We start from the raw sequence: 114,653 nt of genomic DNA, 5'->3' as shown, positions 1-114,653 counted from the left end.
CTGGTGGTGGACGGGTACAACGTCACCAAGACGGGCTATCCGCAGATGCCGCTGGACAAGCAGCGGCTGCGGCTGCTCGGCGGCCTCTCGATGCTCGCCGCGCAGACCGGCGCCGAGGTGACCTGTGTCTTCGACGGCGCGGAGCTGGCGGCGCCGGTGCTGCTCGCGCCGCCGCGCGGGGTACGGGTGCTGTTCAGCAAGTCGGGGGTGACCGCGGACGAGGTCATCAGGCAGCTGGTGCGGGCGGAGCCGCCCGGCCGCCCCGTCGTGGTGGTCTCCACCGACCGTGAAGTGGCCGACGGAGTGGCCAAGGCGGGCGCCAGGCCGGTCGCGTCCGTCTTGTTGCTGAAGCGGCTTTCGCGCGTCTAGTAACTGGTGGGCTTAATGCCCCAATTGACGGAACGTAACGTCAAGTGGTCACTACTGCGCGTGTGATGCGAGTAAAGAATGCATCTCTGATGGAGTTTTTTCTCTTGAGGATTTGAACTGATCACAAGAAGGTCACTAAGGTCTGCCCTCGAACCTTCGCGCGGTAGACCACCCATCCGGGGTGGCAGCGAAGGAACCGCCGAGTCCGTGCAGTTCGGTCCAGTTCCGCTGGGGAACCGGCCACGGAGCCGGGGATTCGTCCCCACCCGGTAGGCGGCAGAGGAAGAAGGAGCTCGCCTTCGTGGCGTCCCACCGTCGACCCAAGCAGCCGAGCCGCACACGTGTGACCGTGCTCACCGCGACCGCTGCCGCTGCCGTCGCTCTCACGTCACAGACCGCTCAGGCCGATCCCACGCCCACCAAGAGCGAGGTCAAGGCCAAGGTCGACAAGCTCTACCACGAGGCCGAGGCCGCCACCGAGAAGTACAACGGGGCCAAGGAACGGCAGGAGACGCTCAAGGAAGAGGTCGACAACCTCCAGGACAAGGTCGCCCGCGGCCAGGGGGAACTCAACGACCTCCGCGGCGAACTCGGTTCGGTGGCGAGCGCCCAGTACCGCACCGGCGGCATCGACCCGTCCGTGCAGCTCTTCCTCTCGGCGGACCCGGACAACTTCCTCGACAAGGCCGGCGCGCTCGACCAGTTGAGCGGCAAGCAGGCCGAGGCGCTGCAGAAGATCAAGGCGAAGCAGCGCACGCTGGCGCAGCAGCGCACCGAGGCGACCGACAAGCTCGACGACCTCGAGGACGTCCGCAAGGAACTCGGCGACAAGAAGCAGAAGTTCCAGGGCAAGCTCGCCCAGGCGCAGAAGCTGCTGAACACGCTGACCGCCGCCGAGCGCGCGAAGATGCAGGAGCAGGAGCAGCGCGCCAGCCGCGCGGCCGGCGACCGGGTCGAGCTCGGCAACGAGGCGCCCGCTTCCCAGCGCGGGGCCGCCGCACTCAGCGCGGCGGCGACCCAGCAGGGCAAGCCGTACGTCTCGGGCGCCACCGGCCCCAACTCCTACGACTGCTCCGGGCTGACCCAGTGGGCGTACGCGCAGGCCGGTGTCTCGATCACCCGGACGACGTTCACCCAGCACGCCGACGGCACGAAGATCGGCAAGAGCGAGCTCAAGCCGGGCGACCTGGTGTTCTTCAACAACCTGGCGCACGTCGGCCTGTACGCCGGCAACAACCAGATCCTGCACGCCCCGAAGCCGGGTGCCGTGGTGCGCTACGAGTCGATGGACTACATGGGCACCTTCCAGTTCGGCGTCCGTATCTGATCCGTCCGGACCGCGCACCCGACTCGGTGTGCGTATCGGACGAACACCACGGGTTGCCGCCGACACCGCCCATTCGGGCGAATTCCGGTAACTCCCGCTGACGCTCCGCCCCGCCGGTGACCTGGTCCTCCGGCGGGGCGTCACTGTGTGTGCACGGCGCGGTCTTTGGTCAGTGCGTGATCGCACGGCTACTGTCTGCTCGCGCGCAGCTCCCCGGTCCATTGGTCCGCCCGCCCCGGGCGGCAGGGGACTTGCGCGCAGCGGAAGGGAGTGCGGCTTCCTGTGGCGACCCATCGGCGTCCCTCACAGTCCGGCCTCACGCAGAGCGCCCGGGTCACAGTTCTGTCCGCCGCCGCGGCGACCGCGGCAGCGACGCTCGGTGGTGCACCGGCGAGCGCCGACCCCCAGGACGCGGCCACCGCCACGCAGGCCCGCGTCGACCGGCTGTACGAGCAGGCCGAGCAGGCCACGGAGCGGTTCAACAAGGCCGACGAGCACGCGGACCAGCTGCGCAAGCAGGTGGCCCAGGCCCAGGACAGGGCCGCGCGCGGCCAGGAGAGCATCAATCACATGCGGGGGGCGCTCGGTTCGGTCGCGGGCGCCCAGTACCGGTCCGGCGGCATGGACCCGGCCCTGGCACTGCTGCTGTCCGAGGACCCCGACAGCTATCTCGACAAGGCCGCCGTCCTCGACCGCCTCAGCGCCCGTCAGGCGGACTCCCTGCTCGACCTCCAGGCCGCGCAGCGCAAGCTGGGCCAGGAGCGCGTGGAGGCCTCCCACAAGCTCACCGAGCTGGAACGCAGCCGCGCCGCGGTCTCCCGCCACAAGCGCGTCGTCGAGCGCAAGCTCGCCGAGGCGCGGCGGCTGCTGAACTCGCTGCCGTCCGAGAAGCGCGCGGAGCACGACCGCACGTCGCGCTCGGGCGGCGGGGACACCCCGCCCCAGCTGGGCGGCGCACCCGCCTCCGGGCGGGCCGGGGCGGCGGTGCTCGCCGCGCAGCAGGCCGTGGGCAAGCCGTACATCTGGGGTGCCAACGGCCCTACGGGCTTCGACTGTTCGGGGCTCATCCAGTGGTCGTACGCGCAGGCCGGCGTCTCGCTGCCGCGCACCTCGCAGGCGCAGCGCTACGCGGGCCGGCAGGTCTCCATGGACCAGGCGCAGCCCGGCGACCTGGTGGCGTACCGCGACGACGCCAGTCACATCGGGATGTACGTGGGCAACGGCCAGGTGGTGCACGCGCCGTACCCGGGCGCCCCGGTGCGCTACGACCCGGTCGGGATGATGCCGGTCTCTTCGGTGACCCGCGTCTGAGCGGGCCCCGGGCGCTCTGATCGCGAGGCGCCCCGGCACGTACGATCGGCAGGGTGGCAGGTCGAAGGCGGGGTACGGGACGAGGCCGGTGGGTGGGGTCGATGCTCGCCGTGCTCCTCCTCGTCCCCGGGTGCTCGTCCCCCGGCGCCCCCGGGGGCAGCGCGGCCCGGGACGTCCAGCGGACGCTGGACCGCAGGGCCGCCGCGGTGGTCGACCGTGACGAGGCGGCATATTTGGCCCCGATCGACCCCCGCGCGGACGGGCTGCGGGCCGCCGAGCGCCGGGAGTTCGCGAACCTCGCGCAGGTGCCGCTGCGCTCCTGGACGTACCGGCTGACCGGATTCGACCGCACGGACAAGGGGCGGGCCACCGCCCGGGTCGAGCTGAGCTACCGGCTCGACGGGTTCGACAGCGCACCGGTGAAGGCCACCGAGAAGCTGGACCTGACGCGCCGGGACGGACGCTGGTACGTCGCGGCGGAGAGCCCCGGCGAGACCGGGGGGCAAGACGGTGGCGCCGCGCGGCAGCTCTGGGAGCAGGGCAGGGTCACGGCCGTGCGCGGCACGCACAGCCTGGTGCTCGGCGTCGGCCAGAGCGAGCGGCGGCTGCGCGGGATCGCGAACGCCGCGGACCGCGCGGTGCCGGCGGTCGACCGGGCCTGGCAAGGCCGGTGGGCGCGTCGCCTGGTCCTCCTGGTGCCTTCCTCCGTCGACGGCATGGCCTCGCTGCTGGGTGGACCGACCGCCGGATACCGGGGCATCGCGGCCGTCACCACCGGTGAGGCGGGCGGCTCGGGCGCGGCGTCGGCGGACCGGGTGATCGTGAACCCCGACGCGTACGCGGTGCTCGGCACCTTCGGGCAGCAGATCGTCCTCGCCCACGAGTCGGCCCACGTCGCGACCCGCGCGCATACCTCCGCCGCCACCCCGCTGTGGCTCTCCGAGGGTTTCGCCGACTGGGTGGCGTACCGCGGCACCGGACGCACCGCGGAGGAGGCCGCCCCCGAACTGGCGCGCGCCGTACGCGGCCGGGACCTGCCCGCCGCCCTGCCCGCCGACAAGGCCTTCGGCTTCGGAGGGGACTCGGACGCCCTCGCCCGCGCGTACGAGGGCGGCTGGCTGGCCTGCGGGCTGATCGCCGAGGAGTGGGGCGAGGAGCGCCTGACGGCCTTCTACCGGGCCGTCGGAGGGCATGCGCAGCGGGAGGGCGCGGTCGAGAAGGCGATGCAGGAGGAACTCGGGACCACGCCCGAGGACTTCACGGTCCGGTGGCGCGAGTATCTGCGCGAGCGGCTGGGCTGAGGGCCTCCGCGGGCTCCGGGCGAGGGGACGGCCCGGCAAGGGTGCCCGCAGCCGCGGTGAATGCCCGTGCGGCGGCGCCGGAAGCCCCCGCGCGCCGGGCGCTCACGCGGGGCCGCTTGGGCGGCCCCCACCCGCTGAACCCCGCGCGCCCGGCACGTTGTTCATGAGGCCAGCAGCTCGGGCTCCTGGTCGGTGGTGCGCCGGGTGGCCGGTGGGCGGGGTGCCCGGCGGCGCGGTTCGGAGGCCGTCTGTTGCCACAGGCGGCGGCAGGCGAGCAGGGTAGCCGCGAGCAGGAGACCGTTGCGTACGGCCAGCAGGAGCAGGCCCAGCCAGTCGCTCGACACCACGTGCGAGAACCAGATCGGGAACTCCAGCAGGGTGACGCCCGTCGCGGCCAGCACCAGGTGCGCCGGACGGTCCATCCTGCTGCCGCGAAAGACCAGACAAACGGCCGCGAGGCCGACCAGCCACAGCAGATACTGCGGGCTGATCACCCTGCTGGTCGTGGTGAAGAGCAGGACGGCGGCGAAGGCCGCGTCGCACGGCGTGGACGCGCCGAACGCGCGGGCCCGCAGCCGCCACAGCAGCAGCCAGCCGAAGGCCAGCACGGTCAGCCCCATCGCCGCCGTACTGACCAGCGGGACGTAAGGGCCGACGAATTCCACCGATCCGTAGTTGAGCAGGACCTCGCCCCGCCAGCCGAAGTGCCTGGCGAAGTGGAAGACGAGGCCGCCGAGCGACTCGACCTCGGTGCCCCTCTCGCGCTGGAAGGTGAGGAAGGCGAGCGACCCCGGCATGGTGAGGGAGAACAACACCAGCAGCGCGGCCGACGTGACCGCCGCCGCCGTCCACCCCGACCGGGTCGCACGCGCGCGTGGCGCGGCGACGAGCAGCAGGACGGGCCAGATCTTCAGCAGCGCGCCGAACCCCGCGAGCGCCCCCATGGTGCGCGGGTGACGCGCCCCGGCGAGCAGCGCGGCGACGGCGACGGCCGTGACCATCACGTCGTATCTGGCGTACGCCGTCGGGCCGAGCAGCGGCAACCCCGCCAGCCACACCCACGCGCCCGCGTACCGCTTGCCGGGGCGCCCGCCCGCGTACAGCAGCAGTCCCATGACGAGCGCGTCCGCGAGACAGGCCAGCGCGAAGAACGCCGAGGCGTAGCCCAGGAACGGCAGCAGGGCCGGTGAGAGGACCGCGAGGGCCGCCGCCGGCGGGTACTGCCACGTGATGTCGTCCAGCGGGAAGGTGCCGGTGCGCAGCACCTCGTACCAGCCCTGGTAGATCACCGACACGTCGCCGGTGACGTCCGGACCCGGCAGGTTGAGCACCTTGAAGACACACAGCAGCAGCACGGCCCTGGTGAGGACCCACAGGGCGACGCATCGCGCGATGGGGCGTCTTGGGGTGCTTGTGGGGCATCTGCCCGTCATGGCCGCCTCGTCCGGTTCGTGGGTGCTTGGCGGACACATGATGCAGGGCGCGCCCGGTCGGCAGCCAAGACGCTGGGCCGTTCGGTACTGTCGGCGGCGATGCACAAGACCTTGATCGTGACCAATGACTTTCCGCCCCGGCCCGGTGGCATCCAGGCGTTCCTGCACAACATGGCGCTGCGGCTGGACCCCGAGCAGCTCGTCGTCTACGCCTCGACGTGGAAGCGCGGCCAGGAGGGCGCCGAGGTCACCGCGGCCTTCGACGCCGAGCAGCCCTTCACCGTCGTACGGGACCGGACGACGATGCTGCTGCCGACCCCCCGCGTCACCCGCCGCGCGGCGGGGCTGCTGCGTGAACACGGCTGTACCTCGGTGTGGTTCGGGGCGGCGGCGCCGCTCGGCCTGATGGCCCCGGCGCTGCGCAGGGCCGGGGCGACCCGGCTCGTCGCCACCACGCACGGCCACGAGGCGGGCTGGGCCCAACTGCCCGCCGCCCGGCAGCTGCTGCGCAGGATCGGGGAGGGGACGGACACGATCACCTACCTCGGCGAGTACACGCGCTCACGGATCGCCGGCGCGCTCACGCCCGAAGCCGCGGCGCGGATGGCCCAGTTGCCGCCCGGCGTCGACGAGGAGACCTTCCACCCCGGCTCGGGCGGTGACGCGCTGCGGGAACGGCTCGGGCTCGCGGAGCGGCCCGTGGTGGTGTGCGTCTCCCGGTTGGTGCCGCGCAAGGGCCAGGACACGCTGATCCTGGCGATGCCCCGGATCCTGCGCGCGGTGCCGGACGCGGTGCTGCTGATCGTGGGCGGCGGACCGTACGCCAAGGAACTGTCGAAGCTGGCCGCCGAGACCGGCGTCACGGACTCGGTGCGCTTCACCGGAGCGGTGCCCTGGTCGGAGCTGCCCGCGCACTACGGCGCCGGTGACGTCTTCGCGATGCCCTGCCGCACCCGCCGGGGCGGCCTCGACATCGAGGGGCTCGGCATCGTCTACTTGGAGGCCTCGGCGACCGGCCTGCCGGTGGTGGCCGGGGACTCGGGCGGCGCGCCCGACGCCGTACTGGACGGGGAGACCGGCTGGGTGGTGCGCGGCGGCTCCGCCGAGGAGTCGGCCGACCGGATCGTCACGCTGCTCCAGGACCCCGCGCTGCGACGGCGGATGGGGGAGCGCGGGCGGGAGTGGGTCGAGGAGAAGTGGCGCTGGGACCTGCTCGCGGAGAAGCTCAAGGCGCTGCTCTGAGCGGCCTCTGACGCCCTCTCCGGGGAGTGGACGACCGGATGGAGCCCGGGTCACGGGCTCCATCGGTGTCGGTCCACGGCGGGCTGTTCGTCCGGCGCCGTCGGTCGGGGCGGGTCAGCCCCGGTAGAGCGCCTCGATCTCGTCGGCGAAGTCCTTGGCCACCACATTGCGCTTCAGCTTCAGCGACGGCGTGATGTGCCCGGCCTCCTCGGTGAACTGGGTCGGCAGTACGCGGAACTTGCGCACCGACTCCGCCTTGGACACCGCCGCGTTCCCGTCGTTCACCGCCTGCTGGACGACCGCGAGCAGATCCGCGTCGTCGCGCAGCTCCAGCGCGGTCGACCCGGCCGGCTTGCCGTTCTCCGCGGCCCAGCGGCCCAGGAAGTCCTCGTCCAGGGTGACCAGCGCGCCCACGAACGGCCGCCCGTCGCCCACCACCATGCACTCGGCGACCAGCGCGTGCGCCCGGATGCGGTCCTCGATCACCGCGGGGGCGACGTTCTTGCCGCCCGCCGTGACGATGATCTCCTTCTTCCGGCCGGTGATCGCGAGGTAGCCGTCCTCGTCGAGCGTGCCGATGTCACCGGTGTGGAACCAGCCGTCGGTCAGCGCCTCCGCGGTGGCGGTCTCGTTGTTCCAGTAGCTCGAGAAGAGGTGCTCGCCGTGCAGCAGCACCTCGCCGTCGTCCGCGATCCGCACCACCGAACCGGGCAGCGGCTGGCCGACCGTGCCGATCTTCTGCCGGTCCCACGGGTTGAAGGCCGTCGCCGCACACGACTCGGTGAGGCCGTAGCCCTCCAGGACCGTGAAGCCGATGCCGCGGAAGAAGTGGCCGAGGCGCTCACCGAGCGGGGCGCCGCCGGAGATCGCGTACTCGCCGCGCCCGCCGAGCACCGCGCGCAGCTTGCTGTAGACCAGCCGGTCGAAGACCTTGTGCTTCAGCTTGAGCCCCAGCGCCGGACCCTGCGGGGTGCCGAGCGCGCGGCTGTAGGCGATCGCGGTGTCCGCCGCCTTGTCGAAGATCTTGCCCTTGCCGTCGGCCTGGGCCTTGGCCCGCGCCGAGTTGTAGACCTTCTCGAAGACGCGCGGCACCCCGAGGATCAGCGTCGGCCTGAAGGAGGCCAGCTCATCGGTGAGGTTCTTGATGTCCGGTACGCAGCCGAGCTTGATCGGCGCCATCACGGCCGCCACCTCGACCAGCCGCCCGAAGACGTGCGCGGCCGGCAGGAAGAGCAGCACCGAGCACTCGCCCGTACGGAACAGGGGTTTCAGGCGCTCCACCGCGTTGCCGCACTCCGCGAAGAAGCTGCGGTGGCTGAGCACACAGCCCTTGGGGCGCCCGGTGGTGCCCGAGGTGTAGACGATCGTCGCGGGGTCGTCCGCCTTGGCGGCGGCGCTCCGCTCGTCGACGGTCTCCTCGGTGACTCCGGCGCCGACCGAACCCAGTTGCCCTACGGCGTCCTGGTCGATCTGCCAGATGTGTTCGAGGGCGGCCAACCCTTCGCGCACGGAATCGACCGCCGCGCGGTGTGCGTCGTTCTCGATGATCACGGCGGTCGCACCGGAGTCGCCCAGGATCCACTGGACCTGCTCGGCGGAGCTGGTTTCGTACACCGGCACGGTGACCGCGCCGGCGCTCCAGATCGCGAAGTCGAGGAGCACCCACTCGTAGCGGGTGGCCGACATCAGGGCGACCCGGTCGCCCGGCTGGACGCCGGAAGCGATCAGGCCCTTGGCGGCGGTGCGGACCTCGGCGAGGAATTCGGTGGCGGTGACATCCGCCCAGGCACCTTCGACCTTGCGGCTCATGACCGCCACGTCTGGATGCTGAGTGGCATTGCGGCGGATGAGATCCGTCAGGTTGCCGTCCGTAGGGACCTCGTACAGGGCCGGAAGGCTGAACTCGCGCAAGACTGCTGCTCCTCATCGGGCGCCGGCGCCACGTCAGTGGGTGCGTCGGCTGCGGTCCAAGATCGGGCAGGTGCTCAGTGGGGTGAGCACGACTGGACTGCCCGGACGTTACCCACGAGTACTGGGTTCCGGATAGGGGGTCCTGGCCAGATGTTCGCTGCGTCACACGTCGTGGCGATGCTCTGCGCAGACTAGTGCACCCTCCTGAGACCTCGGAAGTAACCGCAGGTCCGACCCCCTCTACCGGGGCTGAGCAGGGAGTCCTAGGGTGATCTCCATGCGAGTGCATGTGGTCAGTGACGTCCATGGGAACGCGAAGGACCTCGCCAGGGCGGGAGAGGGCGCCGATGCCCTGATCTGTCTCGGCGACCTGATCCTGTTCCTCGATTACGCCGACCACTCGCGCGGCATCTTCCCTGATCTCTTCGGCGTCGAGAACGCCGACCTGATCGTGGAACTGCGCACTGCCCGTCGCTTCGACGACGCCCGTGACCTGGGCCGCAGGCTGTGGGCCGGTCTCGACCGCAAGGCCGCGACCGAGGCCGCGGTCCGCAAGCAGTACGCCGAACTCTTCGCCGCCTTCCCCACGCCGACGTACGCCACCTACGGCAACGTCGACATGCCGGACCTGTGGCCGGAGTACGCCGGACCGGGCACCACGGTCCTCGACGGCGAGCGCGCCGAGATCGGCGGCCGTGTCTTCGGCTTCGTCGGCGGCGGCCTCAGGTCGCCGATGAACACGCCGTACGAGATCGACGAGGAGGAGTACGCCGCCAAGGTCGAGGCCCTGGGCGAGGTCGACGTGCTTTGCTCGCACATTCCGCCCGAGGTACCGGAACTGGTGTACGACACCGTGGCGCGCCGCTTCGAGCGCGGCAGCACGGCCCTGCTCGCCGCGATCCACCGCACCCGCCCCCGGTACGCCCTCTTCGGCCACGTCCATCAGCCGCTCGCCCGCCGGATGCGTGTGGGGGCGACCGAGTGCGTGAACGTCGGGCACTTCGCGTCCACCGGCCGCCCATGGGCACTGGAGTGGTGACCTGGCCGATCGCGGTAGCCTTCACGCGGCACGCACCCCTGACCGGAACCGCACTGGAGGAGCCACAGCGATGGCGGAACACACCAGCTCGAGTATCACGATCGAGGCGACACCGGCCGACGTGATGGGCGTGATCGCCGACTTCGCCCGCTACCCCGACTGGACCGGCGAGGTGAAGGAGGCCGAGGTACTGGCCACCGACGCGCAGGGCCGCGCCCAGCAGGTGCGCCTGCTCCTGGACGCCGGGGCGATCAAGGACGACCACACCCTGGCCTACACCTGGACCGGCGACAACGAGGTGAGCTGGACGCTGGTCAAGTCCCAGATGCTGCGCGCCATCGACGGCTCGTACAGCCTCAAGGCCGTGGACGGCGGCAGCCGCACCGAGGTCACGTACCAGCTGACCGTCGACGTCAAGATCCCGATGCTCGGCATGATCAAGCGCAAGGCCGAGAAGGTCATCATCGACCGCGCGCTGGCCGGTCTGAAGAAGCGCGTCGAGTCCGGCCCGAAGGCCTGATCGCCCGATGCGTACGGTCCTCGTCACCGGCCTCGGAGGCGCGGGCCGCACCACCGTCGCCGCGGCCACCGCACTGGAGGCCGCCCGCGGCGGGCAGCGCGTCCTGCTGCTCTCCACCGACCGGGACGACACCCTGGGCGCGGTACTGGGCGCACCCACCTGCGCCGTGCCCGCCGAGGTGGCGCCCGGCCTGTGGGCGGCAAGGACCGACTCGGGCACCCACTTCCGCACGGAACTCCTCGCGCTCCAGGAACGGGCCGGGTCGTTGCTCGACCTGCTCGGCTCGAAGCGGCTGGCCGACGAGGAACTGACCGAGCTGCCGGGCAGCGAGCAGTTCGCGCTGCTGCACGCGCTGCGTGCGCGAGGCGGCCCCGGATCGCCCGGTGACAGCCACGACCTGCTGGTCGTCGACATGCCCGCGCTGCCCGAGACCCTCGCCGTGCTCGCCCTCCCCGAACAGCTGCGGCGCTACCTGCGGCGGCTGCTGCCGGCCGAGCGCCAGGCCGCCCGCGCCCTGCGGCCCATGCTCGCCCAGCTCGCCGGCGTCCCGATGCCCGCGCAGTGGCTGTACGAGACCGCCGCCCGCTGGGACGTGGAACTGGCCGCCGTCCAGGCCCTGATAGAGGACGCCGGCACGACCGTACGCCTGGTCGCCGAACCCGGACCGGCCGCGGCCGACGCGCTGCGCACCGCCCGCACCGGCATCGCCCTGTTCGGCGCGGGCGTCGACACGGTGGTGGCGAACCGGGTACTGCCGCAGGACTCCCCGGACACCTGGCTCGCCACCCTCGGCGCCCAGCAGCAGAAGTGCCTGGCCCAGTGGCACGACGAGTGGTCGCCGGCCGCGCCGCTGCGCGAAGTACGCCACCTCGGCCGGGACCCGCGCGGCCTCGACGACCTCACGCTGTTGGGGGAGGGCCTCGGGCCGACCGCGCCCGTACCCGCCGGGGCGCTCTGGGAGGTGGAGGACCGGCTCGCCGACGACAACGTCCTCATCTGGAACCTGCCACTGCCCGGCGCGGTCAAGGACGAGCTGTCCCTGGTCCGCCGAGGTGACGAACTCGTGCTCACCGCGGGACGGTTCCGCCGCATAGTCGCCCTCCCCTCCGCACTGCGCCGCTGCGCCGTCTCCGGCGCGGGCCTCACCGGCGGCGTCCTGCGCCTGCGATTCACGCCGGACCCGCAGCTGTGGCCGCGGACCCAGTGAACGCCGTACCACCATTCGGGTAACGTCGGTGGTACGAGGCGTACGTACCGTACGAACCGCCACCCTGCCGCAGGAGTGTCCGCCATGAGCGATGCCACTGAGCCCGCGCCCCGGCCCACCGAGGCCGCCGACGCCGACGCCTGGGCGAAGGCCTGCGCCGAGGACCTCGCCGCCGAGAAGGCCCGCCGGCGCACCCAGCAGGGGATGCCACCGGGGTCCGCGGCCGACGAGCTGCGCAAGCTCGTCGAAGCGGTCGCCGACAAGGTCTCCTCCCTCCAGACGCCGCTGCTCGGCATGGCCGCCCAGGGCGCCGCCCGCCAGCTGATCAACCAGGCGAAGTCCGCCGTCGAACCGGTCATCGAGCGCAACCCCGACGTCTTCGACCACCTGGCCGCGGCCGGTGGCGAGCTGCTCGCCGCGTACCGGTCCGCCGTCGAGGGACAGGAGCGCCGCTGGACCCGGGGGCCCGAGGGCCCCGAGCAGCCCCAGGAACCCCGGGAATCCCCCAAGCCCCAGGGCCGCGAGAACGACGACGACGAGGGCCCCGACGGCCCCCCGCCGGGCGAACACATCGATCTGGACTGAGCTGCTCCTCGGGTACGGTTGCCCGTTAGCGGGGCACGACCGAAAACTGAGGGAAAAATGGGACTCACCATCGGCGTCGACATCGGCGGCACGAAGATCGCGGCAGGCGTGGTCGACGAAGAGGGCACCATTCTCGAAACACACAAGGTGCCGACGCCGCCGACCGCCGAAGGCATCGTCGACGCGATCTGCTCGGCCGTGTCCGCGGCCGGAAAGGGCCAGCAGATCGAGGCGGTCGGCATCGGCGCCGCCGGCTACGTCGACGACAAGCGTGCCACCGTCCTCTTCGCGCCGAACATCAACTGGCGCCATGAGCCGCTGAAGGACAAGGTCGAGCAGCGTGTCGGCCTGCCGGTCGTCGTCGAGAACGACGCGAACGCGGCGGCCTGGGGCGAGTACAAGTTCGGTGCCGGCCAGGGCCACGAGGACGTCATCTGCATCACGCTGGGCACCGGCCTCGGCGGCGGCATCATCATCGGCAACAAGCTGCGCCGCGGACGCTTCGGTGTGGCTGCCGAGTTCGGGCACATCCGGGTCGTCCCCGACGGCCTGCTGTGCGGCTGCGGAAGCCAGGGTTGCTGGGAGCAGTACGCCTCCGGGCGCGCCCTCGTCCGGTACGCGAAGCAGCGCGCCAACGCCACCCCGGAGAACGCCGAGATCCTCCTCGCCCTGGGCGACGGCACGGTCGAAGGCATCGAGGGCAAGCACATCAGCGGGGCCGCCCGGCAGGGCGACCCGGTGGCCGTCGACTCCTTCCGCGAGCTGGCCCGTTGGGCCGGAGCGGGCCTGGCCGACCTGGCCTCGCTCTTCGACCCGTCGGCGTTCATCGTCGGCGGCGGCGTCTCGGACGAGGGCGAGCTGGTCCTCGACCCGATCCGCAAGTCGTTCCGGCGCTGGCTCATCGGCGGCCAGTGGCGACCGCACGCCCAGGTGCTCGCCGCCCAGCTGGGTGGCAAGGCGGGAATGGTCGGCGCCGCCGACCTGGCCCGCCAGGGCTGAGCTCCGGGCTTCACACCAGTACGCAGGGCAGCGCCCGCCGTGCCCTCTGGGGCCACGGCGGGCGCTGCCCTATGTTGATCAGCATGGCGACTGGCATGCTGCCCGAATCCCGTACGGAGGCCGATGGTTCGGCCGTGATCCGTGTCCTCAGCTACAACATCCGCTCGATGCGCGACGACGAGGACGCGCTGGCCCGGGTGGTCCGCGCGTGCGAACCCGACCTGGTGCTCGTGCAGGAGGCACCCCGCTTCTTCCGCTGGCGCAAGCACGCGGCGCGGCTCGCGGCGAAGAGTGAACTCGTGGTGCTGAGCGGCGGTGCCACCGCGTCCGGGCCGCTCCTGCTCTGCTCGCTGCGCGCGACGGTGGAGCGGACCGAGGACGTACTGCTGCCGCGTACGCCGGGGCTGCATCAGCGCGGCTTCGCGACGGCGGTGGTGCGGATCGGGGGCGTGAGACTCGGGGTGCTGAGCTGTCACCTCAGCCTGCAGAGCAAGGAGCGCTACGTGCAGGCGGGGATGCTGCTGGACCGGCTCGCGGCGATGGGCGTGCCGCACGCGATCGCGGGCGGCGACCTCAACGACCGTCCGGACGGCCGGGCGTTCGGACGTCTGGCGGCGGGGCTTCAGGACTGCTGGGCGACGGCTCCGTGGGGCGGCGAGTACACCTCGACGCCCGACCGCCCCCACCAGCGCATCGACGCGCTCTTCGCGACGCGGGGTGTCGAAGTCCTGGGCTGTGGCGTCCCGTTGTACCTGCCGGACACGGACCTGAGGGCGGCGACGGACCACTTGCCGGTACTGGCGGCGATGCGGGTGCCGGCGGGGTAGGCGGTGCCCGCATCGCTTTCCCCTACCCGCCCCTTCCCGTAACCGGGGCTCCGCCCCAGACCCCGGTCCCCGAACGCCGGACGGCTGGAAGATCGCCGTGAGCGGCGACATCCAGCCCACCCGGCGTTCGGGGACACGTCCGCAGTGCGTCCCGGGGGCCGGGGGTCGCTTCCCGGCCTGGGCAGAGGCGGGCGGTGAAGAGCGCCGCTCCGGGCTAGACCACGGCTCCGCGCCCCGGGTCGTCCTCGCCCTCTTCGTCCTCGTGGGCCATCCGCCCCACCAGCGTGCCGAAGCCGCCCAGGAACCCGCCGACCCCGGCCAGCGTGAGCCACCACGTCATGTCCCACTGGAGCAGCACCGCCACGAGCAGCAGCAGCGGCCCACCGATGACCGCGAGCCAGGCGAACCTGGCCGTGGTGTCCGCGGACGGCAGCGGCGGCGGCTCCGGCGGGACGAAGTGCCCCTCGTCGCTCGCGCCCGGGCCGTCGTCGGCGGGCTCCGCCACCGAGTAGTCGCGCGGGCTGCCGACGCCGGGGGCGAAGACCACGGAGCTGCCGAGCGGCTTGCCCGGCTCCGGGTCCTGCTCGGCATCGGGCTCCCGGTCCTTCTTCAGCGACTTCTCGGACTGGTCGGACGGGCCGGTCCGGCCCGCGCCGCCGTCCGTGGCGCTGCTGTTGCGCTCACCCTCCAGCAGCGCCAGATCCTCGATCGACTTGAACGGCTTCGCGCCCGGCGGGTCCGGCGGCTCGTCCCCGTACCCGGCGACGATCGCCGCCCAGACGGAGTCCTCGTCAAAGGGCTTCGCGGCAGGGTCGGCGGCAGCGGCATCGGCAGCGGCCGGCGCCGTCTCCTCCGGCTCCCGTTCCTCCTCGCGGCCCGCGGGCTCCGCGTCGTGCTCAGCCACCGGTGCTGCTCCCCTTCTTCCCGACACTTGGAGCGAGGCGGCCGATGAACGCATGGCTCTCGTCGAAAATCCGCTCCGCGTCATGGTCCAACGTCGCGACGTGGTAGCTCTGTTCCAGCACTACCTCGGTGACATCCGTGGAGGAGACCCGGCTGAGGATGCGGGCCGAGTCGGCGGGCGGCACCACATGGTCCTGCGGGCTGCGCAGCAGCAGCAGCGGCTGGGTCACCTGGGGCAGCTCGGTGTCGACGAGCTGGAAGAATTTCCGCACGGAGTGCGCGGCGTGCAGCGGGACACGGTCGTAGCCGACCTCCTCCGAGCCTGCCTTGGCGATGTCGCTGCGCAGCCCCTTGGTCGTGCGGACCAGGTGGCGGGCGACCGGCAGCGCGTACGCCGACAGGCCGTGCACCTTGTTGGCCGGGTTGACGACCGCGACACCCGCGACGTCGTGCCCGTGCCTGGCGGCCAGCCGCAGCGCCAGCGCCCCGCCCATCGAAAGGCCGAAGACGAAGACCTGCGAGCATCGCTCCAGGAGCACGCGCAGCTCGCGGTCGACCTCCGCGTACCAGTCCTGCCAGCCTGTGACCTGCATGTCCTCCCAGCGGGTGCCGTGGCCGGGCAGCAGCGGCAGTGAGACGGTCAGCCCGCGCTCGGCCAGATGATCGGCCCAGGGACGCATCGACTGCGGGGAACCGGTGAAACCGTGACAGAGGAGGACGCCGACCTCTCCGCCCTCGTGGCGGAACGGCTCGGCTCCAGGAAGGACCGGCACCGGGGTCTCCTGTTCGTAGGTCTTCATAGGACTTCGTCAGCCTTCACAAGGCCTCGTACGCAAAGCCTCATACATCCCATGGGCCGTCATAAGGCTTCAGGAAGCCGGGATGGCGAGGGGGTGTCGAAGATGTAGTTCACCGTACGCGACCGGACCGACACCGACCAGGTGCGTCGGCCGTCTTGTGCGCTGCCCGGTGGCCGCCTTCTGGGAGAGAGTGCAGGCCCGGCGCGGGTTATGGTCGGTGCGACAGACAAAGGAAGGCAGTCGAGTTGATCTACGGCGCAATGAAGTTCTCCATCGGAGGGTCGCTGAAGCTTGCGTTCAGGCCCTGGGTGGAGGGCCTCGAAAACATCCCCGACGAGGGGCCGGCGATCCTCGCGAGCAACCATCTGTCCTTCTCGGACTCCTTCTTCCTGCCCGCGGTCCTCGACCGCAAGGTCACCTTCATCGCCAAGGCGGAGTACTTCACCTCGCCCGGCGTGAAGGGGAAGCTGACGGCGGCCTTCTTCAAGGGCGTCGGCCAGCTGCCCGTGGACCGCTCGGGCGGTCGCGGCGCCGGTGAGGCGGCGATCAACGCCGGCATCGAGGTCATCAAGGGCGGCGGGCTCTTCGGCATCTACCCGGAGGGCACCCGCTCCCCGGACGGCCGGCTCTACCGCGGCAAGCCGGGAGGCCTCGCCCGGGTGGCGCTGGCCACCGGCGCGCCGGTGATCCCGATCGCGATGATCGACACCGAGAAGATCCAGCCGCCCGGCAAGGTCGTGCCCAAGCTGATGCGTCCGGGCATCAGGATCGGCAAGCCGCTGGACTTCAGCCGCTATCACGGCATGGAGGGCGACCGGTTCATCCTCCGGTCGGTGACCGATGAGGTCATGTACGAAATCATGAAGCTGTCCGGCCAGGAGTACGTCGACGTGTACGCGACCGCCGCCAAGCGGCAGATCGCGGACGCGGAGAAGGCGGCCAAGGCCGAAAGGGCGGCGCTGGAAAAGGCGGAGAAGGCAGAAAAGGCGGAACTCGCCGAGCAGGCGGAGCGGCCCGGCGCGTAACCGCGTCGGTCCGGGGGTGGGGATGATGGCCAAGGCTCAGCGCGAGCGGGTCGTGCGTATGTCGGTCGAGCAGCCGCTGTGGCGTGCGCTGACGGCGTACCGCGTCCTGACGATGCTCTACGCGGTACTCCTGTTCGTGTTCACCCGGCAGAAGTTCGAGCGTCCCTGGGTGGCGGTCGCCTTCCTCGCGGTGATGGCCGTCTGGACCTTCGTCACGCTCCCCAAGGTGGCGAACGCGGCGAGCTGCACCAAGCGCTTCCTCGGCGCCGACCTCACCGTCGCCCTCACCGGCATCCTGCTCACGCCGCTCGCCGACGCGCAGGCCCAGCAGGTCGACGGCCCCACCCTGCCGACGATATGGACCGCGGGCGCCGTCCTGGCCTTCGCGATCAAGGGCGGCTGGCGCTGGGCGGCCTTCGCCTCCAGCTTCGTCGCCGTCGCCAACATCATCGAGCGCGGCCACCCCAGCCGCGACACCTTCCACAACGTCCTGCTCGTGTGGGTCGCCTCCATCGCGATCGGTTACGTCGTCGAGGTCGCCCGCGCCTCCGAGCGCACCCTCGCGCGCGCCCTGGAGATCGAGGCCGCCACCCGCGAGCGGGAGCGGCTGGCCCGCGACATCCACGACAGCGTGCTCCAGGTGCTCGCCATGGTGCAGCGCCGGGGCAACGCGCTGGGCGGTGAGGCGGCCGAGCTGGGCCGGATGGCGGGCGAGCAGGAAGTGGCGCTGCGCACCCTGGTGTCCAGCGGCCTGGTGCCCGCCACCCGGGTGTCGGAGGACGCGGCGCAGGGCGCGGTGGTCCGGGCGGTCGAGGTCGACGACGAGTACGGCTCCGACAGCGGGGGGCCGTGCGATCTGCGCTCGTTGCTCGCCGCGCACGCCGGGGCGAGGGTGAGCTTCGCCGAGCCCGGCGCCCCTGTACTGCTGGAACCGGCGGCGGCCAGGGAGCTCGCCGGGGCTGTCAGTGCCGCACTGGACAATGTGAGCAGGCATGCCGGCGAGGGCGCCCAGGCCTGGATCCTGGTCGAGGACTGGCCGCAGGAAGTGATCGTGACGGTGCGGGACGACGGGCCGGGTATCCCGGAGGGCAGGCTCGCGCAGGCCGAGGGGGAGGGGCGGCTCGGGGTCGCCCAGTCGATCCGCGGGCGGCTGCGCGACATCGGCGGCACCGCCGAGCTGATCTCGGTGCCGGGGCAGGGCACGGAAGTTGAACTGAAAGTTCCACGGGGGAAGGCAGGACCGGCGCGATGAGCGACCAGAGCGACCAGAGCGAGCACACGACGATCCGGGTGATGGTGGTCGACGATCACCCGATGTGGCGGGACGCGGTCGCCCGCGACCTGGCCGCCGCGGGCTTCGACGTGGTCGCCACGGCGGGCGACGGCCCGCAGGCGGTACGTCGGGCGCGGGCCGTCATGCCCCAGGTCCTGGTCCTGGACCTCAATCTGCCGGGGATGCCCGGCGTGCAGGTCTGCAAGGAGCTGGTCGGCACCGACCCGGGCCTGCGTGTCCTGGTCCTGTCGGCGAGCGGCGAGCACGCCGACGTACTGGAAGCGGTGAAGTCCGGCGCGACGGGATACCTGCTGAAGTCGGCCGGCCCCGAGGAGCTGATCGACGCGGTGCGCCGCACGGCCGCGGGCGACCCGGTCTTCACCCCCGGCCTGGCCGGGCTCGTCCTCGGCGAGTACCGCCGCCTCGCCTCCGACCCGTCCCCCGCCGCGTCCAACGAACCCAAGGCCCCGCAGCTCACCGAGCGCGAGACCGAGGTGCTGCGGCTGGTCGCCAAGGGGCTCTCGTACAAGCAGATCGCCGAGCGGCTGGTGATCTCCCACCGCACCGTCCAGAACCACGTGCAGAACACCCTCGGCAAGCTCCAGCTGCACAACCGTGTGGAGCTCGTGCGGTACGCGATCGAACGCGGCCTCGACGACGCCTGACAGCGGCGCCCGGGGCGACCCGGGGCAGGACTCGATGAGCAACGCCTGTTTTGTACAGGGGAATTGACCTTTCGCCCCATGTCGCTGTGACCTGGATCACCACTAGCGTGGCGGTTCACAGCCGGCTGTGGCGAAGGGACAATTCCATGCGGGTAGGAGTACTGACCGGGGGCGGCGACTGCCCTGGGCTCAATGCGGTCATCCGCGCAGTCGTCCGCAAGGGCGTGCAGGAGTACGGCTACGACTTCATCGGCTTCCGGGACGGCTGGCGCGGCCCCCTCGAAGGCGACACCGTGCGGCTCGGGATCCCGGAGGTCCGCGGCATCCTGCCGCGCGGCGGCACCATCCTGGGCTCCTCGCGCACCAACCCCCTCCAGGCCGTGGACGGCATCCGCCGCGTCAAGGAGACCCTGGCCGAGCACGAGGTCGACTCGCTGATCGTGATAGGCGGCGAGGACACGCTCGGTGTCGCAGCGCGGCTGTCCGACGAGCACGGCGTGCCCTGCGTCGGCGTCCCCAAGACCATCGACAACGACCTGTCCGCCACCGACTACACCTTCGGCTTCGACACCGCGGTCGGTATCGCGACGGAGGCGATCGATCGCCTCCACACCACCGCCGAATCGCACATGCGCGTCCTCGTCGTCGAGGTCATGGGCCGGCACGCGGGCTGGATAGCCCTGCACTCCGGGCTCGCGGGCGGGGCGAACGTCATCCTCATCCCCGAGCAGCGCTTCGATGTCGACCAGGTCTGTGGCTGGATCACCTCCCGCTTCAGGGCGTCGTACGCCCCGATCGTCGTCGTCGCGGAGGGCGCGATGCCCAAGGACGGCGAGCTGGTCCTCAAGGACGGCACGATGGACTCCTTCGGGCACGTACGGCTGTCGGGCGTGGGGGAGTGGCTGGCCAAGGAGATCGAGAAGCGCACCGGCAAGGAGGCCAGGACCACCGTCCTGGGGCACGTCCAGCGCGGCGGCACACCGAGTGCCTTCGACCGCTGGCTGGCCACCCGCTTCGGGCTGCACGCGATCGACGCGGTGCGCGACGGCGACTTCGGCAAGATGGTCGCCCTCCAGGGGACGGACATCGTGCGGGTGCCGATCGGCGAGGCGACCGCGAAGCTCAAGACGGTCGACCCGAAGCTCTACGCCGAGGTGGGGGTCTTCTTCGGCTGATCCTCCGGCCGGATTCCCGGGCGGCCCCGGCGGGCTCTCCCGGGCGGGGCCGAGCTGGGGGCCGTATATTCGCACTATCCTTCCCATGGCTAGCTTTTGGCTGTCCTCGGCCCCTTGGGGGAAAAGTCGTGGAAATTCTGGCATTCGGCGTGCAGGCCGATGAAAAGCCCCTGATCGAGAGGGCCTTCGCGGGACACCACGCCCTTGAGGTCGGCTGCCGCACGCTCGATGTGTTCCTTACCGAGGACACCGCGCCCATCGCCGCCGGGTACGAGATCATCAGCTCCAGCGTCAACGCCGACCTGGGCGCGGGCGTTCTTCGCACCCTGGCGGCCGGTGGAACGAAGATGATCGCCCAGCGCTCCACCGGGTTCAACAACATCGACCTCGACGTCGCCCGGGAACTCGGGATGACCGTCGCCCGCGTCTCGTACTACTCCCCGTACTCGGTCGCCGAATTCGCCTGGACCCTCGCGATGGCCGTCAACCGCCGCATCGTCCGCGCCGCGGGCCGTACCCGCGACTTCGACTTCCGCCTCGACGGGCTGCTGGGGCGCGACATGCGCGGGCGCACGGTGGGCGTCGTCGGCACTGGCAAGATCGGCGAGGCGTTCACCCGGATCGCCCACGGCTTCGGCATGAACCTGCTGGGCTGGGACATCGCGCGCAACCCCGTCTGCGTCGAGCTGGGCATGAAGTACGTCGAGCGCGGCGAACTGTTCGCCGTGTCCGACGTGATCAGCCTGCACGTTCCACTGATGCCGGCCACCCACCACCTCATCGACGCGGACGCGCTGCGGTCGATGAAGGACGACGCGATCCTGGTGAACTCCAGCCGCGGTGGGCTCGTGGACACCGACGCGCTGGTCGACGAATTGAGGCTGGGGCGTTTCGCGGGGGTGGGCCTGGATGTGTACGAGGCCGAGGCGGGGCTCTTCTTTCTGGACAAGTCGCTGGTGGCGGTCGAGGACGACACGTTGGCGCGGCTGATGACCTTCCCGAATGTGCTGGTCACCTCGCACCAGGCGTACTACACGGTGGATGCGGTCGGTGAGATCGTCGCGGCGACCGTCCAGAACGTCGAGGACTATCTGGCAGGTCGCCGCAGCGACAATGTGCTGGTCCCGGCGGGCGCGCCCGGAGCCGTGTGAGGGCCGGAGGTTACGGCACCACCGAGGTCGTCAGCCCGGCCAGCAATTCGCTCACGATCGCCGCCCCGCGCAGCGTCAGCACCGACTCCGGATGGAACTGGACCGAGGCGAAGCCCGCCCCCCGCAACGCGTGCAGCTCGCCCGTCGCCGCGTCACGGCTGACCTCGACCCCGTGGGCGGCCAGCTCCTCGGCCGCCGCGTCACCGCAGTGCGCGGCGAAGCTGTTGTAGTAGCCGACCGTCTCCGGACGCCCGAAGAGGTCGATGCGCTCCTGCGCCCCCTGGTACGGCGCGTCCTTGCGCACGATCCCGAGCCCCAGCTCCGCCGCGATCAGCTCGTGGCCCAGGCAGACCCCGAGCAGCCCGTGCGTGTGCGAGCCCAGCAGTTCCGCCGTCAGCGCCCGCAGCGCCAGCATGCGAGGGTCGGTCGTGTCCGCCGGGTTGCCGGGACCGGGGCCCAGCACCACCGGGCCCACATGGCCGAGGGCCGTCTCGCGCAGCCCCGGCTCGTCGTAGCGGCGTACCGTCACATCGAGCCCCGTGGCCCGCAGCAGGTGCGCCAGCATCGCGGTGAAGGTGTCCTCGGCGTCCACCACCAGGGCGTGCCCGGACAGGGTGGACGGCAGGGTCTGCATGCGCAGCCAGAAGGGGGCGAGATCGGCGCGGCGGGCCTCCAGCGCGGCCTGCACCCGTGGGTCGTCCGCGAGCCGGGGCCGCACACCGGTGACCTGTGGCCGTCCCTCGCGCACCCCCAGTGCGGCCAGTACCCCCGCCGCCTTCGCGTGTGTCTCGGCGACCTCGCTCGCCGGGTCCGAGTGGCGCACGAGCGTCGCCCCGACAGGCACCCGCAAGCGGCCCTGCGGCGAGATGTCCGCCGTACGGATCAGGATCGGCGAGTCCAGGGTCTGCGTCCCGCTCTCGTCGCGCCCGATCAGTGCCAGCGCTCCCGCGTAGTAGCCGCGTCCGCCGACCTCGTGCCGTTCGATGACGCGGCACGCGTTCTGCACGGGCGAGCCGGTGACCGTCGCCGCGAACATGGTCTCCCGCAGGACCTCGCGCACATCCAGCGAGGAGCGGCCCCGCAGCTCGTACTCGGTGTGCGCGAGGTGCGACATCTCCTTGAGCCGGGGCCCGACGACGACGCCGCCCATGTCGCCGACGGTGCACATCATCTTGAGCTCTTCGTCGACGACCATGGAGAGCTCCTCGGTCTCCTTGCGGTTGCCCAGGAAGTCGAGGAGCCCCGCCACGTCCGGCTCGCCCGCCGGGTAGCGGTAGGTCCCGCTGATCGGGTTCATCACCACCGTCCCGCCGGACATCCGCACATGCACCTCGGGGCTGGCGCCGACCAGGGTGCGCTCCCCGGTGTGCACCACGAACGTCCAGTACGCGCCGCGCTCCCCGGCGAGCAGCCGCCGGAACAGGGCCAGTGCGTCGGCCCGGCAGAAGCCGGGGATCTCGCCGGTGTACGTCCGGCGGATGACGAAGTTCGCGCCCTCGCCCTGCCCGATCTCGTCCTCGATGACCCGCCGGACGATCCCCGCGTACTCCTCGTCGGCCACGTCGAAGGCGCCGCTCTCGACCCGTACGCCGTGCGTCGGCAGCTGGGCGAGTGCCTCGTCGAGCGGCAGCTCGTACGTCTCGTCGGCGACCAGCACGCTCAGCGGCGTGCCGTCGTCGCGCACGTCGAAGCCGCGCTCCCTGATCTGCCGGAACGGCACCAGGGCCAGGGCGGGCGGGCCTTCGGCCGGGATGTCGGCGAGGTGCTCGACCTCACGCACGGAGCCGATCAGGACCTCGACGGTGTCGTGGTCGCGCCCGGGTGTGCGCCTGCGCAGCAGCGCGAAGGGCGGACAGTCGTCGCCGAGCAGCCTGTCGATGAGCATGGGGATGCGTTCCTTCCGGAGAGGAGGAACGGCCCGAAACAAAAAGGCCGCCCTCCGGGGCGGCCTTCGCGTTGTCTGGGTACGCGCAATCAGTGGGCCGCCGGCTGAGCGGTCCACCACCAGGTGTGGTTCAAGTGCGCGAACATGAGGTGGATCGTAGCGCAAGGTCCGGCGTACGAAGCGCTGTCTCAGCCGCTGTCTCAGTGGGCGGTCGGGTGCCGACGAGGCAATGACGACCCCGTACTCTGGTGGAGTGATCGTGAAAGCTGAATCCCAAGGCGTCGCCGCCAAGGCGACCTGGCGAGACCTTCCCGCGGCGCAGCAGCCCGAGTACCCGGATGCCGAGGCCCTGCGCGATGTGATCGCGGAGCTGGAGTCGTATCCGCCGCTCGTCTTCGCGGGCGAGTGCGACCAGTTGCGTGCCCGGCTCGGAGCCGTCGCCAAGGGCGAAGCGTTCCTGCTGCAGGGTGGTGACTGCGCCGAGGCCTTCGACGCGGTGTCCGCCGACCACATCCGCAACAAGCTCAAGACCCTCCTCCAGATGGGCGCGGTGCTGACGTACGCCGCGTCGGTGCCCGTCGTGAAGGTGGGCCGGATCGCCGGTCAGTACTCCAAGCCGCGCTCCAAGCCGACCGAGACCCGCGACGGTGTGACCCTGCCGACGTACCGCGGCGACTCCGTGAACGGCTTCGAGTTCACCGAGGCGTCCCGGATCCCGGACCCGGACCGGCTGAAGCGGATGTACCACGCGTCCGCGTCCACGCTGAACCTGGTGCGCGCCTTCACCACCGGCGGTTACGCCGACCTGCGCCAGGTGCACGCCTGGAACCAGGACTTCGTGAAGTCCTCCCCGTCCGGGCAGCGTTACGAGCAGCTGGCCCGCGAGATCGACAACGCGCTGAACTTCATGAAGGCCGCGGGCACCGACCCGGCCGAGTTCAAGACGGTGGAGTTCTACTCCTCGCACGAGGCGCTGCTGATGGACTACGAGTCCGCGCTGACCCGCGTCGACTCCCGCACCGGCCACCTGTACGACGTGTCGGCCCACATGGTGTGGGTCGGTGAGCGCACCCGTCAGCTCGACGGCGCGCACATCGAGTTCGCCTCGCAGATCCGCAACCCGATCGGCGTGAAGCTCGGCCCGACGACCACCGTCGACGAGGCGCTGCAGTACATCGAGAAGCTCGACCCGGAGCGTGAGCCGGGCCGGCTGACCTTCGTCGTCCGGATGGGCGCCGACAAGGTCCGCGACAAGCTCCCCGAGCTGGTCGAGAAGGTCTCGGCCTCCGGCGCCGCGGTGGTGTGGGTCACCGACCCGATGCACGGCAACACCTACGAGGCCGCGTCCGGCCACAAGACGCGGCGCTTCGACGACGTGCTCGACGAGGTCAAGGGCTTCTTCGAGGTCCACAAGGGCCTCGGCACGCACCCGGGCGGCATCCACGTCGAGCTGACCGGCGACGACGTCACCGAGTGCGTGGGCGGCGGCGACGAGATCTTCGTCGACGACCTGCACCAGCGCTACGAGACGGCCTGCGACCCGCGGCTCAACCGCAGCCAGTCGCTGGACCTGGCGTTCCTGGTGGCCGAGATGTACCGGGATCAGTAGATATCAGAGCAGCAGAACGGCTGTGGGGCGCGGATCGAATGTGATCCGCGCCCCACAGCCGTTTGGGGGGCTTTTGCGGGCAGCCCCGGCCGGGTAAGGTTAGGTTGACCTAACCGAGAAGCTGTCCCCTGGCCCTGTGAGGAGGTGCTCCGCGTGTTCGTCTGCTCGTGCTTCGGCGTTACCGATCGGCAGATCGAGGATCACGCGGCCGCCGGCGCCTGCACGCCGCGCCAGATAGCGTCGGTGAGCAAGGCGGGAACGGACTGCGGATCGTGCGTCCGCACGATCCAGGGGCTCCTCGGCAGGGGCGCCTGTCCGCGCCGTGAGCTGATGGAGCAGGGCGAGGAAGCTCTGAGTGCGACGGCGCTGAGCGAGGTCAGGCTCAGCGAAGCCGCCTAGGTCTCCCCGGCTTCGCTAGCTGCTCGGCTGCTCGATGAGCTGCGCGATGTAGAGCGCTTCACCGAGCTTCTCCACCAGCTCCAGCTGAGTGTCGAGATAGTCGATGTGGTGCTCCTCGTCGGCCAGGATGTCCTCGAAGATCTTCGCCGAGGTGATGTCGCCCTTGCCTCGCATGACCTCCGCACCGCGCCTCAGGCGGTCGATCGCCTCGGCCTCGACCTGACGGTCGGCCTGGAACATCTCGGTGACGGTTTGACCCACGCGGACGTGGAAGAGCCGCTGGTAGTTCGGCAGTCCGTCCAGGAAGAGAATCCGGTCGGTCAGCAGCTCGGCGTGCTTCATCTCGTCGATCGACTCGGACCGCGTATAGGCGGCGAGCTTCGACCAGCCGAAATTTTCCTGCATCTTCGCGTGGAGGAAGTACTGGTTGATCGCCGTCAGTTCGGCGGTCAGTTGCTCGTTGAGGAATTCAATGACCTCGGGGTCGCCCTGCATTGCAGAGGCTCCTTCCAGGCGTTGTACTCGGCAGGTTTCGCGCATCCTCGCACCGCGCGTGCGGACCGTCCAGTAAGTGCAGGCTTAGTATGGCTTGCACCGAATCGGGGCAGACCTGGTCATGACCACCCCTCGCCGTCTGTCACCATGGAGCACATGGGTCAGCCGGAAAGCCGGGAACATCGTGCGTCGGGATCGTCCGAGCTTCCGCCGGGTCAGCGGCTGCAACGCGGCTGGCCGGTCACCCACTACGGCCCCGTTCCCAAGTTCAAGCCGGAGCGCTGGGAGTTCAGGGTTTTCGGCGCCACGGCGGACGGCGACAAGCACTGCTGGAATCACGAGGAATTCTCGGCGCTCCCGTTCTCCACGGTTGAGGCCGACCTGCACTGCGTGACGAAGTTCAGCATGCTGGGGGCCGAATGGGGTGGTGTGCTCGCCCGTACCCTCGCCGAGCTCGCGCCCCCCGCACCCACCGCCACTCATGTCATGGTCTGGGCCGAGTACGGCTTCAGCGCGAATCTGCGGATCGCGGACTTCGTCTCGGACCGCGCGATCTTCGCCACCCACAAGGGCGGTGAGCTGCTCACCGCGGAGCACGGCTTTCCGCTGCGACTGGTCGTGCCGCACCTGTACGCCTGGAAGGGCCCCAAGTGGGTCCGGGGCATCGAGTACATGACGGCGGACCGCCGCGGCTTCTGGGAGGAGCGCGGTTATCACAATCTGGGCGACCCCTGGCGCGAGCAGCGCTACTCCTATCAGGAGGAGCCGGGGGACGGCCCCGAGCTGTAGCCGTACGCGCCGTCGGCTGCCTCAGTGGTGGTACTGGTGCACCACCGCGTGGCCCTTGCCCCGGCCGATCATCCACTTGTTGACGGGGACGGTGATCACGAAGGCGGCGGCGAGCGCGAAGGCCAGTACGCCCCAGAACGTCACGTCGGTCAGGTGTGCGTCCATCGCGCCCGGCCAGAAGGCGATCACCCCGTTGTCGATCAGCTCCATCACGGCGATGGAGAGGGTGTCGGCGGCGAGGGCGACCCGGATCGCCGTCCTGAGGTCGACGCCGGCCTTGCGGACGCCGCGCAGGGTGAGCGCGTAGCCGAAGAAGAAGGCCAGGGCGATCGCCAGGATCATGGTCGGTACGTTGCCCCAGCCCAGGGCGGTGCCGATCACCATGCCGAGCACCTCGCCGATGGCGCATCCGGTGAGGCAGTGCAGCGTGGCCCGCGCGGCCGCCGACCAGGTCACCCTGCCGCCGCCCTGGTGCGTGCCGTGGCCCTCGGGTGCGTCGTGACCGTGGTGCGCATGAGTGTCGTGCTGCATGGCGAAGCTCCCCAAGTCGGATGACGTTCCTGCCCAGGGCAGGAACACTATACCCCCCTAGGGTATTCCTCAATGGGATTCGGGGCGGTTCGGCCGCCCTCAGAAGTCGCGCAGCTCCTTCAGCCGTGCCACATCGGCCGCGTGCCCCTCCTTGCCGCCGGGCGTCTCGATCGTCAGCGGTACGCCCTCGGTCGCCGGGTGCGAGAACAGCTCGCGGAACGGGTCCTCGCCGATATGGCCCGCGCCGATGTTCTCGTGGCGGTCCTTGTGCGCGCCGACGGTCTCCTTGGAGTCGTTGGCGTGGATCAGCTTGAGCCGGCCGTCGCCGACCGTGTCCACCAGAAGATCCAGGGTCTGCTTCATCCCGCCGGGGCCCGCGAGGTCGTGCCCGGCGGCGTAGATGTGGCACGTGTCGAGACAGACGCCCAGCTTGGGATGGGCGTCGAGTGCCTCGAAGTACGGGCCGAAGTCCCAGGTCCGCGAGCACAGCGAGAAGCCCTGCCCGGCCGTCGACTCCAGCAGCAGGAACGGGTCGTCGTCGTGGGTCAGTTCGTCCAGGAGCGGCAGCAGATGCGTGCGCACCTGGGCGAGCGCCTCCGCGCGCGGCCGGCCGCCGGTGGCCGATCCGGTGTGCACCACCACACCCAGCGCGCCGATCTCCCGGCCGCGGCGCAGCGAGTGCCGCAGCGACTCCACCGACTTCTCCACGGTCGCCTCGGTGTGCGAACCGAAGTTGATCAGATACGGGGCATGGACGTACACCGGGATCCGCTCGGCGGCGCAGGCCGCGCGGAACTGCTCGTCCTGGGCCGGGTTTCCGGTGGGCGTCGCCCAGCCGCGCGGATTGGCGACGAAGACCTGCACGGCCTCGGCGCCCATCTCGCGGGCGTACGGGAGCCCGACGGTGGCGAGGCCGCCGGCCACGGGGATGTGGCCGCCGACGGGATTACGGGAGGGGAAAGGTGCGTTGCTCATCACCCTCCAGGATGCCAGGGCGGGCGCGGCCCGCTGACGCGGGCACCTGGCCCCGGCCTACAGCCCCTTGGTCTTGATGGTGATCGTGCTGCCCTCCGGGGCCTCGCCCCCGGCGTCCACCGACTGGCTCGCGATCTCGTCGCTGAAGGAGAGGAAGGGCCGGTCGACTTCGACCGCGAAGCCCGCTTCCTTCAACTCGGCCTTCGCGTCGTCGACGTTGTCACCGACGACATCGGGTACGGAGATCATGCGCGGCCCCTTGGAGACCGTCAGCGTGATGGTGTCTCCCTCGGCGAGCTGGTCCCCCTCGGCCGCGGACTGCTTGGCGACGGAGCCCGCGTCCTGCTGCGAGGAGATCCTGCCGGGCGCGACCTTCACGGTGAACCCGGCCTCCTTCAACTCGGAGGTGGCGTCGGTCACGCTCTCGCCCGTCACGTCGGGCACGTCGAGAGGGGCGCCCTTGCTGACGACCATGGCGACCGCCGAGTCCGGCTGCCTCCCGGTGCCCGCGGCGGGTTTCGTGCGGATGACGGCGCCCTGCGCGATGTCCTCGTTGAACTCCCTGCTGACGATGCCGGGGGCCAGCCCCGTCTTCTGCAACTCGCTCCTGGCCTTGGACAGCGGCATCCGTTCCAGGTCGGGGACCTTGACGATCTCCGGGCCGCGCGAGACGACGAGCGTCACCGAACCGTTGGTACGGATGCGCTCGCCGGACTTGGGGGCGCTGTTCATGACGGCGCCCCGGTCGAAGCTGTCGCTGAACTTCCGCTCGACCTTCTTCACGTCGAGTCCGGCGTCCGAGAGCCGTTTTCCTGCCTGCTTCTCCGACTGCGTGAGCAGCGGGGGGACCCGGGTGAACTGACCGGAGTTGATGTACCAGACACCGGCGCCGACGCCGAGGACCAGCAGGACCGCGACGACCAGCGCCAGCACACCTCGACGGGGCGCGAAAGCACGACGACGCGACGGCGCGGGCTGCGGCGGTCCCGGCGGCTGCATCTGAAGCCTGCTGGTGCGATTCAGGGGCTCCTGGTGGCGGCCGTGCACGGGAACGGGCGTACGCGCCGCTCCGAGCGCCCGCGGGATGACGCTCGTACGGTCCAGCGAGCCGTCGTGCGCCTCGGCACGGGCCTGCGGCGGCACCGCGTCGAGCTGCTCGTCGCCGAGCTCGGCGCGCGCCTCCCTGGCCCGCGCGAGCAGCGCGACCGCGTCGTACGGCCGGATCTCGGGGTTGCGCGCGGTGGCGCTCGCCACCAACTCGTCCAGTGCCACGGCCAGGCCGGGCACGGCGGCCGACGGGGCGGGCACGTCCTCGTGGAGGTGCTGGTAGAGCACCTGGGCGGCGGTGCCGCCGGTGTGCGGCTTGGCGCCGGTCAGCATTTCGTAGAGCACCACGCCGCAGGCGTAGACATCGACACGGGTGTCCGCCGTGCCGTGTTCTATCTGCTCGGGTGCGAGATAGGACACCGTCCCGAGGATGGATCCGGTGGTGCTGGTGATGGTGTCCACGGCCCGAACCAGACCGAAGTCGGCGACCTTGACCCGGCCGTCGTCCCCTATCAGCACGTTCTCCGGCTTCATGTCCCGGTGGACGAACCCGGCGCGATGCGCGGCGCCCAGCGCGGCCAGGACCGGCTCCAGGATGTCCAGGGCGGCGCGCGGCTGCAGCGCACCGCGCTCGCGCAGTACGTCGCGCAGGGTGCACCCGGCGACGTACTCCATCGCGAGATAGACGTACGCCCCGTCGGCGCCCTGGTCGAACACGCCGACCACATTGGGGTGCGAGAGCCGGGCGACGGACTTCGCCTCACGGATGAACCGCTCGACGAAGGAGACGTCGGCGGCCAGCATGGGGTGCATCACTTTCAGCGCGAGCACCCGGTCGAGGCGGGTGTCGACGGCCCGGTAGACCGTGGCCATGCCGCCCACGGCGATGCGCGCATCGACGCGGTAGCGGCCGTCGAGCACGTGCCCGACGAGCGGGTCCTGAAGGGTCGTATCCACGCAGGGAGTCTACGAGCCAGGACCGACGGGCCGAACTCCGCGGGCCGCCCCGCGACCGTACTGAAGCCGACCTGTGACAGCTCTCACGCCTTCCACGCACGTTTGTGCGGGCCTCCGGCGCCCGGTCAGAACGCCGGACGCTCCGGGTCCAGGGACGCCAGGCCGCCCGTCGGGGACGATGCCTCGGCGAAATGCCGGCGCGGGATCCGGCCCGCGCGGTACGCGAGACGGCCCGCCTCGACCCCGTGCCGCATCGCCTCCGCCATCAGCACCGGCTCCTGCGCCCGCGTCACCGCAGAGGCCAGCATCACCGCCGCGCACCCCAGCTCCATCGCCAGCGCCACGTCCGAAGCGGTCCCCGCGCCCGCGTCGAGAACGACCGGCACGCGCGCGTGCTCGGTGATCAGCTGGAAATTGTGCGGATTTCGGATGCCGAGACCCGAGCCGATCGGCGAACCGAGCGGCATGATCGCCGCGCAGCCCACGTCCTCCAGCTTGCGGGCGAGCACCGGGTCGTCGTTGGTGTAGGGCAGCACGGTGAAGCCGTCGTCGACGAGGGTTTCCGCGGCGTCCAGCAGCTCGATCGGATCGGGCAGCAGCGTCCGTTCGTCGGCGACGACCTCCAGCTTGATCCAGTCCGTGCCGAGCGCCTCGCGCGCCAGCCGGGCGGTGAGCACGGCCTCGCCCGCCGTGAAGCACCCGGCGGTGTTCGGCAGGACACGGATGGAGAGCCTCTTGAGCACGGACAGCACCGACCCCTGCACGGTCGGGTCCAGGCGGCGCATGGCGACGGTCGTCAGTTCGGTCCCGGAGGCGACCAGGGAGCGTTCGAGCAGGTCGAGGCTGGGCGCGCCGCCGGTGCCCATGATCAGCCGGGAGGAGAAGGTGGAGTCCGCGATGGTGAGGAGATCGTCGGCCATGGGTCAGCCCCCCTGGACCGCGGTGAGGACTTCGACGCGGTCGCCGTCGCCGAGTGTGGTGGCGGCCCACTGGCCGCGCGGCACGACGGTCTCGTTGAGCGCCGCCGCGACGCCCGAGGGCGCGCGGGTGAGGGTCGCGACGAGCGCGTCGAGGGTGACGCCCGCCGGGATCTCGCGGGGCTCGCCGTTGACCGAGACGGTCGGGCCTGTGGTGTTCGGCCCGCTCGGGCCGGTGGGGACGCTCATGCGGGCTGCTCCTGCGGTACGGGCTCGTGCGGTACGGGGGAGAACCGGCGCGGGGTGAACGGTCTGGCCTCTTCCGGGAGCTCCCCGGTGGCCAGGACGGTCGCCATCACATCGCCGGTGACGGGCGTCAGGAGGACCCCGTTGCGGTAGTGCCCGGTGGCCAGGTGCAACCCGGGCAGCGCGCTCGGCCCCAGCAGGGGGGCGTTGTCGGGGGAGCCGGGGCGCAGCCCGGCGCGGGTCTCCGTCAACGGCAGCTCGGTGATGCCGGGCACCAGCTCGTGCGCGTCGCGCAGCAGCTCGTAGACCCCGCCCGCCGTGACCGTCGTGTCCCAGCCGAGTTCCTCACTGGTCGCGCCGACGACCAGCTCGCCGTTCTCGCGCGGCACCAGGTAGACGTGGCTGCCGCGCACGAAGGCCCTTACCGTCCGGCTCAGGAACGGCGCGTACGCCCGCGGCACGGTCAGCCGCAGCAACTGCCCCTTCACCGGCCTGACCGGCGGCAGCACGTCGTCGGGCACGCCCGCGAGCCGGCCGCTGAGGCTGCCCGCCGCGAGGACCACCTGGTCGGCGGCGAGCTCCGTGCCGTCCGCGAGGACGGCGCCGGTGGCCCGGTCCCGAACGACCGAGAGCCGGTCCACCCAGTCGCGGTGGAAGGCCACCCCGGCCCGCTCACAGGCCGTCACCAGCGCGGCGGCCAGCCGGCGCGGGTCGACCTGGTGGTCGCCGTCGACCCGCAGGCCGCCGCGCACGCCCGGCGCGAGCATCGGCTCCAGGCGCCGGCATTCGCGCCCCGTGAGCCACTGCGAGTCCAGCCCGGACCGGCGTTGCAGGGCGTGCAGTTCGCGCAGGTGGGCGCGGTCGTCGGCGTCCAGCGCGACGGACAGCGTGCCGCAAGCGCGGTATCCGGTGTCCTGCCCGCTCTCCGCTTCGAGCTCGGCGACGAAGGCCGGATAGCGCTCGGCCGAGGCCAGGTTGAGACCGAGCAGGGTCTGCTCGCCGTAGTGGAGTTCGGTGACGGCGGCGAGCATGCCCGCCGCGACCTGTGCGGCCCCGCCGCCCGGCTGCGGATCGACGACCGCGGTCCGCAGGCCGCGCTGCGCCGCCCGCCAGGCCGTGGCCAGGCCGATGATCCCGCCCCCGATGACCAGGACGTCGGATCCCGTGGGTCCTGTCGTCCCGGTGGTGGTCCCGGTGGATCGTGCGTGGGATACGTGCATGGGTGTCCAGCCCCTCCCTTCGCCGGCATGACCCGGATCAGGTTCGTACGGTCGGAGGCCGCCCAGCCTCCCTCTCAGCCCGGTCCGCCCGGGCTCCCGCGAGTGCCTTACGGTGGCCACCCTAACGCCAGGCCCAACGCGCAGTAAGGGAGCAACCCCCGTGGCCCGCTCGCTCGACGGACTCGTCCTCTCGCCGGTCGCCGACCAGGCCCCCGGCCAGGTGGGGACGCGGACCCGCTTCACGTACCACGAGGAGAACGGCCGGGTCTGGGCCGAGTACGCGGGCGGTGACGTGGTGCGCGGCCACCTCGTCGGCACACGCGAGGGAGACCGGCTGGACTTCCGGTACGTACAGCTGAAGGAGGACGGCGACACCGCGTCCGGACACTGCCGGTCCACTGTCGTCGACCTCGCGGACGGGCGCGTGCGGCTGGAGGAGACCTGGGAGTGGGAGTCCCGGCCCGGCAGCGGTACAAGCGTCGTGGAGCAGCAGGTTCAGTGACGCGGTAGGTGCGCGGCCGGTGACGCGGCGTATTGAGGCGGTTGGTGTCACCGCGTCGGTGACGTTGTGTCAGAAGTCTCCTTGCCCGGCTCTGAGGGCCCCTGTACATGCCGCCCTACAGTGATCGTGTGAGCGAGCAGAGGCAGGCAGACGAGCAGAAGCGCGCAGAGCGGCACGTGGTTGTCGTCGGGGCCGGGATGGCCGGCGTGCAGAGTGCCGTGGCACTCCGCGAGCAGGGCTGGACCGGCCGCGTCACACTGATCGGCGCCGAGCCGCACCAGCCGTACGACAGGCCGCCGCTGTCCAAGGCGGTCCTGCTCGGAAAGGCCGACGGCTCGGCCTTCGACATCGACTTCGAGGCACTCGGCATCGAGCTCAGGTTGGGGCTCGAAGTGCGCGGCGTGCGCTCCTCGGCGCACGAGATCGACACCGCGTCGGGGCCCGTCCCGTACGACGTCCTGGTCATCGCGACCGGAGCGGAGCCGATCATGCTGCCCGGCAGTGAGGGCGTTCCCGGCGTCCATCTGCTGCGCACCCTCGACGACGCCGCGCGGCTGCGGCCCGTACTCGACGAGCAGCACGACGTCGTGGTGGTCGGGGCGGGCTGGATCGGCGCGGAGTTCGCGACGGCCGCGCGGGAGGCGGGCTGTGCGGTGACCGTCGTCGAGGCCGCGGACCGGCCGCTCGCGGGCACCGTGCCCGCCGAGGTCGCCGTCCCGATGGCCCAGTGGTACGCGGAGAGCGGCGCGCGGCTCCTGACGGGGGCGCGCGTCGCGCGGATCGAGCCGGGGCAGGTCGTGCTGGACGACGGGACGCGGATCGCTGCGGGCGCGGTGGTCGTCGGCATCGGCGCCAGGCCCGCGACGGCCTGGCTCGCGGAATCCGACATCGAGCGGGGGCCGGACGGCGCCGTCGTCGCGGACGACCGGCTGGGCACCTCGCTGCCCGATGTGTACGCCGTCGGGGACTGCGCCTCCTTCCCGTCCCGGCGCTACGGCGAACGGCTCCTCGTCCACCACTGGGACAACGCCCTCCAGGGGCCCCGGACGGTCGCGGCGAACATCATCGGCGAGACACCGCAGAGCTACGACCCGATTCCGTACTTCTGGTCCGAGCAGTTCGGCCGCTTCGTGCAGTACGCCGGCCATCACGCGTCCGCCGACACGACGGTGTGGCGCGGCGACCCGTCGGGAGCGGCGTGGTCGGTGTGCTGGCTGCGGGAGGGGGCGCTGGTCGCGCTGCTGACCGTGGCCCGGCCGAGGGATCTCGCCCAGGGCCGCAAGCTGATTGGCTCAGGCGCGCCGCTGGACCCGCAGCGGGCCGCAGACCCGTCCATTCCACTCAAGTCGGCCACACTCTGAGCCGACGTGGGGCCGTGCCGGGCAAACTCGACTACCGGCTGTCAGTCCAAGATGGCACGCTTGTCCTGTGACCCAGATTGACGCAAAGATCGACGCCCTCATCCCCGCCTGGCTCCACCTCCCCGACATCGCCGAAAAGTTCGACGTCGAGGTGACGCGCGTACGGCAACTGGTCAGGGACGGCCAGCTGATCGCCGTGCGCCGTGGAGAGAACAGGGCGCTTCAGGTACCTGCCGCGTTCATCGACGGCGACAAGGTGGTCAAGGGTCTCGCCGGGACCCTGACGCTCCTGAGGGACGACGGCTACTCCGACCAGGAGATGCTCGAATGGCTCTTCACCGCCGACCCGTCCCTGCCGGGCACGCCCGCGCAGGCACTGAGTGAGAATCGCGGCACGGAGGTGAAGCGCCGAGCCCAGGCGCTGGCCGTCTGACGGCCCGACGTGCGGGGCTTAGACGTCCGAAGCCTTTGACGTCCGAGTCTTTGACGTCCGAGCCTCTTTGACGTCCGAGGCCCGATGCCTGGGGTCCGATGCCTCAGGCCCGGTGCCTGAGGCTCGACGCCGGACGACAGAACGAGCTGATCACATGCGGTGCACCGGCTCCCGCGGCCCGTGCACCGCCGACCAACGGGGGATATTCGCCATGCCCAGTCCGAGCTCCAGTCCCATTTCCGCGACCGGGGGCCGGCTCTCCGACGCCCGGCTGTACCTCTGCACGGACGCCCGCAAGCGCCAGGGCGACCTTCCGGAGTTCCTGGACGCCGTGCTGGCCTCCGGTGTGGACATCGTGCAGCTGCGGGACAAGGGCATGGAAGCGGCCGAGGAGCTGGAGCACCTCCAGGTCTTCGTCGAAGCCTGCCGCAGGCACGGCAAGCTCCTCGCGGTGAACGACCGGGCCGATGTCGCCCATGGCATCGGCGCCGACGTGCTGCACCTGGGGCAGGGGGATCTGCCGGTGCCGGCCGCACGCGCGATCCTCGGCCCCGATGTGCTCGTCGGCCGCTCGACGCACGCCGAGTCTGAGGTGGACGCGGCCGTCGCCGAGCCGGGCGTGGACTACTTCTGCACCGGCCCCTGCTGGCCCACCCCCACCAAGCCCGGGCGATACGCCCCGGGCCTGGGGCTCGTCCGGTACACGGCAGCGCTGCGCCAGAACCGGCCGTGGTTCGCGATCGGCGGGATCGACGCGGGCAACCTCGACGAGGTGCTGGACGCGGGTGCCCGCAGGGTCGTGGTGGTTCGGGCGATCACCGAGGCCGACGACCCGGCAGCCGCGACGGCCGCACTCGCCAAGCGGGTCGGCGACAGATTCCACGCGTAGCGTGGGGACAGCCGCCGGAGCGCGGTGGGCGGCGTGCCGGAGCACTGTCCGAAGGGTGGACAGCAAAGCCGCAAAACGGTCATACTCGTCGCTCTGGTTGGGGGTTCGCGCCCCCCTGGCTAACCTGCCAGTATGGCCTTTGGCACTGCTTCCACCAGGACTGATCGCGCACGGACCGTTCGCGACATGCTCGCGACCGGGAAAACCTCGTATTCGTTCGAGTTCTGGGCGCCCAAGACGGAGAAGGGCGAGCGCAACCTCTGGAACGCGCTGCGCCGCGTCGAGGCAGTCGCCCCCAGCTTTGTCTCCGTGACCTACGGCGCCGGCGGCTCCACCCGCGCGGGCACGGTCAAGGCCACTCAGCGGATCGCCGCCGACTCCACCCTCACACCGGTCGCGCACCTCACCGCCGTCGACCATTCGGTCGCCGAGCTGCGCAACATGGTCGGGCAGTACGCCGACGCGGGTATCCGCAACATCCTCGCCGTGCGCGGCGACCCGCCCGGCGATCCGATGGGCGAGTGGGTCCGTCACCCGAAAGGCGTGACGTACGCGGCGGACCTGGTCCAGCTGATCAAGGAGTCGGGCGACTTCTGCGTGGGAGTCGCGGCCTTCCCCGAGATGCACCCGCGATCGGCCGACTGGGACGCTGATATCGGCCATTTCGTGGACAAGTGCCGGGCCGGTGCCGACTACGCGATCACCCAGATGTTCTTTGATCCGCAGGACTACCTGCGGATGCGCGACCGCGTGTCGCAGGCGGGCTGCGAGACTCCGATCATCCCGGAGATCATGCCGGTGACCAGCGTCAAACAGATCGAAAGGTTCAGCCAGCTCAGCAACGCATCGTTCCCGGAGGCTCTGAAAGAGCGGATCCTCGCGGTCAAGGACGATCCGGCGGCTGTACGCTCCATTGGCATCGAGTTCGCGACGGAGTTCTGCGCGACGTTGCTGTCCGAGGGTGTGCCCGGGCTGCACTTCATCACGCTGAACAACTCCACTGCGACGCTCGAGATCTACGAGAATCTCGGACTGCACGAGCAGTCCTGACAGCAGTGCCTGCCGTATCCCAGGAGCGGCGGTCGTACGAGGAGGGGCGTACATGGGCTGGACGGTCCTCTACATCGCGTTCGGAGTCGTAGCACTGTGGCTGCTCGGTGAGGTGCTGCTGCAGTACAAGGCGCGGCTGCGCTGGCGGCTGCTCGCCTTCACCGGCTTCCTTGGCGTGGTGATCGGAGTCCTGCTGCCCTCCGTCTTCGTGATCGCGGCGGGCGCCGTCGCCTTCGCGACAGGGCAGATGTACGTGACGTTGTCCTTCCGCCGCGGCTTCTCCACGGGCTGGGCGATCGGCGGCAAGCCCGGCGAGAGCCGGCGCCGCAAGCGCGGCGGCGGGCGCGCCGTCGAGCAGGAGCCCTCCCTGGAGGTCTCCGACCTCGCGTACGAGCCGGTCCCGCAGCCGGAGCCGGTGTACGCGCCGGAGCCCCTGCCGGACGAGACCGGGCAGTACGCCGTCTACAACGACGCGGCGTACGAGGCGACGCAGACCCGGGACGACGCTTTCGCCGGGTACGACACCGCCTACTCCGGATACCAGCAGCCGGACCCCCAGCAGCACGACAGCTACGCCGGGCAGTACAACTACCCGGCCGGGGGGGACCAGCAGTACGCCGCCTACTCCGACCCGTACATCGGCACCCAGCAGTACGGCGGGCAGTACGACAACGGTTACGGCGGCCAGCAGGGCTACAACGAGACTCCGCCCGGCGGGGTCTGGGTCCCCCAGCAGCGCGACGGCGAGCAGCCCTTCGGCGGGGAGCAGCCGCCCCAGGAGCCGTACCAGAACGGATACGACTCCACCGGCTACAACGAGCAGTACCGCTACTGACGGAACGGGCCGCCCGGTCTCAACTGCCCAGCATCCGGGGCAGGATCACCGGCCCGTCGTCTCGCCGCGGGTCCACTTCCCCGCGGGTCCACCGCTGGGTCACCGCGAGCCGCGGAACGCGTCGCCCTCGACGATGAGGCCCGCGACCAGCGCGCCCGACATCCCGGCGTGCGCCAGCCCGCCGCCCGGATGGGCCCAGCCTCCGGCGAAGTAGAGTCCCGGCAGCCGCGTCGTATTGCCGGGCGCCAGATACCCGCCCCCCGCGCCCGCCAGGGCCGGGGCCGGCATTCCACCCCCCGGGGCGCCCGTCGCGTCGGCGGTGTCCGCCGGGGTGCGGATCTCACGCCACAGCACACGACCGGCCAGGCCCTCCATCGCAGCCCCTGCGACGGCGGTCATCCCGTCCGCCCAGGCGTCCTTGGCTCCCGGCGCCGACCAGTCGTACCGGCCCAGGGGCGGTGCGGCGGCGGTGAGCACGACGGCTTCGTGGCCGGCGTCCGGCCGCAGCGCCGGATCGTCGGGGCGCGAGACCCACACGGTGGGCCGCCGGGACGCGGAATCCTGGTGGCCGCGGTCGAAGAGTCCGCGCAGCTCGTCGTCGCGCCCTGCCGAGTGCACCACGGTGCGGTGGGCGGCGCCGGGGTCCCGCGGCCCGGAGAGGGCCAGGCAGACCGTGACTTGGCCCGCTGCCGCGCCACGCGGGTCGTCACGCCGGACCTCGTCCGGGGCGAACAGCTCTTGGTGCGTCCCGCGCAGCAGCGCGCTCAGCCGGGACGGGTGGACGGCCGCGACCACCGAGTCCGCGTCGACCACCGCGCCGTCCGCCAGCCGCACACCCGCGACGCGGCCGTCCTTCTCCGGCAGGCCGCTCACTTCGGCGCCGAAGGTGAACTCCACCCCGCGCGCCAGGCACCGCTCGTACAGGGCCTTCGCCAATTCCCGCATCCCGCCGGTCACATACCAGCTGCCGAAGGTCTGCTCCATGTACGGCAGCACGGCGGCGGACGCCGGGGCGTCGCGCGGATCGAGGCCGCAGGCGAGGGCGTAACTCTCCAACAGGGCCGCCAGACGCGCGTCCGACAACTCCCACTCACCGACCTCGGCGAGGGTGCCCGCCGCCCGGCCGCGCCGCAGCACCCGGCGCCGCGGCACCGACGGATACGGGTCGCGGGCCAGGGCTTCCCGGTCCGGACGCAGTGGTTCCTCCAGGAGCGGCCGTCTGGTCCGGTCCCAGGCGTCGCGGGCTCGGGTCAGGAACTCGCCCCAGCGCCCGCCCGCCCCCGCGCCGAGCGCCGTGTCCAGCGCGGCGACGACGCCCGCGCGCGAGGCGTTGGGCAGGGAGACGTCCGTACCGTCCGCGAAGAGGTGCCGGGCGGCCGGGTCCACCGGCCTGAGCCCGACGCACTGCTCCAGGGACTCCTTGCCCGTCTTGGCGAACAAGTCCCGGTAGACGGCGGGCAACTGCAGCAGACCGGGCCCCGTGTCGAAGGCGAACCCGTCCCGCTCGAATCGGCCCACCGCGCCGCCGTAGGTCGCCGCGCGCTCGTACACCGCGACCCGGTGGCCCGCGACGGCCAGCCGGGCAGCCGTCGCCATCGCGCCCATGCCGGCGCCGATCACCGCAATCCGTGCCATGCCGAAGACTTTATCGGCCGCCACTGACAGCCTGGCCGACGGCTCAGCCAGGAGACCGGGGGGTGCCCAGTCCGAGCCGTTTCTCCTCGCGCCGCTGCGCTCTGCGCCGCCGGAACCGCCGGATCTTCGCCGCCAGGAAGATCAGTATCACCAGGCCGAGGAGGAGCAGCGTTGCGGCGATGATCGCGGCGGCGACCGGATAGAAGATCGCGAAGCTGATGATCCCCGCGACGCCCAGGTCCTCCGCCGTGCTGACGGCGATGTTGCTGAACGGCTCGGGCGAGGTGTTGACCGCCATCCGCGTGCCGGCCTTGACCAGGTGGCTCAGGAGCGCTGTCGAGCCGCCCACCGCACCGGCGGCCAGCTCGGGCAGGGAACCGCTCTGCCCGGCCAGCAGCGCGCCGACGACGGCGCCCGACACCGGCCGGACCACCGTGTGCACCGAGTCCCAGACCGAGTCGACGTACGGGATCTTGTCGGCGACCGCCTCGCACAGGAAGAGCACCCCGGCGACGATCAGGACGTCGGGGCGTTGGAGTGACTCGGGCACCTCGTCGGTGAGCCCGGTCGCGCCGAAGATGCCGAAGAGCAGGACCACCGCGTAGGCGTTGATCCCGCTGGCCCAGCCGCTGGTGAAGACAAGGGGGAGTACGGACACGGACGTGATCGTAACCAGTCCCGGCCGCGGGGGACTGAGGTTGAGCACACAGGGGTGAGTATCCGTACCTAGTGGGTGAGATGAGTAGTTACGCGGATGGGCTCCCACCTGCGCAGACGGAAGAGTGGGGACCACGGAAGGGGCGCAGCGCCGACACCGCCGACACGGGGCGGCGGAGCGGAGCGGTTCCCCGGAAGCAGCGGGGGAGGACCACGGGGGTCGGGGGGCCGCCGGGGGAGCACGGGGGGAACAAGGAAAAACGCCGGTCCGGTGAAGCTCGGGGGGATCGAGCTTCACCGGACCGGCGCGTTTCTGTGCCCGCGCGCCCCGCGTCGGGGCGACTGCGCTCCGGGGCTAGCGGCCGCTCACGCGCCCGTGCAGCAGTCGCGACAGCGCCGCATGCACATCGTCGATCGTCCGCTCCGGCTGGAACGCCTGCCAGTCCAGCGCCGCGACCAGCACCATCCCGACCAGCGCCGCCGCCGTCAGCGGAATGTCGATCTCCTCGCTCAGCTCGCCGTTCTCGATGGCCTCCCGCAGCACCGTTTCGACGACGGCGACCGCCTGCTGCCGTACCACCAGGAGCGTCGACTGCCAGGCCCTGTTGGTGCGCCACAGCTCGGCCACGTACAGCTGGGTGAAGGCCGGGTAGCGGTCGATGAAGACCAGCCCCGCCTTGATCATCGCGTCGAGGGCCTCCACCTTCGTGCCCTCGCGCTCCTCCGTCTCGTCGGCCGCGGCCTTCAGGGACGCGGTGAGCAGGCCGACGCCGTGCCGCAGCAGCTCTTCGAAGAGCTCGCTCTTGCTCTTGAAGTTGTAGTAGACCGTGCCCTTGGCGACCCCGGCGCGTTCGGCGATCTCGTCGACCGTCGTCGAGGAGAAACCCTGCTCCGCGATGAGAGTGACAGCCGCCTCGTAGAGCTTCTGCCGGGTGCCTTCGCGGCGCGTTCTGCTGCTTTCCATGGACACGATTCTCACAGGCTGAGGTCCGGGTGGAGACGGTCCAGCGTCCACACCTGCTTGCGTCGCGCGGAGACGGCGGTCAGGGCCAGCGCCCCGGCGGTGAAGGCGAGCAGCACCACACTGCCCGTCCAGACGGGCTCCAGGCCGCCGCCGGTGATCAGCCTGCGCAGCCCCTCCACGACGTAACTCATCGGCAGGAAGGGATGGATGGCGTTGAAGAAGTCGGGGCTGGTCTGTACGGGGTACGTGCCGCCCGCCGAGGTGAGCTGGAGCATCAGCACCGCCAGGACGAGGATCCGGCCCGCCGCGCCGAAGCGGGCGTTGAGCCACTGCACGATCGCCGCGAAGCAGCCCGTCACCAGTACCAGGAAGCCGGCCGTCCCCGCGGCCCGTTCCATCTGCAGTCCGAGCGCCCAGTGCAGTACGGACAGCAGCGCCGCGCTCTGCAGCACCCCGAGCGCCGCCACCGGGAGCCAGCCCGCGAAGGCGATCCGCCAGGCCGACGCACCGGCCGCGAGGGCGCGCCGGTTCAGTGGCTGGATCAGCATGTACGCCACCATCGCGCCGACCCACAGGGACAGCGGGATGAAGTACGGGGCGAAGCCCGTGCCGTAGTTGGGGGCGCGGTGCATCGACTGGGAGGCGAGCTGAACAGGGTCGGCCATCACTTCGGTGCGGTCGTCGCGGTCGCTCTTGCCGTAGTCGGGGATCTTGCCGACGCCCTTGTGCAGCCCGTCGGCCAGTTCGCCGGAACCGTCGGAGAGCTTGATCAGGCCGCCGTCCAGCTTGCCCGCGCCGGACTTGAGCTTGCCGACGCCGGTGTCCAGTTTGGTGGCGCCGGTGTCGAGCTTGCCGATTCCGCGGTCCAGGTCGGCTGCGCCGTTCTGCGCCGTGGCCAGGCCGGTGTCGAGCTTGGCCGCGCCCTTCGCGACCTTCTTGGCACCGGTGTTGAGCGCGTTGACCTTGGCGACGGCACTGGTCAGGTCCTCGTCCAGGTGGGGGGCGCGCACGGATAGCTCGCGCGCCTGCTTCTGGAGCTTCGCCAGGTCCTTGTCCAACTGCTTGAGGTCCGTGCCCTGGTCCTTGACGAGCGCGTTGACGTCACCGGAGATCAGGGCGGCGTCCGCCGCGGCCTTGTCGGCCTTCTTCAACTGGGGGCATGCCGGGTCCGGGAGGGGCTGGTCCACACAGCGCGCGGTGTAGACGCCGTGCAGTGCGGTGGCCGCCTTGCGGGACCCCTCCGCCGCGACGGGCGCCTTCTCCACGAGGGTGCCGAGCCGGTCGCGTACCACCCGAGTGCTGTCGGCGACCAGCCGCGCCGTGTCGCCGACCGTCTTCCCGTTGTCCCGCAGATACGGGCGGACCGCGCCCGCGATCCCGTTGACCTTGTCGGCGAGCGTCTGCGTGCCGTCCGCGACCTGCCGCGTACCGCTCTTCAGCTCGCCGGAGCCCTTGTGCAGCTTCTTCACCCCGTGGGCCAGATCACTGCTGCCCTTCTTGGCGCTCTTCTGGCCGTCCGCGAGGGCCTTCGTGCTGTCCTTGGCCTTGTTGAGCCCGCTCTTGAGCTCTCCCGAGCCCTTCTTCGCCTTCCCGACCCCGCCGTCGAGTTCGGACGCGCCCTTGGCTGCCTTCTCCGTCTCGTCGTGGATGTCTGAGAACGAGATGAAGATCTTGTCGAGGAACGAGCGGGACGCGTTCTTCGAAGCGGCGGTCCGCACCTCGGAGAAGACCGTCCGGGAGATCTGCCCGACGATGTAGTTGTTGGCGTCGTTCGTACGGACCTGAAGGGCGCTGGTCTCGGGTACGTCGCCGGAGCTGGACGCGATGCGACTGCTGAAGTCGGACGGCATGGTCAGCGACAGGTAGTACGCGCCGTCCTCCACGCCCTTGTCGGCCTCCTTGGCGCTCACCTCGTGCCACTCGAAGACCTTGCTGTCGCGCAGCTTTCCGGTGATCTCGTCACCTGCGGCGATCTTCTTGCCGGCGGCGGTGGCGCCCCTGTCGTCGTTGACCAGCGCGACGGGTATCCGGTCGAGCTTGCCGTACGGGTCCCAGAAGGACCACAGGTACAGCGCGCCGTACAGCAGCGGAAGCAACAGGAGGGCGACGAGCGCGGCGCGCGGCAGCTTCCCCCTGCCGAACCGCTTCAGCTCAAGCGCGGCCAGCTTCGGCGAGCGCATCGTCCGCCCCCTTTTCCTCGTTGTCGGTGGTGCTCTTCGTGGTGGTGCCGGTGCTGTCGGCTGTGCTGTCTGTGTCGTCGCTGGCGCCGACGACCGCGGTGGTGACCCGCAGTGCGTCGCCGGGTGCCTCACTGCACACCGCCAGGACGGTCGTCCCCTCCCGGGCGACGGAGCGCAGCAGCTCCCAGGCCAGTGCGCGTTCCGCATCGGAGAGCTTCATGTCCAGGTCGTCGACGGCGAGCAGCCGGGGGCGGCTCATCAGCGCGAGCCCGACGGACAGCCGCAGCGCCTCCAGCCGCTCCAGGTCCCGCACGGAAGTGCGGGGCCCCCTGGGGAGCGAGGCCAGATCCAGACCGGCGGCGTCGAGCGCCGCGTCGATTCCGGCCTGCGCCTCCGCGGCGCGTACGGCGCGCGGGCGCAGCAGCGCGCGCAGCGAACCGTCGTAGCGGCGCCGCAACAGGGCACGTTCACGCAGATGCTCGGCCACGGTGAAGGCGGGATCGAGTTCGTTGACCCCGGCCACCGGGCCGAGCGCGCTGATCCGGCGTACGGCGGCCAGCTCCTTGGGCAGGTGGCGGCCGCCCACTTGCGCGCGGCCCTCGGTGGAGCGCATGCGCCCGGTGAGAGCGAGCAGGAGACAGGTGCGGCCAGAGCCGGACGGGCCCTCGACGGCTACGAGTGAGCCGGGCTCCGCCTCGACGTGTACGCCGCGAAAGGCCCAACCGCGCGGCCCCTTCAGCCCGAAGCCGTCGGCGGACACACCTGCCCCGTGCGCTGGGCTGTTCACAAGCCCTCCCCATTTTTAGACTGACCAGTCAGTGCAAAAGTATCTCGAACCTGTGAGCGAAGCAAAAGGCCAGGTCAGGGCGGATTGTCAGTGGTGTCCCTCACGATGGACACATACGGCCACAGTGCCGTCACACGACGACAGGAGGTTCGTCATGGCTCGCACGTCCGCAGCTGCCGCACACCGGCGCCGCGTCACCGGCCCTGCACCCTCGCCCAATGGCCCGCCGAGTGACGTCCACCCCGTGTTGCGCAGGGCCACTGCGCCGCCCGCCGCCCTCGACCTGCTCGCCCAGGCCCGCAGTGGCCTGGAGGAGGCAGTCGGCCTCGAAACGTCCAACGAGCGGTACGCCATGGCCCATCTCGCCGCCCTGCGCACAGCGGCAGCGGTCCTCGCCGCCCGCGGCCGGCCCGAGACCGGGCCGCGCAGGCGCCAGCGGATCCGCAGCGCCTGGGAGGTCCTCCCGGAGATAGCGCCGGAACTGTCCGAGTGGAGCGCCCTGTTCGCCTCCGGCGCCGCCCGCCGGGCGCGCGCCGAGGCGGGCATACAGGGAGCGGCGAGCGCCAGGGACGCCGACGACCTGCTGCGTGACACCGCCATGTTCCTGCGCCTGGTCGAGCGGCTGCTGGTCCTCGACCCGGTGCTGCCGCGGCCCCGTACGGAGCGTGCGGAGCACCCAGACGCGGGGTGAGCCGGACCGGTGCGGGAAGGCAATAGGGTGGGCAGGGCCTTTTAGCCCCCGCACTGTTCACCGCCCCGCCGCCCGCGGCGGCGCCGCGCCGAGGAGTCAACTGCCGTGTCGGACCCGATGCGCCCCCGCGCCTCTCTCCGTACCGCTGTGGTCTGGGAGGTCCTCAAGGACGGCCTCGACCGCAGGGTCAAGGCGACCGGGAGGGACGCCCTGGACGTCCTCGACACCGGCGGCGGCACGGGTAACTTCGCGGTGCCCGTCGCCCGCCTCGGCCACCGCGTCACCGTCGTCGACCCCAGCCCCAACGCGCTCTTCGCGCTGGAGCGCCGGGCCGCCGAGGCGGGCCTGGCAGAGCGGGTGCGCGGTGTGCAGGGTGATGTCCATGGCCTGTTCGACGTGGTCGAGCGCGAGGGCTACGACGCGGTCCTGTGCCACGGCGTCCTCGAATACCTCGACGACCCCGCCGAGGGCCTGCGCAACGCGGTCGACGCGCTCCGCCCCTGCGGGACGCTCAGCCTGCTCGCGGCCGGGCTCGGCGGCGCCGTCCTCGCGCGGGCACTCGCCGGGCACTTCACCGAGGCCAGGAAGGCGCTCACCGACCCGGCCGGCCGATGGGGCGAGGGTGACCCTGCAGGCCGCCGTTTCACCGCCGACCAGCTCACCGAACTGGCTCGGGCGGCCGGTCTGGAGGTCGGCTCCGTGCATGGAGTGCGGGTCTTCGCGGACCTCGTACCAGGGGTTCTGGTGGATACCGAGCCCGGCGCCCAGGAGGCCCTGCTCAAGCTCGAAGCCGCGGTCGCGGAGCTGCCCGCTTTCCACTCCGTCGCCACCCAGCTCCACGTTCTGGGCGAGAAGCGGCAGCCCGACGCGGGCTGAAGTGGACGCCGATGGGGGCTGATCAGCGACGCAGTCGCGCATGGAGTACGCCACAGGCCCTCCGATCAGGCCTCTCGCCCCGTATGATCGAGGGACACCATCCGGCATGACGGATCGGCCAATGGGGAATGCACGCCTCAGGCAGTCGAAACGGCTTGGCGGCCCGGATTGGTTATTTGGCGTAGAGGGCGGGTTTCACGGGGGCGATTCCCTGCCTATTCTGAAAGGGCCGCAAACGGTCGCCCCCCGCGACCGACGAGTAGGAGGACTCCGTGCCGCTCTCGGAGCACGAGCAGCGAATGCTCGAGCAGATGGAGCGAGCGCTGTACGCCGAAGATCCCAAGTTCGCGACAGCGCTTGAGGGAAGCGGGCTGCGTACGTATACCCGACGACGGGTCTACCAGGCAGTCGCTGGCTTTCTGGTGGGTATCGCGCTCCTCATGGCCGGAATGGTCGCACAGCAGATCTGGGTCAGTGTGGTGGGCTTCCTTGTGATGCTCGGCTGCGCGGTACTCGCGGTCACTGGCTGGCGCAAGGCTCCGAAGCCGGGTGAACAACCGGCTTCTGATCCGTCGGCCGGCCGCCAGACTCGGCAGCGCCGGTCGATGATGGGCCGAATCGAGCAGCGATGGCAGCGCCGTCGCGACGAACAACAGGGTCAGTGACTACCGGCCGCCGCACAGCACCGTCCCATACTTGAAGTACCAGTGAGGGGTGACCACCTTCGGGCGGTCACCCCTCACGCATGTCCTGTGCTGCCGGGCCCGGACGGCCCAGGCCCTGGGGGCCGCCGCGACGGCCCTACGGTGTCAGCTCTGCCTCCGCCCCCGTGCCCCTTGTCGGCTGGGCCCGCCCGGTTCGCGAGCGGCGCCTCGCAGCGTCAGCCCGCCCGGGCCAGGTGTCGGCCCGGCCCGGAGTCGGCCCGGCCGGTTCCGGCGGCCCGGCCCACGGCCCGTCCGCGCACGGCCGCCCGCACGGACCCGGCCCCGGGTCGGGGGCCCCTCAGCCCCGCTGGCGGAACGGGCGGCGCCGCAGGGCGACCGCCCAGCGATCCAGGTTCCAGCGGCGCGTGCCCCACCTGTTCACCAGGGCGTTCCACTGCTCCGACAGCTCCCAGACCACCCGGACGGCCGAGCGCGGCGCGAGCACTGCCCGCAGCCGCGCGACCCGCCCCACCACGGCCCGCAGGCCCGCCCGTATGCGCTGCGCGTCCTCGGCGAGACCGCTCACCGCCTGTGGTCGCGGCGCGTAGAGCACCTGCTCCACGGCGCCCGCCACCCGGTGGACCGCCTCGGCGGGTGTGCCTTCGAGGCCGCCGAGCCGCACGATGCGTGCGGCGGCCTTGCGTGGTGTCAGTGACTCGTCCGGCGCAATGCCGTAGTCCCACGCCGAATCGGTGATCTCACGCCAGGCGGCCAGCGTCCGGGCGTCCGCGTTCGCGGGGGTGCGCCCGCCGGAACCCAGTCGTCGCGCACGGACCCGTGTCCGCCACAGCAGCGGCAGCGTAGGCAGCAGCGCCACAAGCAGGACGCCCAGCCCCACGCCGATCACGGTCCTGGCCGGGGGACCCGTGTCGGTCGGGCCCGCCCCGCCCTGCGCGGCGGTCGCGCCGCAGTCGCCCTGCTTCCTGAGGTCCGCGGGGCAGCTCTCGGAGACGCTGGGCGCCGCCGAGGGGGCGACCGAGGTGCTGGGCCTGGGCCGCGCGGCATCGGACGCGCGGCCCGCCGGGGTGTCCGCGCGGGTGTAGTCGGGGACGGAGCCGCGGGACGGTGTCGGCTCGAACCGGGTCCACCCCACGCCCTCGAAGTACAACTCGGGCCAGGCGTGCGCATCGCGCAGGCCGACCGACATGGTGCCGTCCGGCTGCGAGGTGCCGGGCGTGAAGCCCACGGCCACCCGCGCCGGGATGCCCATGGTCCTGGCCATCGCGGCCATCGAGAACGCGAAGTGGACGCAGAAGCCTTCCTTGTCCCTGAGGAAACGCGAGATGGCGGCCGTTCCGCTGCCCGACCGCACCTGCGTGTCGTAGGTGAACCCGCCGTCCGTCGCGAACCAGTCCTGCAGCCTGACCGCCCGCTCGTAGTCGTTCGCCGCGCCCTGCGTCACATCGAGCGCGGTCGACCTGACCACGTCCGGCAGGGAGTCGGGGACCTTGGTGTACTCGCGCAGCAGCCCGGACGGCGCCGGGGCGGCCGCGGACAGCTGCTCGGAGGTCGGCTGCACTATCAGGCTGCTCACCGAGTACCGCGCACCGCGTGTGGTCTGGCCCCGGTCGCCCACGAGAGTGCGGCCGGTCGGCTCGTACCGCCAGCGACCGTCGACAGCCACCTTCGTCGCCGGATAGGGGAGGGGCAGATAGGTCTGGGAGTACCAACCGGCGGCCGAGACATTGGAGTTGATCTCGGTTGCCCTGACCTCGGGGCTGAGCCCCGGCGGGCTGGGCAGCCGCTCAGGCACGTCGTTGATCCGGCGCTCCGAGGACTTCCACGCCGCGCCGTCGAACTGGTCGAGCGCGACGATCCGCAGATACAGGTCCTGTGTACGGTCCGCGTTCGTGCGGTACCGCAGCACCTCGCGGTCCTCGGGCTCGTTCAGGCTGTTCTGTAGCGAGACCAGCGGATTCACCGCCGAGATGGTGCCGCCGCCGGTGCCCGCGCCGCCCCCGGAGCCGGCAGTGTTCAACAGCCCGCCGTCCAGCGCGGGCAGCATGGCGGGGATCACCAGCGCGATGCCCAGCGCGGTCACACCGATGCGCCTGCCCGTACGGACCGGGGCACGGGCGGACCCGCCCGCGGTGTCGAGCCCGGCAGTCGGCCGGCCCGCCGTACGCGGTGCGCCGCCGAATACCCGCCCCCACTGGGAGAGCCGGTCCCGGCCCTCGGACAGCAGGAGCAGCAGATAGCCGCAGGCCGCCAACAGGAACCAGGCCCAGCCCGCGCCGCCCGGCGAGAGCCCGGCGGCGACCGAGTAGAGCGCGAGCAGCGGCAGCCCGGCCGGCGCCGCGCTGCGGAACGTCACGGCGAGCGCGTCCACCGCGAGAGCGATCAGTACGACGCCGGCGACCAGCATCAGCTTGATGCCGTCGGTCGCGGGCGCCGGGATGGCGTACCGCCCGACCTCCTCCGCGCCCGTCGACAGGAGCCCGCCGAATTCCCTGAACGCGTCGGGCCCCGGCAGCACACCGCCGATCGCCTCGTCCATCGTGAACATCATGGTGAGCAGGACCAGCGTCACCAGCGCCTGGACCACCACGGTCAGCGCCCGGGCGAGCGGCACGCGCCGGGCTATCGCGCCCACGCCGGCCTGGAGCGACACGAGCAGGACGACCTGGAGGAACCAGGAAGCACTCTCGATCAGTGGCAACAGTGAGGCCGCAGCCATCAGCGTTGCCGCCGTGGCGCAGAGTGTCAGCCTTCCACGACCACTCATGACCAGCCCCCAGTTGTGCCGCCGGCGCCGCCCGAGGGGGAGGCCCCCGACCCCGCGCGTTGTCGCTCCGCCAGTCGCCACAGGTCGGCGAGCGAGGCGCCGGGCGGCACGGTCACCACCGTCCACCCCGCCTCGCGCAGCGGTCTGGCCCGGTCCTCGGCCCGCGCCGTGATCTCCACGGGGACCTGCGCCGGAGCCCGCCCGTCGGGCTGCCCGGCATCCGCGCCGGCCTGGCCCTGCACCCAGGTCGCACTGTCCAGGACGAACGCCACGGCGGCGCCGCCGCGCTGGCGCATCCGCGCCGCCACCGCCGCCTGCTCCCCGTCCAGGTCACCGAGGAAGGCGACCAGCAGTCCTTCGTTCCCACCGCGCAGCACGTCGTACGACCGGGACAGACCGGCCTCGTCCGAGTGCCCGACGACGGCGAGCGTGTCCATCATCAGTCCGGCGGAGTCGGCCGTCTCCTGGGTGGCACCGGCGAAACCGCCGGCCCCCTCGCCGGGCACCGAGTTCCCAGTGTCGGTCAGCAGGCGCACCGAGAAGCCGCGTTCGAGCATGTGCACCAGGACCGATGCCGCTCCCGACACCGCCCATTCGAAGGCGGAGTCGGGGCCGGCCCCCTGGTAGGCGACCCGGCGGGTGTCGAGCAGCACCGTGCACCTGGCCCGCTGCGGCTGCTCCTCACGGCGCACCATCAACTCCCCGTAGCGCGCGGTGGAACGCCAGTGCACCCGCCGCAGGTCGTCGCCGTGCCGGTAGCCGCGCGGGATCACATCGTCCTCGCCGGCCAGCGCCAGTGAACGGTTGCGCCCGTCGCCGTACCCCGATGCCTCGCCCGCGAGCCGCACCGCGGGCAGCGGCTCGACCTGCGGGATCACGGTCAGGGTGTCGTAGGCGCTGAAGGAACGGGTCAGCTCGCACATGCCGAAGGGGTCGGTCAGCCGCAGTTGCAGCGGGCCCAGCGGATAACGTCCGCGCAGGTCGGAGCGGACCCGGTAGGACACCTCGCGCCGCCCGCCCGCCTCCACCCGGTCCAGCACGAACCGGGGCCGCGGCCCGAGCACGTACGGCACCCGGTCCTGGAGCATCAGCAGGCCCGTGGGCAGTCGCGAGACATTGTCCATCCGCAGATGTACGCGTGACTCCGCGCCGGTCGGGACGCGCGACGGCGAGAGCCGCCTGCTCCCCGCGACTCGGTAGCGCGTGCGGTACAGCACGGCCACGCACACCAGCGGCAGTACGGCGAGGAGCAGTCCGACGCGCAGCAGGTCGCTCTGGCCCAGGGCGTACGCGCAGACCGCGGCGGCGACGCCGGCCGCCAGGAACGAGCGGCCGCGTGTGGTGAGCCCGGACAGGGCCGCGCGCAGACCGCCCCCGCCTTCCGGGTCCCTGCCGTCGTCGACCGGCGCGGGCTCCCCGGCCGTCATCACAGCCGCCGAACGCCGGGCGGCTGGTTTCCGTACAGCGGACCACCGGGCGCCGGCGTCGCACGCCCCGCCACGCGGCCGACGTCGGGCGCCGCCGCGGTGGGCACCGCGGTGCGCTGGAGGATCTCCAGGACGACCTGCTCCGCGGTGCGCCGGTTCAGCTGGGCCTGCGCGGTCGGCAGCAGCCGGTGCGAGAGGACCGCCACCGCGAGTGCCTGTACGTCGTCGGGCAGCGCGTAGTCACGCCCGCTGAGGGCGGCCGAAGCCTTCGCGGCGCGCAGCAGGTGCAGTGTCGCGCGCGGTGACGCACCCAGTCGTAGATCGGGGTGGTTGCGGGTGGCGCCGACCAGCTCGACCGCGTAGCGCCGTACCGCGTCCGCCACGTGGACGGCACGGACCGCGTCGATCAGCTTCAGGATCTCGTGCGCGTGGGCCACCGGCTGCAGGTCGTCCAGCGGCGAGATCCCGCCGTGCACGTCCAGCATCTGGAGCTCGGCCTCCGGGCTCGGATAGCCGATGGACACCCGCGCCATGAAGCGGTCGCGCTGGGCCTCGGGCAACGGGTACGTGCCCTCCATCTCCACCGGGTTCTGCGTGGCGACGACCATGAAGGGGCTGGGCAGCTCGTAGGTCTGGCCGTCGATGGTGACCTGGCGCTCCTCCATGGACTCCAGGAGCGCGGACTGTGTCTTGGGCGAGGCGCGGTTGATCTCGTCGCCGATCACGATCTGGGCGAAGATCGCGCCGGGCTTGAACTCGAAATCGCGCCGCTGCTGGTCGTAGATGCTGACGCCGGTGATGTCGGAAGGCAGCAGGTCGGGCGTGAACTGAATGCGCCGGACCGAGCAGTCGATGGATCTGGCGAGCGTCTTGGCGAGCATGGTCTTGCCCACGCCCGGCACGTCCTCGATGAGCAGATGTCCCTCGGCGAGGAGCACGGTCAGCGAAAGCCGTACGACCTCCGGCTTGCCCTCGATCACACTCTCCACCGACCTGCGGACACGCTCCGCTGTGGTGGTCAGATCTGTGAGGCTCGCTCGATCGTCATAGGTCGTCACCCGGCCCTCCTCGGCCCTTCCCCAAGCTCTTGAGGAGCAGGGGATACCCCATTCACGGGCCGACGCCACAACGACGGAACGGCCCACCCCGAAACACGGACACCACGCGTGGATTGGTTCCGGCGCGATGTCACTCCCGCATTCTTGTAGCCGTTACCGCTTCGTGTCACTCGCCTGTGGATAACTGGGTCGGATATGTCGGGGGTTGCCGTCTTTTTGGCTGCTCACATCACATCACTTGACGGGATCGATCTCCCGCAGCAGTCCGTTCGCCACCTGGAAGACGAAGCCGCGCACATCGTCGGTGTGCGGCAGGAACGGCGAGGTCCGCACGCGCTGCATCGACTGCCGTACGTCCTGGTCGACATCGCGGAAGGCCTCCACGGCCCAGGAGGGACGCTGGCCCACCTCGTCCTCCAGCTCGTGCCTGAAGTCCTCGGTGAGGCTCTCAAGACCGCAGCTGGTGTGGTGGATCAGTATGACGCTGCGGGTGCCGAGCGCCCGCTGGCTGATGGTCAGCGACCTGATCACGTCGTCGGTGACCACACCGCCCGCGTTGCGGATGGTGTGGCAGTCGCCCAGTTCGAGCCCGAGGGCGTCGTGCAGGTCGAGCCGCGCGTCCATGCAGGCGACCACAGCGACGTGCAGTACGGGCCGGGCGTCCATGCCGGGGTCGTCGAAGCCCGCGGCGTACGCGCGGTTCGCCTCGACGAGGCGGTCGGTCACCGTACCTCCGGAACGCGCCGAAGTCGGCGCGGCGGTGACGGGCCCGGGGGGGAGGTGCGGGGAAGTCGACATGACCTAGACGTTAGTCGTCGCGGTGGGGGTGGGCCCGCTGTGAGATGGGACAAAGAACGTCAACGAGGCTTGTTGTGAGGTAACCCACAGGTGTGGTGGTGCCTCCTCCGTACGGGTGAAAACGCGCACGCGCGACGCGCCAGCCGGTTGATTGACCGGAACGACGTGTCGACTAAAGTGACGCGAAGTGGGTGGCGTGACGCGCCCCTTACTGCTTTACGGACACATCACGCACATCTTGAATTCCGCAAGTTACTCACGCGTGCGCGGCGTACGTACGGCCCGGCCTTCTCCCGCTCGCCGGTCGGCCGACGCCACTTCCCCGGCGCCGGCAGGCGACCTCCCCTTCTGCGAGCGGGCGGGGACCAGGCCGTACGTACCACCGCGCCGCTACCTGAGAGGGCGCATGAGCCAGACCCGACACGTCCCGGTGATGCTCCAGCGATGCCTGGACCTGTTGGCCCCGGCTCTCGCCGAGCCGGGAGCCGTCGTCGTCGACTGCACCCTCGGCCTCGGCGGACACAGCGAGGCCCTGCTTACCGCCTTCCCCTCGGCGCGACTCATCGCGCTCGACCGGGACAAGGAGGCACTGCGGCTCTCCGCCGAGCGGCTCGCGCCGTTCGGCGACCGGGCCACCCTGGTGCACGCTGTCTACGACGAGCTGCCCGAGGTCCTGGAGCGGCTGTCCGTCCCACGGGTGCAGGGCATCCTGTTCGACCTCGGCGTCTCGTCGATGCAGTTGGACGAGGCGGACCGCGGTTTCGCCTATGCCCAGGACGCCCCGCTCGACATGCGGATGGACCAGACGACGGGCATCAGCGCCGCCGAGGTGCTCAACACCTACGCACCGGGTGAGCTGGTGAGGATCCTGCGCGCGTACGGCGAGGAGAAGCAGGCCAAGCGGATCGTCTCGGCGGTCGTGCGCGAGCGCGATGGCGAGCCCTTCAGTAACAGTGCCCGGCTCGTCGAGCTGATCCGTGACGCGCTGCCGCAGGCCGCGAAGCGCACCGGCGGCAACCCCGCCAAGCGCACCTTCCAGGCGCTGCGCATCGAGGTCAACGGTGAGCTCACGGTGCTGGAGCAAGCCATTCCGGCGGCGGTGAAGACCCTCGCCGTGGACGGCCGGATCGCGGTCCTCTCGTACCACTCACTGGAGGACCGGCTGGTCAAGCAGGTGTTCTCGGCGGGCGCCGCCAACACGGCGCCGCACGGCCTGCCGGTCGTGCCCGAGCGCTACCAGCCACGCCTGAAGCTGCTGACACGCGGTGCGGAACTGCCGACGGAAGAGGAGATCGCCGAGAACCGGCGTGCTGCTCCGGCCCGGCTGCGGGGCGCGCAGCGCATCCGGGAGGACGTGCTGTGAGCAAGTCGGCCAAGCAGTTGAAGGGGCGGGCCGCGAAGTTGTCGCAGCTGATGCCCTCGGGTCCCAGTACGGCGGCTCGCACCCCCTTCGTGCTGCTGGTCGTGCTCCTTCTCGGCGGTGGGCTCATCACACTGCTGCTGTTGAATTCCTCGCTCAACGAGGGCTCGTTCAGGCTGAGCGAGCTCAAGAAGCGGACCACCGAACTGACCGACGAGGAGCAGGCGCTCCAGCGGGACGTGGACGACAGATACGCGCCCGACGCGCTGGAGCGCAGGGCGCGCCAACTGGGCATGGTGCCCGGCGGCAGCCCCGTCTTCCTCAACCCGGACGGCACGGTCCGCGGTGTGCCCACCGAGGCGTCCGCCGATCCCGTCGCCCAGCCCACCGCACTGAGCGTCCCCGCCCCGCCGCCCGCGGCGGCGCCCTCCGCGCCGGTGGCATCGGCCCCGCCCGCCCCGCCCCCGGCGCCCTCCACGCCTTCGCCCACGGCTCCTCCCGCTCGGGCTTCCGACCCCGCTCCCGCCCCGGTGAGCCCGTCCACGCAGCCGACCACGACACCCGGCAGGTGACGCAGTGCCTCCCAAGGAACCAGCCACACCGCGCCGCCGAGTACCCGGCCCCGCGCGTGCGCAGGGCGGGGGGCGCTCCAGATCCACCGCGCGCCCCCCGGCGGGACGCCCGCGCCCCGCACGCAAGGAGGCGCGCACCCTGCGGCTGGGCAGCCCAAGGCCCCGGCTGCGGCTGGTCGGCCTCGGTCTGACCCTGGTCATGCTGGCCTTCGTCGTACGGCTGCTCCAGGTGCAGGCCGTCGACGCGAGCGCGTACGCGGCCAAGGCGGAGAAGAACCGGTACTCCAGCTCCACGCTGGCCGCCGAGCGCGGTGAGATCACCGACCGCGACGGCATCGCGCTGGCCACCAGCGTCGACGCGTACGACATCACGGCCGACCCGTCGATGTTCACCCCCAAGTTCAGCAAGGCCGACGACACGCCCGAGCAGGCCGCCGCGCTCCTCGCGCCCATCCTCCGCAAGGACGCCGGCGACCTGGCCAAGCAGCTCAGCAAACCCAAGAGCAGGTACACGATCCTGGCCCGCCGCCAGACCCCGCAGATCTGGAAGCAGATCAAGGATCTCCGCAGCGTCTTCACCGAGAAGGCCAGGACGGACAAGGCCAAGGGCGGCACCGGCGCCAATGTGCTCGCCGGTGTCTTCCAGGAGCCCAGCAGCAAGCGCGTCTACCCCAACGGCGATCTCGGCGCCGGAATACTGGGTTACGTCAACGCCGACGGCAAGGGCGGCGGTGGCCTGGAGACTCAGCTGAACAAGGAGCTGGCGGGCAAGGACGGCGAGATCACCTACGCGCAGTCCGGTGGCCGTCGGGTGCCCACCGCGGGCAACCGCGAGGTGCCCGCGGTACCCGGCTCCGACATTGAGCTGACCATCGACCGGGACATCCAGTGGGCCGCCCAGAAGGCCATCGCCGACCAGGTGAAGAAGTCCGCGGCGGACCGTGGCTACGTCATAGTGCAGGACAACAGGACCGGCGAGGTCCTCGCCATGGCCAACGCCCCCGGCTTCGACCCCAACGACCTCTCGCAGGCCAACTCGGCCGCGATGGGCAACGCGGCGCTCCAGGACGCCTTCGAACCGGGCTCCACCGCCAAGGTCATGTCCATGGCCGCGGTACTGGAGGAGAACGCCGCGGCCCCCGGCACCCATGTGGTGGTGCCCAACCGGCTGCACCGCGGCGACCGGCTGTTCAAGGACGACATCGACCACCCGACCTGGTACCTGACGCTCAACGGCGTACTCGCCAAGTCCAGCAACATCGGCACGATCCTCGCGACCGAGCAGCTCGGCAAGACCCGTGCGGAGGCCAACCAGGTCCTCCACTCGTATCTGCGCAAGTTCGGCCTGGGCAGCCCCAGCGGGCTCGGCTATCCGGGAGAGACGTCCGGCATCCTCGCCAAGCCGCAGGACTGGAGCACCTCGCAGCAGTACACGATCCCGTTCGGCCAGGGCCTGTCGCTCAATGCCATGCAGGCCACTTCGGTCTACTCGACGATCGCCAACGGCGGCGTAAGGATCGAGCCAACCCTGGTCCGCGGCTCCAAGGGCCCCGACGGCCGTTTCACCCCGGCCACCGCCCCCAAGAAGTCCCGTGTGGTCAGCGAGAAGACCGCCAAGACCGTGGCCTCGATGCTGGAGTCCGTGGTGGACGACGAAGAGGGAACGGGCACCAAGGCGCGCATCCCCGGCTACCGCGTCGGCGGCAAGACCGGCACGTCCAACCGGGTGGATCCGGCCACCGGCCGCTACAAGGGCTACACGGCCTCCTTCGCCGGATTCGCGCCTGCCGACAACCCGCGCATCACCGTGTACTGCGCCATCCAGAACCCGACCAGGGGCAGCTACTTCGGCGGCCAGATCTGCGGTCCCATCTACAAGCAGGTCATGGAATTCGCACTGAAGACCCAGCAGGTAGCCCCGAGCGGCACCGCCCCCGCGCGGCGGCCGGTGTCCTTCCAGCCCGGCGAGTGACTCAGGAACCATCAGTGACAACGATCACCCGCGATTCCGGGAACCAACAAGACCCGTCCGCCGACCCGCCCCCCTCACTTCGCGGCAGGCCGGGTCAGCCCGGTACGCTCACCGCCGTGCCACACGCTGATCAGTCCCAAACCACCCAGAAGGACGCCCCGGTGACGTACCCCGGAGCGCCCAGGCCGGTCCAGGTCCGCCCGACACCCCTAGGGAAGCTGGCCGCACGGCTGGGCATCGATTCCCCGGGTGCGGCCGAGGTCACTGGCATCACCCACGACTCCCGTGCGGTGAGGCCAGGTGATCTGTACGCCGCCCTGCCGGGGGCCCGCCTCCACGGGGCCGACTTCGTCACCCAGGCGGCGAGCCTCGGCGCGGCCGCGATCCTCACCGACCCGGCGGGCATCGAACGGGCGGCAGGCACGGGCCTGCCGGTGCTCTCGGTCGAGGACCCACGCGGCCGGATGGGCGAGATCGCCGTCGAGATCTACGGCCGTCCCGGCGAGGACCTGCTCCAGATCGGCATCACCGGCACGTCCGGCAAGACGACCACGGCGTATCTCGTCGAGGGCGGCCTGCGCGCCGCCGCGGGCCGGGACGAGCAGGCTCTGACCGGGCTCATCGGGACGGTCGAGATGCGCATCGGTGACGAGCGCATCAAGTCCGAGCGCACCACCCCCGAGGCAACCGACCTGCAGGCCCTCTTCGCCGTCATGCGCGAGCGCGGCGTCAAGGCGGTCGCCATGGAGGTCTCCAGCCACGCCCTGGTGCTCGGCCGCGTCGACGGCTGCGTCTTCGACGTGGCGGTCTTCAACAACCTGAGCCCCGAGCACATGGAATTCCACTCCGGCATGGAGGACTACTTCCAGGCGAAGGCGCGGCTGTTCACGCCGGAGCGCAGCCGGGTCGGCGTGGTCAACTTCGACGACGACTACGGGCGCAGGCTCATCACCGAGTCGGGCGTCCCGGTCACGTCGTTCTCCGCGGAGGGCCACCCGGACGCCGACTGGCGGGCCGAGGACGTCGAGGTCGGCCCGTTCACCAGTGCGTTCACCGCGGTCGGCCCCGAAGGGCAGCGCGTCACCGCGACCGCCCCGCTGGCGGGCCCGTTCAACGTCGCCAACACCCTCGCCGCGATCGTCACGCTCGCCGTCGCCGGCGTCGACCCGCAGACCGCCGCGGACGGCATCGCGGCCGTCCCCGGTGTGCCGGGCCGCCTGGAGCGCGTGGACGTCGGCCAGCCGTACCTCGCGGTCGTCGACTACGCGCACAAGACGGACGCCGTCGAATCGGTCCTGCGCGCGCTGCGCAAGGTCACCGAGGGCAAGCTGCACATCGTCCTTGGCTGCGGCGGCGACCGCGACAAGCAGAAGCGGGCCTCGATGGGCGCCGCCGCCGCCAGGCTGTCCGACACCGCCGTACTGACCTCCGACAACCCCCGTTCAGAGGACCCTCTCGCGATCCTTGCCGCCATGATCGCGGGCGCCGCCGAGGTGCCCGTGCACGAGCGCGGCGATGTCCTGATCGAGGCCGACCGGGCCGCCGCGATCGCCACGGTCGTGGCGCGCGCACAGCCCGGCGACACCGTGCTCGTCGCGGGCAAGGGACACGAGCAGGGGCAGGACATCGCAGGGGTACTACGCCCCTTCGACGACCGTCAGGTGCTTCGCGCCGCGATTATGAACACCCAGGGATGACCCAGTGATCGCCCTCTCCCTCGCCGAGATCGCCGAAATCGTCGGCGGGCAGCCGTACGACATACCGGACGGTGCCCTCAAGGTGACCGGCCCCGTCGTCATCGACTCCCGTGAGGTCGGCCCCGGCAGCCTCTTCGTCGCCTTCGCCGGCGAGCGCGTCGACGGCCACGACTACGCGCGGCGCGCCATCGATTCGGGCGCGGCGGCCGTGCTGGCCACCCGCCAGCTCGACGTGCCCGCCATCGTCGTGGACGACGTCGTGCGGGCGCTCGGCGCCCTCGCGAGCGCCGTCGTCGAGCGCCTGGGCGCCACTACCGTCGCGCTCACCGGCTCGGCCGGCAAGACCAGCACCAAGGATCTGATCGCCCAACTCCTGGAGCGCAAGGGCCCGACGATCTGGCCGGCCGGCAACCTCAACAACGAGATCGGGCTGCCGCTGACCGCGCTGCGGGCCGCCGAGGACACCCAGCACCTCGTCCTCGAAATGGGCGCCCGCTACATCGGCGACATCCGCTACCTCAGCAGCCTCGTCCCGCCGAAGATCGGTCTCGTGCTGAACGTCGGCACCGCCCACATCGGCGAGTTCGGGGGCCGCGAGCAGATCGCCCAGGCCAAGGGCGAACTGGTCGAGGCGCTGCCGACCGCCGAGGCGGGGGGAGTTGCCGTACTCAACGCGGACGACCCGCTCGTACGCGCCATGTCGGCCCGTACGAAGGCCAGGACGATCCTCTTCGGCGAGTCCGACGACGCGGACGTACGTGCCGAGAATGTCCGGCTCACGCAGAACGGGCAGCCCGCCTTCCGGCTTCACACACCCACCGGGTGCGGTGACGTGACCATGCGGCTGTACGGTGAGCACCACGTGTCGAACGCGCTCGCCGCGGCCGCCGTCGCCCATGAGCTGGGCATGTCCGTTGACGAGATCGCCGTGGCGCTCTCCGAGGCGGACACGCTGTCCCGCTGGCGTATGGAGGTCACCGAGCGTCCTGACGGCGTGACGGTCGTCAACGACGCCTACAACGCGAATCCCGAATCCACGCGAGCCGCCCTGCGCGCGCTCGCGGCCATGGGCACGGGACGTCGTACGTGGGCGGTGCTCGGCCAGATGGCCGAGCTCGGCGACGATTCGCTCGCCGAGCACGACGCGGTCGGACGACTTGTCGTCCGGCTCAACGTCAGCAAGCTCGTGGCAGTCGGGGGCAGGGAAGCGTCCTGGCTGCAGCTGGGCGCTTACAACGAGGGTTCGTGGGGTGAGGAGTCGGTGCACGTGTCCGACGCGCAGGCGGCGGTCGACTTGTTGCGCAGTGAGTTGCGCCCGGGAGACGTCGTGCTGGTGAAGGCTTCCAGGTCGGTCGGTCTCGAACGGGTCGCACAGGCGCTGCTCGATCACCGTACCGAGGGCGAGGTCACCGGCCGATGAGGCAGATCCTCTTCGCGGGAGTCATTGGTCTCTTTCTGACCCTGGTCGGCACCCCGCTGCTGATCAAACTGCTCGCCCGCAAGGGATACGGGCAGTTCATCCGGGACGACGGTCCGCGCGGCCACCACGGCAAGCGCGGTACCCCCACCATGGGCGGCATCGCCTTCATCACGGCCACGCTCATCGCGTACGGCCTGGCGAAGGTCATCGCCGGCGAAAAGCCGACGATGTCGGGCCTGTTGGTGCTGTTCCTGATGGCCGGCATGGGTGTCGTCGGGTTCCTCGACGACTACATCAAGATCGTCAAGCAGCGTTCGCTGGGCCTTCGGGCCAAGGCGAAGATGGCGGGCCAGCTGATCGTCGGCATCGCCTTCGCGGTGCTCGCACTGCAGTTCAAGGACGCCCGCGGGCTCGCCCCGGCATCCACCAAGCTCTCCTTCGTCCAGGACTTCGGCTGGACGATCGGCCCCGTGCTCTTCGTGGTCTGGGCGCTGTTCATGATTCTCGCGATGTCGAACGGTGTGAACCTCACCGACGGCCTCGACGGTCTCGCCACCGGCGCCTCGGTGATGGTCTTCGGCGCGTACACCTTCATCGGTGTCTGGCAGTACCAGGAGTCCTGCTCCGACGCGGTCTCGCTGACCAACCCGGAGGCCTGCTTCGAGGTCCGGGACCCACTGGACCTCGCGATCGTCGCCGCGGCCCTGATGGGTGCCTGCTTCGGCTTCCTGTGGTGGAACACCTCGCCCGCCAAGATCTTCATGGGTGACACGGGCTCGCTGGCCCTCGGCGGCGCGCTCGCCGGTCTGGCGATCTGCTCCCGTACGGAGTTCCTCATCGCCCTCCTTGGCGGCCTGTTCGTCCTGATCACGATGTCCGTCGTGATCCAGGTCGGCTTCTTCAAGATGACCCGCAAGCGGGTCTTCAAGATGGCGCCGCTCCAGCACCACTTCGAACTCAAGGGGTGGTCCGAAGTCCTTGTGGTGGTCCGCTTCTGGATCATCCAGGGCATGTGCGTGATCGTAGGGCTGGGGCTGTTCTACGCCGGCTGGGCGGCCGACAAGTGAACTGGCACGACAAGAAGGTCACCGTCGCGGGTCTCGGCGTCTCGGGGATCCCCGCGGCGCGTGCTCTGCGCGACCTCGGCGCCCGCGTCACCGTCGTCAACGACGGTGACGACGAGCGCTCCCGCGCCCAGGCCGCCGAGCTGGAGGCGCTGGGCATCACCGTGCGCCTCGGCGACGGAGCGACGCTGCCCGAAGGCACCGAGCTGATCGTCACCACGCCCGGCTGGCAGCCCGACAAGCCGCTCTTCACGGCCGCCGCCGATGCGGGCGTGGAGATCTGGGGCGACGTCGAGCTGGCATGGCGCCTGCGGGGCCCGGACGCGGCCCCCTGGCTCGCGGTCACCGGCACCAATGGCAAGACCACGACCGTGCGGATGCTGGCCTCCATCCTGCAGGCCGCGGGCCTGCGTACCGCGGCCGTCGGCAACATCGGCGTCTCCCTGCTCGACGCCGTCCTCGGCGACGAGCCGTACGACGTCCTGGCCGTCGAGCTCTCCAGCTACCAGCTGCACTGGGCGCCGAGCCTGCGGGCGCACTCCGCGGCCGTGCTCAACCTGGCCGCCGACCACCTCGACTGGCACGGCTCCATGGCGGCGTACGTCGCCGACAAGGGCCGCGTCTACGAGGGCAACCAGGTCGCCTGCGTCTACAACCTCGCCGACCCGGCCACCGAGGCACTGGTCCGTGGGGCCGATGTCGAGGAGGGCTGCCGCGCGATCGGCTTCACCCTCGCCGCGCCAGGCCCCTCCCAACTCGGCGTCGTCGACGGCATCCTGGTCGACCGCGCCTTCGTGAAGGACCGGCAGAGGAACGCCCAGGAGCTCGCCGAGGTCTCGGACGTCGACCCACCGGCCCCGCACAACATCGCCAACGCCCTCGCGGCCGCGGCCCTCGCCCGTGCCTACGGCGTGCCGCCCACCGCCGTACGCGACGGACTGCGGGCCTTCCGCCCCGACGCCCACCGCATCGAGTACGTCGGGGACGTCGAGGGGGTCGCGTACATCGACGACTCCAAGGCCACCAACACACACGCCGCACAGGCGTCCCTGGCGGCGTACGACCCGATCGTGTGGATCGCGGGCGGCCTCGCCAAGGGCGCCACCTTCGACGAACTCGTCGAGAAGTCGGCGAAGCGACTGCGCGGTGTCGTTCTGATCGGCGCCGACCGCGCCCTGATCGCCGAAGCCCTCGCGCGACACGCCCCCGAGGTACCGGTGGTCGACCTCGACCGGACCGACACTGGGGCGATGTCGGCGGCGGTGCGCGAAGCGGCGCGACTCGCACAGCCGGGGGACACCGTGCTGATGGCCCCGGCCTGCGCCTCCATGGACATGTTCGCCAACTACAACAAGCGTGGCGAGGCATTCACCGACGCCGTACGCGAGTTGGCTCCCGAACGCGACTAGCGGACCGGTCCCCGCGCCGCGGACCGGTCGGCGCAGCCCATGAGTGGAGGGGACACGAGATGTTGGCCGACGACAGTGCCCTGACCGGCCGCCCCGCCCTGCGCGGGCGGGCCGGGGCAGGAACGGTCCGCCGCCAGGCCGCGCCTCGCCGCCGCGGCCCGATCCTGCCCAGAGCACCGCGGGGCAACGGCCCACGACGGCTGTACGAGCAGCTCCGCCGTGCCTGGGACCGGCCCCTGACGGCGTACTACCTCATCCTGGGCAGCGCCCTGCTGATCACCGTGCTCGGCCTGGTGATGGTCTACTCCGCCTCGATGATCAAGGCGCTGGAGCTGTCGCTGCCCGCCTCGTACTTCTTCCGCAAGCAGTTCTTCGCGGCCGTCATCGGGACGGCCCTGCTGCTCGTCGCCTCCCGGATGCCGGCCAGGCTGCACCGCGCCCTCTCCTACCCGTTGCTGGCCGTGACGGTCTTCCTGATGGTCCTGGTGCAGATCCCCGGGATAGGAGTCTCGATCGGCGGCAACCAGAACTGGATCTCGCTGGGCGGCCCCTTCATGCTCCAGCCCAGTGAGTTCGCCAAGCTGGCGCTGATCCTGTGGGGCGCCGACCTGCTCGCCCGCAAGCAGGACAAGCGGCTGCTGACCCAGTGGAAGCACATGCTGGTGCCGCTCGTCCCGGTGGCCTTCATGCTGCTCGGCCTGATCATGCTCGGCGGCGACATGGGTACGGCGATCATCCTCACCGCGATCCTCTTCGGCCTGCTCTGGCTCGCGGGCGCCCCCACCCGGCTCTTCGCCGGCGTGCTCGCCTTCGCCGCCTTCATCGGCTTCGTCCTCATCAGCAACAACGCCAACCGGATGTCGCGGCTCGCCTGCATCGGCGCGACCGACCTCGGCCCCAAGGGCGAATGCTGGCAGGCGGTGCACGGAATCTACGCGCTGGCGTCCGGCGGATGGTTCGGTTCCGGACTGGGTGCGAGTGTGGAAAAATGGGGCCAACTCCCGGAGCCCCACACCGACTTCATCTTCGCCATCACCGGTGAGGAACTGGGTCTGGCGGGGACGCTGTCGGTACTCGCCCTCTTCGCGGCCCTAGGCTATGCGGGTATCCGCGTGGCCGGACGCACGGAGGATCCCTTCGTCAGGTATGCCGCGGGCGGTGTGACCACCTGGATCACGGCTCAGGCCGTGGTCAATATCGGTGCGGTGCTCGGTCTTCTGCCGATCGCCGGTGTCCCGCTCCCGCTGTTCTCCTACGGGGGCTCGTCGTTGCTGCCGACCATGTTCGCCGTAGGGTTGCTGATCGCCTTCGCGCGAGAGGATCCCGCCGCCAAGGCGGCCCTGGCCATGCGACGGCCCGGCCTTGGCAAAAAGGCCGGGGTGAGATGGAAGACGATGAGACGGCGCGTCAAGAAGCGTCCGTCCGGAGAGCGGTGAATTTCGGTGCATGTCGTACTCGCCGGCGGGGGGACCGCCGGCCACATCGAGCCCGCGCTCGCCCTCGCGGACGCCCTGCGCAGGCAGGACCCGAGCGTAGGAATCACGGCCCTTGGCACGGAGCGCGGACTTGAGACCAGGCTCGTACCCGAGCGTGGTTACGAACTGGGGCTGATCCCCGCCGTACCGCTGCCCCGCAGGCCCACCCCGGAACTGATCACCGTCCCGGGACGGCTGCGCGGCACCATCAAGGCCGCCGAGCAGATCCTGGAACGTACGAAGGCGGACTGCGTCGTCGGCTTCGGTGGCTATGTCGCGCTGCCCGGCTACCTCGCGGCCAAGCGCCTCGGAGTGCCGATCATCGTCCACGAGGCCAACGCCCGCCCCGGCCTCGCCAACAAGATCGGCTCGCGCTACGCGGCCGCCGTGGCGGTCTCCACCCCCGACAGCAAGCTGCGCGGCGCCCGCTACATCGGCATCCCACTGCGTCGCACGATCGCCACCCTGGACCGCGCCAAGGTCAGGCCCGAGGCGCGCGCCGCATTCGGGCTCGACCCCAACCTGCCGACGCTGCTCGTCTCCGGCGGCTCGCAGGGCGCCCGTCGCCTCAACGAGGTGATCCAGCAGATCGCTCCGGTGCTCCAGCGCTCCGGAATCCAGATCCTGCACGCGGTCGGTCCGAAGAATGAAATGCCACACGTCGACAACATGCCCGGTATGCCGCCCTATATCCCGGTACCGTATGTCGACCGGATGGACCTCGCGTACGCGGCGGCCGACATGATGCTCTGCCGTGCGGGCGCGATGACCGTCGCCGAACTCTCCGCCGTCGGACTCCCGGCCGCCTACGTCCCGCTGCCCATCGGCAACGGCGAACAGCGGCTCAACGCGCAGCCGCTGGTCAACGCCGGGGGCGGTCTGCTGGTCGATGACGCCCAGCTGACCCCCGAGTGGGTGCAGAGCCAGGTGCTCCCGGTCCTCGCGGACCCGCACCGGCTGTACGAGATGTCCCGCGCAGCCGCCGAGTTCGGCCGCCGGGACGCCGACGAGCTGCTGGTCGGCATGGTGTACGAGGCGATTGCCGCACGCAGGGCCGGCTGAACGGCCCCCGACGCAGGAGGCAGCAGCGAGTGGCCGGACCGACGACCGCCCAGCGCGGCGCACGAAAGGCGCCGGGACCGGCGGCCCGCCCACCCCGCGAGAAGGGGCCGGGGGGCCGCCTGCGGCTCCCCGGCCGCCCCTGGATGATCCTGCTCGTCGTCGCGGCGCTGCTGCTCGCCGGGGGCGGCGTCTGGGCGCTCTACGGCTCCACCTGGCTGCGGATCGAGCGGGTGAAGTCGTCCGGCACGCAGGTCCTGACGCCCGATGAGGTACTCGCCGCCGCGGCGGTTCCGATCGGCGCGCCGCTGATTTCCGTCGATTCGGATGCCATTGAGGACCGGCTGCGCCGGAAATTGCCCCGTATCGACTCGGTGGACGTTGTTCGTTCGTGGCCGCATGCCGTCGGTCTGAAAGTGACCGAACGAAAGGCTGTACTGCTCGTCCGGCAGGGCGCACAGTTCGTCGAAGTGGACGACGAGAGTGTGCGGTTCGCCACGGTCCCCAAGGCGCCCAAGGGTGTACCACTACTTGAATTGACGCCCGATCAGTCACCGAGTCTGCGACGCTTCGGAGCGGACCGTCTGATGCGGGAAGCCGTTCGGGTTCAGGGCGAAATCCCCGAATCCGTCGCCCGGGATGTGCGATCCTTCAAGGTCCGTTCGTACGACGCCATCTCACTGGAGCTGAGCCGGGGCCGTACGGTCGACTGGGGCAGTAGCGAGCAGGGCGAAGCGAAGGCGCGCACACTGGGGGCTCTCATGAAAGCAGCCCCCAAGGCCACGCACTTCGACGTCAGTGCGCCCACCGCCCCGGCCGTGTCGGGGAGTTGACGGGTATACGCCCTGGCCAGCACCCTGGTTGGCCAGCGATATGGGTGATCACATAGGGTGAAAAGAAAAACGGGAGGTTCGGCGTGTTCGTTGAACGTGCGCCACTTGTCGACTTAGTGTCCTGTTCGGAAGAGTCCAACAGACACACTGGTAACCCTGAACTTCACCGTTAGGGTTCGGGTCGGCGTTCGGACCGTCCCAATCGGCATCAGTCGTCGCGGGGGCTGCAACTCCGCGGCGGCACGTAACTCGAGGCGAGAGGCCTTCGACGTGGCAGCACCGCAGAACTACCTCGCAGTCATCAAGGTCATCGGTGTCGGCGGCGGTGGTGTCAATGCCATCAACCGAATGATCGAGGTCGGTCTCAAAGGCGTCGAGTTCATCGCGATCAACACGGACGCACAAGCGCTGTTGATGAGCGACGCCGACGTCAAGCTCGACGTCGGACGGGAACTCACCCGCGGCCTCGGCGCCGGAGCCAACCCGGCAGTCGGACGCAAGGCGGCAGAGGACCACCGTGAGGAGATCGAGGAGGTCCTCAAGGGGGCCGACATGGTCTTCGTCACCGCCGGCGAAGGCGGCGGCACCGGAACGGGCGGCGCACCTGTCGTCGCCAACATCGCGCGCTCGCTCGGCGCCCTCACGATCGGCGTGGTCACCCGCCCGTTCACCTTCGAGGGCCGGCGTCGCGCGAATCAGGCGGAGGACGGCATCGCCGAGCTCCGCGAAGAGGTCGACACCCTCATCGTCATTCCCAACGACCGGCTGCTGTCCATCTCGGACCGCCAGGTCAGCGTGCTCGACGCGTTCAAGTCGGCCGACCAGGTACTGCTCTCGGGCGTGCAGGGCATCACCGACCTCATCACCACCCCGGGTCTGATCAACCTCGACTTCGCGGACGTCAAGTCCGTGATGTCCGAGGCCGGATCGGCCCTGATGGGCATCGGCTCGGCGCGCGGCGACGACCGCGCGGTGGCCGCCGCGGAGATGGCGATCTCCTCGCCCCTCCTGGAGGCGTCCATCGACGGCGCCCGCGGTGTGCTGCTCTCCATCTCCGGCGGCTCGGACCTCGGTCTCTTCGAGATCAACGAGGCCGCGCAGCTGGTGAGCGAGGCCGCCCACCCCGAGGCCAACATCATCTTCGGTGCGGTCATCGACGACGCGCTCGGCGACGAGGTGCGGGTCACCGTCATCGCCGCCGGCTTCGACGGTGGACAGCCGCCGACCCGCCGGGAGACCGTTCTCGGTGCGGGCGCGGGCAGCAAGCGCGAGGAGTCCACGCCGTCCCGCCCCGCGGAGACGTCGCGGTCCACCAGCGGTATCGGCACGGTTCCGCCGCGCGAGGAGACCCCGGCCCCGGCCGAGGCCGCCCCGGTCAGCGAGTACACCAGCACGCCGGTCTCGCCGCCGCACGTGCCGCCGGCCCGCCCGTACCAGGACAGCCAGGCCGAAGAGCTGGATGTCCCGGACTTCTTGAAGTGACCGTGCAGCACGACGCGATACATCCGGACGGCGCGCACTTCGCCTTCACCGACAGGTGGGGCGGGGTGAGCGCCGTTCCGTACGCGGAGCTCAATCTCGGCGGCGCGGTCGGCGACGAGGCCGCCGCCGTGCTCGCCAACCGGGACATCGCGGCCAAGGCGCTCGGGCTCGACCCCTCCCTGGTCGTCTGGATGAACCAGGTGCACGGGCGTGCGGTGGCCGTCGTCGACGGGCCGTGGGGCGAGGGGGCCGGGGGCGCCGCGGACATCCCGGCGGTCGACGCGATCGTGACCGCCCGGCGGGGGCTCGCCCTCGCCGTTCTCACCGCGGACTGCCTGCCGGTCCTGCTGGCCGACCCCGTCGCCGGGGTCGCGGCGGCGGCCCACGCCGGGCGGCCCGGTCTGGTCGCGGGGGTCGTCCCGGCCGCCGTCGAGGCAATGATCACATTGGGCGCCGAGCCGTCCCGGATCACCGCCCGCACCGGCCCCGCCGTCTGCGGACGCTGTTACGAGGTGCCGGCCCAGCTACGGGCCGAGGTCGCCGACGCGGTGCCCGAGGCCTGGTCGGAGACGAGCTGGGGAACCCCGGCCGTCGATGTGAGTGCCGGGGTGCACGCGCAGCTCGAAGCGCTCGGCGTACGGGACCGGCAGCTCTCGCCGGTCTGCACCCTGGAGTCGGGTGACCACTTCTCGTACCGCCGCGACCGCACCACGGGGCGGCTCGCCGGATATGTCTGGCTGGACGGATGAGGCATGACGGATCGCAAGTCTGAACTCGCGGCGAACCTGGAGCAGGTGGAGGAACGTATCTCCACCGCTTGTACGGCCGCCGGGCGCAAGCGCGAAGAAGTGACCCTGATCGTGGTCACCAAGACCTACCCCGCGAGCGATGTACGGCTGCTCGCCGAGCTCGGCGTCCGCCATGTCGCCGAGAACCGGGACCAGGACGCGGCTCCCAAGGCTGCCGAGTCCGCCGGACTGCCGATCTCCTGGCACTTCGTGGGGCAGTTGCAGACCAACAAGGTCCGTTCTGTGGCGTCCTATGCCGATATCGTGCAGTCCGTGGACCGGGCCAAGCTCGTCACCGCGCTGTCGACGGCGGCGACGGGGGCCGGGCGTGAGCTCGGCTGCCTGATCCAGGTGGCCCTCGACGCCGGGTCGGGCGAGCGCGGGGAGCGGGGCGGTGTGGCACCCGACGGCATCGAGGAGTTGGCCGCGCGGGTGGCCGGTGCCCCGGGTCTGCGGCTCGACGGTCTGATGACGGTCGCGCCCCTGGTGGGTCCGTACGAGGGGCGCCAACGTGAGGCGTTCGGGCGGCTGGTGGAATTGTCATCCCGCCTGCGCGCGGCCCATCCTGCTGCGAACATGGTCTCGGCAGGGATGAGTGCGGACCTTGAGCAGGCCGTAGCGGCCGGAGCGACACATGTACGCGTCGGTACTGCGGTACTCGGAGTCCGACCCCGCCTCGGGTAACGTCGCGAAGCAAGTCGGACCACAGCAGAAAATATGGTCATTCCCACCAAGAGGTGGGCAGGCCCAGTGGATCGCGGGCACTTGGTGACGATGCCGATGGTGACGATGCCGATCCACCACAGAGCGGAGGACTCAGAGAATGGCCGGCGCGATGCGCAAGATGGCGGTCTACCTCGGCCTCGTGGAGGACGATGGGTACGACGGCCGGGGTTTCGATCCCGATGACGATTTCGAACCCGAGCCGGAGCCCGAGCGGGAGCACCGCCGGCACCAGCCACCCCACCAGGACCGGCACGAGGATTCCGTGCGCGTGGTGCAGCCTCCCGCGCAGCGCGAGCCGGTTCCGCTCGCGGCGGAAAGCGGACGACCGGCGCGAATCGCCCCCGTGGCATCCATCACACCTGAACGCCCGAACCTGGAGAAGAACGCACCGGTGATCATGCCCAAGGTTGTGTCCGAGCGGGAGCCCTACCGCATCACCACGCTGCACCCGCGGACCTACAACGAGGCCCGTACCATCGGGGAACACTTCCGCGAGAGCACTCCCGTGATCATGAATCTCACGGAGATGGACGACACGGATGCGAAGCGACTTGTCGACTTTGCGGCAGGACTTGTCTTCGGTCTGCATGGCAGCATTGAACGAGTGACGCAGAAGGTGTTCCTGTTGTCGCCTGCTAACGTCGATGTCACGGCGGAGGACAAGGCCCGTATTGCAGAGGGCGGCTTCTTCAACCAGAGCTGAGACGCGACACACGTGACACAGGGGAACGACCCCGGCCGGGAGGCCGGACCGTGAGGGCATGGGGAGAGGGAAGTTAAGAGATGGGCATTGCACTACAGGTGATCTACATCGCGCTGATGTGCTTCCTCATCGTGCTGATCTTCCGGCTCGTCATGGACTACGTTTTCCAGTTCGCGCGCTCATGGGAACCCGGCAAAGCGATGGTGGTCGTCCTGGAGGCCACCTACTCTGTCACCGATCCACCGCTCAAGTTTCTGCGGCGGTTCATTCCGCCGCTGCGTCTCGGGGGCGTGGCACTCGACCTGTCCTTCTTCGTTCTGATGATCATCGTCTACATCCTGATCAGCATCGTGGTCAGGTTGTGAGCGATACGGTCTTGCCGACTGCCGACGACTACGTAGAGGTGAAGAAGAGATGCCGCTGACCCCCGAGGACGTGCGGAACAAGCAGTTCACGACCGTCCGGCTCCGAGAAGGCTACGACGAGGACGAGGTTGATGCCTTCCTCGACGAGGTCGAGGCCGAGCTGACGCGACTGCTCCGCGAGAACGAGGATCTGCGCGCCAAGCTGGCCGCCGCGACGCGTGCCGCCGCGCAGAACCAGCAGCAGGGCATGCGCAAGCAGCAGGAACAGCAGGATCGTCCCGGCGCACCCGTGCCCGCGGCCATATCCGGCCCGCCGGTCCAGCAGCAGCCCCCGCAGATGGGTCCGCCCCAGCTGCCCGGTGGTGCTCCGCAGCTGCCCGCGGGTCCCAGTGGTCACGGTCCCCAGCAGGGCCAGCACGGTCCGGGCCCGCAGGGCCAGCACGGCCAGGTCCAGCAGCACGGTCCGGGTCCGCAGGGCCAGCACGGCATGGGCCAGGGTCCGATGCAGGGACAGATGGGTCAGGGCCCGATGGGCCAGGGCCAGATGCAGAACCAGATGGGCGGCCCGATGGGCGGACCCATGGGTGGCCACGGACCGCAGCTCTCGCAGCCCGGCCAGGCGCCCGGCGGCGACAGCGCCGCACGTGTGCTCTCGCTGGCGCAGCAGACCGCGGACCAGGCGATCGCGGAGGCCCGTTCCGAGGCCAACAAGATCGTCGGCGAGGCGCGCAGCCGCGCCGAGGGCCTGGAGCGGGACGCCCGTGCCAAGGCGGACGCGCTGGAGCGGGACGCGCAGGAGAAGCACCGTGTCGCGATGGGCTCGCTGGAGTCCGCCCGCGCCACCCTTGAGCGCAAGGTCGAGGACCTGCGCGGCTTCGAGCGCGAGTACCGGACCCGGCTGAAGTCCTACCTGGAGAGCCAGCTGCGTCAGCTGGAGACCCAGGCGGACGACTCGTTGGCTCCGCCGCGGACCCCGGCGACCGCGTCGCTGCCGCCGGCTCCGCAGATGAGCGGCTCGATGGCTCCGGCCGGTGCGGGTGCCATGGGGCACTCCATGGGCGGCCCGCCGTCGATGGGCAACCACGGTGGCCAGCAGTCCAACGCTCCGTCCTACGGCGGCCAGCAGCAGATGTCCCCGGCGATGACTCAGCCGATGGCGCCGGTGCGGCCGCAGGCCCCGCAGCCGATGCAGCAGGCGCCTTCGCCGATGCGCGGCTTCCTCATCGACGAGGACGACAACTGACGGGCCTGCGCGCGCTGAGCGCGTAGCCGTCGGCAGGCTGAGGGCCGGGCCCCGGGGATTCACTCCCCGGGGCCCGGCCCTTTTCTGCGTGCGGCGGCCGGCTCCGGGGCGGGCGGGGACCGGGGGCGCGGTGGGGTGGCGCCTGCGGACGGGCTGTTTCCCCCTCCCGCCCGCGCGACCGGGGTTCCGCCCCGGGCCCCGGTCCTCGAACGCCGACAGGCTGGAATACGCGAGGCGACCGGAAAACGTTCAGCCCGGTCGTGCGAAGTCCCGGACAGCGGAAGGCCCGGCCGAAGTCGGCCGGGCCTTCCGCGCTTACCGGTTGAGCGTTACGCCTCGGTCTTGCGCAGCCGGAAGGTGAGGGACAGGCCCTCGTCCGTGAACGGGTCGCCGTATGTCGCGTCCGCTTCCGCCGCCGCGAAGTCCAGCGCCAGGACCTCCTCCGCGATCAGCCCGGTGTGCGCGGTGAGCGCCTCGGTGGTCTCCGGGTCCGTTGTGCTCCAGCGGACCGCGATACGGTCGGCGACGTCCAGCCCGCTGTTCTTGCGGGCCTCCTGGATCAGACGGATCGCGTCGCGGGCCAGGCCCGCCAGGCGCAGCTCCGGGGTGATCTCCAGGTCCAGCGCGACCGTGGCGCCCGAGTCGGAGGCCACCGACCAGCCCTCGCGGGGCGTCTCGGTGATGATGACCTCGTCCGGGGTCAGGGACACCGTCATGGCATCCGGCTCACCGGGCACCGTCACCTCGGCGCTGCCTTCGCGCAGGGCGAGGGACAGGGCCGCCGCGTCCGTCTCCGCGACCGCCTTGGCCACCGCCTGGACGCCCTTGCCGAAGCGCTTGCCCAGCGCGCGGAAGTTCGCCTTGGCCGTGGTGTCGACCAGGGAGCCGCCGACCTCCGAGAGGGAGGCCAGCGAGGTCACGTTGAGCTCCTCGGTGATCTGGGCGCGCAGCTCGGGGGAGAGGGCCTCGAAGCCATGGGCCGCGATCAGTGCGCGGGACAGCGGCTGGCGGGTCTTGACGCCGGACTCCGCACGCGTCGCGCGGCCGAGCTCGACCAGGCGGCGTACCAGCGCCATGTGCTGGGACAGCGTGGGGTCGATCGCGGAGAGGTCGGCCTCGGGCCAGGTGGAGAGATGGACCGACTCCGGGGCGTCCGGCGTGACCGGGACGATCATGTCCTGCCAGACCCGCTCCGTGATGAAGGGGGTGAGCGGGGCCATCAGCCGGGTGACCGTCTCGACCACGTCGTGCAGGGTGCGCAGCGCCGCCTTGTCGCCCTGCCAGAAGCGGCGGCGTGAGCGGCGTACGTACCAGTTGGACAGGTCGTCGACGAACGAGGAGAGGAGCTTGCCGGCGCGCTGGGTGTCGTACGACTCCATCGCCGAGGTGACCTGATCGGTCAGGGCGTGCAGCTCGGACAGCAGCCAGCGGTCCAGGACCGGGCGGTCCGCCGGGGCCGGATCGGCCGCGGACGGGGCCCAGTTGGACGTGCGGGCATAGAGCGCCTGGAAGGCGACCGTGTTCCAGTACGTGAGGAGCGTCTTGCGGACGACCTCCTGGATCGTGCCGTGGCCGACGCGTCGCGCCGCCCACGGGGAGCCGCCGGCCGCCATGAACCAGCGGACGGCGTCCGCGCCGTGCTGGTCCATGAGGGCGATGGGCTCAAGGGTGTTGCCCAGGTGCTTGGACATCTTGCGGCCGTCCTCGGCCAGGATGTGGCCCAGGCAGACGACGTTCTCGTAACTCGACTTGTCGAAGACCAGGGTGCCGACGGCCATCAGCGTGTAGAACCAGCCGCGGGTCTGGTCGATGGCCTCCGAGATGAACTGCGCCGGGTAGCGCTTCTCGAAGAGGTCCTTGTTCTGGTGCGGGTAGCCGTACTGCGCGAACGGCATGGAACCCGAGTCGTACCAGGCGTCGATGACTTCGGGCACCCGCGTCGCGGTGAGCGCGCAGCTATCGTCGGGACAGGGGAACGTCACGTCGTCGATGTACGGGCGGTGCGGGTCGAGCGAGGACTGGTCGGTGCCGGTCAGGTCGGTGAGCTCGGCGCGCGAGCCCACGCAGGTGAGGTGGTTGTCCTCGCAGCGCCAGATGGGCAGCGGGGTGCCCCAGTAGCGGTTGCGGGACAGTGCCCAGTCGACGTTGTTGTTCAGCCAGTCGCCGAAGCGGCCCTGCTTGACCGAGTCCGGGAACCAGTTGGTCTTCTCGTTCTCGCGCAGCATCGCGTCCTTGACCGCGGTGGTGCGGATGTACCAGGACGGCTGCGCGTAGTACAGGAGCGCGGTGTGGCAGCGCCAGCAGTGCGGATAGCTGTGCTCGTACGGAACATGACGGAACAGCAGTCCGCGGTTGCCCAGGTCCTCGGTGAGCGCCTCGTCGGCCTTCTTGAAGAAGACGCCGCCGACCAGCGGGATGTCCTCCTCGAAGGTGCCGTCCGGGCGGACCGGGTTGACGACCGGCAGGCCGTACGCCTTGCAGACCAGGAGGTCGTCCGCGCCGAAGGCGGGGGACTGGTGGACGAGACCGGTGCCGTCCTCGGTGGTGACGTACTCGGCGTTGACGACGTAGTGCGCCTCGGCCGGGACACGCCCGTTGGCTCCCTCGACGCTGCTCGGGAACTCGACCAGCTCGAAGGGGCGTTGGTACTTCCAGCGCTCCATCTCGGCGCCGGTGAAGCTCTCGCCGGTCGCCTCCCAGCCCTCACCCAGGGCCTTTTCGAGCAGCGGCTGTGCGACGACGAGCTTCTCCTCGCCGTTCGTCGCGACGACGTAGGTGACGTCGGGGTGGGTGGCGACGGCGGTGTTGGAAACCAGCGTCCAGGGGGTGGTCGTCCATACGAGCAGCGCCGCCTCGCCGGCCAGTGGGCCCGAGGTGAGCGGGAAGCGGACGAAGACCGAGGGGTCGACGACCGTCTCGTAGCCCTGCGCCAGCTCGTGGTCGGACAGCCCGGTGCCGCAGCGCGGGCACCAGGGGGCGACGCGGTGGTCCTGTGCCAGCAGGCCCTTGTTGAAGATCTCCTTCAGCGACCACCAGACCGACTCGATGTAGTCGGGGTCCATCGTGCGGTAGGCGCCGTCGAGGTCGGTCCAATACCCCATGCGGGTCGTCAGCTCGGCGAAGGCGTCGGTGTGCCTGGTCACCGAGTCGCGGCACTTCGCGTTGAACTCCGCGACGCCGTACTCCTCGATGTCCTTCTTGCCGGTGAAGCCCAGTTCCTTCTCGACCGCCAGCTCGACGGGCAGGCCGTGACAGTCCCAGCCGGCCTTGCGGGCGACGTGGTAGCCGCGCATGGTGCGGAAGCGGGGGAATACGTCCTTGAAGACGCGGGCCTCGATGTGGTGGGCACCGGGCATTCCGTTGGCGGTCGGCGGGCCCTCGTAGAAGACCCACTCGGGGCGGCCCTCGGACTGGTCGAGGCTCTTCGCGAAGACCTTGCTCTCGCGCCAGAAATCGAGCACGGCGTGCTCAAGGGCGGGCAGGTCGACCTGGGCTGGCACCTGGCGGTACTGCGACATCGGTTCCTCCGGCGGACGTGGCATCTCCGTCGGAGGGACGAGAGCGAGTGCTCCCGCGGTACCACCCTCCTTGACCGCCGACGGTGCCGGCGGCCCCCTCATTGGGGTCGCGATGCCGGTTCTACTGACCCCTGAGGGCGTTCTTCCGGCAGCTCCGGGGTGATGCTTCACTTCGCGCTCGCCCCCGGGCTCTCACCGCCCCCGGGTCGCTCATGACTGCGTACGACGCTACTGGTCCCCGTCATCGCCTTTCGCAGGGCCCAGTGTACGGGCCCCGGGGTCAGGAGGTCGCCCGGTTTCCGCGGGGCGCCCGGGGCCGCGCCGCTAGCCCGAATGGCCACCCGGGCCCCTTTGGCCTAGGGCTGCTTCCGCGCGGCGGATTACCCGGCGGAGAGCTGGGCACAACGGACTCAGACCCGCCGCGTCGACCGGGTGGCGGGGTCTACCGGCGGCGTGCCCCGTTGCCGCGGGGCTGGGGTCGATTTATCGTCCCAGCACGATTCGCGCGCAAGATCACAAAATGTGAAGGGGCCGCGGCCATGGTGGCTGAGAAGACCGCCGCACAGAAGAAAACGGCGTCCGAAGGATCCACTGGTACGGCGGCGGACGACGCTGACGGGGCCGGTGGGAAGAGGGCCGCCGCAGCGAAGAAGGCCACCGCCAAGAAGACTCCGGAGAAGCCCGCCAAGAAGCCCGCCAAGAAGGCGGTCACGAAGAAGGCGGCACCTGCCAAAAAGGCACCTGCCAAGAAGGCGGCTGCGAAGAGGGCCGCTCCTGCGGCCAAGGGGGCGGCTCAGGCCGCGGAACAGACAGGAGCCAAGACGGTGGTTGCGAAAAAGACACCGAGCAGGGCGCCGGCTGTCAAGAAGGCCCCGGCGGCCACGGCCACGGCGGTTCCCAAGTCCCGCTCGGCCGCGGCGGCGGGCCTGGGCGAGCTCGCCGTCCGGCCGGGGGAGGATCCGTGGACCTCGTCGGAGACCGCCGAGGCGCGGGCCGAGCTGGAGAGCGAGATCCTGCAGCTCAGGGCCGAGATCGCCACGCTGGAGGAGGCGGTGTCCGGACTGATGCGGGACTCCGGCGGCGGCGCGGGCGACGACGACGCGGACACCGGGACCAAGAACATCTCCCGCGAGCACGAGCTGGCGCTGGCCGCGTCCGCCCGCGAGCGGATGGAGCAGACCGAGCGGGCGCTGGACCGGCTGGACGCGGGCACGTACGGGCTCTGCGAGATCTGCGGCAAGGCGATCGGCAAGGCGCGCATGCAGGCGTTCCCACGCGCCACGCTGTGCGTGGAGGACAAGCAGAAGCAGGAGCGCCGCTACTGAGGGCCGCCGAGCGCCGGCGAGGGCTCCGAAGGACCGCGGCCGGACCGCCGCCGGACGGCTGCGTGGCTGGTCCGGTGCCTCGGGGTCCGTACGTGTGTGCCGTACCCTCGTGCTCTAGTCAGGCACCTAGGTTGAGGGACTCACGTGGCAGAGGCGGAGCGCATCATCGGTACGCCGGATACCCCTGAGGCCGGGGGCGCCGAGTCGGAGCGGCGCTCTGGCGAGGCGGCCCGGCCCGAGCCCGGTGCCGAGGGCGCGGCCGGTGCCGGGGACCCGGCAGAGCAGCCCGCGCACAGGGGCAGGCGCAAGATCGTCGCGCTGTTCGTGGTGACGCTCGTCGCCTATCTGCTCGACCTCGGCACCAAGATGCTCGTGGTGGCGAGGCTGGAGCACCACGAACCGATCGAGGTCGTCGGGGACCTGCTCAGGTTCGAGGCGATCCGTAACGCGGGCGCCGCCTTCGGTATCGGCGAGGCCTTCACGGTGATCTTCACCTGCATCGCCGCCGCCGTGATCGTGGTGATCGCCCGGCTCGCGCGCAAGCTCTACAGCATGCCCTGGGCCATCGCGCTGGGCCTGCTGCTCGGCGGTGCGCTGGGCAACCTCACCGACCGGATCTTCCGCTCGCCCGGTGTCTTCGAGGGCGCCGTCGTGGACTTCATCGCGCCGGCGAACTTCGCGGTCTTCAACCTGGCGGACTCCGCGATCGTCTGCGGCGGCATCCTCATTGTGATCCTGTCGTTCCGGGGCCTGGACCCCGATGGGACCGTCCACAAGGACTGACAAGGCATACTCGACAGGTGAGTACGATTCCCGAGGTTCGCACCCTGCACGTTCCCGATGGCCTAGAAGGCGAGCGCGTCGACGCCGCTATTTCCCGCATGTTCGGCTTCTCCCGTACCAAGGCGGCCGATCTCGCCGCCGCGGGAAAGGTTCAGGTCGACGGGGCGGTGGTCGGGAAGTCGGAACGGGTGCACGGCGGGGCCTGGCTCGAAGTGGAGCTGCCACAGGCCGCCGCGCCCGTGCAGATCATCGCCGAGCCCGTCGAGGGCATGGAGATCGTCCATGACGACGACGACATCGTCGTGATCGTCAAGCCGGTCGAAGTCGCCGCGCACCCCAGCCCCGGCTGGACCGGCACCACCGTGATCGGTGGCCTCGCCGCCGCCGGATACCGGATCTCCACCTCCGGCGCCTCCGAGCGCCAGGGCATCGTGCACCGCCTCGACGTCGGTACGTCCGGCCTCATGGTCGTCGCCAAGTCGGAGCGCGCCTACACCCTGCTCAAGCAGCAGTTCCGGGAGCGCACGGTCGACAAGCGCTACCACACGCTCGTCCAGGGCCACCCGGACCCGATGAGCGGCACCATCGACGCCCCGGTGGGGCGCCACCCCCAGCACGACTACAAGTGGGCCGTGACGGCCGAGGGCAAGCCCTCCGTCACGCACTACGACCTCATCGAGGCCTTCCGGGCCGCGAGCCTGCTGGACGTCAAGCTGGAGACGGGGCGCACGCACCAGATCCGCGTGCACATGTCCGCCCACCGCCACCCGTGCGTGGGTGACCTCACCTATGGCGCGGACCCGACCATCGCCAAGCGCCTCGGCCTGACGCGGCAGTGGCTGCACGCAGTGCGGCTCGGCTTCGAGCACCCGTCCGACGGCCAGTGGGTCGAGTACGCGAGCAGCTACCCCGACGACCTCCGGAACGCGCTGGACGTGATCCGGGCGGAGAGCGAGTGAGCTCCGTCCCGTACGTCGTACGGGTCGCCGACGGGCCCGCGGACACCGAAGCCTGCTTCGCGGTCCGCAAAGAGGTCTTCGTCGTCGAGCAGGAGGTGCCCGCCGACATCGACCACGACGCCTACGACGCCCTGGCCGTGCACGTCCTGGCCGTGAGCGACGAAGGGGTGCCGCTGGGCACGGGGCGGCTGCTGCACGGCCCGTGGGCGGCCGGCCCGACCGGTGGTGACGCGGCGGTCGGCTCGCTCGGCCGGCTGGCGGTGAGCCGGGCCGCACGCGGGCTCGGTGTCGGGGCCGCGCTGGTGCGGGCGATCGAGGACGCGGCCAGGGATCGCGGCCTGAGCGCCGTCGACCTGCACGCGCAGACGCACGCGCTGGGCTTCTACGAGCGACTCGGCTATGCGGCGTACGGGCCGGAGTTCATGGACGCGGACATCGCGCACCGGTCGATGCGGCGCCCGCTGTAGGCGCAGCTCAGAGGATCGACGGGGTCACAGCTCAGGCTGTCGGCCCCGTTTTGTCGTTCCCGGCCCGTGCCGCCGCGCCTGGGGCCCGGCCGTCGTCCTGCCGCCCCGCGCTGTCATTTTCCCGTCCCCATGATGGTTAGGAAAGTTTCCCAACACTCTTGACGGCGGCTGGAAACGACCCTAGCTTTCCCGGCGTGCTGTACGAGATCGCGAACGAGCCGTCAGCGACGAGCTGGTCCAGGATCAAGTCCTACGCCGAGAAGATCATCCCGATCATCAGGGCCCAGGACCCCGACGCGGTGGTCCTGGTCGGCACGCGCGCGTGGTCCTCGCTCGGTGTTTCGGAGGGCTCGCACGAGAAGGAAGTGGTGAACAACCCGGTCAACGCCTCCAACATCATGTACACGTTCCACTTCTACGCCGCCTCGCACAAGGCGGAGTACCTGGACACGCTCAACCGGGCCTCCGACAAGCTGCCCATTTTCGTCACCGAGTTCGGGACGCAGGACTACGCGGGCGAGGGCGCCAACGACTTCGCGCAGTCCCAGCGTTACATCGACCTGATGAAGCGCAAGAAGATCTCCTGGACCAACTGGAACTACTCCGACGACAACCGCTCGGGCGCCGTCTTCAAGACCGGCACCTGTAATGGCAGCAATTGGACGGGGACCGGTGTCCTCAAGGAGGCCGGCGTCTGGATCTGGGAGCGGGTCCGCAGCGACAGCTGAGTGACGGCCGGCCCGCGCCCGGACAGTCCTGCGCCCCTCGCCGTGCACGGCGAGGGGCGCAGGACTGTCCGGGCCGTGCGGCGCGGGGGCCACTGCTCCGTCAAAGGGGGAGGGCGTGGCAGTCTGGGGACCTTGATCGTCCAGGTCTCGTACCGCCGGAGGGCGCACCGTGGATCAATTGGCCCTGCTGTTCGTGTTGCTGCTCGGGGCCGTGATCACGGTGCCGCTGGGGGAGCGGATCGGGTTGCCGGCGCCGATCCTGATGACGCTCGTCGGGATCGTACTGGCGCTGCTGCCGTTCGTGCCGAACATCGAAGTTCCGCCCGAGTACATCCTGCCGCTGGTGCTGCCCCCGCTGCTGTACGCCTCCGTGCAGCGCACCTCCTGGCGGCAGTTCACGGCGAACCTGCGGCCCATCCTGCTGCTCGCGGTGGCGCTGGTCTTCGTCACCACGGCCGCCGTCGCCGCCGTGGCCAACTCCATTCTCCCCGGGCTGCCGTTCGCCGCGGCCATCGCGCTCGGCGCACTGGTGGCCCCGCCCGACCCGGTCGCCGCGACCGCCGTGGCCGGATCCCTCGGGCTGCCGCGCCGGCTGGTGTCGATCCTGGAGGGCGAGGGCCTGTTCAACGACGTGACCGCCATCGTGCTCTACCACGTGGCCATCGCCGCGGCGGTGAGCGGGACCTTCTCCTGGCCCGCCGCGGTCGGGGAACTCGTCCTGTCCGCCGTGGTCGCCGTGGCGGTGGGCCTCGGGCTCGGCTGGCTCACCGTCAAGCTGATGGGCTTCCTGGGCGACGCGACCCTGCAGATCGGCCTGACGCTGCTCGCGCCCTTCGTCAGCTATGTGCTGGCCGAGGAGTTCAAGGGGTCCGGTGTGCTCGCCGTCCTGGTGATCGCGCTCTTCCTCGCCGAGCACGCCACCGACGCCGACGACGTGCTCGGCCGGCTGGCCGGGCAGACCTTCTGGCAGATCGTCGACACCCTCGTCACCGGTGTCGCCTTCGGTCTGATCGGGCTGGAGCTGCATGTCGTCTTCGGCACGGCCGACGGACGCCTGTCCGAGATGCTCGGCTGGGGCGCCGCCATCGTCGGGGTCGTCGTCGGTGTACGGCTGCTGTGGCTGCTGCCGGCGACCTGGCTGGCCAAGCGGATGCACTCGCTGCGCGACTACGACGAGGAGATCCCCGTCAGCTGGCGCGAGACCGTCATCATGTGGTGGTCGGGCATGCGGGGTGTGGCGTCCGTCGCGCTGGCGCTGGCGATCCCGCTCAAGACGGAGGACGGCTCTCCCTTCCCGGCCCGGGACGAGATCATCTTCGTCGCGTTCGCCGTCATCATGACGACGCTCGTCGTCCAGGGGCTGACGCTGCCCTGGCTGGTGCGGAAGTTGGGCGTGCGCGCCGACACGGACCTGGAGCGGCTGGTCGAGCACGAGCTCGCGGTGCGGGCCGCGAAGGCCGCCAAGCGCAGGCTCAAGGAGATCGAAGAGGTCGAGGACCTGCCGGAGGAGGTCGTCGACCGGCTGCACCGGGGCGCGTACGACATCGGCGCCAGGATCAGCCCCGAGATCATCGACGAGGAACGCCGGGAGGCGTTCGCGCAGCGGGCCGAGCGGGTGAAGTCGGTGCAGCGGATCCAGCGGGAGATGCTGTCGGCCGCCCGCCACGAGGTGCTCTCGGCGCGCAGCGAGGTGGGAGCCAACCCCGAGATCGTCGACCGGGTCCTGCACCAGCTGGACATGCGCAGCCTGCGCTGAGCCGGCCGGCTGCGCGGGGGCGCGACGGTCCCGGTGGGAGCGGCCACCCGGGGGAGGCGCCCGGCCAGGGGGACGCGCCCGCCCGGGTGGCGCCGCTCGCAGCCGTCAGCCCCGGCCGGTCTCGTCGGCGCGCGGCGGCCGTCCGTCGGCCTTGCCCAGCTCCGGCCACTGCCCGTCCGGCGGCAGCGCGGCGGCGGTGGTGGTGACCCGCGGCAGCGCGTACGGATGCTTCTCGCACAGCCAGGCGATCAGCTGCTCGCGCACGGCGCACCGGGCCGTCCAGATGTCGTCCGCGTCCTTGGCGGTGACCACGGCACGCACCTCGATGGTGCTCGGCGTGGTGTCGGTGACCGCCAGGCTCCAGTCGCGGCCGTCCCAGGCCATGCAGGTGCCGAGGACCTCCTGGAGCTTCTCGCGCATCAGGCTCACCGGGGCGCTGTGGTCCAGCTGGAAGAAGACCGTGCCGGTCATCTGGGACCCGCCGCGCGACCAGTTCTCGAACGGCTTGCTGGTGAAGTAGGACACCGGCATCGTGATCCGGCGCTCGTCCCAGGTCCGTACCGCCAGGAAGGTGAGTGTGACCTCCTCGACGACACCCCACTCGCCGTCCACCACCACCGTGTCGCCTATCCGCACCATGTCGCCGAAGGCGATCTGGAAGCCCGCGAAGAGGTTGCCGAGGGTGGACTGGGCGGCGACACCGGCGACGATGCCGATGATTCCGGCGGACGCCAGCATCGACGTACCGATCGCGCGCATGTCGGGGAAGGTCAGCAGGCTCGCCGCGACCGCCACCACCACGACGACGGCCGTCACGATCCGCATGATCAGCGTCACCTGGGTGCGGACGCGCCGTACCCGGGCCGGGTCGCGGGTCGTGGACGCGTAGCGGGCGTACGTCGTCTCGACCACGGCCGAGACGATGCGGATGACCAGCCAGGCACTGGCGGCGATCAGGACCAGGGACAGGGCCCGGCCGATGCCGGCCTCGTGGTCCTGGATGAGCTTCACCTTCGTCTGGCCGTAGGCCCCTCTCAGCAGGGTGGTCAGCAGGACGACCTGGAGCGGCAGGCGGCAGCGGCGGAGCAGGCCCCACAGCGGGGTCTCGTGGTGGCGGGCATCGGTACGACGCAGCAGTACGTCGGCGGCCCAGCCGACGAGCAGCGTGAGCACGACCGAGCCGCCGATGACGATCAACGGGCGCAGTACGTTCTCCATGGCTAGAAACTAGCTCCGAATCGAAATGGGAGGATAGCGGAATGGACATCATTCTCTTCCACTCCGTCTACGGCCTTCGTCCGGCGGTGCACGCCGCCGCCGAGCGGCTGCGTGCCGCCGGGCACCAAGTGCACGTGCCCGACCTTTTCGATGGGCAAACGGCCGGGACCACCGAGGAAGGGATGGCGCTCAAGGACAGCTTCGGCCGTGACGAGCTGCTCAAGCGGGCGGTGCTGGCCGCCGCGCCGCACTCCGAGAGCGGGCTGGTGTACGCCGGATTCTCCTTCGGCGGGTCCGTCGCGCAGACGCTGGCACTCGGTGACGAGAAGGCGCGCGGCCTGCTGCTTCTGCACGGGACCTCGGACATCGCGCAGGACGCGTCGGCGCCCGACCTGCCGGTGCAACTGCATGTCGCGGACCCCGATCCCTTCGAGCCGAACGACTGGCTCAACGCGTGGTACCTGCAGATGCGGCGGATCGGTACGGATGTGGAGGTCTACCGGTATCCCGGGGCCGGGCACCTCTACACGGACCCGGAGCTGCCGGACTTCGACGCGGAATCGGCCGACCTGACGTGGAAGGTGGCGCTGGGGTTCCTGGCGACGTTGTAGGGCGCGGGAGGGGCGGTGCGTGGCGGGTGCTCCGCGGCTACGGGCGTGTGCAGCGGCCCGTCGGGTTCGCCGCCGGCGGGCGGCACTGGAACACCTGGTCCTCAGGGGCGTCGCTGAGCCGGCCCGGCCCGACGACAGCGGCACCGAGCGCGGCTGGGCGATCCAGCCGGCCGTGGGCGGGGGTGGAGCGGCCCGCGTGGAGGTGGTTGTCGGCGTAGGGGCGGCGGACGTGGCCGTCGGCTCCGGCGGTGGCTCGGGATCCGTCGTCGCGGTGACCGTCGCCGTCGAGCGGCCCCCGCCCCCGGTGCCGGCGGCGTCCATTCCGTCGTCCGGCCTGGTCAGCGCGTACGCCCCCAGGCCCCCCCAGGACCAGCGCCACGGCCGCCGCTGCGGCGATCAGGGGCACCCGGACCCCCGAGCCACCGGACCGGGCGGGCGGCGGGCCCTGCGAGGACACCGTCGGCAGATGATGCGGCCACGGGGTGTCGGTCCGGGTCGGCGAGGGCGGCACGGGCGTCGGTGATGGAGCGGGAAGCCGCCCCGAGGCGGCGTCGGCCAGCAGCGCGTCGAGGCGCTCCGCCGATGGCCGGGCAGCGGTGTCCCCGACCAGCAGTTCGGCCAGTACGGGGCCGAGCGGGCCCGCCTGCCGGGGCGGCGGAACCGGGTCGTCGAGCACCGCGGCCGGTGTCGCCAGGCTGGTGTCCCGGCGCATCGGGCTGACGCCTTGTGCGGCCCGGCAGCAGCTCCATCACCAGCCACGGATGCGGCCCGTCCGCCCACGCGTCCACGATGTGATGGATCGTCACCACATGCGAGTGGTTGAGCCGCGCCAGCGCCCGCGCCTCGCGCATCACGCGCGAGGCCTCACTGTCGAGCAACGCGGGGCCGGGGGGCCTGACTTCCTTCAGGGCCACCTCGCGGTGGAGGGCGAGGTCGCGGGCCCGCCATACCGTCCCCATGCCACCGCTGCCGAGCCGCTCCAACAGCTCGAAGCGACCGTCGACGACTCTGCGACCCCGGTGTTCCCCGCCCCCGTGCATGCCCGTCAGAGTACGGGCTGGTACACCCGCTCCACCCGCTGAGTGCCCGAAAGAGTGCGGTACGAGCGGGCCCAGCGCGACGTCGCGTCCTGCTTCGACTTGTCGGAGAGGACGAAGTAGTCCATCTGTGAGCGCTCGCCCGTCACGTCGAGGACGCCGTAGCCGTGCGAGTCCATGTCGAGCCACTTCACATGCCGGTTGGCCGCCTTGATCGCCGTGGCGGCGACCAACGAGACGGTCTGCGGCGCGACATGCAGGATGTCGTCGAGGTTGTCCGAGGACACCGAGGTCACCACGAACTCGGTCGCCGCGGACTGCGACAGCGGATACGTCGCCGCCTTGACCGGCACGTCGTTGGCCCAGGCCATGTGGATGTCGCCGGTGAGGAAGACCGTGTTCTTGATCGCCCGGTCCTTGAGGTGGCCGATCAGCTCCTTGCGGTCGTCGGTGTAGCCGTCCCACTGGTCGGTGTTGACCGCGAGGCCCCCCTTGGGCAGCCCGAGCAACTCGGCGAGTGGCGCCAGGAGATGGGCCGGTACGGAGCCGAAGGCCACCGGCGAGATCATCACCGACGTACCGACCAGTCTCCAGGTGGCGTCGGAGGAGGCGAGTCCCGACTTGAGCCAGTCCAGCTGGGCTCGGCCCGTGACCGTACGCTCCGGGTCGTCCACCGCGCCGCTGCCGACCTTCGCCTGCTCGGAGCGGAAGGACCGCAGGTCCAGGAGGTGCAGATCGGCGAGCTTGCCGAAGCGCAGACGGCGGTAGACGGTGCCCTCGGTGGAGGCGCGGACCGGCATCCACTCGAAGTACGCCTGCTTGGCGGCGGCCACCCGCGCGGCCCAGTCGCCCTCGGCGCCCGGCGTGTGGTTCTCCGCGCCGCCCGACCAGGCGTCGTTGGCGAACTCGTGGTCGTCCCAGATCGCGATGACCGGGTGCGCCGCGTGCAGGGCCCGCAGATCGGGGTCGGTCCGGTACTTGCCGTGCCGGGTGCGGTAGTCGGCGAGGGTGACGATCTCGTGCTTCGGCTCGTGCTCCCGTACGACGTACTCCGGCGCCGGGTAGCCGCCGCTCGCGTACTCGTAGAGGTAGTCGCCGAGATGGAGGACCGCGTCGAGGTCGGCGCGGGCGGCGAGGTGGCGGTACGCGGAGAAGTGGCCCGACTCCCAGTTGGCGCAGGAGACGACTCCGAAGCGCACACCGGGTGTGGCGGCGTCGACGGCCGGAGCGGTACGGGTGCGGGCGGCGGGGGATCTGACACCGTCGGCCGAGAAGCGGAAGTAGTGCGCGGTGGCCGGGCGCAGGCCTCTCACATCGACCTTGACCGTGTGGTCGGTGGAGGCACTCGCCTTCGTCGTACCGCTGTTGACGACCTGGGAGAAGTCCTTGTCCAGGGCGACTTCCCAACTCACCTCCACATCGGGCCCCTTGCCGGAGCCGGGGACCGCGTCGGGGGTGGGCGTGACCCGGGTCCACAGCAGTACGCCGTCGGGCAGCGGGTCGCCCGAGGCGACTCCGTGGAGGAAGGCCGAGGCCCGCGTCCCGGCGGCGGCGCTCGGGCCGGCCAGGACGGTTATGGCGACAGTGGGTACGGCGACAGCGGTGGCGGCAGCGGCCTTGACGACCGTGCGGCGGCTGGGGGCAGAGGAGAATCGACTGGTCACGGACGATCACATTACTGAGCGGTAGGCCCGAAGGGCAGGCGAATCGCTTGAACGTTCGCCTGCCCTTTCGTGAAATGTTCCGTGGACCTGCCGCGAAGTGCCGTCCCGCAGCGGCCTCTTGCGTCAGCCCTTGATGGCCTTGTCGATCGCGGTGTTGAACGCGTCGGGCGTCATGGGGGCGTTCTCGCTGCCCTCGGCGGTGAGCTTCTTGCCGTTCATCTTGAGTGTCGGGGTGCCCTCCACGCCGCTGTCGCTGAAGGCGTCGGACATCTTCATCGCCCAGGCGTCGAAGGTGCCGGCCTGCACGTTCTTCTGGAACTTCGTGCTGTTCTTGAGCGCGCCCACACCCTCGGCGATCTTGAGCAGGTCGTCGTCCTTGGCGAACTTGTCGTCCTGCTCGGCGGGGTGGTTGTCCTTGGAGTAGAGAGCCGCCTTGTATTCGAGGAAGGCCTCGGGGCTGACATCGAGCGCCGCGCCCAGCGCGCTCAGCGCGTTCTTCGAGCCCTCGCCGCTGTCGCTGTTGTCGATGAACGTGGCGCCGACATAGCGGATCTTGTACTTGCCGGCCGCGACGTCCTTCTCGATCGTCTTGCCGACCGACTGCTCGAAGGTCGCGCAGATCGGGCAGCGCGCGTCCTCGTACAGCTCCAGCGTCTTCTTGGCGTCCTTCTTGCCGATGACGACGGTCGTGCCGTTCGCGCCCGTGGTGTTGGCGGGCTCGGTGACCTGCTTCTTGTCCTTGGCGGCTTCCCAGGCGCTGGGCTTGTTCGCCTGCATGATGCCGTAGCCGACGCCGCCGGCGATCGCCAGGACGGCGACGATGGTACCCGCGACCACCAGCTGCCTGCGGGTTTTGTCCTTCTTGGCCTGGCGCTCGCGCTCGATGCGCAGCCGGTCGCGGGCGGCGGCCTTGTTGGAATGGCTGTTGCGTGCACTCATGACGGTCTCCGATGGGGTGTGACAGACAGGGGGGACTTACCGGCTCAGGCGAGGGTGAATGCCGAGCGCGGTGGTCCCCTCCGTCCGACCCAGTGCACGAACAGCCGGTCGCGCGCGGAACTCCGCGCCCGGCGCGCGGGGGGTGCCGTGCGCCGCACGGTCCGGTGGACCGAGACCGCCATGGCCGCCGCGATCAGCAGCGGCCGGAAGGCGAAGCCGGCCGTCGCGCGCAGCAGCCCGGCCAGCGCGGCCTCGCCTCGCCGCAGCCAGAGCGCCGCGAACAGACCGACCGTCACATGCGCGCCGAGCAGCAGCCAGGGCAGCGCGGGATCCGGGGAGCTGAGCAGCGCCGCCACGCTCTCCCCGGAGCCGGTGACGCGCGCCAGGGGCGCCCCGACACCGCTGCCGCCGCACAGCACATCGACGCCGAAGGCGCGCAGCGGACCCGCCACGGGGCCGCCCGCCGGGCCGTAACAGACGTGCTGCCCGGCGGTGAAGACGGTGTCGGCGGCCAGCTCCAGCGGGACGAGCAGGGCGGCGATCCGCCCGAAGCCGCGCTCTCGGCCCGCCAGCGCGTACGCCACGGCGAACACCGCGACGCCGACCGCGGCGACCGTGTTCACCGGCAGCGGGATCCCGGAAAGGAGCACGTGGGACCCCGCGGACAGCGTCACGACGAGTGCCGTGAAAAGCGCCGCGCGCAGTGTCCTCAACCGGGCCCCTGATATGTCCATCGGACAGGAGTTTGCCATGGGTCCGGGTAAGGCCTTCCTAAAGGTGCCTTCCGGACACCCCTAGAGGCCCTGCAGCCCCGGGATGCGCCCATTGCGGAAGAGGTCGACGAAGATCTGGTGGTCCGTGCGGGCCCGCGCGCCGTAGGAGTGCGCGAAGTCCACCAGGAGGTCACCGAAGTGCTCCTCGTCGGCGGCGATGGCCGCGTCGATCGCCCGCTCCGTGGAGAACGGCACCAGCGAGTGCCCGCTTTCGTCGTCCGCCGCCGCGTGCATGGTCGCGGTGGCCCGGCCGAGGTCGGCGACGACGACCGTGATCTCGTCCAGGTCGTCGATGTCCGACCAGTTCAGGTCGACGGCGTACGGCGAGACCTCCGCGACCAGCTGCCCGGCCCCGTCCAGCTCGGTCCAGCCCAGCCACGGATCGGCGTGCGCTTGGAGCGCGCGCTGCGAGATCACCGTGCGGTGGCCCTCGTGCTGGAAGTACCCGCGGACGGAGGGGTCGATGATGTGCCGGGAGACCGCTGGGGTCTGCGCCTGCTTCATGTAGATCACCACGTCGTTCTCCAGGGCGTCACTGTTGCCCTCAAGGAGGATGTTGTACGAGGGCAGGCCGGCCGAGCCGATGCCGATGCCGCGCCGCCCGACGACGTCCTTCACCCGGTACGAGTCGGGTCGGGTCAGGCTGGACTCGGGCAGCGTCTCCAGGTAGCCGTCGAAGGCCGCCAGGACCTTGTACCGGGTGGCGGCGTCGAGGTCGATGGAGCCGCCGTCCGGCGCGAAGCGACGCTCGAATTCGCGGATCTCGGTCATCGAGTCGAGCAGCCCGAAGCGGGTCATCGAGCGCGCGACGCGCAGCGCGCCCAGCAGCGGCCCGTCGGCCGTGTCCAGCGTGAAGGGCGGCACCTCGTCGTTCTTGGCGCCGGTGGCCTGGGCGTGGATGCGCTCGCGGTAGGCGGCGGCGTATGTCCGCACCAGCTCGGTGATCTGCCCGTCGCTGAGGGCCTTGGTGTAGCCGATGAGCGCGATGGAGGCGGCGAAGCGCCTGAGGTCCCAGGTGAAGGGGCCGACGTACGCCTCGTCGAAGTCGTTCACATTGAAGATCAGACGGCCCTGGGAGTCCATGTACGTGCCGAAGTTCTCGGCGTGCAGATCGCCGTGGATCCACACCCGGCCGGTGCGCTCGTCCAGGTACGGGCCGCCGTGCTGTTCGCGCTCCAGGTCGTTGTAGAACAGGCAGGCCGTGCCCCGGTAGAAGGCGAAGGCGGAGGCGGCCATCTTGCGGAACTTGACCCGGAACGCGGCCGGGTCGGCGGCGAGGAGCGTGCCGAACGCGGTGTCGAAAACGGCGAGGATCTCTTCGCCGCGCTGAGCAGCGTCTGTCTGCTGGACCGACATCGCCGGGTGCCTCCTGGTGCATGACGTACAGGGCAAGTGGGACGAGTGTTTCGCCCCGTCCAACGCTCGACCGTACCCGTGAGTGCCCGGCCGGGTGCCCGCCCGCCCCCGGCCCCTCGTCGAGGTGCACGGCGCCGAAGGATCCTCCGAACTGTCAGTCGCCCGACGTAGACTTCCACGCTGTCGCCCCAACCTGTCATCGACCGTTTCGCCGGAGGCCTTCGCCGTGACCAAGCCGCCTTTTACGCACCTTCACGTCCACACCCAGTACTCGCTGCTGGACGGTGCCGCGCGGCTCAAGGACATGTTCGACGCCTGCAACGAGATGGGCATGTCGCACATCGCGATGACCGACCACGGCAATCTGCATGGGGCGTACGACTTCTTCCATCAGGCCAAAAAGGCCGACGTGACGCCGATCATCGGCATCGAGGCGTATGTGGCGCCCGAGTCGCGGCGGAACAAGCGCAAGATCCAATGGGGCCAGCCGCACCAGAAGCGCGACGACGTGTCCGGTTCGGGTGGTTACACGCACAAGACGATCTGGGCGTCGAACCGCACCGGCCTGCACAACCTCTTCCGGCTGTCGTCGGACGCCTACGCCGAGGGCTGGCTGACGAAGTGGCCCCGGATGGACAAGGAGACGATCGCCAAGTGGTCGGAGGGGCTCATCGCTTCGACGGGCTGCCCGTCGGGTGAGGTGCAGACCCGGCTGCGGCTCGGTCAGTTCGACGAGGCGGTGCAGGCCGCCTCGGACTACAAGGACATCTTCGGCGAGGGCAAGTACTTCCTGGAGCTGATGGACCACGGCATCGAGATCGAGCGCCGCGTCCGCGAGGGGCTTCTCGCGGTCGGCAAGAAGCTGAACATCCCGCCGCTGGTCACCAACGACTCGCATTACACCTATGCGAAGGAGGCGACCGCGCACGACGCCCTGCTGTGCATCCAGACCGGAAAGAACCTCTCGGACCCGGACCGCTTCCGCTTCGACGGCACCGGCTACTACCTGAAGTCCACCGACGAGATGTACGCCGTGGACTCGTCCGAGGCCTGGCAGCAGGGCTGCGCCAACACGCTGCTCGTCGCGGAGCAGATCGACACCGAGGGCTGGTTCCAGGAGCGGAACCTGATGCCGAAGTTCGACATCCCCGACGGGTACACCGAGGTCACCTGGTTCCGCGAGGAGACCATGCGCGGCATGGCCAGGCGCTTCCCCGGCACCATCCCGGAAGACCGGCTCAAGCAGGTCGAGTACGAGATGGGCATCATCATCGAGATGGGCTTCCCCGGGTACTTCCTGGTGGTCGCCGACTTCATCATGTGGGCGAAGAAGAACGGCATCGCGGTGGGCCCCGGGCGCGGCTCGGCGGCCGGTTCGATCGTCTCGTACGCGATGGGAATCACCGACCTCGACCCGATCGAGCACGGTCTGATCTTCGAGCGGTTCCTCAACCCCGAGCGCGTCTCCATGCCCGATGTCGACATCGACTTCGACGAGCGCAGGCGCGGCGAGGTGATCAGGTACGTCACCGAGAAGTACGGCGCCGACAAGGTCGCCATGATCGGTACGTACGGCAAGATCAAGGCGAAGAACGCGATCAAGGACTCCGCCCGCGTCCTCGGCTACCCGTACGCGATGGGCGACCGGCTCACCAAGGCGATGCCCGCCGATGTGCTGGGCAAGGGCATCGATCTCAACGGCATCACCGACCCGAAGCACCCGCGCTACAGCGAGGCCGGCGAGATCCGGGCGATGTACGAGAACGAGCCGGACGTGCAGAAGGTCATCGACACCGCGAAGGGTGTCGAGGGCCTGGTCCGGCAGATGGGTGTGCACGCGGCCGGCGTGATCATGTCCAGCGAGACCATCACCGACCACGTCCCGGTGTGGGTGCGGCACTCCGACGGCGTCACCATCACGCAGTGGGACTACCCGCAGTGCGAGTCGCTCGGCCTGCTGAAGATGGACTTTCTCGGCCTGCGCAACCTCACGATCATGGACGACGCCGTCAAGATGGTGAAGGCCAACAAGGGCATCGATCTGGAGATGCTCAGCCTCGCGCTGGACGACCCCAAGACGTACGAGCTGCTCTGCCGCGGGGACACCCTCGGCGTCTTCCAGTTCGACGGCGGGCCGATGCGGTCGCTGCTGCGGCTGATGAAGCCCGACCACTTCGAGGACATCTCCGCCGTCGGCGCCCTGTACCGGCCGGGCCCGATGGGCATGAACTCGCACACGAACTACGCCCTGCGCAAGAACAAGCAGCAGGAGATCACGCCGATCCACCCCGAGCTGGAGGAGCCGCTCAGCGAGGTTCTCGGCATGACGTACGGCCTCATCGTGTACCAGGAGCAGGTGCAGAAGGCCGCCCAGATCGTCGCCGGCTACTCGCTGGGCGAGGCCGACATCCTGCGCCGCGTGATGGGCAAGAAGAAGCCCGACGAGCTCGCCAAGAACTTCGTGCTCTTCCAGGCCGGCGCCAAGAACAACAACTACTCGGACTCGGCGATCCAGGCCCTGTGGGACGTGCTGGTCCCGTTCGCCGGATACGCGTTCAACAAGGCGCACTCCTCGGCGTACGGACTGGTCACCTACTGGACGGCCTATCTCAAGGCGAACTACCCCGCCGAGTACATGGCGGCGCTGCTGACCTCGGTCAAGGACGACAAGGACAAGTCGGCGGTCTACCTCAACGAGTGCCGCCGCATGGGCATCAAGGTGCTGCCGCCCAATGTGAACGAGTCCCAGTCGAACTTCGCCGCCCAGGGCGACGACGTGATCCTCTTCGGCCTGACCGCCATCCGCAACGTCGGGCAGAACGTGGTGGACTCGATCATCCGCTGCCGCAAGGCGAAGGGGAAGTACGCCTCCTTCCCGGACTTCCTCGACAAGGTCGAGGCGGTCGTGTGCAACAAGCGGACCGTGGAATCCCTCATCAAGGCCGGTGCCTTCGACGAGATGGGCCACACCCGCAAGGGCCTCGTCGCGCACCACGAGCCGATGATCGACAACGTGGTGCAGGTCAAGCGCAAGGAGGCCGAGGGGCAGTTCGACCTGTTCGGCGGGGGCGACGAGGACGGTGACGCGCCCGGCTTCGGGCTCGACATCGAATTCTCCGACATCGAGTGGGACAAGTCCTACCTGCTGGCGCAGGAGCGGGAAATGCTCGGTCTGTACGTCTCCGACCACCCGCTCTTCGGCATCGAGCACGTGCTGTCGGACAAGGCCGACGCGGCGATTTCCCAGCTCACCGGCGGTGAGCACTCCGACGGCGCGATCGTGACCATCGGCGGCATCATCTCCGGCCTCCAGCGCAAGATGACCAAGCAGGGCAACGCCTGGGCGATCGCCACGGTCGAGGACCTGGCCGGCTCCATCGAGTGCATGTTCTTCCCGGCGACGTACCAGCTGGTCTCGACCCAGCTCGTCGAGGACACTGTGGTCTTCGTCAAGGGACGCCTCGACAAGCGCGAGGACATCCCCCGGCTCGTCGCGATGGAGCTGATGGTCCCGGACGTGTCGTCGGCGGGGACGAACGCGCCGGTGGTCCTCACCATCCCGACGGTGAAGGTCACGCCGCCGATGATCACCAAGCTCGACGAGATCCTCAAGCACCACCGGGGCAACACCGAGGTCCGGATCAAGCTCCAGGGGGCGCGCAAGACCACGGTGCTGCGGCTCGACCGGCACCGCGTGCAGCCGGACCCCGCGCTCTTCGGCGACCTGAAGGTGCTGCTCGGCCCGTCCTGCCTCGCCGGCTAGCCGCCGCCGTACGCATGCCGAAGGGGCGCCCCCGTCGTCACGGGTGCGCCCCTTCGGCGCGAGCGGTCGCCGTGAAGCGTCATGACGCCTCACGGCACGCTGTCACGCTCGGTCAGTTGTGGCCGAAGCGCTTCTGGTGCTTACGGGCAACATCGGCGGGGCTGCCCTGCGCCGTCGTCTGCGGCTCGGCCTGGGCCTCGAAGGCACTGTCCTTCGCCTGCTCCGAGCCGCGCTCCGCTGCGGACGCCCGGTCCTGCTGGGCGCCCTGCTTGCGATTCTTATTGTTCTTGGCCATGGTGCTGCCTCCTGCGGGGGGTTTAGGGGCCAGGGCCGGAACCAGATTCACACGTACCGACAAAGCGCGCATTTTGGATCATTACCGTGCGTAATTGGGGCTGGCGCAGCGCAACTTACGGATACGCCACGCCGATGATCGAGTTCCGGCCGTCAACCCCCACGTAGTCGGGCAGACTCGAAGGAAGCCTGAAGCACTTCCGATCCCGAGGTTCCCGAAAGAGGGTGGAACGCGTGGACCGCTGCGTCGTCCTGGTGGACGCCGGCTATCTGCTGGGCGCCGCCGCGAGCCTGCTGGCCGGAGAACCGGCCCGTTCCCGCATCACCGTCGACCACGCGGCCCTGATCCAGGGGCTCCGAGAACGGGCGGAGGCCGATACCGAGAAGCCTCTGCTGCGCATCTACTGGTTCGACGGGGCCCCCGACCGGGTGCCGCAGCCCGAGCACCGGCGTCTGCGGGTCATGCCGCGCGTGACGGTCAGACTCGGTGCGCTGACCCGCAGCGACGGGCGCTGGGCGCAGAAGGGCGTGGACGCCGCGATGCACGCGGAGCTGACCGAACTGGCCAGAAATCGCGCCTGCTCCGACATTGTGCTGGTGACCGGCGACGGCGATCTGCTACCGGGGCTGATGTCCGCCAAGGAGCACGGCGTCGCGATGCACCTGTGGGCGGTGCAGGCCGCGGACGGTGACTACAACCAGTCCGAGGACCTGGTCGCCGAGGCCGACGAGCGGCGGGTCCTGGACCGGGCGTGGATCACCAAGGCGGTACGGGCGAAGGAGCTCGGCGGGGTCTGTTCACCGCCGCCGGCTCCGCGGCCGGAAATCGCCGCGATCCTGTCGGCCCCACTGCCGGAATCGGCGCTCGCCGCGTCGGCGGAACGGGCGGCGCAGGCGCAGGCCGACGCGCGGGCCCAGGCCCAGGCCCAGGTCGTACGGAACGGGTCGGGTGCCGCACCGGACGCCGAAGGGGCGGCTGCGGCGGCGCCCGGCGCGGCGGCGGACGCAGCCGGGCAGCCCCATGAGGCGCACGAGACGCACGGTGCGAAGGGTGTCCCGACACCGAAGGATCTCGCGAGCCTGCGCGGCCCCGGCACACAGGCGGCGCAGCATCCGACGCCGCCGGGCACGAGTCCCGCCGGGGCGACGCTGCGGTGGTCGTCCGACAAGGGCTGGGTCGAGCGTCCCGGCGGTGGCGGCAGCGCGCTCGGCGAGCCGCCCGAGACCGCGTCGCTGCCGACGCTGGCGCAGCTGACGAGCGCGGAGCAGCGCTGGGCGGACCGTGAGGAGGACATCACCACGGTCGGCGGCGACCCCTTCGAGGTGGGGCAGGTCTTCGCCCGGCGCTGGATGGAGCGGCTCCCGGAGCCGGGACACACCCAGAAGCTCTCGACGATGTATCCGCGGATCCCGCACCGCATCGACGGTGAACTGCTGCGGTACGCGGCGCGGTTCGGGCTGCTGGCACACAAGGACGACCAGATCGACGAGCACGACCGGTATGCGATCAGGGCGGGGTTCTGGCGCGAGATCGATGTGCGGGCGGCGGCGGAGCAGCAGGTGACGGCGGGGGAGTAGCGCAGGGGCGGCGCCGGGCCCGGGTCCCCGCGGGGCTGAGCCCCTGACCGCCGTTGCCTGGACCGGTGCCGTGCCCCGGCCCGACACCGTGTTCGCGCCGCGCGGCACGCTGTTTCCGGGTCCGGTCGTGGGGCGGGGTCGCGCCGTGGGCGGGCGGAGGCGACCCGCGGGCCGTGCGGGGCCCGCAACCCCGTAGGCTCGTCCCTCGTGAGTACGGGCGCAGCGCAGGCGGGACGCGACACGGCAGTCGTGTGTGCCGTGCGAGAGCTGGTCAAGACCTATCCGGCCGCCCGGGGCCGACGTGGGACCCCCGCGACGCCCGAGGTGCGGGCCACCGACGGCATCTCCCTCGATGTGCGACGCGGCGAGATCTTCGGGCTGCTCGGGCCCAACGGCGCCGGGAAAACGACGCTCGTGCGCCAGCTCACCGGGCTGATGCGACCCGACGCCGGCACGGTGGAGCTGCTCGGGCACGACCTCGTGCGCTACCCGGAGCGGGCCGCGCGGCTCGTCGGGTACCTCGGGCAGGAGTCGACCGCGCTCGACGAACTGACCGTGTCGCTCGCCGCCGAGACCACCGGACGCCTGCGCGGGCTCACCGCGAAGGCGGCGCGGGCCGAGCGGGACGACGTACTCGAAGAGCTCGGACTGACCGAGATCGCCGGTCGCGCGCTCAAGAAACTGTCCGGCGGGCAGCGGCGGCTCGCGTGTTTCGCCGCCGTGCTGGTGGGTGAGCGGCCGGTACTCGTACTGGACGAACCCACCACCGGCATGGACCCCGTCGCGCGGCGCGCGGTGTGGGCCGCCGTCGACCGGCGCCGGGCCGAGAACGGCGCGACCGTGCTGCTCGTCACCCACAACGTCATCGAGGCCGAGACCGTCCTCGACCGGGTCGCGGTCCTCGAACGCGGCAAGGTCATCGCGTGCGACACCCCCGCCGGGCTCAAGGCGCAGGTCGCCGGGGAAGTACGGCTCGACCTCGTATGGCGGGAGCGGGCGCCGCTGGATGTGCCCGAGGTCGCGGCGCTGCGCGAATCCGCGCAGGAATCCGGCCGCCGCTGGGTGCTGCGCCTCGCGCCCGACGAGGCGCGGGCGGCCGTCGCCGCGGTGACCGGGGGCGCCGCCTTCGCGGCGCTCGACGACTTCACGTTGGCCACGCCGAGCCTGGAGGACGTCTATCTCGCACTCGGCGGGAACACGAAGGGGCTGGTCAAGGGGTGAGTGTCGTTCCTGCTGAGGCGGTCGTCGGGTCGTGGACCCGGGCGGAGGCCACGGCCGCCGAGGAGTGGCCCGCGCCGCTGGCGCCCCGGGCGCGGCTGCTGCCGTCGCTCGCCGCCGTCTACCGGGCGCAGCTGTCCCGGGCCCGGGTGGCACGCATTCCGCTGCTCTTCGTCGCGACCTTCCAGTCCGTCGGGATCATGGTCCTGATGCGAGGGGTCGTCGACGGCGGGGGCGAGGCGCGGGCCGTGGTCGCGGGGTCGAGTGTGCTGGTCGTCGCTTTCGTCGCGCTCAACCTCCTCGCCCAGTACTTCGGGCAGCTGCGGGCGAGCGGCGGGCTCGACCACTACGCCACCCTGCCTGTGCCGCCCGCCGCGGTGGTGCTGGGCGCGGCTGCCGCGTACGCCTCGTTCACCGTTCCCGGCACGTTCGTCACGGCCGTCGTCGGCTGTGTGCTCTTCCAACTGCCGCTCGCGCACCTGTGGATCCTGGTCGCGGTGGTGCCGCTCGCCGGCGCGGCCCTCGCCGGGCTCGGCGCGGCGCTCGGGCTGCTCGCGCCCCGGCAGGAGCTCGCCACGCTCCTCGGTCAGCTGGGCATGTCAGCGGCGCTGCTGCTCGGCGTACTGCCCGCCGACCGGCTGCCCGGCCCCATCTCGTACGCCCGCGATCTGTTGCCCTCGACGTACGGCGTGGAGGCCTTCGCGCGGACCTTCGACGCGCATCCGGACTGGTCCGCCGTCGCGCTCGACCTCGGGGTCTGCGCGGCGGTCGGTGTCGCGTCGCTCGCGCTGGCCACTTGGGCGTACCGGCGGGCAGCGGTCCGGTGAGGCACGCGCCGGTACGGCCTGGCACGATGGCAGGGTGACCGCTCCCCTGACGCCGCCTCACCAGCAGCCGCCGAACGATCCCTGGCAGAAGTCCGACGCCGGGGCCGTTCCTCCCTTCGAGCCCGCAGCGGACGAGGGGCCCAGTCTGTCGATGGAGGTGGCCAGGGCCGCGTTGGTGGTCGCGGCCATGACGGTCGCGGGTGTGGCGCTCGGGCTGCTGTGGATGTGGCTGGCCCCCAGGGTGCCGCTGGTCTCCACGGACAAGGCCGTTTTCCTCCAGGACACCGAGGGCGAGGAAGCGGTCGGCGCGGACGGCACGTTCGTCCTGCTCGCGCTCGCCTTCGGTGCCGTGAGCGCGGCCGTGGTGTTCTGGTTCAACCGGCGCGGCGGTATTCCGCCGGTGGTCGCTCTGGCGCTGGGCGGGCTGTTCGGCTCGCTCCTCGCCTGGGGGATCGGCGTCTGGGGCGGCCCGGACGACGTGGTGGCCCGCGCGCGTGAGGTCGGGCAGGGAGTCCCCTTCGACGCACCGCTCGAACTCGCGGCGAAGGGCGCGCTCCTGGCCTGGCCGCTCGCGGCGCTGTTGGTCCATCTGGCGCTGACGGCGCTCTTCGGGCCGCGGGACCCCGAGCCGGAGTGGGAGCTGCCGCCCTACTACGGGGCGCCCATGACCGCGCCCGAACCCCCGCCGGGGCATGCGCCCGGGGCAGCGGAGCCGCCGCAGGCGGGCGGGGTCGACGGCTGGCCGGCCTGACCGGCCCGGTGCCGGGTGCGGGCGAGGCCGCTTCTCCCCCGACCCGACCCGACCCGACCTCTGCCGCTGTGCGGCTGCCGTCACGTCGTGGGGGGCAGGGCCCTCGGACCCCGCGGCCCTCGGCGGCGGCGTTGTGGGCGGCGGTTCGTTACGCCGGCCTGCGGCCGTGGTTCGCTCGGCCCTTCTTGATGCGCCACTTGCGCTTTCGGGTCTTCTTGGACATGGCGTGCCCCTCCCCGGTCGGAAACCCGCGTTCCCTCGGTCGTAGTCGAGGACGGGCCCGCCGTCGAGGGGTCAGGCGCGTCCGATCGGCGCGATCACCGCGTCCGTGAGCGCCGCCAGGTCGGCCGGGGACAGCTCGATCTCCAGGCCGCGGCGGCCCGCCGACACGCACACGGTCGGGTGCGCGGACGCGGTGGAGTCCAGCACCGTCCGCAGCCGTTTGCGCTGGCCCAGCGGGGAGATGCCGCCCCGTACATAGCCCGTCGTGCGTTCCGCCGCCGCCGGGTCCGCCATCGCGGCGCGCTTGCCGCCGACCGCCGTAGCCAGCGCCTTGAGGTCCAGCGAGCCCGCGACCGGGACGACCGCCACGGTCAGCTCGCCGTCCACGTCGGCGACCAGCGTCTTGAAGACGCGGTCCGCCCCGACACCCAGCGCGCGTGCCGCCTCCTCGCCGTACGACGGCGACGCGGGGTCGTGCTCGTAGGCGTGCAGGGTGTACGCCGTGTCCGCCGCGGCCAGCGCCACGGTCGCGGGGGTCCCCGCCGACCTCTGCTTCTTCTTCGCCAAGGCGGCTCCGCCTCCGGGATCAGTTGGGGCTGGTCGGGGTCCTGGTCAGCTCCACGGCGGGCAGCGACGGCAGGTGGCGGATCACGGCGGTCTCGGTGCGCAGGATCTTGAGCTCCTCCCGCAGCCGGGTCGCCGCGTCCGGCGCCTGGAGCAGGCGCTGACGCGCCGGGATGTCCAGTACCGTCGCCGCGGCGACCAGGTACGACACCACCGAGGGCTCGTCCGGCAGCTCCGCGCCGCTCGCCAGTGAGCGCTCCCGCGCTCCCGCGAGCCGCTTCTGGTAGTTGCGGAAGGCCCGCAGCACCCCCTCTGCGAGGACGCCCGCGCCCTCCCCGAGCTCCTCGGGCAGCTCCTCGATCTCGGCCGTCAGATACGGGCCGCTCGCGTCGACGGAGAGCAGCTTCACCCGGGTGGTGCCGGTGGCGAGCACCTCGTAGCTGCCGTCCTCGCGTTCGCGGATCGTCGCCGCGTCCGCGACACAACCGACCTGGTGGAAGGCCTGCAGCGGGTCGGGCCCGAAGCCCGCGCCGGGCCCGCGCTCGGGCACCGCCGTCGGGTCGGGCATACCGGGGGCGCTGGGGGCGACCTCGCGGCCGTCGCGGATGGCGACCACGACGAAGCGGCGGGGCTCGTCCTCGTCGTCCTCCCCGGAGTCGGTGGTCTTCGACAGGTCCCGCATCATGGCGCGATAACGCTCCTCGAAGACGTTCAGCGGCAGCACGAGGCCGGGGAACAGGACCGAGTTGAGCGGGAAGAGGGGGAGACGAGCGGTGGTCACAACGCTCAAGCGTAATGGCCGTCGGACCTGATTCCGCGTGCCGTCCTGCGCGAAGGCCGTAAAGGCGTCACCCGAGCGACCTGTATGCGCGCGGTGTCGCGCAGTTCCAGGAACTGCGCGAGCGGGTCCTCGCTCAGATATGCCCAGGGAAACGAGGTCGCGTGCGGCCCGATCAGCCGGAACTGTTCCAGCGCTTCGACCCACCGTCCCCGGCTGATCAGCATGTACGCGAGGAGGTTGCGGACCTCGGCCGGCCAGGGGTCGCCCGCCGCGTACCGGGCGGAGAGCTCGATGGCGCAGTCGGCGGCGGCGTCGATCCGCTCGTACGCCACCATCGACCCGCCACTGCTCAGCAGGTGCGCGAACGCGGCCCGGACCGGCAGGGCCTGCACCAGCGACCCGGGCAGCGCGTCCGCGGCGGCCTGCTCGGCGAAGTCGAAGCACTCGCGGTGCGAGCCGTACCACTGGGCGGACAGGTACTGGAGCGCTGCGGAATGGCAGCCGTAGTGGTGCGAGGAACGGCTGACGGCCTCCCCCCACAGCTCCCCGAAGGCGGAGTACGAGGCGTGCGTGCCCCGCGCGTGGTCGAGCGCGATGCGCCAGGGCACCGGGTCGCGTGCGGAGCCCCGCGCCGCCGCGTCGATCAGCGGGCCGATCTCGCGCAGCCGCTCGGCGCGGGCCGGTGACTCCCAGGCCCTGAGCACAGCGAGCTCCGCCTTGACGAGCAGGGCGTCGGGGTCGCGCGGCGCGGCGGCCAGCCACTGGTCCAGCCAGTCCTGGCGGTTGTACGCGAAGGTCGCCAGGCGGGTGGTGTAGCGGTCGCGGTTCTCCCACTCGGCGGCCTCGCGGGTGCCGGCCATCAGCTTGGCGGCGGGCCCGTAGTCGCCGAGGGCCGCCGCGACGAGGGTGGGGCCCATCTGTTCGTCGGGGGCGTCGAGCAGTACCTCGTCGTCCGACGGCAGGCCGGCGGCGAGCTCCGGAGTGTTGCGGATCATGCGCGCGGTGCTGATGAGTGCGCGAAGGAGTGACATGGTGTGAACCATTGAAAACCGCAGGTGGGAGCCGCGCCAGAAGGGTGCTGTGAAGCTTTCGTATCGACGAGAAGGTTGTGCTGGTCGAAGTCAAGGGATGGCAAAGAAGCGGGGGTGATCGGCCGCTTCCCGATGTCCCGAGCGTCAGTTCCGGCGCAGCAGCCGCGACGCACCCGCCGCGACCGTCGTGGCCAGGATCCAGCCGAGCAGGACAAGGCCGGCCCCGAGCCACTGCCAGCCGCCCGTCAGCACCCAGTACCCCTCCTGCCCCAGATTGATCACCGGCAGCAGCAGGTCGAGGGCGAAGAGGGGCGGGCTCCACTTGGGGTGCTCCGCGTTCTTGAGCGCGGCCGGGTCGAGCTGGGCGAACGCCACCGCCCCGGCCGCCCACAGCACGGCCATCCACACCGCGGCCCGGCCGGGGCGGTAGCCGTACGCCACCGTCCAGTCCTGCAGGAGCCCCCACAGCTTCCCGGCGATCGGCAGGGTCTCGCGGCGTCTGCGCTGCTTGGCGAGGAGCACCTCGCGGGCGTCGGCGTCCTCGCCGCTGCCGCGCAGCACGGCGGCGAGACGCTCGTACGGCTCCGGGGCGTACTCCGGTGTCGCGGCCGTCACCCACTCCAGCCGCAGCGCGAGCGGGAACTGGCCGCGCGGCACGAGGTTGTCGTAGCTGAAGCCGTTCATCGTCAGCCCACCGGGACCCGGCCAACTGGCCGCGCTGTCCACCAGGTTGCCGACCTTCGCACCGGACAGGACCACCTTGCCGTGCTCGGGCCGCTCGCCGAGGAAGCGCAGCTCGGGGACCTGGATCCGGCGCATCGACAGCTCCTGGCCGAGGGACATGAGGAACCGGGCGCCCTCCATGTCCACCGCGTCGCCGAACCGCCCGTCGTCGAGCCTGATGCCGCCCTCGCACGCGAAGTGCTGGACCCGGGTGCCGTGCAGTGGGGTGTTCGAGATGCCGTACGGGGGAGTGGCGCCCAGCGGCACGCTCTGGGGGCCGAGACCGGCGGCGGTCAGATAGAGGGTGCGCTCCACGGTCAGCTGCGGTGCGTTCAGCGCACGGCGTCCCGCCGGGGTGTAGGGGGCGCGCAGCCGGCTGCCGCGCAGACTCAGTGACACACCGACCTTCGCGCCGCGCAGGCTGAACTCGCCGTGCGACTCGATCATCTCGGCCTGCAGGTCCTGGGCGACGGACAGACCGTCCGCGGAGATCGAGCGGCCCTTGCGGTCCTGGTGCACGACGATCTGGCTGATCAGCAGGTCCGTGCCGATCTGTGCGTCGGTGAGCCGGATGCCGCCGGGCACCTGGCAGCGCGGTAAGTGCAGGTCACCCTGGGTGCGCAGCCGGGAGGCCTCCAGTCGCGGTATCGAGCAGCCGACCATGCGCAACGTGGTGAAGTGGCACTCCGGCAGCTGCACCTCCTTCTCGAAGCGGCACCTGTTGAGCTCGACGTACGGCTCGACCCGGCCGCCCGCCAGATTGAGGGTGCCGGTGATCTGCACGCCGGTGAGTTTGAGGGAGGCGACCCGTCCCGGGGTCGCGGGCGGCCCGTTGAGCAGCAGCAGCGCCACCACTCGGGCGCGCACTCTGCGGTCGGGGGACCAGTGCCTGGCGGTCATCGGATCGTCCAGGACCGGATTTCGGGTGCTCAGGTCGTACGTGATGCCGTTGCGGAAGGCCTGCCACATGCCGAGCTCCGAGGCGCTGAGCCAGTCGGGCGCTTCGACGTCGCTCTGCGGCTCCGTCAAGTGCCGCCCCTTTCCCGTATTCGTACACCTGACCCCTCTTGGTTCTTCCCTCTGAGTGACCGACTGAACGCCGGGGGTCATGAACGAGTTCTGGGGCGTGTATCAGCCAGTGATACAGGCGTCCGGTGGCGGGAGGCCATCTGAGAGAATTGGCTACGTGATCTCTCGAATCGATCTGCGCGGTGACGCCCTCCCCGAGGGCGCCGACCTGCGCGGCCTGCTGCCCCGTGCCGAGTTCGACGTGGAAGCCGCCCTGGAGAAGGTGCGGCCGATCTGCGAGGACGTCCACCATCGGGGCACAGCGGCGCTGATCGACTACGCGGCGAAGTTCGACGGTGTGAAGCTGGAGCGGGTGCGGGTTCCCGCGCGGGCGCTCCGTGACGCGCTCGAAAGGCTCGACCCCGTCGTGCGGGCGGCCCTGGAGGAATCGATCAGGCGGGCCCGACTGGTCCACCGCGAGCAGCGCCGCGCCACGCACACCACCCAGGTCGTCCCCGGCGGCACGGTCACCGAGAAGTGGGTGCCCGTCGACCGGGTCGGCCTCTACGCGCCCGGCGGCCTCTCCGTCTACCCCTCCTCCGTGATCATGAACGTGGTGCCCGCGCAGGAGGCGGGCGTCCCGTCCATCGCGCTGGCCTCCCCGCCGCAGGCCGCCTTCGACGGGCTGCCGCACCCCACGATCCTGGCGGCCTGCGCGCTGCTCGGCATCGACGAGGTGTACGCGGCGGGCGGCGCCCAGGCCGTGGCGATGTTCGCGTACGGGACCGCGGGCCCCGACGGCTGCGCCCCCGCCAACATGGTCACCGGCCCCGGCAACATCTGGGTCGCCGCGGCCAAGCGCTACTTCACCGGGCGCATCGGCATCGACACCGAGGCGGGCCCGACCGAGATCGCGGTCCTCGCGGACGACACCGCGGACCCGGTGCACATCGCCGCCGACCTGATCAGCCAGGCCGAGCACGACCCGCTAGCCGCCGCCGTCCTGGTCACCGACTCCGTCGCGCTGGCCGACGCCGTCGAGAAGGAGCTGGCTCCGCAGGTGGCCGCCAGCAAGCACCGTGCCGACCGGATCGAACCGGCGCTCGCGGGCAGGCAGTCCGCGATCGTGCTGGTCGACGGCCTCGACGAGGGTCTGCGCGTCGTCGACGCCTACGGCGCGGAGCACCTGGAGATCCAGACCGCCGACGCCGCCGCCGTCGCCGACCGGGTGCGCAACGCCGGCGCGATCTTCGTCGGCCCTTGGGCGCCGGTCTCCCTCGGCGACTACTGCGCGGGCTCCAACCACGTCCTGCCGACCGGTGGCTGCGCCTGTCACTCCTCGGGCCTTTCCGTCCAGTCCTTCCTGCGCGGCATCCACATCGTGGACTACACCCGCGACGCCCTCGCGGACGTCGCGCACCACGTGGTGACCCTGGCGGAGGCCGAGGACCTGCCCGCGCACGGCGCCGCCGTGAAGGCGCGCTTCGACGGATGGAAGGTGCCGCAGCGATGACCCGTAGCCCCCGCGTCAACGGCATCGACGACCTGCCCGTCCGGGACGAGCTGCGCGGCATGTCCCCGTACGGGGCGCCCCAGCTCGACGTACCGGTGCGGCTGAACACCAACGAGAATCCGTACCCGCTGCCCGAGGCGCTCGTCGAGCGGATCGCCGAGCGCGTCCGCGAGGCCGCCCGCGCTCTCAACCGCTACCCGGACCGGGACGTGGTCGAGCTGCGCACCGAACTGGCCCGCTACCTCACCCGCACCGCCGGGCACGAGGTCGCCGCGGCCAACGTCTGGGCGGCCAACGGCTCCAACGAGGTCATCCAGCAGCTGCTGCAGACCTTCGGCGGACCCGGCAGGACCGCCATCGGCTTCGAGCCCTCGTACTCGATGCACGCCCTCATCTCCCGGGGCACCGGCACCGGCTGGATCTCCGGGCCGCGCCGGGAGGACTTCACCATCGACGTGGTGGCGGCCCGCCGGACCATCGCCGAGCAGCGGCCCGACGTCGTCTTCATCACCTCGCCCAACAACCCCACGGGCACCGCCGTCAAGGCCGACACCGTCCTCGCGCTGTACGACGCGGCGCAGGCCGTCAAGCCGACGATGGTGGTGGTCGACGAGGCGTACGGCGAGTTCAGCCACCACCCCTCCCTGCTGCCGCTGATCGAGGGCCGCCCGACCCTGGTCCTCTCCCGCACCATGTCGAAGGCCTTCGGCGCCGCCGGCCTGCGCCTGGGCTATCTGGCCGCCGACCCCGCGGTGGTCGACGCCGTACAGCTGGTGCGCCTGCCGTACCACCTGTCGTCCGTCACCCAGGCCACCGCGCTCGCCGCCCTCGAACACACCGATACCCTGCTCGGGTACGTCGAGCAGCTCAAGACCGAGCGGGACCGCCTGGTCACCGAGTTGCGGGCAATGGGCTGCGAGGTCACCGACTCGGACGCGAACTTCGTGCAGTTCGGCCGCTTCGACGACTCCCACGCCGCATGGCAGCGGATCCTCGACCAGGGCGTCCTGGTCCGTGACAACGGCGTACCGGGCCGGCTGCGGGTCACCGCCGGCACCCCGGCCGAGAACGACGCGTTCCTCGATGCGGTTCGCGAAATGATGAAGGAGCAGAGCGCATGAGCCGGGTAGGACGTGTGGGACGCGTGGAGCGCACCACCAAGGAGACTTCGGTCGTCGTCGAGCTCAACCTCGACGGCACCGGCAAGGTCGATGTGTCGACAGGCGTCGGCTTCTACGACCACATGCTCGACCAGCTCGGCCGCCACGGCCTGTTCGACCTCACCGTGAAGACCGACGGCGATCTGCACATCGACTCGCACCACACCATCGAGGACACCGCGCTCGCGATCGGCGCCGCCTTCAAGCAGGCGCTCGGCGACAAGGTCGGCATCTACCGCTTCGGCAACTGCACGGTGCCGCTCGACGAGTCGCTCGCCCAGGTCACCGTGGACCTCTCGGGCCGCCCGTACCTGGTGCACACCGAGCCGGAGAACATGGCGCCGATGATCGGCGCGTACGACACGACGATGACCCGGCACATCCTGGAGTCCTTCGTCGCGCAGGCCCAGATCGCGCTGCACGTGCACGTCCCGTACGGGCGCAACGCGCACCACATCGTGGAGTGCCAGTTCAAGGCACTCGCCCGCGCCCTGCGCTACGCGTGCGAGCACGACCCGCGCGCCGCCGGCATCCTCCCCTCGACCAAGGGCGCCCTGTGACCGGCCTGAACACCATCCTGATCGTCGTCGGACTCTTCCTCCTCGGCGGCGTGTACTCCTTCTGGAAGCAGCAGCTGCCCAAGGGCGTCATCGTGCTCCTCGGCCTCGGCGCCGTGATGTGCCTGGCCGCCGGCATCATGCGGATCCAAGGACTCTGGGGATGAGCGCAGCGAAAAAGGTCGTCGTCTTCGACTACGGCTTCGGCAACGTCCGCTCCGCCGAGCGCGCCCTCGACCACGTCGGCGCGGACGTCGAGATCACCCGCGACTTCGACCGGGCCATGAACGCCGACGGCCTGCTGGTCCCCGGCGTCGGCGCCTTCTCGGCGTGCATGCAGGGCCTCAAGGACGCGCGCGGCGACTGGATCGTCGGCCGCAGACTGGCCGGCGGGCGCCCCGTCATGGGCATCTGCGTCGGCATGCAGATCCTCTTCGAGCGCGGCATCGAGCACGGCGTGGAGACCGCGGGCCTCGACGAGTGGCCCGGCACGGTCGGCCCGCTCCAGGCACCGATCGTCCCCCACATGGGGTGGAACACCGTCGAGGCCGCCAAGGACAGCGAGCTCTTCGCCGGCCTCGACGCCGAAACGCGCTTCTACTTCGTGCACTCCTACGCCGTGCACGACTGGAGCCTGGAAGTCACCAACGCCAAGATCCGTGTCCCCAGGGTCACCTGGGCCACGCACGGCGAGCCCTTCGTGGCGGCCGTCGAGAACGGGGCGCTGATGGCGACCCAGTTCCACCCCGAGAAGTCCGGCGACGCCGGCGCCCAGCTGCTGACCAACTGGATCGGAACCCTCTGATGTCCACCGCGAAGCTCGAACTCCTCCCCGCCGTCGACGTCCGCGACGGCCAGGCCGTGCGCCTCGTCCACGGCGAATCCGGCTCCGAGACGTCGTACGGCGACCCGCTCCAGGCCGCACTCGCCTGGCAGCGCTCCGGCGCCGAGTGGCTGCACCTCGTCGACCTCGACGCGGCGTTCGGCACCGGTGACAACCGGGCGCAGATCGCCGAGGTGGCCCGCTCCATGGACATCAAGGTCGAGCTGTCCGGCGGCATCCGCGACGACGCCTCACTCGCCGCGGCCCTCGCCACCGGCTGTCGCCGCGTCAACCTCGGCACGGCCGCGCTGGAGACCCCGGAGTGGGTCGCCAAGGTCATCGCCGAGCACGGCGACAAGATCGCGGTCGGCCTGGACGTACGCGGCACGACGCTGCGCGGCCGGGGCTGGACCCGCGACGGCGGCGACCTCTTCGAAACACTCGCCCGCCTCGACGCCGAGGGCTGCGCGCGCTACGTCGTCACCGACATCGCCAAGGACGGCACGCTCCAGGGCCCCAACCTGGACCTCCTGAAGAACGTCTGCGCCGCCACCGACAAGCCCGTCGTCGCCTCCGGCGGCGTCTCCTCGCTCGACGACCTGCGGGCCATCGCCTCGCTGGTGCCGGACGGCGTGGAGGGTGCGATCGTGGGAAAGGCGCTGTACGCGAAGGCGTTCACCCTCGAAGAAGCGCTGGAGGCTGTGTCCTCATGACCGAAGTACGCCGTGTGTCGTCCGGTGCCCCGGGAGAGGAGACCTTCGGCTCCTCGCGCGCGGTGGCGCTGCCCAACGGTCTCGTCCTGGTGTCCGGCTGCACGTCGACCGCCGACGGCCGGATCGCCGAAGGCACGCCCTACGAGCAGACGGTCATCGCGTTCGGCGTGGCCGTCGCCGCCCTCGAAGAGCTCGGCCTCGGCCGGGAGCACGTGGTGCGCACCCGGATGTACCTCACCCACGCCCGGGACGTGGACGATGTCGGCCGCGCCCACAAGGAGCTGTTCGACGACGTCCGCCCGGCCGCCTCAATGATCATTGTTTCCGGCTTCGTGGACCCCAGCCAGGTCGTCGAGGTCGAGGTCGAAGCCTTCCGAGGAGCACCCGAGTCATGACCCTCGCGGTCCGAGTCATCCCCTGCCTGGACGTCGACAACGGCCGGGTCGTCAAGGGCGTCAACTTCCAGAATCTCCGCGACGCCGGCGACCCGGTGGAGATGGCCAAGCTGTACGACGCCGAGGGCGCCGACGAGCTGACCTTCCTCGACATCACCGCGTCCTCGGGCAACCGCGAGACCACGTACGACGTGGTGCGCCGCACCGCCGAGCAGGTCTTCATCCCGCTGACCGTCGGCGGCGGTGTCCGCACCACCGAGGACGTCGACAAGCTGCTGCGGGCCGGCGCCGACAAGGTCGGCGTCAACACCGCCGCCATCGCCCGCCCCGAGCTGATCCGCGAGATCGCCGAGCGGTTCGGGCGCCAGGTGCTCGTCCTGTCGGTGGACGCGCGCCGCACCGCGGCCGGTACCTTCGAGGTCACCACGCACGGTGGCCGCGAGTCCGCCGGCATCGACGCCGTCGAATGGGCGCACCGGGCCGCCGAGCTCGGCGCCGGTGAGATCCTGCTCAACTCGATGGACGCCGACGGCACCAAGGACGGCTACGACACCGAGATGATCGCGGCGGTGCGCGCGCACGTCACCGTGCCGGTGATCGCGAGCGGCGGCGCCGGCAAGCTCGACCACTTCGCACCGGCCGTCGCGGCGGGCGCGGACGCGGTGCTTGCCGCCTCCGTCTTCCACTTCGGCGACCTGCGGATCTCCGAGGTCAAGAACACCTTGCGGGAGGCGGGCCACCCGGTCAGGTAGCGCGACCGCGCCGCCCGCCTCCACGGGGGAGAGCTACGAGATACCGAGCCTGGTCTCGTGCAGGCGGGCCACCGCTTCCTTGTCGCCCGCCACCTCCACCTGCGCCGCGTCCTGCCGGCCGTAGGCGAAGAGCACCAGCTCACCGGGCTCGCCGGTGACCGTCACCACCGGCGTCCCCCGGTGCGCCACCGCCGTCTGGCCGTCCGGGCGGCGCAGCACCAGGCCCACCGGGGCCTTGCGGCCCAGCACCCGCGCCATCTTCTCGATCCGCCCCCACAGGGCGTTCGCGAAGACCACGTCGAGCTCGCGGGGCGTCCAGTCGGGCTGTGCCCGCCTGACGTCCTCGGCGTGGACGTAGAACTCGATGGTGTTGGCCGCTTCGTCCAGCTGCTTGAGGGAGTACGGCGACATCCGCGGCGGACCCGTACGGATGAGCTGGATCAGCTCCTCGTACGGCTTCGCGGTGAACTCGGCCTGCACCCGCTCCAGGCGGTTCTTCAGGGCCCCCAACAGTATTCCTCCCGCGGCATCGGGGCGGCGCTCACGCACCACGACATGAGCGGCTAGCTCGCGGGTCTTCCAGCCGTCGCACAGAGTGAGGGCGTCGGGTCCCGCCGCCTCCAACAGGTCGGCGAGCAGAAGTCGTTCACGCTTGGCATGGGTCGACATGACGGCCAGCGTACGGCGCGTCACCGTTCACGGCCACGGCGCCGCGCGTCAAATGTCCCCGCGGTGCCCGCTCCGGGCGTCCAGAGACCGGACAGCGGGTCCACCGGTCTCCGCCCGCGCGGCACAATGGGGACCATGACCAGCGCGCCCCGCCCCAGCAGTCTCGACCCCGCCCTCGCCGCCCGCCTCAAGCGCAGCGCCGACGGCCTGGTCCCGGCCATCGCCCAGCAGTACGACACCGGCGAGGTGCTGATGCTCGGCTGGATGGACGACGAGGCCCTGCACCGCACCCTCACGACGGGGCGCTGCACCTACTGGAGCCGCAGCCGCCAGGAGTACTGGGTCAAGGGCGACACCTCGGGACACTTCCAGCACGTCAAGTCCGTCGCCCTGGACTGCGACGCCGACACCCTCCTCGTCCGGGTCGACCAGATCGGCGCCGCCTGCCACACCGGTGCGCGCACCTGTTTCGACGCGGATGTGCTGCCTCTGGGAGAGTCTTCCGGACACTCTTCCGGCCAGTAGGGTCTGCGCTCATGGATCTGGAGACCTTCCGCAAGCTTGCCGTCGACCGTCGTGTCATCCCCGTCAGCCGCAGACTGCTCGCGGACGGCGACACCCCTGTCGGGCTCTACCGCAAGCTCGCCGCGGAGCGCCCCGGTACGTTCCTGCTGGAGTCCGCCGAGAACGGCCGCTCCTGGTCCCGCTACTCCTTCGTCGGCGTACGCAGCGCCGCGACCCTCACCGCGCGTGACGGCCGGGCGCACTGGCTCGGCACCCCGCCCGTCGGCGTACCGCTGGAGGGCGACCCGCTGGACGCGCTGCGCGCCACCGTCGAGACCCTGCACACCCCGCACGACCTGGGGGACGAGCTGCCGCCGTTCACCGGCGGCATGGTCGGCTACCTCGGATACGACGTCGTACGCCGCCTGGAGAGGATCGGCGAGCACACGCGTGACGATCTGCGCCTCCCCGAGCTGACGATGCTGCTCACCTCGGACCTCGCAGTCCTGGACCACCGCTCGGGCACCGTCCTGCTGATCGCCAACGCGATCAACCACAACGACCTCGACACGGGCGTCGACGAGGCCTACGCCGACGCCGTCGCCCGCCTCGACGCGATGCAGGCCGACCTGGCACAGGCGATCCCCTCCGAGCCCACCGCGCTGCCGCCGTCCGAGCTCCCGCCGTACACCGAGCAGTGGGGCGGCGAGGCCTACCAGGCCGTCGTCGAGGACATCAAGGAGCGGATCCGCGCGGGCGAGGCCTTCCAGGTCGTTCCCTCCCAGCGCTTCGAGACGCCGTGCACCGCGAGCGCGCTGGACGTCTACCGGGTGCTGCGCGCCACCAACCCGTCGCCGTACATGTACCTCTTCCGCTTCGACGGCTTCGACGTCGTCGGCTCCAGCCCCGAGGCGCTCGTCAAGGTCGAGAACGGCCGCGCCATGCTGCACCCGATCGCCGGGACCAGGCCGCGCGGCGCCACACCGCAGGAGGACCAGGACCTCGCCGACGAACTGCTCGCCGACCCCAAGGAGCGGGCGGAGCACCTGATGCTCGTCGACCTGGGCCGCAACGACCTCGGCCGGGTCTGCGAGCCCGGCAGCGTGGAGGTCGTCGACTTCATGTCGGTCGAGCGCTACAGCCACGTCATGCACATCGTCTCGACCGTGACCGGACGGATCGCACCGGGCCACAGCGCGTTCGACGTACTGACCGCGTGCTTCCCGGCCGGAACCCTCTCCGGCGCACCCAAGCCCCGCGCCATGCAGATCATCGAGGAGGTCGAGCCCTCCCGCCGCGGCCTGTACGGCGGCTGCGTCGGCTATCTCGACTTCGCGGGCGACTCCGACACCGCCATCGCCATCCGGACCGCGCTGCTCCGCGAAGGCACGGCGTACGTGCAGGCTGGAGCGGGTGTGGTGGCCGACTCCGATCCGGTCGCCGAGGACACCGAGTGCCGCAACAAGGCCGCCGCGGTGCTGCGCGCGGTGCACACGGCGAACCGCCTCGGGGGCTGAACTGGGCGTAGGGGATAGTGGAGTGCGTGAGTGCCGCATCCCCCGCCCCAGTGCCCCATCCGCTTCCGCGCGGCGAGACCGGACCGGCCGTGTCGACCGGCCGCCGCAGCCTCGCCGTCGCCCTCCTGTCCGGCGCCGTCGGCGCCGTCGTCGTGCTGCTCGCATCGGGCCGGCCTTGGGCCGAGGGCACGGCCTCCGTGGGCGGCGGCTCCCTGCCGCTGGTCGCCGACGGGCAGGACATCACCGGCGCCCCCGCCGCACTGGCCATCGTCGGCCTGGCCGCGCTCGTCGCGGTGTTCGCCGTGCGCCGCGCCGGCCGGCTGCTGGTCTCCGCGCTGCTCGCGCTGAGCGGCGCGGGCGCGGCGGTCACCGCGTACCTGGGCGCGTCCGACAGCGCTGCGCTCGACGAGAAGGCCGCCACGGCCACCGGCGACGCCACCGCCGCTGCCGCAGCCCTGACCCACACCGCGTGGCCCTACGTGACGGCGGTCGGCGGCCTGCTGATCCTGCTCGCCGGGCTGCTCGCCCTGTTCCACGGCCGGAAGTGGCCCGCCATGTCCGGGCGTTATGAGCGCGACGGCAGCCCCAGGCCCCGCAAGGCCCCGCGGGCGGCCCCGGACCCGGAGCGGCCCGAAGAGCTGTGGAAGGCCCTCGACCGCGGCGAGGACCCGACGCGCGACGCGTGACCCCGGGCTCCACCCACGGGCCCGGGTACGGGACAATGGGCCGCGAGCACCCACTCACCACGACTCACCACAGAGCAACAGCAACGAGGAGCAACTCATGGCGGGCAGCAGCCACGGACACACCCCGGCCGCCTGGACCGGTGTCAGCATCGCCTTCATCGGTTTCTGCATTTCGGGCGCCTTCATGGTGCTGGCCAACCCGCTCGGCGTCTGGGTCGGTCTGGCCCTGATACTGCTGGGTCTCGTTGTCGGTCTGGCCATGAGCGCCGCGGGCCTCGGCATGCCGAAGGAGTCCGACGCGGTGCGCCAGGCCAGGATCGACGCAGGGCAGATGCAGACCCGCTGACGGGTCGGTCGCCCACCGGTCGCCCGGTCGAGAGGGACCGGGATCCGGCCTTCGCAGGTTTCGAAGCAAGGCGCAGCCCCGGTCGGGCTGCGCCTTCCTTCACGAGCAGGGACAATCGCCCCGTGGATGCCAAGCCTTCGCCCGCCCCCGCCCCCTCGCCGCCGCCCGCGCCGGCCCCCGCGCCGCTCGCCCGGCGGCTGCTGACCCCGCTCGTCGCCCTCGCGGGTGTCGCCGCGGCCTTCGCCTACGTCGGCACGGTCGACCCCAACGAGCCGGGCCACTACCCGGCCTGCCCACTGCTCCAGCTCACCGGCATCTACTGTCCCGGCTGCGGCGGTCTGCGCAGCGCGCACGGTGTCGCCACCGGTGACCTGGCCGGGGCGTTCGGCGCCAACGCCATGGCCGTCGTCGGCTACGCGATCTGCGCCGCGCTGTGGGCCGTATGGGTGGTTCGTTCCGCCCGCGGACTGCCGATGCGGGTCCAGGTGAAACCGGTCTTCTGGTGGTCCCTGGGCGCAGTGGCCGCGATCTTCAGCATCGTCCGGAATCTGCCGTTCGGCTCGGCGCTCGCTCCGTGAAGTCCCAGGTGGTGGGACTGGCGCCCACCGGATGCGAGACCTGGGCCCTCCTGCGGATATCATCGGTATGGCTGATCCTGGTCCACCATCACTGTCCCGAAAGGGGGCCGCTCGCGTGAGTGTGCTCGACGAGATCATCGAAGGCGTCCTCGCCGACCTCGCAGAGCGGCAGACACGCGTCAGCCTCGACGAGCTCAAGGATCGCGCGGCCAAGGCCCCGCAGGCGAAGGACGGTGTCGCCGCCCTGCGCGGCGACGGCGTCAAGGTCATCTGTGAGGTCAAGCGCTCCAGCCCGTCGAAGGGCGCGCTCGCCGCGATCGCCGACCCGGCAGGTCTCGCCGCCGACTACGAGGCGGGCGGCGCGGCCGTCATCTCCGTGCTGACCGAGCAGCGCCGCTTCGGCGGCTCGCTGGCCGACCTGGAAGCCGTACGCGCCAGGGTCGACGTGCCTCTGCTGCGCAAGGACTTCATGGTCACGGCATACCAGCTGTGGGAGGCGCGGGCGTACGGCGCCGACCTGGCGCTGCTGATCGTCGCGGCCCTGGAGCAGGAGGCCCTGGTCTCCCTCATCGAGCGGGCCGAGTCCATCGGGCTCACCCCGCTGGTCGAGGTCCACGACGAGGACGAGGTCGAGCGCGCGGTCGAGGCCGGCGCGAAGATCATCGGGATCAACGCACGCGACCTCAAAACGCTCAAGGTCGACCGCGGTGTCTTCGAGCGCGTCGCCCCCGAGATCCCGGCGCACATCGTCACCATCGCCGAGTCCGGCGTGCGCGGCCCGCACGACCTGATCGCGTACGCCAACGCGGGCGCCGACGCGGTGCTCGTGGGCGAGTCCCTGGTCACCGGCCGCGACCCGAAGGCGGCCGTCGCCGACCTGGTCGCCGCGGGCGCCCACCCGGCGCTGCGCCACGGGCGGAGCTGACCCCACCCCATGACCGCTCTCCGTCGCCCCGTCACCCGCACCCGGCCGGGCCTGCGCCCGTCCGTGGCGCAGGCGCGCGACCCGCACGCGCCGCTGGCGCGCGGGTGCCGTCCGCGTGGGTGCAGGGCGCCGGCGCGGCGGGTCCTGGGACGCCGGGTGCGCTACCACATCGGTGCGGAGCCCGGCCAGATCAACGGCATGCGATGGCGGGCCGAAGGCGCGTCGTAGCGAGTCCGGCATGCCGGTACGTGTGATCACGTACCCGTTCCATCCCTCGCACGGCGCAGAGGCGAAGCCCACCTGTTGATTCATGGGGCGCGAGCCCCTTCTGAGGAGTGCGTCGGATGTCTTCTGACTTCTTCATTCCGGACCCCGAGGGTCACATCCCCAACGCCGAGGGCTATTTCGGCGCGTACGGCGGCAAATTCATCCCCGAGGCGCTGGTCGCCGCGGTCGACGAGGTCGCCGTCGAATACGACAAGGCCAAGTCGGACCCGGCCTTCGTGGCCGAGCTGAACGAGCTCATGGTCAACTACACCGGCCGTCCCAGCGCGCTCACCGAGGTGCCGCGGTTCGCCGAACACGCGGGCGGGGCGCGGGTCTTCCTCAAGCGCGAGGACCTCAACCACACCGGCTCGCACAAGATCAACAATGTGCTGGGCCAGGCGCTCCTCACCAAGCGCATGGGCAAGACCCGGGTCATCGCGGAGACCGGCGCGGGCCAGCACGGCGTCGCCACCGCCACCGCCTGCGCGCTCTTCGGCCTCGAATGCACCGTCTACATGGGTGAGATCGACACCGAGCGCCAGGCGCTCAACGTCGCCCGGATGCGGATGCTCGGTGCCGAGGTCGTCGCCGTGAAGTCCGGCAGCCGCACCTTGAAGGACGCCATCAACGAGGCCTTCCGCGACTGGGTCGCCAATGTGGACCGGACGCACTACCTCTTCGGCACCGTCGCGGGGCCGCACCCCTTCCCCGCGATGGTCCGCGACTTCCACCGCGTCATCGGTGTGGAGGCCCGCCGCCAGATCCTGGAGCGCGCCGGACGGCTGCCCGACGCGGCGGTCGCCTGCGTCGGCGGCGGCTCCAACGCCATCGGCCTCTTCCACGCCTTCATCCCGGACGCGGACGTACGCCTCGTCGGCTGCGAGCCCGCCGGGCACGGCATCGAGACGGGGGAGCACGCGGCGACCCTGTCCGCGGGCGAGCCGGGCATCCTGCACGGCTCACGGTCGTACGTCCTGCAGGACGAGGAGGGCCAGATCACCGAGCCCTACTCGATCTCGGCGGGCCTCGACTACCCGGGCATCGGCCCCGAGCACGCCTACCTCAAGGACAGCGGGCGGGGCGAGTACCGGGCCGTGACGGACGACGCGGCGATGCAGTCGCTGCTCCTGCTGTCCCGCACCGAGGGCATCATCCCGGCCATCGAGAGCGCCCACGCGCTCGCCGGTGCGCTGGAGCTCGGCAAGGAACTGGGCAAGGACGGGCTGATCCTGGTCAACCTGTCCGGGCGCGGCGACAAGGACATGGACACGGCCGCCCGCTACTTCGGTCTGTACGCCACCGACGCCGCGGTCGAGGCCGACGCCTCCGCCGGCAACGGCGCCGCCGAGATCCAGAAGGACGCCAAGTGAGCGGCAACATCAAGCTGTTGAGCGACACGCTCGCGAAGACCAGGTCCGCGGACCGGGCCGCGCTCATCGCCTACCTCCCGGCCGGGTTTCCGACCGTGGACGGCGGCATCGAGGCCGTGAAGGCGGTCCTGGCGGGCGGCGCGGACGTCGTCGAGATCGGGCTGCCGCACAGCGACCCGGTGCTCGACGGCCCGGTCATCCAGACCGCCGACGACATCGCGCTGCGCGGCGGCGTGAAGATCGCCGATGTGCTGCGCACGGTGCGCGAGGCGTACGAGGCGACCGGCGCGCCGGTGCTCGTCATGACGTACTGGAATCCGATCGACCGATACGGCATCGAACGCTTCACCACCGAGCTGGCCGCGGCCGGCGGCGCGGGCTGCATCCTGCCCGACCTGCCGGTGCAGGAGTCCGCGGAGTGGCGCGAGCACGCCGACGCGCTGGGGCTGGCCACGGTCTTCGTGGTCGCGCCGAGCAGTCAGGACGAGCGCCTCGGCACGATCACGGCGGCGGGTTCCGGTTTTGTCTACGCGGCCTCGCTGATGGGCGTGACCGGCACCCGGGTCTCGGTGGGCGAGCAGGCCCAGGACCTGGTGCGCAGGACCAGGGCCACCACCGAACTGCCGGTCTGCGTCGGGCTCGGGGTCTCCAACGCCGTACAGGCCAAGGAGGTCGCCGGGTTCGCCGACGGGGTGATCGTCGGCTCGGCCTTCGTCAAGCTGATGCTGGACGCGCCGGACGAGGCGGCGGGCCTCGCCGCGGTGCGGGCGCTCGCCGCCGAACTGGCCGAAGGCGTCCGCAGGAACAACTGATCGGCTTCGCTCGTATGGGTGGACCTGGACCGGGGAGGCACGCGTGTGCCTCCCCGGTTCGTTGTCGCGGGTGTGAGCGACAAGAACCTTGAGGGAAAACGAACCGCCCGTGAGCGGCTCATCCAGGAACGTGAAGCGCAGAAGGTCCGCGACCGGCGCAGGCGGACGCTGATCGTGTCCGCCGCCGTGGTGGGTGTGCTGGGGCTGGCCGCGGTGGTGGGCATGCTCGCGGTGAACTCCGACTCGGGCGGGGGGAAGAGCGACACCGCGGGCCCGCTCCTCGCGCCCAAGGGCACCGATGCCAAGAGCGACCCGATGGTCCCGGTGGGGGCGACGGACGCCCCGTCCACGCTCACCGTCTGGGAGGACTTCCGCTGCCCGGCCTGCGCCCAGTTCGAGAACGGCTTCCGGGCCACCATCCAGGAGCTGGAGAAAGCGGGTCAGCTCAAGGCCGAGTACCACCTCGCCACGCTCATCGACAGGAACATGAGCGGCGCGGGCTCGCTGCGCGCGGCCAACGCGGCCGGGTGCGCGCAGGACGCCGGGAAGTTCGCCCCGTTCCACGACGTGCTCTTCCAGAACCAGCCACCGGAGACCGACGACGCCTTCGCCGAGAACAGCCGTCTGATCGAGCTGGCGGGCAAGGTCGACGACCTGGTCACGGACCCGTTCAAGCAGTGTGTGAACGACGGGGCGCACGACAGCTGGGTGCGCAAGTCCAATGAGGCGTTCCAGAAGGGCAACTTCAACGGGACGCCGACCGTGCTGCTCAACGGCGAGGCGATCTTCCCGAAGAAGGGCGGCGAGGGGATCTCCCCGGCGAACCTGAAGAAGTGGGTCACCGAGGCGAACAGGGGCAAGAAGGCGGGGACGGCGACCGCCACCCCGCCGGCCTCCGGCTGAGCCCGTTATCCATACGTTGCCGGGTGGGTTGCCGTACGTCCCACCCGGCAAGGTAGCGTCGACCCTGCCATGGAACTTGCCTATATCCCCAGCCCGTCGACCGGTGTGATCGAGCTCGGACCGATCCCGCTCCGCGGCTACGCGTTCTGCATCATCATTGGCGTTTTCGTCGCTGTCTGGTACGGCAACAAGCGCTGGGTCGCCCGGGGCGGCAAGAGCGGCACGGTTGCCGACATCGCCGTCTGGGCCGTGCCCTTCGGCCTCGTCGGCGGACGGCTCTACCACGTCATCACCGACTACCAGCTGTACTTCAGCGAGGGCCGGAACTGGGTCGACGCCTTCAAGATCTGGGAAGGCGGCCTCGGTATCTGGGGCGCCGTCGCGCTCGGCGCGGTC

The 114,653-nt window shown here is 70.9% G+C and carries 107 protein-coding genes, 2 pseudogenes and 1 riboswitch (2 of these 110 cut by a window edge); of the genes and pseudogenes, 75 read left to right on the top strand and 34 right to left on the bottom strand.

Translation table 11 applies throughout. The annotated features are described in order from the left end of the window. The 4 genes from ACLLJJ_RS08430 to ACLLJJ_RS08415 form a co-directional block, all read left to right on the top strand. A protein-coding gene (locus tag ACLLJJ_RS08430; RefSeq protein ID WP_434588653.1) for an NYN domain-containing protein crosses the window boundary here: on the top strand, positions 1-369 show its 3' portion. The gene continues 990 nt to the left of window position 1, outside the view; the window shows 369 of its 1,359 coding nt (coding positions 991-1,359); its start codon lies beyond the left edge, outside the window; the stop codon is at positions 367-369. Between the two features lie 301 nt (positions 370-670). Next, the gene (locus ACLLJJ_RS08425) at positions 671-1,696 is read left to right on the top strand and encodes an NlpC/P60 family protein (protein ID WP_434588652.1); all 1,026 of its coding nucleotides are present in this window, start codon (positions 671-673) and stop codon (positions 1,694-1,696) included. A gap of 282 nt (positions 1,697-1,978) precedes the next feature. Further along, positions 1,979-3,007 carry an NlpC/P60 family protein gene (locus ACLLJJ_RS08420; protein ID WP_434588651.1) on the top strand — a complete coding sequence of 343 codons (1,029 nt, stop codon included), beginning with the start codon at positions 1,979-1,981 and terminating at the stop codon, positions 3,005-3,007. A 101-nt stretch (positions 3,008-3,108) separates the two neighbouring features. Further along, positions 3,109-4,308 carry a hypothetical protein gene (locus tag ACLLJJ_RS08415; RefSeq protein WP_434588650.1) on the top strand — a complete coding sequence of 400 codons (1,200 nt, stop codon included), beginning with the start codon at positions 3,109-3,111 and terminating at the stop codon, positions 4,306-4,308. A gap of 161 nt (positions 4,309-4,469) precedes the next feature. Here ACLLJJ_RS08415 and ACLLJJ_RS08410 read toward each other — a convergent pair whose 3' ends face one another. Further along, on the bottom strand, positions 4,470-5,741 hold the full coding sequence (locus ACLLJJ_RS08410; protein WP_434588649.1) for a glycosyltransferase 87 family protein: 1,272 nt from the start codon (positions 5,739-5,741) through the stop codon (positions 4,470-4,472). Positions 5,742-5,840: 99 nt separating this feature from the next. Between ACLLJJ_RS08410 and ACLLJJ_RS08405 the strand changes: the two genes are divergently transcribed. Beyond that, complete coding sequence (locus ACLLJJ_RS08405; RefSeq protein WP_434588648.1) at positions 5,841-6,983, top strand: glycosyltransferase family 4 protein; 1,143 nt, start codon at positions 5,841-5,843, stop codon at positions 6,981-6,983. A gap of 114 nt (positions 6,984-7,097) precedes the next feature. On the opposite strand, the gene ACLLJJ_RS08400 is transcribed toward ACLLJJ_RS08405, so the two are convergent. Then, a complete protein-coding gene (locus ACLLJJ_RS08400; RefSeq protein WP_434588647.1) occupies positions 7,098-8,894 on the bottom strand; it encodes an AMP-dependent synthetase/ligase in 1,797 nt (598 codons plus the stop codon). 289 nt (positions 8,895-9,183) lie between these two features. On the opposite strand from ACLLJJ_RS08400, the gene ACLLJJ_RS08395 reads away from it, so the two are divergent. The 6 genes from ACLLJJ_RS08395 (at position 9,184) to ACLLJJ_RS08370 (ending at position 14,071) form a co-directional block, all read left to right on the top strand. After that, positions 9,184-9,933 (top strand): metallophosphoesterase family protein, encoded by a 750-nt coding sequence (locus ACLLJJ_RS08395; protein WP_434600341.1) that lies wholly within the window; start codon positions 9,184-9,186, stop codon positions 9,931-9,933. 70 nt (positions 9,934-10,003) lie between these two features. Further along, positions 10,004-10,453: an SRPBCC family protein gene (locus tag ACLLJJ_RS08390; RefSeq protein WP_434588646.1), complete on the top strand. Its 450-nt coding sequence runs from the start codon at positions 10,004-10,006 to the stop codon at positions 10,451-10,453. Between the two features lie 7 nt (positions 10,454-10,460). After that, positions 10,461-11,660 carry an ArsA family ATPase gene (locus ACLLJJ_RS08385; RefSeq protein ID WP_434588645.1) on the top strand — a complete coding sequence of 400 codons (1,200 nt, stop codon included), beginning with the start codon at positions 10,461-10,463 and terminating at the stop codon, positions 11,658-11,660. A gap of 84 nt (positions 11,661-11,744) precedes the next feature. Beyond that, positions 11,745-12,245: a DUF5304 domain-containing protein gene (locus ACLLJJ_RS08380; protein ID WP_434588644.1), complete on the top strand. Its 501-nt coding sequence runs from the start codon at positions 11,745-11,747 to the stop codon at positions 12,243-12,245. Positions 12,246-12,302: 57 nt separating this feature from the next. Next, positions 12,303-13,244, top strand: coding sequence for an ROK family glucokinase (locus tag ACLLJJ_RS08375; RefSeq protein ID WP_283516246.1), 942 nt, complete (start codon positions 12,303-12,305; stop codon positions 13,242-13,244). 83 nt (positions 13,245-13,327) lie between these two features. Further along, entirely contained in the window at positions 13,328-14,071 is a 744-nt protein-coding gene (locus ACLLJJ_RS08370) for an endonuclease/exonuclease/phosphatase family protein (protein WP_434588643.1), read from the top strand. A gap of 214 nt (positions 14,072-14,285) precedes the next feature. Here ACLLJJ_RS08370 and ACLLJJ_RS08365 read toward each other — a convergent pair whose 3' ends face one another. Together ACLLJJ_RS08365 and ACLLJJ_RS08360 are read right to left on the bottom strand one after the other, a co-directional pair. Continuing rightward, positions 14,286-14,975, bottom strand: coding sequence for a hypothetical protein (locus ACLLJJ_RS08365; protein ID WP_434588642.1), 690 nt, complete (start codon positions 14,973-14,975; stop codon positions 14,286-14,288). Next, positions 14,968-15,747 carry an alpha/beta hydrolase gene (locus ACLLJJ_RS08360; protein ID WP_434600340.1) on the bottom strand — a complete coding sequence of 260 codons (780 nt, stop codon included), beginning with the start codon at positions 15,745-15,747 and terminating at the stop codon, positions 14,968-14,970. The genes ACLLJJ_RS08365 and ACLLJJ_RS08360 overlap by 8 nt, the downstream gene beginning before the upstream one ends. Positions 15,748-16,019: 272 nt before the next feature. Between ACLLJJ_RS08360 and ACLLJJ_RS08355 the strand changes: the two genes are divergently transcribed. From ACLLJJ_RS08355 to ACLLJJ_RS08335, 5 genes are all read left to right on the top strand, one after another. Next, positions 16,020-16,799, top strand: a complete 780-nt coding sequence (locus tag ACLLJJ_RS08355; protein WP_434588641.1) for a lysophospholipid acyltransferase family protein — start codon at positions 16,020-16,022, stop codon at positions 16,797-16,799. 25 nt (positions 16,800-16,824) lie between these two features. Further along, entirely contained in the window at positions 16,825-18,051 is a 1,227-nt protein-coding gene (gene macS / locus ACLLJJ_RS08350; protein ID WP_434588640.1) for a MacS family sensor histidine kinase, read from the top strand. Beyond that, a complete protein-coding gene (locus ACLLJJ_RS08345) occupies positions 18,048-18,737 on the top strand; it encodes a response regulator (RefSeq protein WP_434588639.1) in 690 nt (229 codons plus the stop codon). The genes macS and ACLLJJ_RS08345 overlap by 4 nt, the downstream gene beginning before the upstream one ends. A 146-nt stretch (positions 18,738-18,883) precedes the next feature. Further along, a complete protein-coding gene (locus ACLLJJ_RS08340; protein ID WP_434588638.1) occupies positions 18,884-19,912 on the top strand; it encodes a 6-phosphofructokinase in 1,029 nt (342 codons plus the stop codon). 128 nt (positions 19,913-20,040) lie between these two features. Next, a complete protein-coding gene (locus ACLLJJ_RS08335; RefSeq protein WP_434588637.1) occupies positions 20,041-21,063 on the top strand; it encodes a 2-hydroxyacid dehydrogenase in 1,023 nt (340 codons plus the stop codon). 10 nt (positions 21,064-21,073) lie between these two features. On the opposite strand, the gene ACLLJJ_RS08330 is transcribed toward ACLLJJ_RS08335, so the two are convergent. Further along, positions 21,074-22,948, bottom strand: a complete 1,875-nt coding sequence (locus tag ACLLJJ_RS08330; RefSeq protein ID WP_434588636.1) for an anthranilate synthase family protein — start codon at positions 22,946-22,948, stop codon at positions 21,074-21,076. A 229-nt stretch (positions 22,949-23,177) separates the two neighbouring features. Between ACLLJJ_RS08330 and ACLLJJ_RS08325 the strand changes: the two genes are divergently transcribed. Together ACLLJJ_RS08325 and ACLLJJ_RS08320 are read left to right on the top strand one after the other, a co-directional pair. Further along, entirely contained in the window at positions 23,178-24,557 is a 1,380-nt protein-coding gene (locus ACLLJJ_RS08325) for a class II 3-deoxy-7-phosphoheptulonate synthase (protein WP_434588635.1), read from the top strand. 144 nt (positions 24,558-24,701) lie between these two features. Next, positions 24,702-24,956, top strand: a complete 255-nt coding sequence (locus ACLLJJ_RS08320) for a (2Fe-2S)-binding protein (RefSeq protein ID WP_434588634.1) — start codon at positions 24,702-24,704, stop codon at positions 24,954-24,956. A 15-nt stretch (positions 24,957-24,971) separates the two neighbouring features. Here the strand turns inward: ACLLJJ_RS08320 and bfr are convergent, their stop codons facing one another. Then, positions 24,972-25,451, bottom strand: a complete 480-nt coding sequence (bfr, locus tag ACLLJJ_RS08315; protein WP_434588633.1) for a bacterioferritin — start codon at positions 25,449-25,451, stop codon at positions 24,972-24,974. A 156-nt stretch (positions 25,452-25,607) separates the two neighbouring features. Here bfr and ACLLJJ_RS08310 point away from each other — a divergent pair, with 156 nt between their 5' ends. Next, positions 25,608-26,240, top strand: a complete 633-nt coding sequence (locus ACLLJJ_RS08310; protein WP_434588632.1) for a sulfite oxidase-like oxidoreductase — start codon at positions 25,608-25,610, stop codon at positions 26,238-26,240. A 21-nt stretch (positions 26,241-26,261) separates the two neighbouring features. On the opposite strand, the gene ACLLJJ_RS08305 is transcribed toward ACLLJJ_RS08310, so the two are convergent. From ACLLJJ_RS08305 to thiO, 6 genes are all read right to left on the bottom strand, one after another. Then, positions 26,262-26,771, bottom strand: a complete 510-nt coding sequence (locus ACLLJJ_RS08305; protein WP_434588631.1) for a DUF4396 domain-containing protein — start codon at positions 26,769-26,771, stop codon at positions 26,262-26,264. A gap of 99 nt (positions 26,772-26,870) precedes the next feature. After that, positions 26,871-27,746: a deoxyribonuclease IV gene (locus ACLLJJ_RS08300; RefSeq protein ID WP_434588630.1), complete on the bottom strand. Its 876-nt coding sequence runs from the start codon at positions 27,744-27,746 to the stop codon at positions 26,871-26,873. Between the two features lie 57 nt (positions 27,747-27,803). After that, positions 27,804-29,750, bottom strand: a complete 1,947-nt coding sequence (gene pknB, locus ACLLJJ_RS08295) for a Stk1 family PASTA domain-containing Ser/Thr kinase (RefSeq protein WP_434588629.1) — start codon at positions 29,748-29,750, stop codon at positions 27,804-27,806. Between the two features lie 125 nt (positions 29,751-29,875). Then, complete coding sequence (locus ACLLJJ_RS08290) at positions 29,876-30,670, bottom strand: thiazole synthase (protein WP_434588628.1); 795 nt, start codon at positions 30,668-30,670, stop codon at positions 29,876-29,878. A gap of 3 nt (positions 30,671-30,673) precedes the next feature. Further along, positions 30,674-30,916 carry a sulfur carrier protein ThiS gene (gene thiS / locus ACLLJJ_RS08285; RefSeq protein ID WP_434588627.1) on the bottom strand — a complete coding sequence of 81 codons (243 nt, stop codon included), beginning with the start codon at positions 30,914-30,916 and terminating at the stop codon, positions 30,674-30,676. After that, positions 30,913-32,133, bottom strand: a complete 1,221-nt coding sequence (gene thiO, locus ACLLJJ_RS08280; protein ID WP_434588626.1) for a glycine oxidase ThiO — start codon at positions 32,131-32,133, stop codon at positions 30,913-30,915. Before thiO ends, thiS begins: the two co-directional genes overlap by 4 nt. Continuing rightward, positions 32,131-32,243, bottom strand: a riboswitch (TPP riboswitch). (Overlaps the previous gene by 3 nt.) A 50-nt stretch (positions 32,244-32,293) precedes the next feature. On the opposite strand from thiO, the gene ACLLJJ_RS08275 reads away from it, so the two are divergent. From ACLLJJ_RS08275 to ACLLJJ_RS08250, 6 genes are all read left to right on the top strand, one after another. Further along, positions 32,294-32,635 carry a hypothetical protein gene (locus ACLLJJ_RS08275; RefSeq protein WP_434588625.1) on the top strand — a complete coding sequence of 114 codons (342 nt, stop codon included), beginning with the start codon at positions 32,294-32,296 and terminating at the stop codon, positions 32,633-32,635. 176 nt (positions 32,636-32,811) lie between these two features. Next, on the top strand, positions 32,812-33,996 hold the full coding sequence (locus ACLLJJ_RS08270) for an NAD(P)/FAD-dependent oxidoreductase (RefSeq protein WP_434600339.1): 1,185 nt from the start codon (positions 32,812-32,814) through the stop codon (positions 33,994-33,996). Between the two features lie 67 nt (positions 33,997-34,063). Beyond that, the gene (locus ACLLJJ_RS08265) at positions 34,064-34,429 is read left to right on the top strand and encodes an Rv2175c family DNA-binding protein (RefSeq protein WP_434588624.1); all 366 of its coding nucleotides are present in this window, start codon (positions 34,064-34,066) and stop codon (positions 34,427-34,429) included. Between the two features lie 211 nt (positions 34,430-34,640). Continuing rightward, the gene (thiE, locus tag ACLLJJ_RS08260; protein WP_434588623.1) at positions 34,641-35,318 is read left to right on the top strand and encodes a thiamine phosphate synthase; all 678 of its coding nucleotides are present in this window, start codon (positions 34,641-34,643) and stop codon (positions 35,316-35,318) included. A gap of 132 nt (positions 35,319-35,450) precedes the next feature. Continuing rightward, positions 35,451-36,368 carry a methylenetetrahydrofolate reductase [NAD(P)H] gene (metF, locus tag ACLLJJ_RS08255; protein ID WP_434588622.1) on the top strand — a complete coding sequence of 306 codons (918 nt, stop codon included), beginning with the start codon at positions 35,451-35,453 and terminating at the stop codon, positions 36,366-36,368. 52 nt (positions 36,369-36,420) lie between these two features. Then, positions 36,421-37,203: a hypothetical protein gene (locus ACLLJJ_RS08250; protein WP_434588621.1), complete on the top strand. Its 783-nt coding sequence runs from the start codon at positions 36,421-36,423 to the stop codon at positions 37,201-37,203. 99 nt (positions 37,204-37,302) lie between these two features. Here ACLLJJ_RS08250 and ACLLJJ_RS08245 read toward each other — a convergent pair whose 3' ends face one another. From ACLLJJ_RS08245 to ACLLJJ_RS08225, 5 genes are all read right to left on the bottom strand, one after another. Further along, a complete protein-coding gene (locus tag ACLLJJ_RS08245; RefSeq protein ID WP_434588620.1) occupies positions 37,303-38,838 on the bottom strand; it encodes a phytoene desaturase family protein in 1,536 nt (511 codons plus the stop codon). A gap of 43 nt (positions 38,839-38,881) precedes the next feature. Further along, the gene (locus ACLLJJ_RS08240; protein WP_434588619.1) at positions 38,882-39,496 is read right to left on the bottom strand and encodes a DUF4126 domain-containing protein; all 615 of its coding nucleotides are present in this window, start codon (positions 39,494-39,496) and stop codon (positions 38,882-38,884) included. Between the two features lie 354 nt (positions 39,497-39,850). After that, a complete protein-coding gene (locus ACLLJJ_RS08235; RefSeq protein ID WP_434588618.1) occupies positions 39,851-40,459 on the bottom strand; it encodes a TetR/AcrR family transcriptional regulator in 609 nt (202 codons plus the stop codon). Positions 40,460-40,470: 11 nt separating this feature from the next. Continuing rightward, positions 40,471-42,639, bottom strand: coding sequence for a YhgE/Pip family protein (locus tag ACLLJJ_RS08230; protein WP_434588617.1), 2,169 nt, complete (start codon positions 42,637-42,639; stop codon positions 40,471-40,473). Next, positions 42,611-43,426, bottom strand: coding sequence for an ATP-binding cassette domain-containing protein (locus ACLLJJ_RS08225; protein WP_434588616.1), 816 nt, complete (start codon positions 43,424-43,426; stop codon positions 42,611-42,613). The genes ACLLJJ_RS08230 and ACLLJJ_RS08225 overlap by 29 nt, the downstream gene beginning before the upstream one ends. Before the next feature lie 154 nt (positions 43,427-43,580). Here ACLLJJ_RS08225 and ACLLJJ_RS08220 point away from each other — a divergent pair, with 154 nt between their 5' ends. From ACLLJJ_RS08220 to ACLLJJ_RS08210, 3 genes are all read left to right on the top strand, one after another. Next, positions 43,581-44,117, top strand: coding sequence for an SAV_6107 family HEPN domain-containing protein (locus ACLLJJ_RS08220; protein WP_434588615.1), 537 nt, complete (start codon positions 43,581-43,583; stop codon positions 44,115-44,117). Between the two features lie 105 nt (positions 44,118-44,222). Further along, entirely contained in the window at positions 44,223-44,993 is a 771-nt protein-coding gene (locus tag ACLLJJ_RS08215; protein WP_434588614.1) for a methyltransferase, read from the top strand. 272 nt (positions 44,994-45,265) lie between these two features. After that, complete coding sequence (locus tag ACLLJJ_RS08210) at positions 45,266-45,658, top strand: DUF3040 domain-containing protein (RefSeq protein ID WP_283516215.1); 393 nt, start codon at positions 45,266-45,268, stop codon at positions 45,656-45,658. A gap of 337 nt (positions 45,659-45,995) precedes the next feature. Here ACLLJJ_RS08210 and ACLLJJ_RS08205 read toward each other — a convergent pair whose 3' ends face one another. The 4 genes from ACLLJJ_RS08205 to ACLLJJ_RS08190 all read right to left on the bottom strand — a co-directional run bounded on the left by ACLLJJ_RS08205 (position 45,996) and on the right by ACLLJJ_RS08190 (position 51,705). Beyond that, complete coding sequence (locus ACLLJJ_RS08205; RefSeq protein WP_434588613.1) at positions 45,996-48,422, bottom strand: transglutaminase TgpA family protein; 2,427 nt, start codon at positions 48,420-48,422, stop codon at positions 45,996-45,998. Then, the gene (locus ACLLJJ_RS08200) at positions 48,419-49,849 is read right to left on the bottom strand and encodes a DUF58 domain-containing protein (protein ID WP_434588612.1); all 1,431 of its coding nucleotides are present in this window, start codon (positions 49,847-49,849) and stop codon (positions 48,419-48,421) included. Before ACLLJJ_RS08200 ends, ACLLJJ_RS08205 begins: the two co-directional genes overlap by 4 nt. Further along, a complete protein-coding gene (locus ACLLJJ_RS08195; protein WP_434588611.1) occupies positions 49,849-50,907 on the bottom strand; it encodes an AAA family ATPase in 1,059 nt (352 codons plus the stop codon). The genes ACLLJJ_RS08200 and ACLLJJ_RS08195 overlap by 1 nt, the downstream gene beginning before the upstream one ends. 234 nt (positions 50,908-51,141) lie before the next feature. Then, positions 51,142-51,705, bottom strand: coding sequence for a beta-class carbonic anhydrase (locus tag ACLLJJ_RS08190; protein ID WP_434588610.1), 564 nt, complete (start codon positions 51,703-51,705; stop codon positions 51,142-51,144). A 406-nt stretch (positions 51,706-52,111) separates the two neighbouring features. Between ACLLJJ_RS08190 and rsmH the strand changes: the two genes are divergently transcribed. From rsmH to ACLLJJ_RS08110, 16 genes are all read left to right on the top strand, one after another. Continuing rightward, positions 52,112-53,068, top strand: coding sequence for a 16S rRNA (cytosine(1402)-N(4))-methyltransferase RsmH (gene rsmH / locus ACLLJJ_RS08185; protein ID WP_434588609.1), 957 nt, complete (start codon positions 52,112-52,114; stop codon positions 53,066-53,068). Beyond that, complete coding sequence (locus ACLLJJ_RS08180) at positions 53,065-53,637, top strand: FtsB family cell division protein (protein ID WP_434588608.1); 573 nt, start codon at positions 53,065-53,067, stop codon at positions 53,635-53,637. Before rsmH ends, ACLLJJ_RS08180 begins: the two co-directional genes overlap by 4 nt. Before the next feature lie 4 nt (positions 53,638-53,641). Continuing rightward, positions 53,642-55,609 (top strand): peptidoglycan D,D-transpeptidase FtsI family protein, encoded by a 1,968-nt coding sequence (locus ACLLJJ_RS08175; protein ID WP_434588607.1) that lies wholly within the window; start codon positions 53,642-53,644, stop codon positions 55,607-55,609. 14 nt (positions 55,610-55,623) lie between these two features. Beyond that, the gene (locus tag ACLLJJ_RS08170) at positions 55,624-57,306 is read left to right on the top strand and encodes a UDP-N-acetylmuramoyl-L-alanyl-D-glutamate--2,6-diaminopimelate ligase (protein WP_434588606.1); all 1,683 of its coding nucleotides are present in this window, start codon (positions 55,624-55,626) and stop codon (positions 57,304-57,306) included. A gap of 4 nt (positions 57,307-57,310) precedes the next feature. Beyond that, positions 57,311-58,726 (top strand): UDP-N-acetylmuramoyl-tripeptide--D-alanyl-D-alanine ligase, encoded by a 1,416-nt coding sequence (locus ACLLJJ_RS08165; RefSeq protein WP_434588605.1) that lies wholly within the window; start codon positions 57,311-57,313, stop codon positions 58,724-58,726. After that, positions 58,723-59,793: a phospho-N-acetylmuramoyl-pentapeptide-transferase gene (gene mraY, locus ACLLJJ_RS08160; protein WP_434588604.1), complete on the top strand. Its 1,071-nt coding sequence runs from the start codon at positions 58,723-58,725 to the stop codon at positions 59,791-59,793. The genes ACLLJJ_RS08165 and mraY overlap by 4 nt, the downstream gene beginning before the upstream one ends. Next, complete coding sequence (murD, locus tag ACLLJJ_RS08155) at positions 59,790-61,199, top strand: UDP-N-acetylmuramoyl-L-alanine--D-glutamate ligase (protein ID WP_434588603.1); 1,410 nt, start codon at positions 59,790-59,792, stop codon at positions 61,197-61,199. Before mraY ends, murD begins: the two co-directional genes overlap by 4 nt. Before the next feature lie 59 nt (positions 61,200-61,258). Then, positions 61,259-62,635, top strand: a complete 1,377-nt coding sequence (ftsW, locus tag ACLLJJ_RS08150; RefSeq protein WP_434588602.1) for a putative lipid II flippase FtsW — start codon at positions 61,259-61,261, stop codon at positions 62,633-62,635. A 6-nt stretch (positions 62,636-62,641) separates the two neighbouring features. Beyond that, on the top strand, positions 62,642-63,736 hold the full coding sequence (gene murG / locus ACLLJJ_RS08145) for an undecaprenyldiphospho-muramoylpentapeptide beta-N-acetylglucosaminyltransferase (protein WP_434588601.1): 1,095 nt from the start codon (positions 62,642-62,644) through the stop codon (positions 63,734-63,736). A 29-nt stretch (positions 63,737-63,765) separates the two neighbouring features. Beyond that, positions 63,766-64,566 (top strand): cell division protein FtsQ/DivIB, encoded by an 801-nt coding sequence (locus tag ACLLJJ_RS08140; RefSeq protein WP_434588600.1) that lies wholly within the window; start codon positions 63,766-63,768, stop codon positions 64,564-64,566. 270 nt (positions 64,567-64,836) lie between these two features. Continuing rightward, on the top strand, positions 64,837-66,048 hold the full coding sequence (ftsZ, locus tag ACLLJJ_RS08135; protein WP_434588599.1) for a cell division protein FtsZ: 1,212 nt from the start codon (positions 64,837-64,839) through the stop codon (positions 66,046-66,048). Continuing rightward, positions 66,045-66,797 carry a peptidoglycan editing factor PgeF gene (pgeF, locus tag ACLLJJ_RS08130; protein ID WP_434588598.1) on the top strand — a complete coding sequence of 251 codons (753 nt, stop codon included), beginning with the start codon at positions 66,045-66,047 and terminating at the stop codon, positions 66,795-66,797. Before ftsZ ends, pgeF begins: the two co-directional genes overlap by 4 nt. Before the next feature lie 3 nt (positions 66,798-66,800). Next, complete coding sequence (locus ACLLJJ_RS08125) at positions 66,801-67,520, top strand: YggS family pyridoxal phosphate-dependent enzyme (protein ID WP_434588597.1); 720 nt, start codon at positions 66,801-66,803, stop codon at positions 67,518-67,520. Between the two features lie 139 nt (positions 67,521-67,659). Next, on the top strand, positions 67,660-68,265 hold the full coding sequence (locus tag ACLLJJ_RS08120) for a cell division protein SepF (protein WP_283516199.1): 606 nt from the start codon (positions 67,660-67,662) through the stop codon (positions 68,263-68,265). Between the two features lie 80 nt (positions 68,266-68,345). Further along, a complete protein-coding gene (locus ACLLJJ_RS08115) occupies positions 68,346-68,630 on the top strand; it encodes a YggT family protein (RefSeq protein WP_434588596.1) in 285 nt (94 codons plus the stop codon). A 49-nt stretch (positions 68,631-68,679) separates the two neighbouring features. Continuing rightward, positions 68,680-69,873, top strand: coding sequence for a DivIVA domain-containing protein (locus tag ACLLJJ_RS08110; RefSeq protein WP_434588595.1), 1,194 nt, complete (start codon positions 68,680-68,682; stop codon positions 69,871-69,873). Positions 69,874-70,202: 329 nt separating this feature from the next. Here the strand turns inward: ACLLJJ_RS08110 and ileS are convergent, their stop codons facing one another. Continuing rightward, entirely contained in the window at positions 70,203-73,391 is a 3,189-nt protein-coding gene (gene ileS, locus ACLLJJ_RS08105; protein ID WP_434588594.1) for an isoleucine--tRNA ligase, read from the bottom strand. Between the two features lie 539 nt (positions 73,392-73,930). Here ileS and ACLLJJ_RS08100 point away from each other — a divergent pair. The 6 genes and pseudogenes from ACLLJJ_RS08100 (at position 73,931) to ACLLJJ_RS08075 (ending at position 79,409) form a co-directional block, all read left to right on the top strand. Beyond that, on the top strand, positions 73,931-74,716 hold the full coding sequence (locus ACLLJJ_RS08100; RefSeq protein WP_434588593.1) for a TraR/DksA family transcriptional regulator: 786 nt from the start codon (positions 73,931-73,933) through the stop codon (positions 74,714-74,716). A 144-nt stretch (positions 74,717-74,860) separates the two neighbouring features. Further along, the gene (gene lspA, locus ACLLJJ_RS08095; protein WP_434588592.1) at positions 74,861-75,499 is read left to right on the top strand and encodes a signal peptidase II; all 639 of its coding nucleotides are present in this window, start codon (positions 74,861-74,863) and stop codon (positions 75,497-75,499) included. Between the two features lie 17 nt (positions 75,500-75,516). Further along, positions 75,517-76,458, top strand: coding sequence for an RluA family pseudouridine synthase (locus tag ACLLJJ_RS08090; protein ID WP_434588591.1), 942 nt, complete (start codon positions 75,517-75,519; stop codon positions 76,456-76,458). Further along, positions 76,455-76,925 (top strand): GNAT family N-acetyltransferase, encoded by a 471-nt coding sequence (locus ACLLJJ_RS08085; protein ID WP_434588590.1) that lies wholly within the window; start codon positions 76,455-76,457, stop codon positions 76,923-76,925. The genes ACLLJJ_RS08090 and ACLLJJ_RS08085 overlap by 4 nt, the downstream gene beginning before the upstream one ends. Positions 76,926-77,113: 188 nt before the next feature. Further along, positions 77,114-77,653: pseudogene (locus tag ACLLJJ_RS08080) on the top strand (glycoside hydrolase family 5 protein); the annotation flags it as partial. A gap of 169 nt (positions 77,654-77,822) precedes the next feature. Further along, on the top strand, positions 77,823-79,409 hold the full coding sequence (locus ACLLJJ_RS08075; protein ID WP_434588589.1) for a Na+/H+ antiporter: 1,587 nt from the start codon (positions 77,823-77,825) through the stop codon (positions 79,407-79,409). Between the two features lie 105 nt (positions 79,410-79,514). On the opposite strand, the gene ACLLJJ_RS08070 is transcribed toward ACLLJJ_RS08075, so the two are convergent. Next, on the bottom strand, positions 79,515-80,627 hold the full coding sequence (locus ACLLJJ_RS08070) for a mechanosensitive ion channel family protein (RefSeq protein WP_434588588.1): 1,113 nt from the start codon (positions 80,625-80,627) through the stop codon (positions 79,515-79,517). A 41-nt stretch (positions 80,628-80,668) separates the two neighbouring features. Between ACLLJJ_RS08070 and ACLLJJ_RS08065 the strand changes: the two genes are divergently transcribed. Then, positions 80,669-81,238, top strand: coding sequence for a dienelactone hydrolase family protein (locus ACLLJJ_RS08065; RefSeq protein WP_434588587.1), 570 nt, complete (start codon positions 80,669-80,671; stop codon positions 81,236-81,238). A 493-nt stretch (positions 81,239-81,731) separates the two neighbouring features. Here the strand turns inward: ACLLJJ_RS08065 and ACLLJJ_RS08060 are convergent. The 5 genes and pseudogenes from ACLLJJ_RS08060 to ACLLJJ_RS08040 form a co-directional block, all read right to left on the bottom strand. Further along, positions 81,732-82,278, bottom strand: a pseudogene (locus ACLLJJ_RS08060) (protein kinase domain-containing protein); the annotation flags it as partial. Between the two features lie 5 nt (positions 82,279-82,283). Then, positions 82,284-83,939, bottom strand: coding sequence for an alkaline phosphatase D family protein (locus ACLLJJ_RS08055; RefSeq protein WP_434588586.1), 1,656 nt, complete (start codon positions 83,937-83,939; stop codon positions 82,284-82,286). Between the two features lie 123 nt (positions 83,940-84,062). Further along, entirely contained in the window at positions 84,063-84,878 is an 816-nt protein-coding gene (locus ACLLJJ_RS08050) for a DsbA family protein (protein WP_434588585.1), read from the bottom strand. Between the two features lie 44 nt (positions 84,879-84,922). Then, the gene (locus tag ACLLJJ_RS08045; protein ID WP_434588584.1) at positions 84,923-85,612 is read right to left on the bottom strand and encodes a hypothetical protein; all 690 of its coding nucleotides are present in this window, start codon (positions 85,610-85,612) and stop codon (positions 84,923-84,925) included. A 60-nt stretch (positions 85,613-85,672) separates the two neighbouring features. Continuing rightward, a complete protein-coding gene (locus ACLLJJ_RS08040; RefSeq protein ID WP_434588583.1) occupies positions 85,673-87,007 on the bottom strand; it encodes a DUF2252 domain-containing protein in 1,335 nt (444 codons plus the stop codon). Between the two features lie 226 nt (positions 87,008-87,233). On the opposite strand from ACLLJJ_RS08040, the gene dnaE reads away from it, so the two are divergent. Next, positions 87,234-90,770 carry a DNA polymerase III subunit alpha gene (gene dnaE, locus ACLLJJ_RS08035; RefSeq protein WP_434588582.1) on the top strand — a complete coding sequence of 1,179 codons (3,537 nt, stop codon included), beginning with the start codon at positions 87,234-87,236 and terminating at the stop codon, positions 90,768-90,770. Between the two features lie 112 nt (positions 90,771-90,882). Here dnaE and ACLLJJ_RS08030 read toward each other — a convergent pair whose 3' ends face one another. After that, positions 90,883-91,065: a hypothetical protein gene (locus tag ACLLJJ_RS08030; RefSeq protein WP_434588581.1), complete on the bottom strand. Its 183-nt coding sequence runs from the start codon at positions 91,063-91,065 to the stop codon at positions 90,883-90,885. A gap of 224 nt (positions 91,066-91,289) precedes the next feature. On the opposite strand from ACLLJJ_RS08030, the gene ACLLJJ_RS08025 reads away from it, so the two are divergent. The 4 genes from ACLLJJ_RS08025 (at position 91,290) to ACLLJJ_RS08010 (ending at position 95,438) form a co-directional block, all read left to right on the top strand. Further along, positions 91,290-92,642, top strand: a complete 1,353-nt coding sequence (locus ACLLJJ_RS08025; RefSeq protein ID WP_434588580.1) for an NYN domain-containing protein — start codon at positions 91,290-91,292, stop codon at positions 92,640-92,642. Between the two features lie 249 nt (positions 92,643-92,891). Further along, positions 92,892-93,863 (top strand): ABC transporter ATP-binding protein, encoded by a 972-nt coding sequence (locus ACLLJJ_RS08020; protein WP_434600338.1) that lies wholly within the window; start codon positions 92,892-92,894, stop codon positions 93,861-93,863. Continuing rightward, positions 93,860-94,687 carry an ABC transporter permease gene (locus tag ACLLJJ_RS08015; RefSeq protein ID WP_434588579.1) on the top strand — a complete coding sequence of 276 codons (828 nt, stop codon included), beginning with the start codon at positions 93,860-93,862 and terminating at the stop codon, positions 94,685-94,687. Before ACLLJJ_RS08020 ends, ACLLJJ_RS08015 begins: the two co-directional genes overlap by 4 nt. A gap of 34 nt (positions 94,688-94,721) precedes the next feature. Beyond that, entirely contained in the window at positions 94,722-95,438 is a 717-nt protein-coding gene (locus ACLLJJ_RS08010) for an ABC transporter permease (RefSeq protein ID WP_434588578.1), read from the top strand. A gap of 294 nt (positions 95,439-95,732) precedes the next feature. Here ACLLJJ_RS08010 and ybaK read toward each other — a convergent pair whose 3' ends face one another. From ybaK to ACLLJJ_RS07990, 4 genes are all read right to left on the bottom strand, one after another. Further along, positions 95,733-96,227, bottom strand: coding sequence for a Cys-tRNA(Pro) deacylase (gene ybaK / locus ACLLJJ_RS08005; protein WP_434588577.1), 495 nt, complete (start codon positions 96,225-96,227; stop codon positions 95,733-95,735). A 19-nt stretch (positions 96,228-96,246) separates the two neighbouring features. Continuing rightward, a complete protein-coding gene (locus ACLLJJ_RS08000; RefSeq protein ID WP_434588576.1) occupies positions 96,247-97,005 on the bottom strand; it encodes an LON peptidase substrate-binding domain-containing protein in 759 nt (252 codons plus the stop codon). Positions 97,006-97,010: 5 nt separating this feature from the next. Then, complete coding sequence (locus ACLLJJ_RS07995; protein ID WP_434588575.1) at positions 97,011-98,048, bottom strand: hypothetical protein; 1,038 nt, start codon at positions 98,046-98,048, stop codon at positions 97,011-97,013. Positions 98,049-98,180: 132 nt separating this feature from the next. Beyond that, a complete protein-coding gene (locus ACLLJJ_RS07990) occupies positions 98,181-99,788 on the bottom strand; it encodes an oxidoreductase (RefSeq protein ID WP_434588574.1) in 1,608 nt (535 codons plus the stop codon). A 157-nt stretch (positions 99,789-99,945) separates the two neighbouring features. On the opposite strand from ACLLJJ_RS07990, the gene hisD reads away from it, so the two are divergent. Genes hisD through hisF form a run of 8 tightly spaced genes read left to right on the top strand, consistent with a single transcriptional unit; the run spans position 99,946 to position 105,680 of the window. Beyond that, on the top strand, positions 99,946-101,280 hold the full coding sequence (hisD, locus tag ACLLJJ_RS07985; protein WP_434588573.1) for a histidinol dehydrogenase: 1,335 nt from the start codon (positions 99,946-99,948) through the stop codon (positions 101,278-101,280). After that, the gene (locus tag ACLLJJ_RS07980; protein WP_434588572.1) at positions 101,277-102,401 is read left to right on the top strand and encodes a histidinol-phosphate transaminase; all 1,125 of its coding nucleotides are present in this window, start codon (positions 101,277-101,279) and stop codon (positions 102,399-102,401) included. The genes hisD and ACLLJJ_RS07980 overlap by 4 nt, the downstream gene beginning before the upstream one ends. Further along, the gene (gene hisB, locus ACLLJJ_RS07975; protein ID WP_434588571.1) at positions 102,398-103,000 is read left to right on the top strand and encodes an imidazoleglycerol-phosphate dehydratase HisB; all 603 of its coding nucleotides are present in this window, start codon (positions 102,398-102,400) and stop codon (positions 102,998-103,000) included. Before ACLLJJ_RS07980 ends, hisB begins: the two co-directional genes overlap by 4 nt. Continuing rightward, complete coding sequence (locus tag ACLLJJ_RS07970) at positions 102,997-103,164, top strand: hypothetical protein (RefSeq protein ID WP_283516172.1); 168 nt, start codon at positions 102,997-102,999, stop codon at positions 103,162-103,164. The genes hisB and ACLLJJ_RS07970 overlap by 4 nt, the downstream gene beginning before the upstream one ends. Then, entirely contained in the window at positions 103,155-103,802 is a 648-nt protein-coding gene (gene hisH / locus ACLLJJ_RS07965) for an imidazole glycerol phosphate synthase subunit HisH (protein ID WP_434600337.1), read from the top strand. The genes ACLLJJ_RS07970 and hisH overlap by 10 nt, the downstream gene beginning before the upstream one ends. Further along, entirely contained in the window at positions 103,802-104,533 is a 732-nt protein-coding gene (gene priA, locus ACLLJJ_RS07960; protein WP_434588570.1) for a bifunctional 1-(5-phosphoribosyl)-5-((5-phosphoribosylamino)methylideneamino)imidazole-4-carboxamide isomerase/phosphoribosylanthranilate isomerase PriA, read from the top strand. The genes hisH and priA overlap by 1 nt, the downstream gene beginning before the upstream one ends. Continuing rightward, positions 104,530-104,928: a RidA family protein gene (locus ACLLJJ_RS07955; protein ID WP_434588569.1), complete on the top strand. Its 399-nt coding sequence runs from the start codon at positions 104,530-104,532 to the stop codon at positions 104,926-104,928. Before priA ends, ACLLJJ_RS07955 begins: the two co-directional genes overlap by 4 nt. Further along, on the top strand, positions 104,925-105,680 hold the full coding sequence (hisF, locus tag ACLLJJ_RS07950) for an imidazole glycerol phosphate synthase subunit HisF (RefSeq protein ID WP_434588568.1): 756 nt from the start codon (positions 104,925-104,927) through the stop codon (positions 105,678-105,680). Before ACLLJJ_RS07955 ends, hisF begins: the two co-directional genes overlap by 4 nt. A 33-nt stretch (positions 105,681-105,713) precedes the next feature. On the opposite strand, the gene ACLLJJ_RS07945 is transcribed toward hisF, so the two are convergent. Then, the gene (locus ACLLJJ_RS07945) at positions 105,714-106,349 is read right to left on the bottom strand and encodes a TIGR03085 family metal-binding protein (RefSeq protein ID WP_434588567.1); all 636 of its coding nucleotides are present in this window, start codon (positions 106,347-106,349) and stop codon (positions 105,714-105,716) included. A 135-nt stretch (positions 106,350-106,484) separates the two neighbouring features. Here ACLLJJ_RS07945 and hisI point away from each other — a divergent pair, with 135 nt between their 5' ends. The 11 genes from hisI to lgt form a co-directional block, all read left to right on the top strand. Beyond that, a complete protein-coding gene (hisI, locus tag ACLLJJ_RS07940; protein ID WP_434588566.1) occupies positions 106,485-106,874 on the top strand; it encodes a phosphoribosyl-AMP cyclohydrolase in 390 nt (129 codons plus the stop codon). 11 nt (positions 106,875-106,885) lie between these two features. Further along, positions 106,886-108,370 (top strand): anthranilate synthase component I, encoded by a 1,485-nt coding sequence (locus ACLLJJ_RS07935; RefSeq protein ID WP_434588565.1) that lies wholly within the window; start codon positions 106,886-106,888, stop codon positions 108,368-108,370. A 26-nt stretch (positions 108,371-108,396) separates the two neighbouring features. After that, complete coding sequence (locus tag ACLLJJ_RS07930) at positions 108,397-109,056, top strand: TIGR02234 family membrane protein (RefSeq protein WP_434588564.1); 660 nt, start codon at positions 108,397-108,399, stop codon at positions 109,054-109,056. Between the two features lie 97 nt (positions 109,057-109,153). Further along, positions 109,154-109,402, top strand: coding sequence for an HGxxPAAW family protein (locus ACLLJJ_RS07925; RefSeq protein ID WP_434588563.1), 249 nt, complete (start codon positions 109,154-109,156; stop codon positions 109,400-109,402). A gap of 122 nt (positions 109,403-109,524) precedes the next feature. Continuing rightward, positions 109,525-109,980 (top strand): DUF2752 domain-containing protein, encoded by a 456-nt coding sequence (locus ACLLJJ_RS07920; protein ID WP_434588562.1) that lies wholly within the window; start codon positions 109,525-109,527, stop codon positions 109,978-109,980. Between the two features lie 115 nt (positions 109,981-110,095). After that, positions 110,096-110,905: an indole-3-glycerol phosphate synthase TrpC gene (gene trpC / locus ACLLJJ_RS07915; protein WP_434588561.1), complete on the top strand. Its 810-nt coding sequence runs from the start codon at positions 110,096-110,098 to the stop codon at positions 110,903-110,905. A 9-nt stretch (positions 110,906-110,914) separates the two neighbouring features. After that, the gene (gene trpM, locus ACLLJJ_RS07910) at positions 110,915-111,133 is read left to right on the top strand and encodes a tryptophan biosynthesis modulator TrpM (protein WP_434588560.1); all 219 of its coding nucleotides are present in this window, start codon (positions 110,915-110,917) and stop codon (positions 111,131-111,133) included. Positions 111,134-111,249: 116 nt separating this feature from the next. Then, positions 111,250-112,542 (top strand): tryptophan synthase subunit beta, encoded by a 1,293-nt coding sequence (trpB, locus tag ACLLJJ_RS07905; protein ID WP_434588559.1) that lies wholly within the window; start codon positions 111,250-111,252, stop codon positions 112,540-112,542. After that, positions 112,539-113,354 (top strand): tryptophan synthase subunit alpha, encoded by an 816-nt coding sequence (trpA, locus tag ACLLJJ_RS07900; protein WP_434588558.1) that lies wholly within the window; start codon positions 112,539-112,541, stop codon positions 113,352-113,354. Before trpB ends, trpA begins: the two co-directional genes overlap by 4 nt. Positions 113,355-113,426: 72 nt before the next feature. Continuing rightward, a complete protein-coding gene (locus tag ACLLJJ_RS07895) occupies positions 113,427-114,257 on the top strand; it encodes a DsbA family protein (RefSeq protein ID WP_434600336.1) in 831 nt (276 codons plus the stop codon). 69 nt (positions 114,258-114,326) lie between these two features. Further along, positions 114,327-114,653, top strand: partial view of a prolipoprotein diacylglyceryl transferase gene (gene lgt, locus ACLLJJ_RS07890; protein ID WP_434588557.1) — the beginning only. 624 nt of this gene lie beyond the right edge of the window; the window shows 327 of its 951 coding nt (coding positions 1-327); it begins with the start codon at positions 114,327-114,329; the stop codon falls past the right edge of the window.

The organism is Streptomyces sp. A5-4 (genome assembly GCF_051131715.1).
GTDB lineage: Bacteria > Actinomycetota > Actinomycetes > Streptomycetales > Streptomycetaceae > Streptomyces.
The sequence above is the reverse complement of the archived record's forward strand: the minus strand, read 5'-3'. Positions and strand labels throughout refer to the sequence as shown.

Coding starts and splice junctions, on each gene's coding strand:
- ACLLJJ_RS08325 (WP_434588635.1), top strand. CDS start 23,178: ATGACGACCCCGTACTCTGGTGGAGTGATCGTGAAAGCTGAATCCCAA.
- ACLLJJ_RS08345 (WP_434588639.1), top strand. CDS start 18,048: ATGAGCGACCAGAGCGACCAGAGCGAGCACACGACGATCCGGGTGATG.
- ACLLJJ_RS07935 (WP_434588565.1), top strand. CDS start 106,886: ATGGATCTGGAGACCTTCCGCAAGCTTGCCGTCGACCGTCGTGTCATC.
- ACLLJJ_RS08375 (WP_283516246.1), top strand. CDS start 12,303: ATGGGACTCACCATCGGCGTCGACATCGGCGGCACGAAGATCGCGGCA.
- ACLLJJ_RS07995 (WP_434588575.1), bottom strand. CDS start 98,048: ATGGTTCACACCATGTCACTCCTTCGCGCACTCATCAGCACCGCGCGC.
- ACLLJJ_RS08200 (WP_434588612.1), bottom strand. CDS start 49,849: ATGACGGCCGGGGAGCCCGCGCCGGTCGACGACGGCAGGGACCCGGAA.
- ACLLJJ_RS08245 (WP_434588620.1), bottom strand. CDS start 38,838: ATGGCACGGATTGCGGTGATCGGCGCCGGCATGGGCGCGATGGCGACG.
- ACLLJJ_RS08045 (WP_434588584.1), bottom strand. CDS start 85,612: ATGGACATATCAGGGGCCCGGTTGAGGACACTGCGCGCGGCGCTTTTC.
- ACLLJJ_RS08290 (WP_434588628.1), bottom strand. CDS start 30,670: ATGGCCGACGATCTCCTCACCATCGCGGACTCCACCTTCTCCTCCCGG.
- ACLLJJ_RS08370 (WP_434588643.1), top strand. CDS start 13,328: ATGGCGACTGGCATGCTGCCCGAATCCCGTACGGAGGCCGATGGTTCG.
- ACLLJJ_RS08040 (WP_434588583.1), bottom strand. CDS start 87,007: ATGTCGGTCCAGCAGACAGACGCTGCTCAGCGCGGCGAAGAGATCCTC.
- ACLLJJ_RS08300 (WP_434588630.1), bottom strand. CDS start 27,746: ATGAGCAACGCACCTTTCCCCTCCCGTAATCCCGTCGGCGGCCACATC.
- ACLLJJ_RS08115 (WP_434588596.1), top strand. CDS start 68,346: ATGGGCATTGCACTACAGGTGATCTACATCGCGCTGATGTGCTTCCTC.
- hisI (WP_434588566.1), top strand. CDS start 106,485: ATGACCAGCGCGCCCCGCCCCAGCAGTCTCGACCCCGCCCTCGCCGCC.
- priA (WP_434588570.1), top strand. CDS start 103,802: ATGTCCACCGCGAAGCTCGAACTCCTCCCCGCCGTCGACGTCCGCGAC.
- ACLLJJ_RS08190 (WP_434588610.1), bottom strand. CDS start 51,705: ATGTCGACTTCCCCGCACCTCCCCCCCGGGCCCGTCACCGCCGCGCCG.
- metF (WP_434588622.1), top strand. CDS start 35,451: ATGGCCTTTGGCACTGCTTCCACCAGGACTGATCGCGCACGGACCGTT.
- thiO (WP_434588626.1), bottom strand. CDS start 32,133: ATGCACGTATCCCACGCACGATCCACCGGGACCACCACCGGGACGACA.
- ACLLJJ_RS08380 (WP_434588644.1), top strand. CDS start 11,745: ATGAGCGATGCCACTGAGCCCGCGCCCCGGCCCACCGAGGCCGCCGAC.
- ACLLJJ_RS08235 (WP_434588618.1), bottom strand. CDS start 40,459: ATGGAAAGCAGCAGAACGCGCCGCGAAGGCACCCGGCAGAAGCTCTAC.
- ACLLJJ_RS08230 (WP_434588617.1), bottom strand. CDS start 42,639: ATGCGCTCGCCGAAGCTGGCCGCGCTTGAGCTGAAGCGGTTCGGCAGG.
- ACLLJJ_RS08100 (WP_434588593.1), top strand. CDS start 73,931: ATGGTGGCTGAGAAGACCGCCGCACAGAAGAAAACGGCGTCCGAAGGA.
- ACLLJJ_RS08050 (WP_434588585.1), bottom strand. CDS start 84,878: ATGAGTGCACGCAACAGCCATTCCAACAAGGCCGCCGCCCGCGACCGG.
- thiE (WP_434588623.1), top strand. CDS start 34,641: ATGCCCAGTCCGAGCTCCAGTCCCATTTCCGCGACCGGGGGCCGGCTC.
- ACLLJJ_RS08410 (WP_434588649.1), bottom strand. CDS start 5,741: ATGACGGGCAGATGCCCCACAAGCACCCCAAGACGCCCCATCGCGCGA.
- ACLLJJ_RS07925 (WP_434588563.1), top strand. CDS start 109,154: ATGGCGGGCAGCAGCCACGGACACACCCCGGCCGCCTGGACCGGTGTC.
- ACLLJJ_RS07945 (WP_434588567.1), bottom strand. CDS start 106,349: ATGTCGACCCATGCCAAGCGTGAACGACTTCTGCTCGCCGACCTGTTG.
- ileS (WP_434588594.1), bottom strand. CDS start 73,391: ATGTCGCAGTACCGCCAGGTGCCAGCCCAGGTCGACCTGCCCGCCCTT.
- ACLLJJ_RS08390 (WP_434588646.1), top strand. CDS start 10,004: ATGGCGGAACACACCAGCTCGAGTATCACGATCGAGGCGACACCGGCC.
- trpM (WP_434588560.1), top strand. CDS start 110,915: ATGACCGCTCTCCGTCGCCCCGTCACCCGCACCCGGCCGGGCCTGCGC.
- ACLLJJ_RS08205 (WP_434588613.1), bottom strand. CDS start 48,422: ATGAGTGGTCGTGGAAGGCTGACACTCTGCGCCACGGCGGCAACGCTG.
- ACLLJJ_RS08065 (WP_434588587.1), top strand. CDS start 80,669: ATGGACATCATTCTCTTCCACTCCGTCTACGGCCTTCGTCCGGCGGTG.
- ACLLJJ_RS08220 (WP_434588615.1), top strand. CDS start 43,581: ATGGCTCGCACGTCCGCAGCTGCCGCACACCGGCGCCGCGTCACCGGC.
- ftsW (WP_434588602.1), top strand. CDS start 61,259: ATGTTGGCCGACGACAGTGCCCTGACCGGCCGCCCCGCCCTGCGCGGG.
- thiS (WP_434588627.1), bottom strand. CDS start 30,916: ATGAGCGTCCCCACCGGCCCGAGCGGGCCGAACACCACAGGCCCGACC.
- ACLLJJ_RS08120 (WP_283516199.1), top strand. CDS start 67,660: ATGGCCGGCGCGATGCGCAAGATGGCGGTCTACCTCGGCCTCGTGGAG.
- ACLLJJ_RS08330 (WP_434588636.1), bottom strand. CDS start 22,948: ATGCTCATCGACAGGCTGCTCGGCGACGACTGTCCGCCCTTCGCGCTG.
- hisB (WP_434588571.1), top strand. CDS start 102,398: ATGAGCCGGGTAGGACGTGTGGGACGCGTGGAGCGCACCACCAAGGAG.
- macS (WP_434588640.1), top strand. CDS start 16,825: ATGGCCAAGGCTCAGCGCGAGCGGGTCGTGCGTATGTCGGTCGAGCAG.
- trpB (WP_434588559.1), top strand. CDS start 111,250: ATGTCTTCTGACTTCTTCATTCCGGACCCCGAGGGTCACATCCCCAAC.
- mraY (WP_434588604.1), top strand. CDS start 58,723: ATGAGGCAGATCCTCTTCGCGGGAGTCATTGGTCTCTTTCTGACCCTG.
- ACLLJJ_RS08405 (WP_434588648.1), top strand. CDS start 5,841: ATGCACAAGACCTTGATCGTGACCAATGACTTTCCGCCCCGGCCCGGT.
- ACLLJJ_RS08415 (WP_434588650.1), top strand. CDS start 3,109: ATGCTCGCCGTGCTCCTCCTCGTCCCCGGGTGCTCGTCCCCCGGCGCC.
- ACLLJJ_RS07980 (WP_434588572.1), top strand. CDS start 101,277: ATGACCCGTAGCCCCCGCGTCAACGGCATCGACGACCTGCCCGTCCGG.
- bfr (WP_434588633.1), bottom strand. CDS start 25,451: ATGCAGGGCGACCCCGAGGTCATTGAATTCCTCAACGAGCAACTGACC.
- ACLLJJ_RS08385 (WP_434588645.1), top strand. CDS start 10,461: ATGCGTACGGTCCTCGTCACCGGCCTCGGAGGCGCGGGCCGCACCACC.
- hisF (WP_434588568.1), top strand. CDS start 104,925: ATGACCCTCGCGGTCCGAGTCATCCCCTGCCTGGACGTCGACAACGGC.
- ACLLJJ_RS08305 (WP_434588631.1), bottom strand. CDS start 26,771: ATGCAGCACGACACTCATGCGCACCACGGTCACGACGCACCCGAGGGC.
- ACLLJJ_RS08125 (WP_434588597.1), top strand. CDS start 66,801: ATGACGGATCGCAAGTCTGAACTCGCGGCGAACCTGGAGCAGGTGGAG.
- ACLLJJ_RS08340 (WP_434588638.1), top strand. CDS start 18,884: ATGCGGGTAGGAGTACTGACCGGGGGCGGCGACTGCCCTGGGCTCAAT.
- ACLLJJ_RS08250 (WP_434588621.1), top strand. CDS start 36,421: ATGGGCTGGACGGTCCTCTACATCGCGTTCGGAGTCGTAGCACTGTGG.
- ACLLJJ_RS07955 (WP_434588569.1), top strand. CDS start 104,530: ATGACCGAAGTACGCCGTGTGTCGTCCGGTGCCCCGGGAGAGGAGACC.
- ACLLJJ_RS08310 (WP_434588632.1), top strand. CDS start 25,608: ATGGGTCAGCCGGAAAGCCGGGAACATCGTGCGTCGGGATCGTCCGAG.
- ACLLJJ_RS08070 (WP_434588588.1), bottom strand. CDS start 80,627: ATGGAGAACGTACTGCGCCCGTTGATCGTCATCGGCGGCTCGGTCGTG.
- ACLLJJ_RS08030 (WP_434588581.1), bottom strand. CDS start 91,065: ATGGCCAAGAACAATAAGAATCGCAAGCAGGGCGCCCAGCAGGACCGG.
- rsmH (WP_434588609.1), top strand. CDS start 52,112: ATGAGCCAGACCCGACACGTCCCGGTGATGCTCCAGCGATGCCTGGAC.
- ACLLJJ_RS08110 (WP_434588595.1), top strand. CDS start 68,680: ATGCCGCTGACCCCCGAGGACGTGCGGAACAAGCAGTTCACGACCGTC.